Source organism: Massilibacteroides vaginae (genome assembly GCF_900178525.1).
Lineage (GTDB): Bacteria > Bacteroidota > Bacteroidia > Bacteroidales > Tannerellaceae > Massilibacteroides > Massilibacteroides vaginae.
On record NZ_FXDJ01000008.1, the window covers coordinates 120,344 to 235,686 of the forward strand.

Here is a 115,343-nt window from a genome sequence, read left to right on the forward strand (position 1 = left end):
CCTATAAAGAGGGCCTTTGAGAAAAGGCCCTCTTTATGATTTTAATGGAATTTTCACATAATCCCACATAATTTTTTAACATTTCATTTTCACCCCAAACAGAACATAGTTTTCACAACATCCTTTACAAATAAAAATATATCCTTTATTTTTTCAAGAATAACCTTTATTTTTCCAAAAATATCCTTTATGTTTTCGACCCCATCTAAATCCCTGAATATCAGCAAGTATTTAGTCGGAGTTTTTCAGCGAAAAACAGGCTTGTTTTAACATAAATAAGTCTTAAAAAATGTTTTGTGAACATATTTTTAAGACTTATTCTTACTGTCCAATTGCATAAATCAATGCAAATTGATTTGTTCATTCAAATATTTCATTCATTGGTCTGCCGGTCCATACTTGTGGTTGTTCAATGTTAAATAGGGAAATTATGGTGGAGCCTACGTCAAATTGCATCATGCTTTGTTGGATTATATGATTCTTCTTGATGCCTTTGCCGGATATAATAAAGGGTGTTTCCATTTCTTCCATGGTTTTTCCTCCATGGCCTTTTTCTAATCCTCCATGATCGGATGTAACGATGAATATTGTTTCTTCAAACATGCCCGCCTCTGTTACTGCTTGAATAATATCGCCTATATATGCATCCAACACTTTCATTTTTTCGTAGTATTCGGGTGTGTCATGACCTGCACTATGTCCGATATGATCGGGCTCGTCAAAAATAATCCCTAAAAATTCCGGCTTTGAATTTTTGATATATTTAACGGCGGAGTTAACGGTTTGTTCATTACCGGCTGCATTTTCCTCCCAACTCATCGCTTTCGATTCGGCCAGATATTTCATCCCGTCCCATTCGTAGATATATCCAATCTCCATTTCAGGGTAGGCGTCTCGCACCAATCCCCACATTGAAGGATACATACCGTAGTGGGTTAACTCTTTAGCCGGAAGTTCAGGCTCTTTAGCACCCCAAGTTGTGTATCCGTGGAGTTCCGGTACTGATCCCATAAACATGGTGGCCCAGTTAACAGCACTGGAAGAAGGCAGCACGGCTCTTTTGTGTAATGTATACGAACCGTTATTCATTAAGTTTTTAACATGTGGCATATCGGCTTTTTCTACACTGTAGGAACCCCATCCATCCAAACCGATGAAAATTACATGCCGGGCTTTTATCTCTGCCTTTTCATTGGAACATCCTATAACGAAAAAGAGAGAAAGGAAGAAAATGATGAGTAAATTAGATTTTTTCATTGTTTTTGAATTATTTACAGGAATCATTTATACTATTACAGATACTTGCAACAGTTTGGTTTACAATGTTCTTCGAAGGAATGAAACCCAGTTGCCGTTTGCAATTTTATCCAGAGATGCGTCATCGTATCCTCTTTTTTCGAGAAGAGTAAATACCTTTTGTACATCACGGATCGTTTTAAGATCGTAAGGGCATTGTTCTGTACCAAAAGCTCCATCCAGATCACTACCGATCGCCGCATGATCGGCATTGCCGGATAGCTGACATATATGATCTATGTTGTCTGCCATGATTTCCATTGTGCAGTTTGTGCTTTCAGGCGTTGATACTCCTCTTACCCAACCGGGCACCATCATCCAGGCATCCAATGCAATACCAATCACGGCGTTTCTTTCAATCAACGCATTGATCATTTCATCACTGAACTGACGATTGTGATCTACAAATGCACGACAGTTATTATGGCTTGCCCATACCGGTCCCTGATAGATTGTTAACGCATGCCAGAAGGCTTCATCGTTCAGATGTGTTACATCGAGAATCATATTAAGCCGGTCCATTTCTTTTAGCAAGTCTTGCCCCATCTGATTTAGTGGTCCGTTAGAATCCGTTCCGTTTGCATATCTTCCTTCGCGATAATGAGCAGGACCTACCGCTCGAAGTCCATAATTATAGGCTCTTTCAAGATGCCCTACTGTGATAAAAGAATCCGCACCTTCAATACTTAAAACATAGCCTATTGGTTTTTTCTCCTTACTTTCTCGATTATTCCACAAAGCCAGATGAGCCTCTAATTCAGCTTTGTTTCTTATCATAACCATTTCACCCTCTTCCTCCATGGCTTTGTACCAAGCCAATTGCCCTTGAGTTTGGGCCCAAGCTTGTTCGGGAGAGTTCCATCCCGGAAGGGTGCTTTCAGGAGATACATACCGGGCTATTTGGGTGGCAACAACCAATCCGATATTTCCTTTTCTTAATTCGGGAAAAGAGGTGGTTGCATTAGTCCTGTCCGGTTTGTCATTCATTCCGGCTTCTCTTCTGTTGATTTCTTCTACTTCAAGTCTTAGATCCCTATTCCATTCTAATGCATTCATGCTTAAATCCAGATGAGCATCTACGATAAATCTGTTTGACATGGCTTTTTTGATTTAAAGATTAATTGATCTGTCTCTGGCAATTACAGGCCAAAAGCCAGTGTGTTCGTTGTTGTTTATAATGTTCGCTTTGTCGTAAAGAGCAACCGTTGGGCAAATATGTACAGGCACTCCATACAATAGTTTGCCGATAGGATAATCGTCACTGTCTTTCACTTGGATAACCAAATGTTCTTCACTTTGCGATACCGGCTTAGCGTCGGCAGCATTCAAAAAGTGTACCCGTGGTAAAGGATTTTCAGCAGCAACAGATTTATGTCCCAAGTCGAGGCAAACATGGTTTTTGTCAATAATAGAAATAACCCGGCAAATAACTAATGCGGCGTATTGAAAAGGCAATTCCGCTAACATTTCATGGTATCCCCGGTCCCAGAATACAAATGTGCCCGGACTATATTCTGTATCGTGCCTACCAACATGTACAGGAAAAGTTGGTGTTCCACCCATTATAATAGGTATAGGGTAGGAGATAAGCTTCTTTGTTTCTGCATGTATCTGTTCGGCAATAGCAAAAGATCTTTCCCCGGCTTGTTTTCTTAAAGCGATATCCTTGTCATGAATATGCCCATCATAGGCATGAATACCTTTCAGTGTTAATTGCGTACAGGCGAGAACGGTTTTAATTACATCCATTGCTTTATCAGGCAGTACACCCGTTCGGTTCATACCCACATTAAGATCAATATAAACATCTGCTGAAAGGTGCTCGAAAGCACAAGCTTCATTTAGTTGCAAGGCAGAAGCTTCATTATCTATCAGGCAGGAAAAGCGTGTGTCCGGATATTGTTTGAATAAAGAGAGAAAACGCTTTATTTTCGGACCTACCGGCTGATAAGCCAACAATACATCTTTGGCTTTAACCATCCCCAACATCTCTGCTTCTGAGATGGTTGCACATTTAAACTTCCTAATTCCCGCTCGATTCATTAAATCACATACCTCAGCAATCTTACATGTTTTTACATGCGGACGCAACCTTTCATAACCTCCGGCAATATGAATTGCCTGATTAATGTTTTCCTGAATACGGTCAGGATAAATCACCAAAGCCGGTGAGTCTATCTTGTCCGCATTCTTGATGATATACCATTCGTTCATGGCCAAATCAATATAACTCAAAAATAGCTTCTACCTCAACCGGAATGTTATCGGGCAACGAACCGAATCCAACAGCGCTACGAGTTCCAACTCCGTTGTCTGTTCCCCAGACAGAAGCAAACAGTTCACTACATCCGTTAATGATATAAGGATGCTTTTCAAAATCGGAAGTGCAATTTACCATACCTAATACTTTGATCACTCTCTTCACTTTGTTTAGACTACCTAAATTAGTTTTAATCGTAGAAAGCATGGTTAAGCCTACTTGGCGTGCAGCCAACTTACCTTCTTCTGCTGTAAGTTCCCTTCCAATACGTCCGATTATAAGCGAACGATCATTTTGTACCGGCCCGTGTCCGGATAAATACAAATATTTTCCATCAACCAAGCAAGGTTTATAAACACCTACCGGAGCAGGAGCGGGAGGCAATGATAATCCCAGTTTTTCAAATTGTAAATCAGCGTCGTGCATATTCTTTGTTTTTATAAAATTTCATATTGTTTATAAAGTTATGGAAAAACAACGTTAACTACTATCCCTTTTAGGTAAAAAAACTGGTTGATATTATTTAAGTAATTGACAGATAAAAGAATAGTCGTATTGACAGCATGTGCTTTAATAAAGAATTTTGATAGGAAATAAGCTTGTTTTGCTAAGGCTTGTGCTTGTAAAAGATGATTTTGTTATCAAATTAGATTATATTTCTATTTAATGCCCTCTATAATCATTTAATTTACAAAAAATAAAAACGCGGGTTAATGTTTAACGCTGCTTTTGCTGATTCTCTCAACGGAACAATAGATTTATAATAAATAAAAACAGACAATAATGAAAAGAAATCTTTATTTGGCAATAGCTGTATTCTTTAGTCTTTTATTGCTGATACCTCTGCCTGCTGCATCTTCGATCAATACTACTTTAAAAGAAACTGTTCTTGCCGAAACAAAGTCTATAGATAAGGTAGAGCCTGTTTACGTAGAGTGTCCGGTCGGGACTTCCCCCAGACTGCCTTTTCAGATTTGGGTAAATTACACTGATGGGAAATCGGAATATCGCCAAGCAAGATGGTCGAATTCGGCTCGTTCCGTAGAAGAGGATCAGGCCAATCCGGAAACTCACCCTGTTGGGCATGAATATTCGGTTAGTGGATTTATAATTGGTGATAATACAACTCCTAACGGTTTCCCGGTAACTGCGAATATAAAGGTTGTTGCTGAAGCTTATGTTTCTCCTTCAAATGGGCCGGTTGCCGAAACAATTCCTTTAAACAAAGTAACGATTACTGGAGATAACAGACTGACTTCTAATCGGGAACTGGCTATTCGTGAAATCATAAGTTGGGATGTTTCTCAGCAATTATATAATTATAGAGATACGTATGGCATGAGTACAACCGGCTATACAGTGTCTGACGGTTGGGATTCACCAACCACCAAACTGAAAGGGCATGGTTCCGGACATTATATGTCTGCGTTAGCTTTTGCATTCGCCAGTAGTAAAGATCCTGAACAGAAAAAAATACTTCGTAGCAATATGACCAGAATGGTTAACGAACTACGTGAATGTCAGGAAAAAACTTTTGTGTGGAATGAGAAACTTGGCAGATACTGGGAAGCGCGCGACTTTGCTCCTGAAGCCGAACTGCGTGACATGAAAGGGAGTTGGGCCGACTTTGAGCATTATAAAAAGGAATGGGCAACATACGGATATGGTTATCTCAATGCTATTCCTGCACAACATGCGGCGCTGATTGAAATGTACCGTGCCTATAATAACGAAAGTTGGGTGTGGGCTCCTTATTATTCAATCCACAAACAGTTGGCAGGGCTGATAGATATCGCCACTTTTATTGACGATTCTGAGGTGGCAGCCAAAGCTCTTTTAATAGCTAAAGATATGGGATTGTGGATTTGGAACCGCTTGCATTACCGCACCTATATAAAAATGGACGGAACGCAGGAAGAACGCAGAAGCAATCCCGGCAATCGGTATGAGATGTGGAATATGTATATTGCGGGTGAGGATGGCGGAACCGGTGAATCGCTGGCGCGACTTTCTGAAATGGTAAGTGATCCTACGGAAAAAGCTCATCTACTCGAGGCTTCGACTTTTTTCAATAGTCCGGCTTTCTACGATCCGTTGGCTCGCAATATAGACGATATCCGTACCCGACATGCAAACCAACACATTCCGAAAATTATTAGCGCATTGCGTACTTTCCGCGGAAATAACGATCCTTATTATTATAACCTCTCCCAAAACTTCTGGAACTTGATACAAGGGCGTTATCGCTATTCTTCCGGTGGCGTGGGTAATGGTGAGATGTTCAGGCAACCTTATGCTCAGATACTGAGCATGGCAACCAATAACGCGCCCACTATCAATGAAACATGTTGTGCTTATAATCTGTCTAAGTTGACGAAGGATTTGAATTGCTTTGATCCGGACAATGCCCAATATATGGATTATTACGAACGGATATTGTATAATCAGCTGGTGGGCTCGTTACACCCTACTCATTACATGACGACTTATCAGTATGCCGTGGGTCTTAATGCTTCAAAACCATGGGGAAACAAAACGCCGCAGTCAACTTGTTGCGGAGGTACAGGTTCGGAAAATCATGTCAAGTATCAGGAGGCTACTTATTTTGTTTCCGAAAATACACTGTGGGTTGGTCTTTATATGCCAACGACGATGCATTGGGATACTAAAAATATTACCATTCAACAAGATTGTCTGTGGCCCGCTGAGCACTCTACGATTCGACTAACAGAAGGTAAAGCTAATTTCACTATGAAACTACGTGTTCCTTATTGGGCTACCGAAGGTTTCGATATTAAACTCAATGGCGTTTCGGTAGCTACCGATTTTCAACCAAGTTCGTATGTCGTTATTCCAGCACGAAACTGGACAACTTCTGATGTAGTGGAAATCACTATGCCTTTTAAAAAGCATATTGATTTCGGACCAGACAAAATGGATACAGCTGAAGGTGGAAGAAATCAACCGAACATACAGTTTGATCCTATGTGGGCAGGAACCTTGATGTATGGTCCGTTAACGATGACGGCAACCGATGTAGTTGATTGGGAACAAGCAACACTCACTGTAGATTCTTATTTGGAGAGTATTATTCTCAATGGTCCCGGTGGTGGTTCAACAGGAACGAACGGGAATCTTTATACCCTAACTCAAGGGGGCAAGATTTTTGAACCGGACTATTTTAGAGGTGAGAATTCGACTCATTATTTCAGAATAAACCTCGTGGATAATATGATTTCTGAATTTAAGGAATTATTATCTGCTAAAATGAAAGACGCAATCGGGTTTCAAGCTAAAAACTATACCAAAACATCTTATAACGCATTAAAAAAAGCAGTTGTAGGAGGTGAGAAATTGCAAGATTCCAATAAATCTACCCAAAGTCAGATTACCGATCAGATTAATTTAATAGATCGGGCTATAAACAATCTCGAATCTACCCGGTTGGACAAATCAGAACTTACGGCTACAATGAAAGAAGCTGAATTAAAGGTCCAATCTGATTATACAACGGATAAATATACAGTTCTTCAGATGATTGTTGCTGCTGCTAAAGAAGTTAATGAAACAGGAACATCTCAGCTGCTGGTCGATAAACAAACCCTTGCCTTACGAAAAGCCATGGCCGATTTGGTCTTAGCTAAAAGTGTTGATAAGCATTATCTGAAAGAAGTTATCGATCTGGCTATTGAAAAGAAAGAAATGCAGGAAAACTGGAATGACCTTGAAGAAAAAGTGCCGGAATATTCCCCATGGGCTCCCCATGCTTTCAGACGATTGGTTTTTCAACTCAAGGAAGCACTGGCGGTATATAACAACCAAGACAAGAATTACAACCAGAGTGAAGTAACCTCGACGGCAACAGCCCTAAATGCCGCGATAAACACAATGAGACCAGGCAATTTAGCAGAACCCGAAGACCTCTATCCTCTATCTACATTGCTCAGACAAGCAAGTAGAATTATCACTTCGGATATAACACCTGCTATTACAGAAGCCATTGAATACGCCGAAATGGTCGTATCATACGTCAATGACGGTAGCGGCACACTGGATATGATCCAAAATGCAACAGAAAAATTGAGCGAAGCGCTAAAGTAAATAGTATAGATTAAGATTATTTTTACAGCTTAGGACTATAATGTACATGTACATTATGGTCTTTTTTTTGGATTAAAAGAAATATCAGGTTGGGAGCAACTATTTTTGCTTGTTTTAAAGCAAAAATAGAGTTGTTTTTTGAGCTTTTTTACACCGCTAATAATCAGTAGATTATATGCGTTGAAAACATAAAGGTTATTTTTTCAAACATAAAGGTTATTTTTTGAAAAATAAAGGATATCTTTTTTTTTATATAGTATTGCGAAAAAAACGCGTCGTTTTAATGCTGAATTTGCTTACTCTTATCAGAGGTCGAAGTAGATACAAAAACAACTATCAACCGGAAAAATATTTGACCCCTCTTTTATGGTAGATAACAATAAAGACAAGTTGTGTTTTTTACAGTATAAATTAATGGTTTTTGGTAAACTTTTTGTCTTGTAAATGTTAAAATGAGAGATGTAGGAGCCCTGTACACGATTCTGTTATTTTATTGGACTATTTTTTCATATAAAATGTGGATAATACATTTATTTCACGGTGTAAATAAGTGTGAAAAAACCTATTGTTTTTTGTTTTTTATCATGTCTTAACTACTCTTACGCTATAGATCTTTTTGATTTTTAATTAAAGTGAAAATTTTATTTAAAGGATGGAAAAATGAAAAATAACCTTAATGCTAAAAAGTACACCACCCAAATTTTGTTGGTGATTACATGCGTGTTTGGAACTGCAACAAACACATTTGCAAGTTCCTTGCATAATCAATTGCTTGAACAACCAATTGTTGCCCAAAGTAGGGTCGTAACAGTTAAAGGGCTTGTAACGGATACCTCAGGTGAACCATTGCCTGGAGTAAACATTGTGGAGAAAGGTACACAGAATGGAGTGATGACTGATTATGATGGCAATTACTCTATTACAGTATCAGGAGCTGAGTCTATTTTGAGTTTCTCTTATGTTGGCTTTCAACCACAAGAAATAACTGTTGGTACCAACACTTCTCTCAAAGTTGTGATGAAAGAAGATTCTCAATTGATGGATGAAGTTGTGGTTATTGGTTATGGAACAATGAAAAAAGCAGATGTAACAAGTTCGGTAGCAAGCGTTAAATCGGAATCGTTTAATAAAGGCGCTGTCTTAGATGCCGGACAGCTTGTGCAGGGAAAAGTGGCAGGTTTGCAAATTTCATTGCCGACAGGCGACCCGACAGCATCTACTTCTGTAATCTTACGCGGTAGTACAACTTTGCAGGGAGATCGTAGTCCTTTAATTTTAGTTGATGGAGTTCCCGGATCTTTTGCCACAGTAGCTCCGGAGGATATTGAAGCTATTGATATTCTAAAAGACGGTTCAGCAACAGCAATTTATGGTACGCGCGGAACAAATGGGGTAATTATCATTACTACAAAATCAAGAAAAGGAGATGCTCCTGCAACGATCGATTACAATGGCTATGTATCCATTTCAAATGTACTTCGTAAAGCGGATTTTATGGATGCGAATGATTTGCGGGCACGCATAGCAGAAGGGTGGTCTTTTTCTGGGGCGAATGATCATGATTATGGTGCTACGACAAACTGGTTGGATGAAATAATGCGTACTGGTGTTAGTCATGTTCACAACCTGACTTTCCGTGGAGGAAGTAAACAAACAAGTGTATTAGGTAACTTAACTTATGAGAATCGTCAAGGTACTATGCTACAGTCGGATGTTGAAAATATCCGTGGGAGATTTGAAATGAATCATCGCATGTTTGATGATAAATTGGTTACAACGTTGGCTTTTATTGCAAATGAGAGGAAAGCATACACCGCGCCAAATACGGGATTATTCGAAAATGTTTATCGTCAGGCTTCAATTCAGAATCCTACACAACCTGTATATGATGATAATGGAGATTATTTAGAACGTAGTGTTTATTTCTATGATAATCCGGTATCCTTGTTAGCCGAGCGTCAGGCAGAATTCAGGAACCGTAACTTACGCTTTACCGGTTCTGCCGAATATCGACCTATTAAAAGCGTAGCGCTGAAAGCAATGTACACCCGGAAAGGACAAAGTCATATTAATGGAGAATACTTAACCCACAAGCATCCTACCACAACCGAAGGTGGAGCTAATGGTAGAGCTTGGAGGTATGCTAGCGACTATAGGTCAGATTTAATGGAACTTACTGCTACTTGGAATGAAAACTTCGGGAAGCATACACTTGGTGCTGTAGCCGGTTATAATTATGAAAAGAATGTTTTTGAAGATTTTAATATGACTAACCGTAATTTCCCTACAGATTCTTATAGTTATAATAATATAGGTTCTGGATTGGGTATTAATAAAGGAGATGGAAGCGTTAATTCGTATAAAAGTAATGACAAGTTAATTGGTTTGTTTGCTCGTGCCACCTATAATTATGATGATCGCTATTTGGCTATGGTTTCTATCCGTCGGGACGGATCTACAAAGTTCGGTGATGATCATAAGTGGGGAAACTTTCCCGCTATTTCACTTGGCTGGCGTTTGAATAATGAAGAGTTTATGGGCAATATAGATTGGTTATCTGATCTGAAAATGCGCGTAGGATACGGTGTGACCGGTACGAATATCAGTTCTCCTTATCAATCATTGGCTTCACTTAGTTATTCCGGATATTTTTTGTATAATGGATCATGGATCAATACATTGGTTCCTTCTCGTAATCCAAATCCCGAACTTAAATGGGAAAAAAAATATGAATATAATTTTGGATTGGATTTTGAAATTTGGGATGGCCGTTTAGGTGGATCAATTGATGCTTATTTACGTGACACAAAAGATGCGCTATGGAATTATAATGTAGCTTCTCCACCTTATCAATACACAACTATTATGGCTAATGCAGGAGAGATTAGAAATACAGGTTTTGAAATAGCCTTAAATGCTCTTCCTATTAGAACAACTGATTTTGAATGGAGCACGAGTGCTACTTTTTCTACGAACAAAAACGAATTAAAAGCTCTTGGAAATGATAAGTTTACTTCACCTGTTGATTATTTCTATGACGGTCATACCGGAGAGCCTATTCAATCTAATACACATAAAAATGTGATTGGTGGTCCTATTGGAGATTTTTATGGTTTAAAGTCTGTCGGACTGACAGATAAAGGAAAATGGGTGGTAGAGCGATTTGAACGCAATGAAAAAGATGAAGTTACTGGCGTTTATTATGATCTGGCAGAAAACGCGAATGAAGGGGATTGGCAGGTTCTAGGAAATGGAGTCCCAACCACATTTGTTAACTGGAATAATCAATTTCGTTATAAAAACTTTGATCTGGCAATTAGTATGCGTGGAGCATTTGGTTTTGAGATTCTTAATTTTCAGAAAATGTATTATGGTAATCCAACAATTCAATACAATGTGCTGAATAGTGCTTTTGACCTTCACCCTGTAATAGATTTAGCTACAGGCAAATCTACTGGAGCGACAACGCAAATTAATGATTCGCAGCGCTATGTTAGTGAATACATAGAGAAGGGGGATTATTGGAAAATTGATAATGTAACGATTGGTTATACTTTTAATCAATTTAAAACCAAATACATCAAAAATCTAAGAATATATGCTTCTTGTTTAAATCTGGCTACTATTACAGGATATAGCGGAATTGACCCTGAAGTAAGAATGACGGGAAATGATCCGGGTATTGATAATCGTGATAAATACCCAACAGTACGGTCTTATACATTTGGGATTAATGTAACATTCTAATCTTAAAATAGAAACAATTATGAAAACAGTATATATTAAATGTGTTATAATTATATTATTGCCGATTTTACTATCTAGTTGCTTTAACTTGGATGAAAAAGCATATTCTGAAGTTGTGGAAAAAGATTTTATTGCAACAGAACAAGATGTGGCATCTTTATTAGCAAGTACCTATTCTCCATTGACCTTTATAATGAATTGGCAGGGATATTTCGATTTACAGGAAGAATCGGGAGATTGCATTATAACACCCACTCGTCCAAACGGATGGGATGATGCTGGTACTTATCGTCGTATGCATCAACATGAATGGACACCTGAACAATGGCAACCGCGAAATACCTATGAGACTTGTTACAATGGAATCAGCAAAGCTAACCGTATTATGGATCAGATAAAAGATGATAGATTACCTATCGGAGATCTAAAAGAAGCAACTATGGCTGAACTACGCGCAATACGTGCTTTTTGGTATGCTATTTTATTGGATACACATGGAAACATTCCTCTTGTTACAGCGTTTGTAGATGAAATTCCCACACAATCAACACGTCAACAAATTTATGATTTTGTCTCTTCCGAACTATTGGAGGCAATACCGAACTTGAGTGACGATGCTAATGCCGCCACCTATGGTCGTATGAATAAATGGGCTGCCTATATGGTTTTAGCGCGTGTTTATCTGAATGCTGGAGTTTATACAGGAGAAGTGCAATGGGAAAAAGCACTCGATGCAGTCAATAATATTATCGATTCCGGGAAATTTGAACTATCTTCAGATTACTCATCAAATTTTGCTATGTCTATGGACCATAATAATAAAGAGGTGATATTTTCCGTACCCTATGATCGTGTATATTCAGGTTTTGGTCAATTTGCGAAATGGTATCCTCCTATTTCCCGTTTTGTTTTTGGAACTTCTTATCAATGTTGGGGTGGTTCAGGGGCGAATCCTCAATTTATCAACTCATATCAGGAAGGGGATCAACGTTTGGAAAAAACATGGTTAATGGGTCCTCAATATGATATGAGCACAGGAGAATTAGTTTGGACTTGCTTGAATTATATCCCTTCATTAACTTGTTTCAAAGATGGGGTAAATAAGACCAGTATTGATTATGGTTATCGCGTATATAAATATGAATTAAACAAAGAAACGTCATGGAATTGGGAGAATGATTTTGCTTACTTCAGATATGCTGAAACGTTACTGATTAAAGCAGAGTGTCTATTGCGTTTGGGGCAGAATGAAGATGAGGCTGCTCGTTTAGTTTCTCAGATACGTGCACGTGTTTTTAGTGATAGTTCGAAAGCAACTGTAACTGTAGCAGATTTAAAAGCAGATACAAAAATTAAATACGGCACATTAGACTGGGATAATAATATAGATGTGGCAGGAGATCAAACTCCGGTTGTTCTGGGTGGTCTGTATGATGAATATGGCTGGGAATTTGCTTGTGAAGCCCAACGTCGTACACATATGATACGTTTTGGAACCTATCATTCTAAAAATTGGTTTAACCATGTTGCAAAGAAAGACGGACATACAAAGCTTTTTCCTATACCACAAACAGAACTTATAAAAAACTCAAATCTTAAACAAAATCCAGGCTATTAATATGTGCTAAAGCAAACACACACACACAAACAAACTTTTTGTTTTAATAAATTAAGTGTTATTTGTATGCAGGCTTGATGAGAAATCTATACCTGCATACTTTTATAATTATTTTTTAATAATTTTGAGATCATGAGAAAAAAATTAGTAATTGTATTAGCAGGGATTTCTTTTGTCCTGAATGCGCAGGTGAGCGATCCCGGGTATCCGATTTCTCCGGTTCCTTTTACGGCGGTGAAGGTGACGGATCAGTTTTGGGGACAGCGTTTGCAGGCCAGTCGTGAAGTGACAATTCCGTTGGCTTTTAGCAAATGTGAGGAGACGGGGCGTTATGATAACTTTGTTAAAGCAGCCAATCCGAGTGCTGATTACAAGGTGGAGGGGTATTCTTTTGATGATACGGATGTTTATAAAACGATAGAGGGTGCCAGTTATCTGCTTCAAACCTACCCGGATAAAAAGTTGGTCAGGTATATTGATAGTGTGCTGACGATTGTGGAAGCGGCTCAGGAGCCTGATGGTTATTTGTTTACCGCTCGTACAATGAATCCGGAGCATCCGCATGAATGGGCCGGGAATAAGCGTTGGGTCAAAGAAGAAGAACTGAGTCATGAGTTATATAACCTGGGACACATGATTGAGGGAGCGATTGCTCATTTTCAGGCTACAGGGGATAAGAAGTTCTTGAACATGGCCATTCGATATGCTGACTGTGTGGACCGCGAAGTTGGCGAAGGTTCCGGGAAATATCTTTGTGTTCCGGGGCATCAGATTCCTGAAATGGCGTTGGCAAAGCTTTATCTGACCACTAAGGATAAACGGTATCTTAAGCTGGCTAAGTTGTTTTTAGACAAACGTGGATATACGGATCGTAAAGATGAATATAGTCAGGCGCATAAACCTGTGCTGGAACAGGATGAAGCCGTAGGACATGCCGTTCGTGCTGCCTATATGTATTCGGGAATGGCGGATGTGGCTGCTCTGACCGGCGATACCGGTTATGTACGTGCCATAGGTAAGATTTGGGACAATGTGGTAACGAAAAAATTATATATCACCGGAGGAATAGGGGCAACCAATCATGGCGAGGCTTTCGGTAAAAATTACGAACTGCCCAATATGTCTGCTTATTGCGAAACCTGCGCTGCCATTGGTAATGTATATTGGAACTATCGTTTGTTCTTATTGCATGGAGAATCGAAATATTATGATGTGTTGGAACGAACATTATATAATGGGTTGATTTCGGGAGTATCGCTTGACGGTGGCGGTTTCTTTTATCCGAACCCCTTAGAGTCTATAGGACAACACCAACGTCAGGCATGGTTTGGATGCGCTTGCTGTCCGTCTAATGTTTGTCGTTTTATACCCTCATTGCCGGGTTATATTTATGCTGTTCATGATACTGACGTTTACGTTAACTTGTATATGAGTAACGCTTCTGATATAGATGTGAAAGGTAGAAAAATACAATTAGTACAAACCACAGCCTATCCGTGGAGCGGAAATGTGAAGATTGCCGTCGATCCGCGTGGAAGCAGGCAGTTTGCGCTTAAGTTGCGTGTTCCGGGTTGGGTGAAAAATGAAGTTGTACCCAGCGACTTGTATCGTTATGCAGATCAGAAGAAATTAACTTATACTGTAAAAGTAAATGGTACTCCGGTAGAAAGTACCTTGAATAAAGGGTATTTCAGTATTGACCGAAAATGGAAAAAGGGCGATCAGGTAGAGATCAATTTTGATATGGAAGCCCGTGTTGTGAAAGCTCACCCGAATGTAGAAGCAGATCGTGGGAAAATTTCTGTTGAACGTGGTCCGATTGTTTATTGTGCGGAATGGGCGGATAATGATTTTAATGTATTAAGCACTTTTATGAATAGAAAACCGGAGTTCAGCGTGGTGAACCAACCGGAACTGCTTCATGGTATTAACCAACTCAAAACAAACGCACAAACATTAGGTTATGATGAAAAAGGTCGTTTGTTTGTAAAAGATGTTGAGTTGACCATGATTCCCTATTATGCCTGGGCGCATAGAGGCAGTGGTGAGATGGCTGTTTGGTTGCCGATGGATTTAAGTGCAAGTCGCCCGTCAATGCCTCCGACAGTTACTACAAATGCAAGGATAACAGCCTCACACCCGGCAAAATCAATTTCCGCGATAAACGATGGCTTGATTCCAAAGGATGAGAACGACAGAAGTGCTCCATACTATCATTTATGGCCAAAGGAAGGAACAACGGAATGGATTGCCTATGAGTTCGATAAGCTTGAAGAGGTTTCCTTTACATCTGTATTCTGGTATGATGACGGACCATGGGGAGGATGTCGTGTTCCTGAATCCTGGAAAGTATATTATAGGGATGACAACAACAACTGGAATCCGGTTGAAAATGCTACTTCTTATAAAACAAAAAAAGGAGAAAACAATGAGGTGTCTTTTAAGCCGGTAAAAACGAAAGCATTAAAACTGGAGTTTGTGCAACAGGCTAAAAATGCAGCAGGATTGTTCGAATGGGCAGTGGAATAAATTTCCGGAAAAAATTCGCCTCGCATCTTGTTTCTTTTTGTTAAAATAAGGAGTTGATGCATACACACCCTTATTTGGCACATTGTACAATTTAAATTGAAATTTAAAACTTAACTCATGTGTTAAAAAACACACCTGATAAACATATTTTAACTCAAGCAATTGTTAATCATACTATTCAGTTACTTTTGTAATAAGAAAAGCAAACCTTCCATTAGGGAGATTTGCTTTTCTGTTTTTTTAATGATATATTTGATTCATTGTTAAGTATTTCATAGAATAACAAACGTTTTTAATATTCAGAGACTTTATGAGTTATCTTAAATTCGATAAGACCTTAATGATAAATTTGGAGGAATCGCTTTCCAGAGAAATTCTCCGAACGAATAGACTTGGGGCTTATCATTGTACCACGTTTGTGGATTGCAATACCAGAAAATACCATGGACTGCTGGTTATGCCTGTTCCTGCATTGGGACCGGATAATCATGTACTGCTTTCATCTTTTGATGAGACAGTAATTCAGCATGGAGCCGAGTTTAACCTGGGGCTTCATAAATATTCCGGAGACAATTTTAGTCCGAAAGGACATAAATACATTAGGGAGTTTTCGTCTGATACGGTTCCACGTACATTGTATCGAGTAGGGGGAGTTATCTTTTCCAAAGAAAAAGTATTTTCACTGTATGAAAACAGAATCATGATTAAATACACTTTGGAAGATGCCCATTCGCCCACCACGTTGCGTTTTAGACCTTTTATGGCTTTCAGGAGCGTGAAGGAGCTGACTTACCAAAATGGTTATGTAAATCAAAACTACACGGAAATTCCGAATGGAATAAAGACTTGTATGTATCAGGGATATCCTGAATTACATATGCAGTTCAGCAAAAAAGCTAAATTCGTATTTGAGCCTTATTGGTATAATGGCATTGAATACTCCAAAGAGCAGGAGAGGGGCTATCCTTATCAGGAAGATCTATATGTTCCCGGTTATTTTGAGGTTCCTATCAAAAAAGGGGAATCAGTTTACTTTAGTGCGGGAGACACGCAAGTAGTAACTACCAAACTAAAATCATTGTATGAACTGGAAGTAGATCTTCGTACACCCCGAACAAGTTTTTATAACTGTTTGAAAAATTCTGCCCAGCAGTTCTATCATCGCCCTACCAAAGATGATGCTTATCTATTGGCCGGTTATCCCTGGTTTGGTGTTCGTGCCCGTGATTTGTTTATAGCCCTGCCCGGTTGTACTCTTTCAATAGGCGACCCGGTACGTTTTGAAAAGGTTATGGATACGGCAATTCCTGCTTTGCGAAACTTTATACAAAAAGAGGAGCCGGATAAGATTATAAAAGAAATTGAACATCCCGACATTCTGCTTTGGGCTATATGGGCTATTCAGCAATATGCCCGTTCTGAGGGACTTGAAAAAGGACAAGAACAATATGGCGAATTCATGACGGAGGCAATCGAATATATTATCGATCAGAAACATCCTGATATGAAATTAATGGAAAACGGTTTGCTGTATGCAAATGGTCGGGACAAAGCGATTACTTGGATGAATTCTACACATAAAGGAAAGCCTGTAGTGAAAAGAACAGGTTATATTGTGGAGTTTAACGCTTTATGGTATAATATGCTTTGCTTTTACAAAGAAGTAAACCATAGTGCCGTTAGTGAGAAAATTGAAAAGCTGATCTTGTCGGTAGAGCAATCGTTTCCTGATATTTTCCTGAACGGTTATAATTACTTGTTTGATTCTGTTACCGGTACGGCTGTTGATTGGAGTGTACGCCCGAATATGATTTTCGCGGTTTCTTTGCCTTATTCTCCGCTTAACAGATTGCAGAAAAGAGCTGTGTTAGACTATGTGACTAAAGAATTACTGACTCCGAAAGGACTACGCTCGCTTAGTCCGAAAAGCGAAGGATATATACCTTATTGTTTCGGTCCGCAAGATCAAAGGGATCTGGCTTATCATCAGGGCACTGCTTGGCCGTGGTTGCTTGGGGCTTATCTTGAAGCCTATCTGAAAGTGTTCGGCATGAGTGGAGTTTCTTTTGCTGAGCGAATGCTGATCAGTATGGAAGAGGAAATGTCATTGCATTGTATCGGTACAATCTCGGAATTGTTTGATGGCAATCCGCCGTTTACGAGTAGAGGCGCTATTTCTTTCGCAATGAATGTTGCGTCTATTCTACGGGTTGTTGATTTATTGAAAAAGTATAATGATGAATAAAGGTATACAAGTATGAAAGCATTAATGTTCGGGTGGGAATTTCCACCTCATATCTTAGGAGGATTAGGTACGGCCAGCTTCGGTTTAACCAGAGGGATGGCTATGCAACCGGATATGGATATAACGTTTTGTATACCTAAACCCTGGGGTGATGAAGATCAGAGTTTTCTGAAGATTGTTGGCGTTGGCAATGTTCCTGTTGTTTGGCGTGATGTGGATATGGGTTATGTTAGTGAACGTTTAGGAAAGTATATGGATCCTCAGTTGTATTATGATTATCGGGATCACATCTACGCCGACTTTTCATATAGGCATGTAAATGATTTAGGTTGCATCGAATTTTCCGGACGTTATCCGGATAACCTTTTGGAGGAAATCAATAATTATTCTATTGTGGTGGGGGTTATTGCCCGTGCCGAACAATATGATGTTATTCATGCGCACGACTGGCTTACTTATCCGGCCGGGATACATGCGAAAAGTATTTCCGGAAAACCATTAGTAATCCATGTACATGCAACCGACTACGATCGAAGTAGAGGGAATGTAAATCCGGATGTGTATGCCATTGAAAAAAATGGTATGGATAACGCGGATCATATTATTACAGTTAGTAACCTGACCCGAATGACGGTTATCGAGAAATACCATCAGGATCCGGCAAAGGTAACGACTGTTCATAATGCGGTTGAACCATTGAGTCCGGAGATTCTTGCTATACAAGATAAGAAAGGGGTGAAAGATAAGGTAATTACTTTCCTTGGCCGTATAACCATGCAGAAAGGGCCGGAGTATTTTGTGGAAGCCGCTGCTAAAGTTTTAGCAAAAGCACCTAATGCTCGTTTTGTAATGGCCGGTAGTGGTGATATGATGGATAAAATGATACGGCTTGCCGCTTCACGAAATATCTCAGATCGCTTCCATTTTACCGGATTTATGAAAGGAAAACAGGTTTATGAAGTGCTCAAGGCAAGTGATGTTTATGTGATGCCTTCGGTTTCCGAGCCTTTTGGAATCTCTCCGTTAGAAGCGATGCAATGTGGGGTGCCTTCGATAATTTCAAAACAATCCGGTTGCGCGGAAATCTTGGATTATGCCGTGAAGGTTGATTACTGGGACATCGAAGCTATGGCTGATGCGATGTATTCTATTATCACTTATCCGGCGATGCATGAATTCCTGAAAGAGGAAGGAAAGAAGGAAGTGGATAATATTAAGTGGGAGTATGCAGGACAGAAGGTTCGTCGCATATACGAACAGGTAATGAATAAATAAAAGAAAAAATATTATAAGTATGAAAACAATTTGTTTTTATTTTCAAATACATCAACCCTTTCGGCTCAAAAGATACCGCTTTTTTGATATAGGGAACGATCATTACTACTACGATGATTTTCAGAATGAAGAAATCATACGCCGTATAGCGGAAAAAACCTATTTGCCTGGCAATAGAGCTATCTTAGACATGATCAAGACAAGCGGAGGTAAGTTTAAAGTGGCTTTTTCAATATCCGGAACGGCGTTAGAGCAAATGGAAATTTATACTCCCGAGGTGATCGACAGCTTTAAAGAATTAGCTCAAACCGGAAATGTAGAGTTTCTGGCTGAAACCTACGCGCATTCTTTAGCTTCTTTGGGAGATGAAGAGGAATTTAAACAACAAGTAAAAAGACATCAGAATAAAATCTATACATTATTTGGTGTAAAACCGAAAGTGTTTAGAAACACGGAGTTGATTTACTCGGATGATATTTCTGAATTAGTCTATCAGATGGGCTTCAGAGGTATGCTTACTGAAGGTGCGAAGCATGTTTTAGGATGGAAAAGTCCGAACTATATGTATTCCTCAATCATGCAGCCACAGCTGAAAATGTTATTAAAGAACGATCGCTTTAGTGAAGATTTATCTATGAGATTCAGCAATTATAGTTGGAATGAGTATCCTTTAACAGCAGATAAATATATCTCTTGGATCGCTTCAACACCCGAATCTGAACAAATAATAAGTTTGTTTATGAATTACGAAGTCTTGGGAACACTAAATGCTGCCGAAACAGGAATATTTGACTTCTTTAAAGCCTTGCCTCGATTTGCCGCTGAAAAGGGAATAAGCTTCTCTATGCCTTCAGAAGTGTTCTCATTACTAAAACCCGTTGATTCTATATCTGTTCCTTATCCAATGTCTTGGGTTGACGAGGAAAAGGATTGCAGTTCATGGTTAGGTAATGTGTTGCAACAGGAAGCGTTTCGCAAGATAAATGAAATTGGCGAACGAGTAAGATTAAGCGATAACAGGAGAATACTGCAAGATTGGACCTATCTGCAAAGTAGTGACCATTTCTATTATATGAATACAAAACGGGGACATGTCGGTTTCAGTCCTTATGAAAATGCTTATGATGCATTCAATAATTATATGAATGTATTGTCTGATTTTATAGTTCGTGTAACCGCTCTTTTCCCAACCTCAATAGAAAATGAAGAATTAAATTCCTTGCTTACTACTATCCGAAATCAAGGTATTGAAATCGAACAGTTAAGAAAGGAATTAACAAACACAAAGAAAAAGTTAGAGAAAAAATTAACAACCGAATGACTCAGAAAACAAAAAGAAAAGAAAGGGCGGGCTTAGGTCTGCCCTTTTCTATATGAAATGATCGAAAAGTTAATTAATGTAAGGATAAATGATATAGATATTTGGGGAATCTTGTATTTTTGTGTAATCAATTAAGTGTATGAATAGTTATGAATAAAGAATTATTAATTTGGATTGTTGCTCTTGTAATGTTAAGCAGTTGTGGTAGTGTTCCTCTAACAGGCAGAAAGCAGATTTTGTTGGTTTCTGATCAGGAGGTGTTAACGTCAAGTTTGACACAGTATAATGACTATATAAAAACGGCGAAACTATCGGGCAACAAAAAGAAAACTGAACAAGTTGTCAGGGTTGGTAAGAAAATAGCTTCAGCCACTGAAGCTTATCTGAAGGCAAATGGTATGGAGGCAGAAGCAAAGAACTTTGCCTGGGAGTTTAATCTTGTGAATGAAAATCAAGTGAATGCCTTTTGTATGCCCGGAGGTAAAATTGTCGTATATGAAGGTCTTTTAAATTTGGTGGATTCTGACGATGAACTTGCGGTAGTAGTAGGTCATGAGGTGGCACATGCTGTAGCCAAACATTCGAATGAAAGAATGAGCCAACAGTTGCTCACCCAATATGGTGCTGCGGTATTAGATCAGGCTGTTAGTGGTAGCTCAGCCGCTGTGCAAACAGTAGCCGGCACAGTTTATGGCTTAGGTGCCCAATTCGGTGTAATGCTTCCGTACTCACGTAAACATGAATATGAAGCCGACCACATGGGTTTGATCTTTATGGCTATTGCCGGATATAATCCGGATAAAGCAGTTTCATTCTGGACAAAGATGTCTGCTGCATCTGATGCCAAAGTTCCGGAAATAATGAGTACTCACCCAGGAGATGCTAATCGTATTTCTGAAATACAGAAATTCCTACCGGAAGCAAAGAAATACATGAAGAAATAAAAAAAAGGACAATAAAAAAGGCGAGCTCTTAAGAGTTCGTCTTTTTTATTGTGTTTAGCAATCGGGGTAAATCTAATGCCAAACTTTGCATATCGGGATAGAGTAGGTGTGCTCCGGCTTCCAATAAAACAGAATCGGGCAACGGTCCGGTATTTACTGCAACCGTGAATATTCCTGCCGCAACTGCCGACTCTACACCCATAGGGGCATTTTCCACAACGATTGCTTCGTTTGCTGCTACACCGGCTTTATCTAATCCCATTAAGTAGGGTTCAGGGTGGGGTTTGCCAATTTTTACATCATACGCTGTGACCATTAATTCACGATTGAAACATTCCGGAAAAGCGTCGTCTAATCGGTCAAATAAACTATGTTGTCCGGAACCTGTAACTACCAGGCATTGCAGCTCGTTGTGAATAACTTCCTGTACAACATCCTGAGCTCCGGCAATAACACTGCCATCATTGTAACTGTTGAATAAAGCCGCTTTCTCTTTATACATCGTCTGTTTTTCCTCTTCCGTTGCTACGCGATCGAATGTGCGGAGGTATAACTCGTTTACCGTACTTTCGCCGGTTCTTCCTTCAAAAAGGTAGAAGTCTTCCGGAGTAGAGATCAGATGATGTTTCTCTGACGTTTCCTGCCACGCTCTCGCATGGTATTTCATGGAATCAAACAAAACTCCATCCATGTCGAACAAGACGGCTTTGGGTGATAGTTTTGTTTGATTCTGTTGTTTGAGGTAATTGTTGATTGCTTTTTCGATCATTTCTATGATTTTACTGTTATGCACCGTACTCTTGCCAGCTTTTGATTTGTATATCATCTACTGTCAATGTGCAAAAGGCTTGAATAAAAGCGTCTGCCAGACGAGCATTTGTTATTAACGGAATGTTAAGATCAACTGCTGCACGGCGTATTTTGTAACCGTTGTCCAACTCACCCGCACTCAAATCGCGGGGTATATTTACAACCATGTCGATTTTTCGTTCTCGCATGTAGGTTAACGCCTGAGGCTCACCTGATTCACTTGGCCAGTTAACACGGATACTGTTTATTCCGTTTTCGGTCAGGAAGCGGTGTGTTCCTCCGGTAGCATAAAGCAGATAGCCTTTTTCTTGGAGTAGTTTTGCTGCATCAAGCATGTCTGCTTTTTGCTTTGGTGTACCGGTAGAAAGCAGAATCCCTTTGCTTGGAACACGTAGTCCAACTGATAACATGCTTTTAAGAACCGCTTCGTTGGTATCGTCTGCCAGACAGCCTACTTCTCCGGTAGATGCCATATCTACGCCCAATACCGGATCTGCCTTCTGTAGTCGGTTAAAGGAGAATTGAGAAGCTTTAATTCCGACATAATCCAAATCGAATTCGTTTTTCCAAACCTTTTGTACCGGTAGTCCCAGCATTACACGAGTAGCCTGTTCGATAAAGTTAATTTTCAGAACCTTACTAACAAAAGGAAAGCTTCTTGAAGCACGGAGATTACACTCAATCACCTTTATTTCGTTTCCTTTAGCCAGGTATTGAATATTGAACGGACCGGAAATATTTAATTCTTTAGCAATCTTTTTACTGATGCGTTTGATTCGTCTCATAGTCTCCACATAGAGTTTCTGAGCCGGGAACTGTATTGTTGCGTCGCCACTATGTACACCTGCAAATTCGATATGTTCGCTGATAGCATAGAGAATGATTTCGCCATGATCTGCTACTGCATCCATTTCCACTTCTTTCGCGTGTTCGATAAATTGGCTTACAACAACCGGGTGTTTCTTGCTTACGTTTGCCGCCAGTTGCAGGAATCTCTCCAGCTCTTCATTGTTTGAGCAGACGTTCATGGCAGCACCACTCAGTACATAACTTGGCCTCACAAGCACAGGAAAGCCTACTTCGGCCACAAACGTGTGAATGTCATCCAAACTGCTTAATTCTTTCCATCTGGGTTGGTCAACACCAATACGATCGAGCATCGCGGAGAATTTATGCCGGTCTTCAGCATTATCGATACTCTTCGCTGTAGTTCCAAGGATATTTACGTGTTGTTCGTCCAATCGTATGGCTAAGTTATTGGGTATCTGCCCTCCGGTAGATACGATAACCCCATGTGGATTCTCTAATTCTAATATATCCATAACCCGCTCAAAAGTCAGTTCGTCGAAGTAGAGGCGATCACACATATCGTAATCAGTCGAAACTGTTTCCGGGTTATAATTGATCATGACCGAACGCCAACCTTCTTTTCTGATTGTCTCTAAAGCCTGTACACCGCACCAGTCAAACTCAACCGAACTACCTATGCGATAAGCTCCCGAGCCCAATACAACTATCGAGCGTTTGTCTCCCACGTATTTTACATCATTTTCTGTTCCTCCGTATGTTAGGTAGAGATAATTGGTTTGTGCCGGATATTCAGCCGCCAATGTATCTATCTGTTTAACCACAGGTAGGATGCCACGCCTTTTGCGATCCTGACGTACTTGCAGAATGCCTAATTCAGGATCTTCCATACTGTCTTTCAGTACGGCTTTTGCTATCTGATAATCTGAAAAACCTTGTTTCTTTGCCCAACGGAATAGATCGTCAGGTATGTCCGCAGGTTTTGAATGAGTTTCCAACTCGTATGACGTTTGCATGACTCCGTATAGTTTCTGAAGGAACCACTTGTCTATTTTAGTCAGATCATGTATCTGATCAATTGTATATCCCGCGCGGAAAGCTTTACTGATAACGAATACGCGTGTATCAGTAGGCTCCCTTAACGCCTTGTCGATATGATCAATTTTTATGTCTTTGTTTTGTGTAAAGCCATGCATGCCTTGTCCAATCATCCGTAGGCCTTTCTGGATAGCCTCTTCGAAAGTACGCCCGATAGCCATAACTTCGCCCACCGATTTCATGCTCGATCCTAACTCACGGGCTACACCGTGAAACTTGCCCAAGTCCCAGCGTGGTATTTTACAAACCACATAATCTAAAGCCGGTTCAAAAAATGCACTGGTTGTTTTAGTAACCGAATTCTTCAGGTCAAATAAACCATAACCTAATCCCAGTTTCGCAGCCACAAAAGCAAGCGGATAACCTGTAGCTTTAGACGCTAAAGCCGAAGAGCGGCTCAGGCGGGCATTTACTTCAATCACACGATAGTCTTCACTTTCCGGATCGAAAGCATATTGAACATTACATTCACCTACAATTCCAATATGGCGAATGATGCGGATTGCCAATTCACGGAGTTTATGGTATTCCGCGTTTGTAAGTGTTTGCGAAGGAGCAATAACGATACTTTCTCCCGTATGAATGCCTAACGGGTCGAAGTTCTCCATGTTACAAACCGTAATACAGTTGTCGAACCGGTCACGAACTACCTCGTATTCTACTTCTTTCCACCCTTTCAAACTCTTTTCCACCAATACCTGAGGAGAAAAGGAAAAGGCTTTTTCGGCTAATACATTCAGTTCTTCTTCATTGTCACAAAATCCGGAACCAAGTCCTCCAAGTGCATAAGCCGCACGGATAATTACCGGATAGCCTAATTCTTTAGCGGCACGTCGCGCATCAATTATATTACCTACGGCTTCACTTTTAATCGTTTTAACATTGATCTCATCCAACTTCCTGACGAAGAGTTCACGGTCTTCCGTGTCCATGATGGCCTGTACGGGAGTTCCTAATACGCGTACATTATATTTTTCTAATATTCCGCTTTCAAAAAGAGCAACTCCACAGTTAAGTGCTGTTTGCCCTCCAAAAGCTAATAAAATTCCTTCGGGACGTTCTTTCGCAATAACTTTTTCCACAAAAAAAGGAGTGACGGGCAGAAAATAAACTGTATCCGCGACTCCTTCAGATGTCTGTACCGTTGCAATATTCGGATTAATGAGGACTGTTTTAATACCTTCTTCCTTGATTGCTTTAAGTGCTTGGGATCCGGAGTAGTCAAATTCACCGGCTTCTCCGATCTTTAACGCGCCTGAACCGAGTATCAGGACTTTCTTTATATCTTCTTTCATACGATTATCGTTTATTTTTTACATTAAGGTCGTATGGAACTCACTTAATAATTCACTTGGGTGTAAACGAGCGTTTCACATGTTCGTTTCATGCTTACTCTTTTCTTATAACATCTCTACAAATTTGTCAAACATAAATTCCGTATCCGTCGGACCGCTACAGGCTTCAGGATGGAATTGAGCAGAGAAGAACGGTTTGCTTTTGTGCTTAATACCTTCATTCGTACCGTCATTCATATTAACAAAAAGCGGCTCCCAATCGATTCCTAAAGATTCGTTGTCAACCGCGTAACCATGGTTCTGAGAAGTGATGAAACATTGATTGGTTCCAACCAGCCGGACAGGTTGGTTATGACTTCGATGCCCGTATTTAAGTTTGTATATTTTTGCTCCACCTGCTTTTGCCAGTAATTGATTACCCATGCAAATTCCACAGATAGGCTTGTTTCCCTCTAATGCTTTGCGGATATGCTGAACAGCCGCGTCACAAGTATCAGGGTCGCCGGGACCATTAGACAGGAATAATCCGTCAAATTCTAACTGATTAAAATCATAATCCCAGGGTACACGTATCAGCGTAATATTTCTTTTCAATAAACTGCGGATGATGTTATGCTTTACACCACAATCCAATAATACAACTCGCTTACTTCCTTCCGGACCGGGGTAAGTGATTACCTCTTTGCAAGAAACACGGGCAACTTGATTTATCAGGTTCGGGTCAATAAATTCCACATCCTGATTGTCAATTACAATCTTACCTTTCATACTTCCTTTTTCGCGAAGTAATTTTGTAAGTGCTCTTGTGTCGATGCCATAAATGCCGGGAACCTGTTCGCTTTTCAGCCAGTCGCCCAAACTCTCTTCAGCATTCCAATGACTGTATTCACGACTATAATCGCTGATAATAATTGCTTCAGCATGAATGCGCTCGCTTTCCATGAAAGTGGCTACTCCGTTTTTACTAAATGTTCGCGAAGGTACTCCGTAATTGCCGACCAAAGGAAAGGTAAGCGTCATTAACTGACCGGCGTATGAAGGGTCTGTGAGGCTTTCCGGATAACCCATCATTGCTGTGTTAAATACTACTTCGCCGGCAACAGACTTTTCGTATCCGAAGGAAAAGCCTTGAAAGACGCTGCCGTCGTCCAGAATCAAAATTGCTGTTTTGTCTTTCTGCATATAAAAGTTCTATGTTGTATCATTTGACTAAATACTCTTCTTCCATATAATGGATAAATGCTTCATTTACGAGACGCGTACCGCCGGGGGTAGGATAATCTCCCGTAAAGTACCAATCTCCCGGATGATTCGGACAAGAGGCGTGAAGACCTTCTATTGTTTGATAAACGATCTCAACTTTTGCTTTAGTTTCTTTGGGCGTGAGCAAATCTACCATCTTTATAGATACCTCCTCATCGGTAAAAGGAGCATATATTTCTTTCACATAATTAACAAGATACGTGCCGGATTGTTGTTGCCCTTTTGCCTTTTTATAGCTTTCTAAGATAATATGTGCCATACCTCTTTCATGCAACAGTGCTACTGCTGCCTTGAAAGCTATAAACTCGTTCATTCTTGACATATCAATTCCGTAGTAGTCCGGGTATCTGACTTGCGGTGAAGACGACACGATCACGATCTTTTTAGGGTTTAACCGGTCTAAGATACTGATGATACTTTGTTTGAGTGTAGTACCACGAACAATACTATCGTCAATAACCACCAAATTATCTCTGTATGGCTCCAAACTTCCATAAGTAATATCGTAAACGTGCGCGGCTAAGTCATTCCGGCTATTTCCTTCGGCAATAAACGTACGTAGTTTAATATCTTTTATAGCTACTTTTTCACAGCGTACGCGCATGGAAAGGATTAGCTCCAACTCTTCAGAAAACAACTTTGACGAGTTAGATATCGCTTCTTTCTTTATTTCATTCAGGTAATCTTCCAGACCTTCCTGCATTCCAAAATAAGCAACTTCGGCGGTATTAGGAATAAATGAAAATACAGTATGTTGAATATCGTAATCAATCGCCTTTAAGATCGGAGTCACTAGGTTGCGCCCTAAATGCTTGCGTTCTTTATAAATATCCACATCGCTACCCCGAGAAAAATAGATACGTTCAAAGGAACAAGCCTTAAGCGCTTTGGGCTCTACAATTTGTTGCAATTGAACTTCTCCATTATTTCGGATCACTAATGCCTGTCCTCTTTCCAACTCCTTTACTTTGGATGCTTCCACGTTCATGGCGGTCTGAATGACAGGGCGTTCAGACGCAATCACGGCAATTTCGTCGTCAACATAATAAAATGCCGGGCGAATTCCCCACGGGTCGCGTACGCTGAATGCTTCACCACTTCCGGTCAGACCACAGATTACATAACCGCCGTCCCATTGGGGAGCACATCGTTTAAGTACATTACCCATATTTACATTCTTTTCAATGTCATGGGTTATCTCCATTCCTGTGTGACCTTCGGCTTCACTTATCTGATATAACCTCTCTACTTCTCTGTCCAAACGATGTCCCATTTGTTCGAGTATAATAAATGTATCTGCAAATTGACGCGGATGCTGACCAATAGCAGTTATTTCATCGAAAATATCATGAACGTTTGTGAGATTAAAATTACCGCAAAGTGCTATATTTTTGGCGCGCCAGTTGTTTCGGCGCATAAAAGGATGGACGTATGAAATGCCGGATCTACCGGTTGTACTGTAGCGCAGGTGTCCCATATAAAGTTCGCCTGCAAAAGGAAGAGTTGTTTTAGCGTAGTTGGGATCTTCTCGTTTTTCTTTGGGGATGTCGTTGAAATTCCGGTGTACTGAGGAAAAGATTTCTGTAATAGCACCCGTTCCGACCGATCTTTCTCTGAACATATATTCGTTTCCGGGGCTCGCTTCTAATTTTACGCAGGCTAATCCTGCACCTTCTTGTCCGCGGTTATGCTGCTTTTCCATCAGCAAATAGAGTTTATTAAGCCCATACATCCAACTGCCGTATTTTTGTTGGTAATACTCCAACGGTTTAAGCAGTCGTATCATCGCAACGCCGCATTCGTGCTTAAGTTCTTCCATGAAATAAATCCTGTATTCGTTAATACCGCCGCAAAGATACAGACATTCTGTAACATAAAAATCATCTTAAATGAAAATAATAATCTATTTAACAGACTCGTGAATATGGGAGGTCTTTTTGTTAATGAATATGTAAAATAAAAATTATTCTGTATTAAATGTTTATATGAAAGTGATATTATGACTTTTGATTATAATATGTAATGCGTGAATATCACTCTTGTTTCAAATTGAAAGATCTTCCATGTTAAAAGGTTTTAATGTAAGCAAATCGTCTCTTTTTGCGTGTTAAATGAAATCAATACAATATATTTGCCTTTCATAATGATGTTTAATTAATGTATATGAAAACATAAAGTCATCAAAAAGTGGTTAATATGAGTCATTTTAATAAAAATAGAGGTCTGTATGATCCTACTAACGAACACGATGCTTGCGGAGTAGGTATGTTGGTGAATATTCAGGGTGAAAAATCACATGATATTGTAGATTCTGCTTTGCGTGTTTTGGAAAACATGAGACACAGAGGAGCTGAAGGGGCAAATAAAACAGGTGATGGTGCCGGTATTCTGGTTCAGATCCCACATGAATTTATACTACTTCAAGGAATTCCTGTTCCGGAGAAAGGCAAATACGGTACAGGGTTGATATTCCTTCCTAAACAAGAGAATGAACAGGCCGCAATTCTGAGCATCCTCATAGAGGAAGTAGAGAAAGAGGGTTTAACGTTGATGCATCTGCGTAAGGTTCCGGTAAATACGTCTATCCTTAGTCCGGATACACAGCGTACCGAACCGGATATTAAACAATTGTTTATTACCGGATGCAATGAACAACAGGTTTTAGAATTGAAATTGTACTTAATTCGTAAACGGGTTGAGAATAAAGTTTTGCATGCTTCTTTACGCTATAAAGAAGACTTTTATATAGCCTCCCTTTCAACAAAAACGATCGTCTACAAGGGTATGTTGGAGTCTTTGCAACTGCGCCAATACTTTCCTGATCTGACAAATCACTACTTTACAAGCGGACTTGCTTTGGTACATTCTCGTTTCAGTACGAATACATTTCCCACCTGGAGCCTTGCGCAACCTTTTCGTTTGCTTGCGCATAATGGTGAGATCAATACCATACGAGGTAACAGGGGATGGATGGAAGCACGAGAAAGTATTTTATCTTCTCCCCATATACCTGATATAGAAAATATACGCCCGATTATACAAGCGGGTATGAGTGATAGTGCTTCATTAGATAATGTATTAGAGTTTTTTGTTGCTTCCGGTTTAAGTCTTCCACACGCTATGGCCATGCTGGTGCCGGAAAGTTTCAATGAAAGCAATCCTATATCAGAAGAGTTAAAGGCGTTTTACGAATACCACTCAATTCTGATGGAACCGTGGGATGGACCGGCTGCTCTCTTATTCAGTGATGGACGATATGCAGGCGGCATGCTTGATCGCAACGGACTGCGTCCTGCTCGCTACCTGATTACGAAACACAACACAATGCTGGTTTCTTCCGAAGTAGGAGTGATGGATGTTGAACCAAACATGATAAAGGAGAAAGGGCGCTTACAACCGGGTAAGATATTATTGATCGATACCGAAAAAGGGGAGGTTTATTATGACGGTGAACTAAAAAAGCAACTGGCCGAAGCTAATCCATACAAAACCTGGTTGTCCAACAACAGGGTAGAACTGGACGAATTAAAGTCCGGACGGAAAACAAGTAACAGCATTTCAAACTTCGATATAAAACTTCGGATATTCGGTTATGGGCGTGAAGATATCGAACGTATTCTTATTCCAATGAGTTCTTCGGGTGCAGAGCCGGTTAGTTCGATGGGGAATGATTCTCCTCTTGCTGTGCTGTCAGACAAACCTCAGTTGTTATATAACTACTTTCGCCAACAATTTGCACAAGTAACTAACCCGCCAATTGATCCGATCCGGGAAGAATTAGTAATGAGTCTTACTGAATACATCGGTGGGGTGGGTAATACTATTCTTGTACCGAACGAGAGTCATTGCAAGATGGTTCGACTTAATCATCCGATTCTAACTAATACGCAACTGGATATATTGTGCAATATTCGTTATAAAGGTTTCAATGCTGTTAAACTGTCTGTTTTATATGAAGTAAAACAAGGAAGGAAAGGTTTGAAGGCAGCCTTGGACCGGTTATGCAAACAGGCTGTACAATCTGTTTCCGATGGGGTAAATTATATTATTTTAAGTGATAAAGATGTTGACGAAACACATGCGCCAATTCCCTCACTACTTGCCGTAAGTGCCGTGCATCATCATTTGATTGCTGTGCAGAAACGGGTGCAGACAGCTTTAATCGTTGAGAGTGGCGACTTGCGTGAGGTAATGCATGCTGCTTTGTTGCTCGGATTCGGAGCAAGTGCGGTCAATCCTTATATGGCATTTGCAATATTGGATGATGTCGTTAAAAAGAATGAAATCCAGATGAATTACGGCACTGCTGAAAAAAACTATATCAAGTCCCTCTGCAAAGGTCTCTATAAAGTAATGAGTAAGATGGGAATTAGCACGATCCGTAGTTATCGGGGTGCCAAATTATTCGAAGCAGTAGGACTGAGCAGAGAGCTAAGTAGGGCGTACTTCGGTGGAACGACCAGCAATGTGGGTGGAATCGGGTTGGAGGAACTGGCAACGGATATTGCTCGTATGCATTACGAAGCCTATGATGTACCTTTGCATGATATGCTTGAGCATAAAGGAATTTACAGTTATCGGTTGGATGGAGAGAAACATGCGTGGAACCCGGAAACAATCTCTACATTACAATTAGCCACTCGCTTGGGCAGCTATAAAAAGTTTAAAGAATATACCGCCATAGTGAATGACAAAGAAGAACCTATTTTTCTGCGTGATTTTCTGACTATAAAGAAAGGCAAACCTGTTCCGTTGGAAAAGGTAGAGCCTGCTTATGAGATTATGAAACGTTTTGTGACAGGTGCCATGAGTTATGGTTCTATCAGTAAAGAAGCTCACGAAACGATGGCGCTTGCTATGAATCGTATTCACGGAAAGAGTAATACTGGCGAAGGAGGCGAAGATCCTGAACGTTATAAACTTCGTGAGGACGGTTTGTCGTTGCGATCTGCTATCAAACAGGTTGCTTCCGGCAGGTTCGGTGTAACTACTGAATATTTAGTTAATGCAGACGAAATTCAAATAAAAATAGCACAGGGAGCTAAACCCGGAGAAGGTGGACAGCTACCCGGCTATAAAGTAAATGATATTATTGCCCGTACAAGACATTCAATACCGGGTATCTCTTTGATTTCACCGCCACCGCACCATGATATCTATTCTATAGAAGATTTAGCTCAACTGATTTTCGATCTTAAAAACGTGAATCCGCAAGCAGAAATCAGTGTGAAACTTGTTTCAGAAAGTGGAGTAGGAACGATTGCCGCCGGGGTGGCAAAAGCCAAAGCCGACCGTGTGATCATTTCCGGTGCGGAAGGTGGTACGGGAGCCTCTCCGGTCAGTTCAATCCGTTATGCCGGATTGCCGCCTGAACTGGGACTTTCCGAATCACAACAAACGCTGGTGATGAATAATTTGCGCGGACAGGTGCGCCTTCAAACGGATGGTCAGCTAAAGACCGGACGTGACATTGTGCTGATGGCATTACTCGGAGCCGAAGAATTTGGTTTTGCCACTTCTGCACTGATCGTGTTGGGGTGTGTGATGATGCGTAAATGCCACATGAACACCTGTCCGGTCGGAGTGGCAACTCAAGATGAAGAGTTGCGCAAGCGTTTTCTTGGCAAGCAGGAATATCTGGTGAACTTCTTCAACTTCCTTGCTGAAGAAGTTCGTGAACATCTTGCCGAAATGGGTTATACCAAACTGGATGAGATTATCGGTCATACCGAGTTGATTGAACGCAAATCGTCCGGCGGCATTACGAAGCACGATTTGCTCGATTTCAAACGGTTATTATATTTCCCCGAAGAAGGAAAAATAAACGCTATTCGCAAAACCGTAAAACAGGTACACCAAATCGACGAAGTGAAAGACCGGACAATTATCCGTCAGGCTTTGCCTGCACTTGATTCTCTACAGGAAATTTCGCTCAATTATACAATTAAAAACACGGAACGATCAGTAGGTGCTATGCTTTCCGGAGAGATCGCAAAACGATACGGTAATACCGGTCTTCCGGACGATACGCTTAATATTAAATTTAAAGGTTCGGCCGGACAGAGCTTCGGTGCGTTTCTTGCACATGGTGTACACTTCTGTTTGGAAGGTGAATCGAACGATTATCTTGGTAAGGGGCTTAGTGGAGGTCGCATCAGTCTGATGCCGCCTATCCGGTCTACATTTGTGGCCGAGAAAAACACAATTGCAGGAAACACATTGTTATATGGTGCCACAAGCGGTGAAGTTTATATTAACGGGCGTGTAGGAGAACGGTTTTGCGTGAGAAACAGTGGTGCAATAGCTGTTGTAGAAGGCGTAGGCGACCACTGCTGCGAGTATATGACCGGAGGGCGCGTCGTGGTATTAGGCGCCACCGGAAGGAATTTTGCCGCCGGGATGAGTGGGGGAGTAGCTTATGTTTGGAACCGGGCAGGCGACTTTGATTACTACTGCAATATGGAGATGGTGGAACTTTCACTTATCGAAGAAAGTGCTGCCCGAAAAGAGTTGCTTGGACTTATTCGTAAGCATTACCACTACACAGGTAGTCAGCTGGCTGGTCAGCTGTTAGACAATTGGAATACGTATCTGCATGAGTTTATTCAGATCACACCGATTGAATACAAGAACGTTCTACAGGAAGAACAGATGAAGAGGTTGCAGCAAAAAATAGCAGAAGTGCAACGCGATTATTAATCACAGTTTAATTGTCTTGTAAAATGGGAAATCCGAAAGCATTTATATATATACCCCGGCAGGAAGCCGGTTATCGTCCGGTATTGGAACGGATAGAAGATTACAGCGAAGTAGAACAAACACTTAACACAAGCGACCGTCGTAAACAAGCGTCACGGTGTATGGATTGCGGTATACCTTTTTGCCATTGGGCCTGTCCGGTGGGCAATAAGCAGCCCGAATGGCAGGAGTTGCTCTATCAAGGTAGATGGAAAGAAGCCTACCATGTATTATCACTCACTTGCGATTTTCCGGAATTTACCGGACGTATATGTCCGGCTCCGTGCGAAAAAAGTTGTGTGCTCCAACTGAGTGCCGACGAGCCTGTTACCATTCGTGAGAATGAAGCCTCAATCGCCGAGGCAGCTTTTAGAGAAGGCTTTGTGGAAGTAGAAATCCCCCCACGCAACGGCAAAACAGTAGCTGTTATCGGTAGTGGTCCTGCCGGTTTGGTCGTAGCTAATCAATTGAATAGAAAGGGATATACAGTTACTGTTTTTGAAAAAGACGAGTTGCCCGGAGGACTGCTACGCTTTGGTATACCTAATTTTAAACTCTCAAAAAAAATTGTGCAACGCCGTATTGACTTAATGACGACCGAAGGAATAATTTTCAAAACCAATACGATGGTGGGAAAAGAGATTCTTGCGGCCGAAGTAGTCAGTCGTTTTGATGCTGTATGCGTTGCCATTGGAGCAGAAGTTGCCCGCGACTTACCCATTGAAGGTCGAAACCTGAAAGGAATTCATTTTGCTATGGAGTTTCTTGGTCAGCAAAACAGGGTATTGGAAGGAATCTCCGTGCCGTCGAAAAATCAGATCAATGCCAAAGATAAACGTGTGTTGATAATTGGTGGTGGTGATACGGGCAGCGATTGTGTAGGCACTTCCAACCGTCACGGAGCAAAAAGCATTATGCAAATTGAGATTATGCCCAAACCTCCTGTAAAACATAATGCCGCCACTCCATGGCCAATGTATCCAAACGTGTTGAAAACAAGCAGCAGTCATGAAGAAGGTTGTGAACGTCGTTGGAATATTGCAACAAACCGATTTATAGGTGAACGCAATATGCTTCGTGCCGTTGAAGTAGAAGAAGTTGAGTGGATAACACCAGCCACAGGCGGACGTCCGGAAATGCGACTAACCGGAAAGAAAGAAGTTATTGAGGTTGACCTTGTTTTCCTGTCCATGGGCTTTATGCATCCGGAACAAGAAGGACTCGTTGCCGAATTATCTCTGGCTACTGATGCGCGTAAAAATATTGTCGTTAACAAGCAGGGGCGTACAGCAATAAATAAAGTATTTGCCTGTGGCGATGCAACCACCGGTGCAAGTCTGGTTGTACGCGCAATGGCCTCCGGACACAAAGCAGCCGATGCGATACATGCCTATCTAAAAAATGAAGTATCCCATTAAAACGATGGCGTAGGCTACAACTGGATCGACACACTCAAACTTGCCAGTATCAGATAATGAAATGACTTAAGCCGCCCACAGCGTTCCCAAAATTCCAAGTGTAGTTAGTTAAACCACGGAAGCATTGGCATGGAACGCTTCTTTCCAAAACCAAAATAATCCCAGCGTTTGTACTGTCCATATATCAAAATAGTTACACCTAATAACAAATACCAATGAACAGAAAAGACACAATAAATGGTGGTTCCTTTTTAAGTTGAATATGTTAAGGTTGGTTTTGTATTCTTTTTACCTAGAACTATAAAAAATAACTTAAATGTTAAATGTACAATTAATCAAAAAAATAAGTACAAAAAAAATATAAATATAAAAGTGTTTTATTTACATTTGCCAAATGCGTGTATGATATACTCTTTTATTTGTTAAATCTTAATTTATAATATTATGAATAAACTTCGACAACTATGGACATGCTTGCTTTTGTTATTTTGTCTGTTAATTATCTATGTTCAACAGAAAGTTCAAATGGTACTAAATTTATATGGTGAGTTATTGGTTGGAGAAAATACTGAAATACCAAACACTAATGGAGGGTATAATGATGTAACTAAAACTTTGAAACGTATTCAGATTGTCAACCATAAAATCGGGAAACTTAGCATTAGATTACCTGGAAACACTTGTGACAATACCACTAAATTAATTGTACTGAATTAACAAATAGTATTAAGATATCATTTTACATAGTATTTGCTCTTTTACGTGAATTCCTTAACTGTTAGAGTAAACCATAATAAAAGATTAACTATTCAATTTAATACAGAAAGTAATAAGGAGAATAAGCTATCTATAATGGTAGCTTCTAATTCAAGTTAATAAATACAAACATTTATTTTCTATTATTTTTTCATTAATTATTAACCTTAAATGCTGTTGTTTTATGAGAAAACATGTATTAAAACCACACAAGTGGTATGGTTTTTTGTTAGCATTTCTATTAGTTTTTACAGAAAACTATGCTGTATTATCACAAAGTCAGATCGTTTCCGGAAAAGTGATTGATCAGATTGGTGATCCTTTGATCGGAGTAAACGTTGTTGTTAAAGACTTGCCGGGTACAGGTACAATAACCGACCTAAATGGAATGTACACATTGGATGTACAAGGAGAAAAAACTATTGTGTTTACTTATATTGGCTATGCTTCTCAAGAGATTAATATCAACGGGAGAAAAGTCATTGATGTTACATTGTTAGAAGATACCGAAGCTCTTGAAGAAGTAATTGTTGTAGGTTATGGATCTCAGTCAAAGAGACGTGTAACAACAGCTATCAGTAGTGTTAATTCAGAAGCTATAGCGAGATCTTCTTCTACTACTACTGCTGGTGCACTCAGTGGTAAAATGGCTGGTGTGTCAACCAGAGCAATTGATTCACGTCCAGGTCGAGGAATAAATGTAGAAATACGAAATATGGGCAAGCCATTGTTTGTGATTGACGGCATTCCTTATGGAGGAGCTACTGGTAGGGACTGGTTAGGTACATCTAACGTATCTGGAGAAGATGCTTTTAATGCATTGAGTTTGGAAGATATTGAAAGTATATCAATACTAAAGGATGCTTCGGCATCCGTATATGGTTTGCGTGCTGCTAATGGTGTAGTTCTGGTTACCACAAAGAGAGGATTAAAAGAGGACAAAGTGAGTGTCAATGTAAATGGACATTATGGATGGCAAAACCTGACTCGGTTTCCTCAATTAGCTAATGCCGGACAGTATGTGAGAGGCTTGGTTGAGGCTGAACAAAATGACGGAAAAGACCCAAGTAGATTATACTCTAGAGAAGAACTTGACAAATGGATGAATGGAACAGAAGAGGGATATAAAAGCTATGATTATTACGATATTATTATGCGAAAAAATGTACCACAATATAATATCAATGCAAACATTACAGGAGGATCAAAGCGTTCTAACTATTATATTTCGCTCGCTCATACAGGACAAGAAGCAATGATGAAGGATTTTGATTATAAGAGAACTAACTTACAGGTTAATATTGAAACTATGATAAATAAGAGGCTTACGATTGGAACACAAACAAGTGCGAGAATGGAAGATACAAGAGATGTAGGACTTCCGGGTGGTGATGGTTATTTTTCTTCTATTTTATCACTATTTAGTAGTATTCCTACATATGGTCCATATGCCAACGATAACCCTCAGTATATGAATGCTATTCCGAATAGACCTGATTTGAACCCAGCTCTTTTTAGTAGGGATATTGCAGGGTATAAAGACAATTTTACGAAAAACATTAATATTAATTTATACGGAGAGTACAAATTTGATTTCGGCTTGTCAGCAAAGTTTACTTATTCTCATAATTATACACATCTTGATTTTAATGGATTTCAATATTCATATGATTTCTATACATATGATAAAATCTCAGATACATATAACCTAGGAGGAGGTCAGAGTGCAAGATGGAGATATGAGGCAGATGCAAATGTATTAGCACGCTATGGGCAGTTTCAATTAAACTATACAAAATCATTCGGTGATCATAACTTATCGACTGTGTTTGCTTATGAAAGATCCGATTATGACAGATCAACGAAATGGTCTAATACAGCTCCCACAAATAACTACATTCCGTTTAAAACACTACCTGAGCTTACAGGATATGGAGAAGGTTGGAATTATGAGGCAAGATCTGGTTATATTGCTCGTCTTAACTACAGTTATAGAGATAAATATATGCTTGAATTTCTTGCCAGATATGATGCTTCATACTTATATGCTCCGGGAAAACGTTGGGGCTTTTTTCCGGGTGTTTCTGCCGGATGGAGAATATCTGATGAGACATTTTTCTTAAATATAAAAAAAGTTATATCAGATTTGAAGCTTAGAGGTTCAGTTGGTCAGACTGGTAGTGAAGCAGGAGTAAATATGTTCGGTTATATTGGAGGATATGATTATAACAGCGGAGGTGCCGTGCTTGACGGTGATTATGTAATTGGATTAAAACCACGAGGCATGCCTGTGACTAATTTGTCGTGGGAGAAAAATACAATGTATAATTTGGGAGTAGATATGAAATTTTTTGATAATAAATTGTCTGTATCATCAGATTTATTTACGAAAATTATATCAGGAATACCGGCTGCCCGTTATGACGTATTACTTCCAAGTGAAGTAGGTTATGATCTTCCAAACGAAAATCTAAATAAAAATGCTTATAGAGGTCTTGAAGGTATGATTTCATATTCGGATGAAATTGGAGAACTTGATTATACGATTGGTGCAAACTTTACATATTCGCGTTTTAGAAATATTGAAACGTATAAACCTCGTTTTGGAAATTCCTGGAATGAATATCGATATTCAATAGAAGATCGTTGGGGAGGTATCTGGTGGGGGTATCAGGCTATAGGTCGTTTCCAATCTGAAGAAGAGATCCGAAATTATCCTATTGATAATGATGGACAGAATAATAGAACGCAACTTCCGGGAGATATCATTTATAAAGATGTGAATGGTGACGGTGTGATTAATAGTATGGATGAAAGACCTATTGGTTATCCAACAGGATGGGCTCCAATGCTTAGTTATGGTGGGCATATTGGATTGCAGTGGAGAGATTTTGATTTAAATATGGATTTTGCTGGAGCTTCCATGCAGTCTTGGTGTCAAGATTATGAATTAAGGAATCCGTTCCATGCCGGCGGTAATTCTCCAGCTTATCTTCTTGAAGACCGTTGGCATCGCGCAGATCCTTATGACTCTAATAGCGAATGGATTCCGGGAAAATACCCGGCCATTAGAAAAGGAACCAGTGTTAATAATGGAAGAAATAGTGATTTCTGGTTAAAAGATGTTCGTTTCTTACGATTGAAAAACCTTGAGTTTGGTTATAATTTACCTAAGAAAGTTATTAATAAAGTTGGTATTTCAAGACTACGAGTATATGTAAGCGCATCTAATCTGTTTTGTATTGACAATATGAGTGAATATGAGATAGATCCGGAAATAGAAGCAAGAGCTGCTGTTGTTTATCCTCAACAAAAAACATTTATGGTCGGATTTAATGTGACATTTTAAAAGCATACAATTATGAAAAATAAAATTTTATATATATTGATTTCATTTATGGTCATAGGTCACTTCACTTGTTGTAATGAAGATTCTTGGCTGCAGAGAACACCAAAAGACCGTATAACAGATGAACAATTATGGAATGATCCGAATATGATTTTAGGACTTTTGGCAAACTATTATGATAGACTTCCACAATTAGCAGGAGTTTTTAATACAGGAACTAATGCTGAATTAGATGATGCGATGTGGTCTGGTCATGTGGACCAGAATTCACGAAATGATTTTAACTATGCTGACGATTATGGTCGTTATTGGGATTATAAATTTATTCGCGATATCAATCTGGCAATGGAGAATATGGAGTTGTATAGCCAAAAATTAACTGATTTACAGAAAAAACAATTTAAAGCAGAGTTTCGATTCCTTAGAGCATATGTTTATTTTGAATTGGTAAAACGTATGGGAGGAGTACCTCTTGTAACTACACAGTTGATTTATGACGGTAGTGGTGATCCTACATCCTTACAAATGCCACGAGCAAAAGAGGCTGAAATATATGATTTTATTTACGATGAAATACAAATAATTCAAGATGATTTTATTCAAACACAAGGAAGTAGAACACGCGCAAATAAATACACAGCTCTTGCATTACAAAGTAGGGTTATGCTTTACGCCGCTTCAATTGCAAAATATAACAGTCAGATGGGAGCCCCTATATCAACTCCTGGTGGTGAAATTGGCATACCGGAAGATAGAGCTAATGAATATTATCAAAAATCATTAACGGCTTCGGAGGCTATTATCGCTTCTTCCGAATATACCCTTTATAATCCGGTAGGAGTTTCAAAAGGTGAAAGTTTTTATAAATTATTTATGGATAAATCTGTATCAGAAGTCATTTTTGCAAAAGATTTCATGACCGGTAAAGTGCATGGTTTTACTTATGAAAATGTGGTCAGGAGTTTTAGATCAGATATTGAAGGCTCTTCAATGTTAAGCCCTTCTTTAAGTCTTGTTGAGTGTTTTGATTATCTTGACGGGAGTAAAGGAACTTTACGAGATAAAGACGCTGTCGGGAATTATATCGCTTATGAAAATATGTCTGACATATTTGCTAATAAAGATATGCGTTTATACGGCACAGTGGTTTATCCTGGAAGTAATTTTCGTTCACAAACCGTAGATATACAAGCAGGGGTAGCTGTTTGGGAAAATGACAGATATAGTTTCAGAGTAGGAGATTTGGGAACTATTTATGATGATGGAAAAACGCTTACCGGATTTGATGGTCCCAGAGACAATGATCAGTACGTAAGTAATACTGGGTTTTATATTCGCAAATATGTCAGTGAGAATGCGCAGGATGGCGTTCGTCCGAGCTTGGCATCAAATTGGTGGGTTTGGTTCCGTTTAGGAGAAATCTACTTAAATGCAGCAGAGGCTGCTTTTGAGTTAGGGTTGCCAAAATCGAAAGATTATATTAATACTATAAGAGAAAAGCATGGAGGATTTCCTGCAAATAGTATTGAAGACCTTACTATTGATATTATACAGAATGAACGTCGTGTGGAACTTGCTTTCGAAGATCATCGTTTCTTTGATTTAAAACGTTGGAGAATTGCAGATAAGATATTAAACGGGCAAGATTCTGATGTAAATGCAGTAGTTCATGGGTTATATCCTTATAGAATTTGCAGACCTGGACATGAGAATGATGGTAAATATATTTTTGAAAGAATGAAACCGACTAGATTTAAAAAAGCTAGGTTTTTCAGACCGGCAAACTATTATTCATCAATCGAACAGAAAGTGTTGGATAATAATCCTAAACTTATTAAAAATCCATTTCATTAAAACAAGAAAGATATGAAAACAAAATTTATAAATATCATTGTATTAATATTTATAACATTAACAAGTTGTGAATATGACGATTTTGATCAACCAAAGGCTATGTTGACTGGCAAGGTAGTATTTCAAGGAAATCCTGTAGGTGTACGTACCAATGGACCACAGTTAGAACTTTGGGAAAGTGGACATGCATTATACACAAAAATTCCAGTTTATATTGCACATGACGGTAGTTATTCAGCAGCATTATTCAACGGAAAATATAAGTTGGTAAGACTTTCTGGAGCGCCATGGGAACCTCAATCAAATGATACTGTAATTATAGACGTGAAAGGAAATACGATCAAAGATATTGAAGTAATACCATACTTAATTGTACGGAATGAGAGTTTTCAAAAAAATAGTTCAGGAAATATTTCTGCAAAATTCATTGTCGATAAAATTGTTCAAGAATCAAACTTGGCTGAAGTTCGTCTATTTTTGGGGAAAAATATATTGACAGATCAGAATAAACATGAATATGTTGTAAACGCTGATGTTGAATCAATAATATTAGGTCAGGAATTTGAAATGATTGCTGTTTTGCCTAAAGAAATATCATCGACTGATTATTTATTCGTACGTATTGGTGTTCGATCAAATAAATCGAGCGAATTCTACTATACACAAACTCAAAAAATTATACTAAACTAATCAACGAAATTAGTAGTACTGTTTAGCTAAGAAAAATTTATTTCATTGAGGGTATTCACAGCAAAGAATACCCTCTCTTATTGTGTGATTAAGGAATCTAAATCATAACAGCCTTAAAATGTCGTTCATTTTCCGTTAATTTGAGTTTTTGATAGATTTCTTTTTTGTTTTGTATCAACTTGTTTCATAATATCAAGATAAATGTTGCTTTTCGCGTTGAATTTTTCGGGAAAATATAAGGATGTATTTTTTATTGAACTTTAAATAGGGCCATCTGTTCTATAGTAAACAAACATTATATTTGTATGGGATTTATTTGGTATATTTTAATTGGAATTGTTGCCGGTTATTTAGCCGGTAAGATTATGCGTGGTGGTGGTTTTGGTATAGTAGTGAACCTTTTGTTGGGTATTGTCGGTGGTGTGTTAGGAGGTTGGGTTTTCGGTCTTTTAGGACTATCGACAACCGGTATTGTAGGCAGTTTAGTAACTTCTACTGTTGGTGCCGTTTTGCTACTTTGGATTGCTTCTTTATTTAAGAAATAACAACAGGAGTAATCAACGTAATTCTGCAAAGCACGTCTTTGAGAAATAAAAAGAGAGAATGCCCTCGGAGACATCCTCTCTATTTTTTTTATACTGATTTCATTGATCAGGATTTCTTTTTGGCAGTCCGCTTTTTTGCTGCAGGTTTATCTGCTGTGGATTCTACTATTTTTTTACATTCCTCGAGTGTGAGTTCTTCGGGTTTGGTTACAGACTTTGGAAGTCTGTAGTTTTTACCTTTAAAGGCAATATACGGACCAAAGCGTCCATTGAGAATCTCCATTTCCGGTTCTTCGTCAAACTTCTTTATATTGCGTTTCTCCTCTTTTTCTCGCTTTTCTTTGATCAATTCAATCGCTTCTTCTTCGGTGATTGAAAGCGGATCAAGTGTTTTAGGAATAGACACAAACTTTCCTGCGTGACGTATAAATGGTCCGAACCGGCCTATTGCCGCAACCATTTCACTCTCTTCAAACTCTCCGATAGTACGGGGCAGATCAAATAGTTTAAGTGCTTCCTCAAGCGTTATTGTTTCGATAGACTGATTCTTCATCAGAGAAGCAAATTGAGGCTTAGGGGCTGTTTTGTCTTCGGGATTAGCCTGTCCTATCTGAGCAAGTGGACCGTAACGACCTATCTTTACAAAAACAGGCTTTCCACTTTTCGGGTCAATACCTAACTCGCGTTCTCCTACTTTATGTTCTGTTTTGATAGCCGTTGTTTCTTCAACAATCGGGTGGAAGAATTTATAGAATTTATCGATTACGTCCGTCCATTTCATTTCGCCTTCAGCAACTACGTCAAATTCTTTTTCAACGCTGGCTGTGAAGTTGTAATCCATTACAGCCGGGAAATATTCCATCAAAAAGTCATTTACTACAATACCTATATCCGTTGGAATAAGTTTGTTTCTGTCGGCTCCTGCAATTTCTTTTTTCTCTATTTCTTTGATGCTTCCTTTGGCCAGTGTGATCACGTTATATTTACGTTCAACACCTTCTTTGTCTCCTTTCAAAACATATTCTCTGTTTTGAATGGTCTGAATTGTGGGGGCATAAGTAGAAGGACGTCCTATTCCTAATTCCTCCAGACTACGTACCAAACTGGCTTCTGTATAACGAGGAGGGCGTTGTGTAAAACGTTCGGTAGCTACAATGTCCTGAGCGGTTAATACTTCCTTTACCTTAACCGGAGGCAGGATGCCATTTTCTTCTTTTTCGTGGTGTTCGTCATCGTTATCTTCACGATACACCAAAAGAAATCCATCGAAGGTGATAACTTCTCCAGTGGCTGTAAACTTTTCTTTTTTACCCGAAATAGATACAGATATAGTTGTTCGTTCTAATTCCGCATCTGCCATTTGAGAAGCAATCGTACGTTTGCGGATCAGATCATAAAGTTTCTTTTCTTGCGCACTTCCGCTAACGTCTGAGTTGGCTATAAAAGTCGGACGGATTGCTTCGTGAGCTTCCTGCGCACCTTTACTCTTTGTATGGTACTGGCGGAATTTATAATATTTTTCTCCATAGGTATTGATGATTGCTTCTTTTGAAGTGCCTAAAGCTAAATCACTCAGATTAACCGAGTCGGTACGCATATAAGTGATAAACCCGGATTCATAAAGGCGTTGTGCAATCATCATTGTCTGTGAAACAGAAAAACCAAGTTTACGAGCAGCCTCTTGTTGTAAGGTAGATGTTGTAAATGGAGCTGCAGGTGTTTTCTTAACCGGTTTAGTCGTAATGTCTTCAATTACAAACGACGCGTCTTTACAATCCTGCAAAAACGCGTGTGCTTCTTCTTTATTCTTCAAACGTTTGTTAAGTTCTGCTTTTAACAAAGTAGAACCGTCCGGAAGGATGAAAGTCGCGATAACCCGGAATGACGCTTCAGATACGAAGTTATTGATTTCTCTTTCCCGCTCAACAATCAAACGCACAGAAACAGATTGAACGCGACCGGCAGACAAGGCGGGTTTAATTTTCCGCCAAAGAATAGGCGAAAGTTCAAATCCTACAATTCTATCCAGTACACGGCGTGCTTGCTGCGCATTCACCAAATCAATATTTACTTCACGGGGAGTTTCAATCGCATGCAGAATAGCATTTTTTGTGATTTCGTGAAAAACAATACGCTTTGTCTTCTTGGGATCAAGCTTGAGTACTTCTGCCAAATGCCAGGAAATAGCTTCTCCTTCACGGTCTTCATCGGAAGCGAGCCATACCATATCTGCCTTTTTAGCCTCTGATTTTAACTCGGAAACAAGCTTTTTCTTATCTGTTGGAACCACATATTCGGGTGCGTAATTGTTATCAAAATCAATACTAAATTCCTTTGTTTTCAAATCTCGTATATGACCGTAACTGGACATTACTTTGAAATCTTTTCCAAGGAACTTCTCTATTGTCTTTGCTTTGGCCGGGGATTCGACTATTACCAGGTTTTTCTGCATATTCTCATTCATTCTTGTTTGAAATCGAGTGCAAACATACATAAATAATTAACGTAAGGAAGTATAGAAAATAAAAAAAACGGTATTTTGCTTCTTCAAACAAATACTTTTATCGGTATATAAACTACTTTTGTGACTAAATAATCGGAGAATGACAAGATGGATAAATTAAAAAAAATGATAGCGGAAGGAGAGTTCGAGGAGGTTATTCTTCTACTGAATGATTATCTGATACAACATCCGGAATCAGACGAAGCTTATTTTCTCAGAGGTAACGCATACAGTAAAAAAGGCGATTTCAGGCAGGCTTTGAACAGTTACCTTAATGCGATAGAACTTAATCCGGAAAGCCCGGCAAAGCAGGCACATGCTATGCTGATGAAAATAATGGAATTCTACAATAAAGATATGTATAATCATTAAAACAAAAAAGCCCGTTTGTAGCGGGCTTTTTTGTTTTATAATCAGGGTCAGAAATTTATATTTACACCGACCATCGCGTTAAATCCTTGAGCCGGATAGCCGTGCAGCAAATCGTATTTCTGAAATAACAGATTATTCAACTGTCCATATACACCGACATTCGATGTAATGTTGTAAAGACCTGTTACATTCAGTTCGTTGATGTTTTTCATATCAATCGGATCCCATTGACTCAACTTGTATTGCACTGTTTTTCTTCCTGTTCCAAGATAATATTTGGCACTTACCGTTAGCTTTTCTACCGGACGCACATCGATTAACGCGGTTACCTCCGTTTTCGGACGACCATAAGCTTCAAATTTTGGAGCAGGACCACCTTCCCATGAAGATGTTTCCTTAACATCCCAATTGTTAAACACTCCTTTAAGCGAGAATTCAAATACGTTTTGATAATTGTATTTTAATTCGGCACCGGCAAAGAGGAGTTTTGTATTATAATAATCGGAAATGCTATAGTTAATATAGCTGTCTTCAACAGTCTGAATAAATAAAATATCATCATCTGTTGCTTTATAACCGGCGAATACATCAAACCAGAATCCCGGAGCAACGCCGCTCTTCAAACCAACTTTGCTATCTAACCAAGTTCGTGAAGGACGCACATCAAACCAAGGATTTACATAACGGTTCCGAAGTGAAAGCTCATAAGCACTGTTGGATTGGATTTTTCCGTCTGCGTTCAGGTAAAGCACCGTTTTGTCTGCAATCGTTACATCTGCCGCAATATTAGGCGAAGCGAATACTTTATCGTGATTTCCGGTAATAAACATAACATTAGCCCCTAACTTGATCTTCCAAATGTCTCCTTCTACTTTATAATAGGGCGAAAGAGTAATCTCAGCATGGTTTTCAAACTCAAGTTCGGGTAGATAGCCTGAAGGTAGGGTAGGGAGACTGTAATTCAGAAATTCCAATTTTCCGAACACTCCGATTTGCTGATTACCACCGAAAAGCGCATTCATTCCGCCTTTTACACCAATCGTATTTTCTTTTATGCCGTCGATATCTTCAGACAAACCGTACTTGTGCGAAAAATTGGTGTAGTCGATTTCCAATAAGTAGCCTAAAGGCGCTCCTTCGTGAGACTCTACTCCCGCATTAAATCCGATTTGCTGATTTACCTGTTTGGTGTCTATGCCAAATGTTGCGGGCGAAGTAAGCCCTATGCTTTCATTATATCCGAAATAGTTAAATGCGCTATATCCGTAACGGGCCCCCAGCTTCATACTGGCTTTACCGGAATTATGCATATAATTCAAACCGCCCAGGTTATCGTTCAGATGCACTTTTTGTTTCAGTTTTTCACCTTGTAAGTATTCGTGCTTTCCACTACTTGAGCGGTGAGAAAAGAAGAGGTTTAACTGGTCTTTGTCCGTATTGAGGAAATGATATCCGAAATCACCATTAATATTCAGATTCGTTCCTGCTCCGGCATTTAGATACCCCCGGTTTTTGTTATACAGAATATCTGTCATTATTTTTCCGGAAGGCAGAAGGCTTATTTCTGCTTCAGGATCGGTCGGAACTGTTTGGGTTGAATAGCTGATCGCTTTTTTCTGAATTTCGGGTTGCTTTACATCCGGAAGTGTATTTACCTTGTTGGCATCCTGTACAGATGGGTCATATTCACGTTCAAGCGTTAATTCCCGTTTCAAATTATCATCCTGCGCCTGTATCGTTCCTGCGACGGCAAACATTGTTACCACGCATAATGCCTTTACATTATATATCGTCTTCATCGCTTTCATTTATTTCTTTAGTTTACCCAATCTGTCTTCAATCATATCAATAATATCATCCTGTCCTTTGTAGTTATTCTGCAAACTGGTCAGGTATTGTCTTGCCTGGAAATCATCGTCACGACTAATGTAAACATCCGCGAGCAGAATGAATCCGCGAGCCAGCCAGTATTGGTGAGGAGTTCCGTTTTCAATGAAGTTCATCAATTCTTTCTCAGCCTTATCTCCTTCGTTATTATTGAAGTACAGTTGCGCCAATAAATATTTAGACTCTGCTCCTTGTATCGTACGGGTGTCTTTGCTCAGCACCTGAAGGTCGGGCAGTGCTTTCTTTTCTTGTTTCTGGGCAATGTAAGCTTTCGCACGAATATAACGGGCCTCGGTTTGCACTTCGGGTGATAGTTTGGGGTCTTCAAGTAATTGGTTAGCTGCCTGTAATGCTTCTAATGGTTGGTTTGTATATTGAGCACTTCGCATTAAACCAAGACTGGCTGCTTGCTTGTTTTCCGGCTTTTCAGCTATTACAAGAAGTGTTTTGAAGCTTTCTAATGCTTCGGTATAGTCTTTTTCCAAATATTCGATTTCCGCTTTGCGGGCTAATGCCTCTTCGCGGAACTTCAGATCACCACTATCCAGCACTTTCTCAAATAAACGAATGGCCTGATCGTACTCTTTATGTGAAAACGCGATTGAACCCAGGTAATAATTAGCACTTGAACTAAATGCGCCTTCAGGGAAAGTTTGCAGATAATTCTCAAGACTTCTTTTTGCACCGGTATTGTCGCCGCGCATAAAGAGCTTTTCGGCCGCGATGTAAGTCAGCGAGTCTTGTTCGCTTACTTCAAAGCGTGTGTTGCCACCTAAAGAGTTAACATAAGCCGCGTATGAACTTATATCATTCATATCGATATAAACAGACTTCAGGTCTTGAATAGCAACTTTTGCTTCTTCACTACCGGGGTAGTTGTTTATTACCTTTTTATATTCGGTTGCCGCTTTATCCAGTTGGTTGTCATTGTAGTAAAGCAAACCCAACTGAACACCTGCCTTACGGGCAAGACTGCTTTGCGGAAAAGTGCTGATCAATGAATTGAACGCTTCGGAAGCCCCTTTGCTTTCTTCCAGCATCACATAAGCGCGTCCTTTTTCAAACAGGGCATCATCTACATATTGTGATTGCGGATAATCGCTTATTAAACGATCCATGGCTTTAATTTTACCCCGGTAATCCTTCTGTAGACCCATCAGGAATCCACGCTGGTAAACAGCATAATCGCCGGCTGAAGGTTGAAGAGAAGCGGCACGGGAATAAGCTGCCTCGGCATCTGCGAATTGTCTGTTATAGAACAAACAGTCTCCTATACGATTATAGGCATCAGCGTGAGATGCCGCTTGTTGATTTTTTTCTAACCCTACGTATTGGCGGAAGCGAGATAAAGCGTCATTGTATTGATTTTGCTTGAAATAGCTATATCCTAAGTTATAATAAGCCAAAGCATACATATCCGTGTCGCGTAGACGGGTATTATTCAGATACGTATTGTAATCGGCAGCGGCTTTAGCAAAAGATCCTTTCCGGTAGGCTGTTTCGCCTCTCCAGAAATAAGCGTCGTTGCGAGCTTCCTGATTATAGTTGCCGAGTGCTATCGCTTTATTGAAATAATCATCGGCTTCATCCAGGTTCATATTGGTAAACGCCTGTGTTCCTAATTGGAATAGCACATTTTGTTTTGCCTCAAGTATTTTTGTTCCCGGACGATTGATTTTGTCAATCGAAGTAAGCGCTGCTTTGTAATTTTTAGTTGTCAGATAAACTTCGGTCAGGTAATCGTTCACCTGATCATTGTATTTTGAATTCGGAAAATCATTCAGAAAATCTTCAAAAACAGTTACTGATTCACCAAAACCTGAAAAAGCCGTTTCATGAAGAAGCACGGCGTAATTATACAAGGCAACTTCTCTTACCTGCTTGTCAAAGTTTGCCGTAGCGGCAGCTTCAAAAGACATCCGCGCGTTGTTTTTGTCATTCAGTTTAAGATAGCTATGCCCAAGGTATAAATAAGCATTCTGAGTTAACTCATCACTCTTTGTTACTACGCGCCCCAGCATATCCGTCGCGCTGTTGTAATTGTTTTTATTAAAATAGCAAACACCTAATATATACAGATCGCCGCGCAAAGGATTGCTTGTTGTTGATACATATTTAGATAAATGATCCGCTGCTTTATTCTGATCTCCAAGGCGGTAATACGAGTTACCGATAATTCGGTGTACTTCATTATTATTTGATTCGTTCGGATAGGCACTTAATAAAGCTTCGCCCTCTTTTATTACACGGTCGAACTTGTTTTGAATGAAATAAATTTGCGTGGTGTAATATTGAGCCTGTAAGCCAAACTCTTTCTTGTCTTTCAGCTTGGCGAATCCGGACAATGCTTTATCATAATTTCCGTCAGCATAATCAAGATAAGCCACATAATAAGCAGACGCCGTATGGTAGGTCTTGCCGATTTGCTGGATTCTGGCAAAATAATTCCGCGCCTGATCTTTTTCTCCCTGCTGTAATAAAGAATAGGCTAAGCGGAAAGAATAAGCTTCCTGCTGTTCTGTTCCTAACTGGTCGATGTCTGACCGGTTAAACCAGAAGATTGCCTTTTCATACTCTTCGCGATCAAAATGTATCGACGCAATCATAAAATTGGCGACAGGTTCGTGACGGGTATCGGGATAGGTGTCGAGAAATTCTTTTAGTAAGAGGTCCGCATTAGCGCGTCCCTGTTCAAATGCGGCCGCGACCAACATATAATCAGCCTCTTGGATCAGGTCTGCATCAGTTGCCTTTGTTTTATAAGCTTGCAACTTGTCTATACAGCCCGCATAATTTTTCAAATTAAACAACTCTTTACCTTCAACGAATAATCGGTCTGCCGCGTCAAACTGGTGATCGCGCTGCCCGTAAACTGTGTGGCTCCCTACTACAACACACAGTGAAATAAGAATTTTTTTCATCAGCCTCTAGCTTTTTGTTACAAGGCGGTTTTGCCCCGTCTGTTCTCTATTGCAAATATAAACATAAGCCCGTAATAAATAGGCTTAATAGGTTATTTTATGTTTTGGCGTAATTTCCCGTATCACCCTACACGGATTACCTGCGGCCAATACATTTGCCGGAATATCTTTAGTAACCACACTTCCCGCACCAATCACCGTATTGTCTCCAATGCTAACACCGGGCAAAATACATGCTTGCGCACCTATCCAAACATTGTTTCCGATAGAAACCGGGTAGGCATATTCCAAACCAATATTCCGTTGTTCTGCCTCCAACGGATGTCCGGCAGTATAGATACCTACATTGGGAGCAATAAACACATTGTTTCCGATTGTAACTTTCGCACCATCTAATATAACCAAGTTCATATTGCTGAAAAACTGATCACCGATTTCAATATTTGATCCGTAATCACAATAAAACGGCGAGAGAATCATCGCGTCTTTACCTATTTTGAGTATTGATCGTATCAGTTTATCACGTTCGTGTTGTTCCCACGGGGGGAGGGCGTTATATCGAAAGGTTGCACAACGAGTTTGATACATCTCATCCTGCAACTGAGCATCTTTATTCGGATTATAAAGAATGCCTTCTGCTGCCTTTTCCTTTTCGCTTTTCATTTTCATTATATTCTTTTTATAACTAAGAGCCTGTTTAAATTTTCCAAAGAATAATATTATGTTGTTTTTTCGTCCTGTTTTGAGTTTCTTTTCGGTCTATTCCCTTGTTTTATTTCGTCACATAGCCCGCTATGCTCCTCTTTAAAACAAGAAAATATCCTCGAAAACAATTCTCAAAACAGCAACGAGCAAAATTTAAACAGGCTCTAAAAGACAAAAATATAAATTCATCCTATTTAACGAAGATATTAACAGAATAAAGACAAGAATACAAGGATTGCGGATAAACACGGATCAAAGGGAGTATCCGGTTGGCAATACCTGTTTTTTTGGTTTTTTAAGTTAAAAACAGTGCTTAATTTACTATTTTTGACCGATTTTTATATCGCTGTAAATCAACGCCTTATATTTGCGAAAAATACAAAGGTTATTTTTCCAAACATAAAGGATATTTTTTGAAAAATAAAGGATATCTTTTTAAAAACATAGTATTATAAAAAAAACGCTTCTGTTTTTAAGTGAATCTGAATTGTTAATTACATACACCAACCGGATTTTCTTTTTGACTCATTATTTCTCCGGAATAGGCTTTGTTTTTCGTTTCTGCTCTCGTCTTTTAAGAATAATATAGCCTGAAATAAGGATAAACAACCCGAATAATCCGGCAATGAAAACAAACAGATCGGAAAACGTGCCGATAATTGGTGAATAAATCCGGCCGACATGTATTTCCAAACATAAATGCCATAGAGACATTTTGCTGCTTTTAATAATGCTTTCAGGCATTTCAGGAAAATCATAACCGGTTTTCAGTGGTCTTGCTCCTGTGTTATAGTCGAAAGCAATCGGTGTATCAAAAAAATCTTCCGAATAACCGGATACCGCATTTGTGAAGGTGGGCGGACCGCCTCGTTGGATAGTGGCGGCTCTTAGTGTATAAGCATCCATGCTTTTGCCTGTTTCTTTGTTCCAGTAAAAAAGTCCGCCAAACGAACCGACGATCCACATGCCGGATTCGTGCTTTTCGAACACCGTAACGCCCATAACACTTACAGGAGGCGAAAAGCGGAGTTTCTTTGGCTGTGCATGGAAATCACCGAATTTATAAAAGCCATCCGACGAATAGAGTATCCACTCTTTCGCGGATTCATCATACCTGATGCATCTTAATTTATCAAACCAAGGATTGTTACTGTGTAATATTGAACCCGGAAGGGTGGCCACTTTATTGCGTATAATCGCGATCAGCAAGGGTGGCCGTAAAAATGTGCCCGATAAAACAAGGATAATCAGGAAAACAAGTAATGAAACACCTAATTTATTATGTAACAGGAAAGATTTTTTGAGTATTTGCACAAAAGATTTAGTCTCTTCTTGCTTCTTTTTGCGCCGCTTGATCAGTTTCGGGAAAAAGGCTATAACAACTCCGGTCAGACATAAAACGATCGAGACTAGACCTAAAAAATCGACAAATAATTTACCCGGTAAACCAAACAGCTCCCCACTGTGCAAAGTCCACATGGTGCGGAATAGTGTTGCTTCCTTTTTATAACCGAAAGGAGCCTTTAAATCGACTTTGTAAAATTTAGAGTAAGGAGCCGTAGCAATAAATATATGCGATCTGGAAAGAACAACTAAGGTGTCGCCCTTTGCTTGTAAATCACTTAAACGTTCGTCGGTATCGATCAGGGAAGACAAGTTGTTCCAACAGTTTTCTGCCTGATCAAGCCTGTAAAGATCAAATGTACTAATGGAAAAAACGGCTCCGGTTGCGGTTTTTACCACATTGCCGATGAGTTGATTGTCGGCTCCGTTCTTCAGCCCTTTACCATAGGGATGTAGTTCTGTTAAAGCCGGATCGGATATAAAAATACCGGCTCCTCCAAACATAAGAATGGAGTCGGGAGAGATTTTCAGCGTTCCTTTAATTGCACTGTTGTTCCAGTTTTTATACTGATAAGAGGATGGAAGTAAAGATCTGCTAATCTCAAATTCGGCAATCGTTTTTCTGTGATTCAGAAAAATACCGGAAATCGCGAACATAACGAAGAAGAAAGAGAATATTAATCCTCCCCACTTATGCCATTTTCTCATCTTTTTCCCCTTCATCATCTTTTGTGTATATAATTAATGTATATAGAAGAAAACTATTCAAACAACGTGAAACGACCGGTGAATAGGAGTTCTCTTTCTTCTTTGCGTGTTAATTATTTGTTAATTGACGGCGAAGATATAAGTCTTATTCTTATGTTGCAATACCTTTTAATAAGTATTTTGTTCTCTTTTATAATTTGTTATGTATTGTATTTCAGATGTATAGCTATTATTTTATGAAATGACAGTAATAAATATTACACTTGTTCGGATTGTGAAAAAAGATATTAATGAAAGCCGAAAAAAAGCAGGAAAAGTATGTAGACAATAGTTTTTATTACCTTTGTCTCTTGAGATGTTAGTTAATTGAAAAAGGAAAAAGAAATTAGTATAAGATGGCTTTTAAATGGACAAAACATATCCTTGTAATTTGTTGGATTGTTTTCGCTGTAGGTTTAGGTATTGTTGTGATGGTTTTTGTGGCTATAGCCAAAGGATCGATTGGTTATGTTCCGGAAGTTGAACAATTTGAAAATCCAATTGACAAATACGCTTCGCAAATTATTTCTTCCGACGCAAGATTGTTAGGCAGTTATGCAAGTGCTAAGGATAACCGTATAGGTGTAACTTACAATGATCTTTCTCCCGCATTGGTGAAAGCCTTGGTTGCAACTGAAGATGTGCGTTTTGCCCAACATAGCGGTATTGACGTACAGGGATTGTTTCGTGCTGTTGTAAAAAGAGGAATCTTAATGCAAAAAAGCGGTGGCGGCGGCAGTACGATTACGCAACAGTTGGCAAAGCAACTTTATTCTCCGAGTGCAGATAATATTTTAGAACGATTACTACAGAAGCCCATCGAATGGGTTATCGCTGTTCAATTGGAGCGTTTCTATACGAAAGAGGAAATCCTGACGATGTATCTGGATAAGTTTGACTTCTTATATAATGCGGTAGGCATTCAATCCGCTTCCCGTGTTTATTTTGATGCTACGCCTAAAACGTTGAAAATAGAAGAAGCCGCTACGTTAGTCGGTATGTGTAAAAACCCATCCTATTATAATGCTAAAAGATTTAATGAACGCTCAGTAGGACGTAGAAATACGGTGCTCAAACAAATGGAAAAAGCCGGTTATTTAACGACAGCAGAATGCGATTCGTTAACACAGTTACCTTTGGTTGTGCGGTTTAATTCTGTAGATCATAAGGAAGGACCTGCTCCGTATTTCAGAGAATACTTGCGTATGGTGATGACTGCTAAAAAACCGGACAGAAAGAACTATATGGCTTGGCAAATGCAAAGATTTAGTGAAGATTCCCTTGCCTGGGCAACTGATCCGCTTTATGGTTGGTGCAATAAAAATAAGAAGAGCAATGGCGATAACTATAATATTTATTTTGACGGATTGAAGATTTATACTACGATAGATTCCCGTATGCAGCGATATGCCGAAGAATCATTGGAACAACACATGAAAACAGATATCCAGCCGGCGTTTAATCGTGAAAAATCCGGTCGCAGTTATGCGCCGTTCTCCCGTTCTGTATCTCTTGGACAAGTAGATACAATGATGACCAATGCCATGAAGCAAACAGATCGCTACCGCGGTATGAAGAAAGGCGGAATGAATGACGAGGAGATTAAAAAAGAATTTAAAAAACCGGTGGATATGCGTGTGTTTAGTTGGGGAGGAGCCATTGATACGCTTATGTCTCCCTGGGATTCTATACGCTATCATAAGAGTATTTTGCGCTCGTCTTTCATGTCGATGGATGCGCATACCGGTCATGTGAAGGCTTATGTAGGAGGTATCGATTACAAGTATTTCCAATACGACATGGTAAGTACCGGACGCAGACAGGTTGGATCTACCATTAAACCATTCTTATATTCTTTGGCAATGATTGAAGGAATCAGTCCTTGTGATAAGATGCTGCATGTTCCGCAACGATTGATCGATGAGAACGGAAAACCTTGGGAGCCAAAAAACTCCACGAAAGAAAACGAAGGTGAAATGGTTAGTATAGAATGGGGTTTACAAAAATCGTCCAACTGGGTTACTGCCTACCTGATGAAACAGTTGTCTCCTTATACCTTTGTTCGCTTGCTTCACTCCTTCGGATTGAAAACAAAGATAGATCCGGTTGTTGCCGTTTGCTTGGGAACGCCTGATGTTTCTGTATCTGAAATGGTAAGCGGTTATAGCGTATTTCCCAATAAAGGGATCCGTGTAGAGCCCTTGTTCGTTACCAGAATAGAAGACTCTTTCGGAAATACGATCGCAAATTTCACACCCCATTTCAATGAAGTGCTGACCGAAGATGCATCTTACAAAATGCTGCACATGATGCGAAAAGTAATGGATGGAGGAACGGGAAGCCGTGTTCGTTTTCGCTATGGTATAAAAGCACCTATGGGAGGGAAAACAGGAACCTCTCAGAATCACTCTGATGGTTGGTTCATGGCCTTTACGCCACGATTAGTTTCCGGTTGCTGGGTTGGGGGTGAAGACCGTTCGATCCACTTCGACCGTATTTCAGAAGGGCAGGGAGCAGCTATGGCCTTACCGATCTATGGATTATTCATGCAAAAAGTATATGCTGATAAAACATTAGGCTACACGGAAGATGAAGCATTTGAAATTCCGGAAGCATACGCCAATCCATGTGCTCGCACGAATGAAAATGTTCGACAGTACGTTCCGACTGATACCGGCGGCATCGATAAGATGTTTGATTGATAAATTCTATATTGTCATAATGTAAATAAATCTGTTTGTTGAGTGATTAACAACAGATAAAAAGACTATATTTGTTGCAATACACACTGGATAAAACAAACGAAATGTTATGATTAACCGAGAATTAATAGATCCGCAAAGTATTGTTGTTGTTGGAGGATCCAACAATGTACACAAACCGGGAGGCTTTTTGGTAAGAAACCTGTTAGATGGGAAATACAAAGGAGACTTGCTGGTTGTAAATCCGCGAGAAACGAATGTGCAGGGCGTAAAATCTTATACGCATGTACGTGATATTCCGGAAGTAGAATTAGCCATTATTGCTGTTCCGGCGGCTATTTGTCCTGAAGTAGTTGATATCCTCGCAAAAGAAAAAGGGGTTAAAGCCTTTATAATTATTTCTGCCGGATTCGGTGAAGAGACCAAAGAGGGCGCTGTTTTGGAAGAACAAATTCTTAAAAGTATCAATGATGCAGGTGCTTCCTTAATCGGCCCTAACTGTATTGGTGTGATGAACATGAATTATCAGGGAGTTTTCACCCGTCCGATTCCGGAATTTAGTTCAGAAGGTGTGGATTTCATCTCCAGTTCAGGTGCTACAGCTCTTTATATTATTGAGTCGGCATTAACAAAAGGATTAAAGTTTTCTTCCGTTTGGTCGGTTGGAAATTCCAAGCAAAACGGGGTAGAGGATGTTCTTGAATATATGGATCGTAATTTTGATCCGGCAACGGATTCCAAATATAAGATGCTCTATATAGAAAGTGTTCGCGATCCGGACAAATTGCTGTTACATGCTTCTTCTTTGATCCGTAAAGGATGTCGTATTGCCGCGATCAAAGCCGGAAGTTCAGACTCAGGGAAGCGTGCGGCGTCTTCACATACAGGGGCTATTGCCAGTTCAGATTCGGCAGTAGAAGCTCTTTTCCGTAAAGCAGGTATCGTACGTTGTTTCAGTCGGGAGGAATTGACAACAGTTGCTTGTATCTTCACCATGAAGGAGGTTAAAGGTCGCAATTGTGCAATTGTAACTCATGCCGGCGGGCCGGCAGTAATGTTAGCTGATGCTTTGTCGAAAGGAAGACTAAATGTTCCGAATTTAGAAGGTCCGATTGCGGCTGAATTAAAAACGAAACTACTTCCCGGAGCTGCGGTAGGAAATCCGATTGATATTATCGGAACAGGAACTCCTGAACATTTGGCAACAGCGATAGATTATTGTGAAAATCGTTTTGACGAGGTCGATATGATTATCGTAATTTTTGGCAGCACCGGTCTGATGAAGCTTTATGATGCTTACGAAGTACTACATAAAAAAATGGAGGAAGGCAAGAAGCCGATATTCCCAATTTTACCTTCTATTGTAACAGCAGGACCTGAGGTTAAAAATTTCATAAAGAAAGGACATGTTAACTTTTCAGACGAAGTAACTCTGGGAGTTGGTTTATCCTTAGTTATTAATACGCCAAAGCCGGCCAATGCGGATTTTCAATTGTTTGGTGTAAATGTGGCTGAAGTAAGACGTATTGTAGACAATCTTCCAAGCGGAGGATACCTTAATCCGGTAGATGTACGTAAATTATTAAAGGCTGCCAATATCCCGTTAGTAGAAGAGTTCGTTTCTGCTGATAAGGAAGAATTGTTGGCTTTTGCTAAAGAAATCGGATTCCCTGTTGTAGCAAAAGTCGTTGGTCCTGTACATAAGAGCGACGTTGGTGGTGTATCCCTGAATATAAATACAGAAGAACATTTGCTGTTTGAAATAGAACGAATGATGAGCTTGCCGGAAGTAACAGGCGTTTTAGTACAGCCAATGTTGAAAGGACAAGAACTATTCCTCGGTGCAAAATACGAAGAACGATTCGGGCATGTTGTATTATGCGGTTTAGGTGGTATCTTTGTTGAAGTGTTGAAAGACGTTTCCTATGGGTTGTCTCCCTTGTCGTATGATGAGACATATTCTATGATCCGCTCTTTGCGTGGGTATCCAATTATAAAAGGAACACGTGGACAGAAAGGAATAGATGAACAAAAATACGCTGATATTATTGTAAGGTTGTCCATTCTGCTTCGTTTCGCAACGGAGATTAAAGAAATGGACATAAATCCAGTTCTGGCAACTGAAAAAGGTTTATATGCCGTTGATGCTCGCATCCGGATAGAAAAATAATTTAAAACAAAAAAACATGAGCAACGAAGAATTAATTTATGATGAAGACGATGCCGTAAGATTTATTCGGAATTATCTTCCACAAGAACTGAAAGAAAAATTCAGTGATGACGATATTAATTATATCGTAGATCTTATCTATGAGTTTTATGATACGAAAGGATTCTTTGACGAAAATGCCCATAACGACGACGAAAATGTAGAAATTGATGAAGAGGAATTAATTTCTTTTGTCGTAAAAAATGCCGAAAAAGATGGAGTAGGTAAGTTTGATGTCGAAGATATTATTTTTATTGTGCAAGGGGAATTAGAGTACTGTGAGTCTATAAACATGTTTGATTGATATTTGTTATAATAACATAGAACTTTATAAGTTTTTAAAACATTAAAATAAAACAAAATGGGAAAAGTTAAGTTGTTAGCTGTTGCAATGTTGTGCTTGGCTGTAGTTTTGTCCGGATGTGGAGCTAGTAATACTGTAAAAGGTACAGGAATTGGTGTAGGCGCTGGCGGTGCTGTTGGTGCAGGTATTGGTGCAATCGCAGGTAATACAGCTTTAGGTGCCGTAATTGGTGCTGCCGTGGGTGGTACGGCAGGTGCTTTGATTGGGAAAAAGATGGATAAACAAAAGAAAGAAATCGAATCTCAGATTCCGGAAGCTACTGTTGAATCAGTAAACGATGGTGAAGCCCTGAAGGTGACTTTCGATTCTGGTATCTTCTTTGCTACCAACTCCAGTACGGTTAGTGATGCTGCTAAAAATGCATTATCTAATTTTGCTGTTACGCTTCAACAAAATCCGGATACGTATGTAAAAATCGTTGGTCATACGGATAGTACAGGTAAAGTTGATTACAATCAGACACTGTCTGAAAAACGAGCGAAAAGCGTATATGATTATTTACTCCTTAATTCAGTTGGAACGAACCGTTTAACTTATGAGGGAAAAGGTATTCATCAACCTGTTGCAGACAATGCAACTCCGGAAGGTCGTGCTTTAAACAGAAGGGTAGAAGTTCTTATCCTTGCGAATGAAAAAATGATTCAGGAAGCACAACAAGGAACTTTAAAATAAAAATTCCAACAGTTAAAAATAGGTGTATAGGGCGGCTCGAAAAAGAGACCGCCCTTTCTTTATAGTGTAATTCCCATTTTATTCATTAAGAAACAAGCATTCATGTTTTGAGCTACTCCCGGACGTAGTTGGTAAGAGAACGTTAAGTTGTTGTCGGTAATGTCTGCTTCAAAACGGAAGTTGCTGATTTGCTCCGGAAATTCTTCAGCCAAGGTACCTAAAACAAGGTCGTGGGTTGCTATAATTCCACAGCCGTTTAGTCGAACCAATTGTTTCATTAAAGCAAGCGATCCTTTCTGCTTATCGACAGAGTTTGTACCTTTCAATATCTCGTCCAGAATAATAAAGAGCTTTTCACCGGATTGTAAACGATCTATTATCATCTTTAGTCGTTTCAGTTCGGCAAAGAAATAAGACTCATTACTCATCAAATCATCCGAAGTTCGCAGACTCGTTACTAAGCCGGCCGGATATACCGTTAAAGACTCCGCACATACCGGCATACCGCAACAAGCCAATACATGATTCAGCCCTACTGTGCGGAGGTATGTGCTTTTACCTGCCATATTTGCTCCCGTGATGATCAGAAAAGAAGGTGTTTGTTTGATCGCGATATCGTTCTTAACACAAGTTGCCCGATTCATTAGCGGATGCCCTAGTTTCTTTCCTTCCATTTTAAAGTACTTATCAGCTATTTCCGGATAGATATAGTCCGGGTGATTAAAACCGAAACCACCCATACTGTTTAACGCGTCAAAAGTAGACAGCACTTCAAACCATTGCGGCATATCTTCCTTATAGTTCCGCATCCACCGCTCAATGCGAATAGATGTTCGCACATCACGTAATGTAAATATTTGCAAGAGTAATCCGGCTGCGCTCAGACGCTGATCTAATGCACCTATAGCGCGGGATAACTTACGGATAGCATCCGAAGCATTATACTCTTTCCTTAGTTTGTCTTTCTCTTTGGAAAGTAGTGTGCTGTGAAAGTCCGTTTTTTCAATCATTCGAATAAGCGCGGAGTAGGTGGCAAGTAAATTTCCCAATTTATTTACACGATTATGTAGAGTCGTTGTTTTCTTAGCCTTGCTATAAGCGATTCCCATTGAAAGGACTATGGCTATAGAAATAATCGCAACATCAATCAGTCCGACCGAAACGCAAACAATCAGCATAGTCCAAGTGATAGGAAAAACCCATAACAGGACTTTCCAAAGCATACTATCGGAGAAGTAAGACGGTGTTTCGGTCATCTCCTCCAGTTTTTTATAATCGTCTTTCTTTCCAGGCTTAAGCGAACCTTCAACGTAAAAATCTTGCCGGAAGGAGGAGAGGGAAGCCAATTCCTTAACCGCCTCCTGTCTTTCAATTATTTTGTTTTTGTCGGTTAACGGACAAAGCAACCATTCTGCTAATCGTTCATTGCCAATATAGGTTGTAGTTCTATTAATGGATTGAAAAAAGGAGCGATTGCCAAATAAGTCCAAATCAATGCTGAACGAATGCGATCCATTCAAGCGATCGGTAGCTCCATCAAACGCGCTGAAATCATAATCTAATCCTTTCAGTTCATTTTCGCAAAGCTGCTGCAGCGTTTCTTGCCACTTTCTTTTATTATACAGATAGGTATGATATACCATTAATAATATGAAAGGTAAGGCAAATAAAAGTGTAATGATTGATAAGACTTTCCACCCACTGCCACTGAAAAAATACAAGACCACAAACAACCCAACAAATAATATGAGGCGGATTGTTCCATAAAGATGAATACGCTTGGACAAATGTGCGGCCTGTGCTTTGCAAGCATTGTGTTTTTCGCTATAAAACTGATAGATTTTTTCCATGCCCGCAAAGGTAAATAAAATCAGTCTTGATTATACACAACCCTATGTCTGATTCATTTGTTTACTAATATAGAACTTTAAAAAAGATAGGATTATAATACATCAGTGTGAAACGAATAGGTAATAAATAAACAATAATCGTATGAAACAAATAGCTAATATTCCGGATTCGAAGAAAAAAGAACGAGTTGTAATTATCGGAGGAGGATTCGCCGGATTGGAAATGGCAAAGAAGATTGATAAACAACATTATCAGGTAGTTTTGATCGACAAAAACAACTATTATCAGTTTCAACCTTTGTTGTATCAGGTAGCTACGGCCGGTCTTGAACCGAGCTCAATATCTTATCCGCTTCGAAAGATGTTCCAGAATCAGAAAGATTTCCATGTGAGAATGTGTGAAGCTACCCGGATTGATCCGGAAGAAAACAAAGTAGAGACTAATATTGGCTACATAGCGTATGACTATTTAGTGATTGCAACAGGCTGCGATACCAATTATTTTGGAAACGACGCGTTGAAAGAGTCTACCTTCGCACTTAAATCCGTTTCCGAATCACTTCTGATCAGAAACCGTTTATTGCTAAGTTTGGAACAAGCACTAAATGCTAAGGATCCGGAAGAGTTTAAAGAACTTTTTTCTTTTGTAGTTATTGGAGGTGGCGCTACGGGCGTAGAGCTTGCCGGTGCTTTGGCCGATATGAAGAAAGGTATCCTCCCAAAAGATTACCCTGAGCTTGATTTTAATAAAATGGAAATTCACCTGATCGACGCGGCGCCTCGCTTGTTGGCCGCCATGTCAGAAAAATCTTCTAAAAAAGTAACTAAAACGCTCACTAAACGGGGGGTGATTATACATCAGGGAATCCATGTAGAGTCATACGAACAACCTGTTGTTTCGTTGGGAAACGGACAAAAGATCCATTCCAAAAATGTGTTTTGGGTTGCCGGTGTAACACCTAAACCAATGCCCGGAATTGACAATACAGCCTATGAGCGAAACCGAATGCTTGTAAATGAATACAACCAGGTGAAAGGATATAAAAACATATTTGCCTTAGGCGATACGGCACTCCTTATTTCCGAAAAAACACCTAAAGGACATCCTCAAGTGGCGCAAGTGGCCTTACAAATGGCTCAGCGATTAGCAAAAAACCTCAATGGAAAGGTGAAAGGGCGTCCATACATAGGTTTTGAGTATAAAGACAAAGGTTCATTGGCCACCATCGGCAGAAATGCAGCTGTTGCCGATTTGGGCAAATTTCATTTTGGGGGAACCGTAGCTTGGTTGCTTTGGCTTTTCGTACACATCATGTCTATAGTAGGGATGCGCAACCGTGTAGCCGTGTTGATTGATTGGGCATGGAACTATTTCAACTACGACTTATCACTTCGCCTACTGATTCGCCCAAAGAAAAGTAATCTTTTTTAAATAGAATAGAACAAAATTTAATTTATAAAGTATATTTTTCTTTTTCTACAACTGTGGTAAAGTTTTTCTATATATATAGTAAAGTTTTTCTATAGCTGTGGAAAGCTTTTTCTATATATATGGAAAAAGGAAAATATACTTTATTGGAAAAAGAATATAGTATAGAAAATAAAAAACAAAGTAGAGATTAATTAAGTGCCAATTTAAGTTTTCCGGAAAATAATATTGAGTTGTTTATTCGTTCTGTTTTGAGTTTTTTTCGGTCTATATCCTTTTAATATATGTTTTCAGTATGATAAAAAACTTTGTATATTTGCATAGATAGTAAGGATCACAGAGATTATTTTTTATAAACGAATTCTTCTTACCGTATCATATAGTCAAATGACAAAACAAAACACTATTATTTATACTGATAGTCTGAAAGACAATTTTGATAAAATTTATGTGTTGTATTATTCACGAATGCATCGATTCGCGAAAGAATATGTGTTGTCTGATGAAGATGCAGAAAACATAGTACAAGACGTTTTTTTATTGCTTTGGGAAAGAAAAGATGTACTGGACATTCGTATAAGTTTAGTTTCTTATCTTTTTTCATTGGTTAAGAATAAATGTTTGGACTTTATCAGGCATCAGCATGTGGTAGATGCATATAAAAATGATTTATCCCTTAAATTATCAGCTTTAGAACTTTTAAATTACACACTGTCTTCGGAAGAGGATATAGAGCGTATCGTAATAAACGCTGTTGAAAGACTTCCGGAACGTTGCAGGCTTATTTTTCTTAAAAGTAGGGTAGAAGGTAAAAAATACAAGGAAATTGCAGAAGAATTAGGAATATCCGTTAATACGGTTGAAAATCAGATGTCGATAGCGTTAAAAAAACTGCGAATTGAACTTAAAGATTTTCTTCCACTGTTAGCATTTCTTATTAACTGTTAAATAATATTTATTTTAACACGCTTTATTGGTGGTTATTCGCGTTTGAAACGCTCTTTCAGTTAAGAATCGAGGAAAGAGAATGCATCAACTTATTTTTAAATATATCGAGAAAACAATTAAGCCTGACGAAAAGGAAGAGCTTAACAGTCTTATTCAATCTGATGAGCAAATTAAAGAAGAATTTGCTTATGCTCAGAACATCTATGCTTTGTCTGCTTTATTGGAATCAGAAGACGATGAGCAAATAGGACGGGCTCAATTGAGTAAGTTTAAAAAACGGCATCAGAAAAATCGATATTTACCGTTTCTCAAAAACATAATGAAGTATGCAGCTGTTGTGTTACTAACGATAGTTTCGACCTGGCTGTTTTTAAAGGATCAACAACGTATATCCGAATCTCTTGTTGCTTATGAGGAATATAAAACACCATCGGGACAAAGAGCCAAGGTTGTTTTGCATGATGGCACAACAGTATGGTTGAATGCTGCCTCCACGTTGCGCTATCCGAATATATTCATGGGGAAAACACGTAAAGTAGAATTGGATGGCGAAGCTTTTTTTGATGTAAAACATGATGAAGATCATCCATTCGTGGTGTCAACCGAAAAACTCGACATAAAGGTTCTGGGAACTCGTTTTAATGTTTTCTCCTATAAAGGCTCGGATGGCTTTAACGCCTACCTTGAAGAGGGATCTATCCGGATTTATAAATCCTCAGATGAAGGAAACGCGTTGCAATTGAATCCGAATGAGATAGCAGAATTAAGCAACAACAGATTAATAAAACGGGCTGCCGACAAAAAAGATTTTCTGTTATGGAGAGATGGCATTTATGCGTTTGATGATATTGCGTTTAAAGAGATTATAAAAAAATTAGAACTTTATTATGACATTACTATTGAGATTGACAATCCTGCATTGGCAGAATATAAATTCAATGGAAAATTCAGACAAAGGGATGGTATAGTTAGTGCTTTAAGAACCTTTCAAAAAGCATATCCATTTTCATTTTATAAAGACGACGATTTAAATCATATTACAATAAAGTGACTTAAATAGTGTAGAATTTATAACCTAAAAACATGCGTATGAAAATATAAAAAGTCCGAAAAAGAAAACCGGCAGATGTTGCAGCATCTACCGGTCAGATTGTGCTAACACAAAATTATCTAATTAAGTATTAACAAGAAAATGTAACAAAGTTATGAAAAAAGAACCTTTGTCAAATCTTTTATTATTTCAAAATCATTACCGAATGAAATTTTTGAATATTATGAGAATTTCAACTTTCTTTCTTTTCCTTTGTGTGTTCTCTTCATTTGCAACCAAAACGGTATCGCAAAATGCGAAGGTGAATATTACAGGAAGTAGTCTGACAATAGCAGAATTTATTGATCAGATTGAAGATCAAACAGATTACCTGTTTGTGTACAGTAAAAATGAGGTGAACCCGGGAACTTCTCTTGCCTTGAATACAGGAGAAAAAACCGTAGCTCAGTGTTTGACTGAAGCTTTTCAGAACTCAAACGTAAAGTATGCATTTGAAAACGATTATATCGTTTTAACAAAAAATGCAATCCCTTCTATCGCTCAGCAAGGGAGAACCGTTTCAGGAACTATAACCGACAATAGAGGCGAAGTAGTTATTGGAGCAAACGTTGTTGTAAAAGGCACAACTAACGGAACAGTAACTGATTTCGATGGAAATTACTCTTTGCAAGTACCTGAAGGCGCTATCTTGCAGGTTTCTTACATTGGTTATTTAAGTAAAGAAGTGCCTGTGGGAAGCCAAACTACAATCAACGTGCAACTGCTTGAAGATACTCAGGCTCTTGACGAAGTGGTGGTAGTAGGTTATGGTGTTCAGCGTAAATCGGATGTTACCGGTTCTATCTCAGTAGCCGGAGCAGAAGATATATTGAAAACATCTTCGTTCAATGCGTTAGATGGTTTGAAAGGTAAAGCTTCGGGTGTGAATATCTTCTCAAACTCCGGACAACCGGGTGGTGCTACTCGTGTAATGATTCGTGGTATCGGTACGATTAACTCATCTTCAAATCCGTTATATGTTGTTGATGGTGTGGTAATGGAAGATTTCCAGTTCCTTAACCCCAATGATATTGAACGTATCGAGGTGTTAAAAGATGCTTCTGCAACTGCAATCTATGGTGCGCGTGGTGCTAACGGTGTTATTATGGTAACAACCAAGAGAGGTTTAAGTGGTGAGGGAGTTTCTGTTAGCTATAATGGCTATGTAAGCATGTCTCACAAAGCAAGCAAAATGGATGTTTTAAATTCAGCTGAATTTATTGAAACATTACAGAAGAGTTATGATAACTACAATAAATGGTATACAGCGGATGAAAACTATTCTCCAAAAACATTAGATTTATCAGACTCTCGCTTATTCAATGCGGATGGTACTCCAATCTACGATACTGATTGGCAAGACGAAGCTACACGCACTGCTATTTCACATAACCATCAGATCAATATCCAACAAGGTGGTAAAAATTCTTCAGTAGGTGCTTTCCTTAACTTTACCGATCAACAAGGTATTATGTTGAATACGTATATGAAACGTATTAACGCAAAATTAACTTATGATGCTAAACCTTTGGATTGGTTGTCTACCAGTGTAAACGTATTGGTTAACCATACTTGGCAGAATGATACAGATGACGGTGGTGGCGGACAGGTACCTCGTCGTACAATTATTGAAATGCCATCTATTTTCCCTGTACAATTTTCTGATGGTTCTTGGTCGAATTCATTCTCTTCGACAGACGACTTCCGTTTTGAAGCTATGACAAACCCTGTACATGCTTTGAAAGAAATGCAACGCAGACGCTACAGAACACAAATCTTTGGTAACGCGGCATTGACATTCCACTTGGCTCCGGGTCTTGATCTTAGAGCTCAATTTGGAGTTGACAGTCATTTACGTAAATGGAAAGAATACACACCAAGCGGCATGATCAATCTTTCTGAAGATGGTTACGCTTATATGAGCGACACGCAAATGCTGTTCTGGCAACAGGAAACTTATTTGTCATACAACAATGTGTTTGGTAAGCACAGAGTAAACGGTACTTTAGGTTTGTCATGGCAGGAAAGAACAAATACGGATTCTTCTATCTCAACAAAAGGATTTGCCGACAACTTCTTCGGTTTTGATAATATGGGAGCCGGCACAACACCTGCTTCGCCTTCTTCCAGCTATCAAAACTGGGCTATGAACTCTTATTTTATCAGAGGTGCTTATACCTATAATGATAGGTATATGGCTACTGCAACTATGCGTATGGACGGTTCTTCACGATTTGGTGAAAACAATAAATATGCGTTATTCCCATCTCTTGGTTTGGGTTGGTTAATGTCTAACGAAGACTTTTTGTCTGACGTATCTTGGTTGGATCAATTAAAACTTCACACAAGTTATGGTATAACCGGTAACAGTGAAATTGGTACATACCGTTCTTTAGCTACTATTGCGTCAAGTACTTATTTGATCGATGGCAAACGTCAGTCTTACTCTTATGTATCTCGTCTTCCGAACCCGGATTTGGAATGGGAAAAAACTCACCAGTTTGACTTTGGATTCAATTTGAATTTATTCAGAAACAGACTTAATTTTGATGTTTCTTACTATCATAAATTAACAAAAGACTTGTTGTTGGATAGACCGGTTCCTCGTAGCACAGGTTTTGGTTCGGTTATCGATAACATTGGTGAGGTTAAAAACACAGGGGTAGATTTCATGTTGAACTCTGTAAACGTTAACAACCGTGATTTCACATGGTCAACAACATTAAACGTTAACTACAATAAGAACGAAATTAAGAAATTAGGCGAAAACGATGAAGATATCTTCCCTGGTCCGAACTGGGTATCCGGTAGCCAGACAATTCTTCGCGTTGGTGAATCGTTAAGTTCTTTCTATGGTTATGAAAGATTGGGTGTATGGACTGAACAAGAACGTGCTGAAGCAGAAGCTGCCGGTGCAAGAGTTGGTCAGGCAAAACGTTCGAAAGACAAGAAAGTATTAGGTAAGGGTGTGCCTGATTTTACAGGAAGCTTTATCAATAATTTCTCGTACAAGAATTTTGACCTTACATTAGATATTCAATTTGTTGCCGGAGTAGACATTCTGCAACAATACTATCACTCGGCTGAAGACCGTTTCGGTTACACCAGTGGTTTAAAAAGTATTTTGTATGATGGATATAACGGTTCAAACCCAAACACTATGGTTCAGGCAATCAGAAACGCGAACTTATCAGGACAAAGCTCAGAACTTGATTCTCATTGGGTAACTGACGGGTCTTATATTCGTGGTAATCTGATTCAGTTAGGTTATACTTTTGAACCAAAAACATTAAAATCCTTGAAGCTTGCTGCATTACGCGCTTATTTTAGTATTAACAACGCGTTTGTTATTCACTCAAGTGATTTCCAAGGTTACGATCCTGAAGGAACTTCTCATGGTGATAATCAATGGGGGCAGAATATGTTCTTCTTCCAGTATCCTAAGCCAAGAACTTATACCTTGGGTGTTAATGTAACATTTTAATAACCTTAGAATTTATTAAATATGAATAAGATATTATTAGGATTAGCTTTTTGTGGTTTCGTAGGATTTGCTACGTCATGTGACAGCTTCCTTGAAGAGAACCCAAAATCAGAGAAAGGTATCAAAGAAAATTTCAAAAGCCCATCTGACGCTAAAAGTGCCGTTAATGGTCTGTATAGAAAAGGATTCCCTGAATTTTTCGGTAATAACGGCGTTTATATGCCGGTTAGCGCAACTTTAGGTGGATTTATATCCGGTTTCTATGATAATGAATATAAAGGACAAGAAGTTGTTTGCGACTATAGCCAAAAGTTGTCTATAACTTCTGAAAACATCTCCGGAACGTTGGATACCGAATGGAACAACACGTATGAGGCTATTTCAAGAGCAAATAACGCAATTAAATATTTGCCTGAAACTCCCGGACTAAGTGATAAGGAAAGAGCTCAATTATTGGCAGAATCTAAATTTTTCCGTGCTTTGAACTATTTCCATTTAGTAAGATTTTTTGGTGATGTGCCTTTGGTTCTTGAACCTTATGAATCATTGAACGATATATATCGTGAACGTACTCCATCTTCTGAAGTATACAATCAGATTGTAAAGGATTTAACTGAAGCATCAGCTGATCTGCCTAACGAAGCATTTACATCAAATGCGCATAGAATTTCGCAGAATACTGTTGAAACAATCTTAGCTCATGTTTACTTAACGATGAGTGGATATCCTGTTCAGCAAAATTCTTATGCTGCCGCAGCAACTGCCGCACGCAAAGTAATCAATAATGGCAAACATAAATTGATTGAGAACGGTTCAACTCCGGAAACAAGTGCTTACAATGTTATTCGCACAGAAGATAACAATGCTGAATATATCTATACTTATGAGTCTGATGCAACCATTTCGTCAAACGCACGTCCGCAATGGTCTATGCCGAATGAATCAGCAACATGGGGTATTTTTAAATACTCTATCACAAACAATGCTTATCGCCCAATTCAGGAATACCTGAATATCTACGATCCGGCAAAAGACTTGAGAATTCAGGAACGTCAGTTCTTTCATAGTGAGTATACGTATGAAAAGGATGGCGAAACTATCCATAAGAAATTTACCAGTGGAGTTGCTCCATGGATTTTTTATGACGAAGATGCTTTGTTGAATACAGGTCGTAGTGGTAAAGATTATGCGATCTACCGTTATGCTGAAGTTTTATTAATTGCTGCCGAAGCAATCGCTCAATCTGAAGGTGTTACTTCTGAAGCGGTTAAATATTTAGCTGACGTTCGTTCAAGAGCCTATACAACTACTAATCGTACAGAGATTGAAAGTGCTTTGCAAGGATTGTCTAAAGATGATTTTGTAAAAGAAGTTTTGATTGAAAGAATGAGAGAACTTCCTTATGAAATGCGTATTTGGCAAGATATTCAACGTACTCGTTTGTATCCAACAACCTCTTCTTCTGCAAAAGGGAAAGTTAATTTTATCAATGTAATAGGAGCAAAGAATCCTTGGGGACAAACATTTAAAGAGTCTCATCTGTTATGGCCTATTTCAAAGAATGAAATGCAACGCAATCCTTCTTTGGTTCAAAACCCTGGTTACGAATAATTTTAATTGCTTTTAAAGAAAGCCCGGGAGTAACCCTTCCGGGCTTTTTATATTAAATCCATTAACAAGGGATTGTCTTAAATTTTAATTAGGAGAATGTTTTTCGTTTCTTTGCAGAAAGAATAATCTTATATTTAAAATAGTAAGTTAAATCATGAAAAAAAGAAAAATCAGCAAATTGCTATTAGCCTTGGCAATTGCTTTTGCCTTTAAACCGGCATTCGCTGTCGGAGAAGAGGGCTTTGATCCGGTAGAATTTGTAAACCCGTTGATGGGTACGCAGTCTACTTTTGAATTATCTACCGGTAATACGTACCCTGCAATCGCACTTCCCTGGGGTATGAACTTCTGGACTCCGCAAACCGGTAAAATGGGTGATGGATGGGCTTATATATATACCGCTAATAAAATCCGCGGCTTTAAACAAACACATCAACCCAGTCCGTGGATAAACGATTACGGTCAGTTTTCTTTAATGCCGGTAGTAGGGACTCCGGAGTTTGATCAGGATAAGCGTGCCAGCTGGTTCTCTCACAAAAGCGAAGTGGCTAAACCTTATTATTATAAAGTATATTTGGCCGAACACGATGTGGTTACGGAAATCGCGCCTACTGATCGTGCGGCTATGTTTCGTTTTACATTTCCGGACAATGAGCATTCGTACATTGTTGTTGATGCTTTCGACAAAGGATCATCAGTAAAAATTATTCCGGAAGAAAATAAAATTATCGGCTATACAACGCGTAACAGTGGGGGAGTGCCCGAAAATTTCAAAAACTATTTTGTGATAGAATTTGACAAACCCTTTACTTATAAAGCTACAGTTGCCGATGCTGATGTGAAGGAAAACGTTTTAGAGCAGACGGTAAATCACGCAGGTGCCATTATCGGATTTAAAACAAAAAAAGGTGAAGTGGTTCATGCAAGAGTGGCTTCTTCTTTTATCAGTCATGAGCAAGCTGCTATCAACTTAAAGGAACTGGGAAATGATTCTTTTGATCAGGTAGCAGATAAAGGTAAAAAAGCTTGGAACGATGTGTTGGGTAAAATTGAAGTAGAAGGTGGAAACTTAGATCAGTATCGTACATTCTATTCTTGCTTATATCGTTCGGTATTGTTCCCTCGTAAGTTTCATGAAATCAATGCGGCGGGCGAAGTGGTGCACTATAGTCCTTATAATGGCGAAGTTTTGCCGGGTTATATGTTTACGGATACCGGTTTCTGGGATACATTCCGTTGTTTATTCCCATTCCTTAATATGATGTATCCTTCTATGAATCAACAGATGCAGGAAGGTTTGATCAATACGTATAAAGAAAGCGGATTCTTCCCCGAATGGGCAAGTCCGGGCCATCGTGGTTGTATGGTTGGAAACAATTCGGCTTCGGTTCTTGTGGATGCTTATTTCAAAGGTGTAAAGGTACAAGATCTGGAAACGCTTTATAAAGGCTTGATTCATGGAACCGAAAATGTACACGATAAGGCTTCATCTACCGGACGTCTTGGACACGAGTATTACAACAAATTAGGTTATGTTCCTTACGATGTGAAGATCAACGAAAATGCGGCCCGTACGTTAGAATATGCTTATGCCGACTGGTGTATCTGGAAGTTAGCAAAAGACCTGAAACGTCCTAAAAAAGAAATTGATCTGTTTGCGAAACGCGCAATGAATTATAAAAATCTGTATGATCCCGAATCAGGTTTGATGCGTGGAAAGAATGCAGACGGGAAATTCCAATCTCCTTTTTCTCCATTAAAATGGGGCGACGCATTCACGGAAGGAAACAGCTGGCATTATACCTGGTCGGTATTTCATGATCCGCAGGGATTGATTGACCTGATGGGTGGAAAGAAGAATTTCGTAAATATGCTTGATTCTGTATTTATTGTTCCACCATTATTTGACGATAGCTATTATGGACAGGTTATTCATGAGATTCGTGAAATGACGATTATGAATATGGGTAACTATGCGCACGGTAACCAGCCGATTCAACACATGATTTATATGTATAACTATGCCGGTGAACCCTGGAAAGCTCAATATTGGTTGCGCGAAGTTATGAACAGAATGTACACGCCGGGACCTGATGGCTATTGTGGAGATGAAGACAACGGACAAACTTCCGCCTGGTATGTTTTCTCTGCTTTAGGTTTCTATCCTGTATGTCCGGGAACTGACGAATATGTGATGGGAGCACCATTGTTTAAGAAAGCTACATTGCACTTCGAGAATGGTAAAAAATTTGTAATCAACGCACCGGAAAACAACAGCAAGAATGTTTATATGGAGTCTGTAAAACTTAACGGACAAAACTATACGAAAAACTATCTGAAACATGCTGATCTGCATAACGGTGGTGTGCTTGACGTAAAAATGAGCGATAAACCGGCCACAAACAGAGGTGTTAACGCTGAAGATTTTCCTTACTCGTTCTCCGTGAATGAAAAGAAAAAATAAGTTATGAAGAAAATTTTAATCGCATCTTTAGTATTACTTGGCTTTGCATCCTGTCAAACACAGGATGCAAACAAAAAGTCTCTCATGACACCCGTAGACTATGTAAATCCGTACATGGGGAATATCAGTCACCTTTTGGTTCCTACTTATCCAACAGTTCATTTGCCGAACAGTATGCTTCGTGTTTATCCCGAACGTGCTGATTATACGGGCGACATGTTGAATGGGTTACCATTAATAGTTACAAGTCACCGGGGTAGTTCTGCCTTTAACCTCAGTCCGGTAAGCGGCGAAATTCAGCAAGCACAATCCATTGTGCAATACAGCTACGATCAGGAAGTGATCAAGCCATATCGCTATCAGGTATATCTGGATGATGCTGGAGTGCAGGTGGATTATGCGCCATCGTCGCAAAGTGCAGTTTATACAATTGAATTCGGCTCGGATGCTCCGGCTCACCTTATTTTCAACAGTCGTAATGGTGCGTTGAAAATAAAAGATAATTCAGTGAGAGGATTCCAATACGTCGATAAAACAACAAAAGTGTATCTCTATGCCGAAACCGAACAAACACCGGAGAAATCGGGTGTGGTGAAAGAAGGAAACACGGTGTACAGCGAAACAACAGTGGAAGGACAAAATGCCGCTGCTATTCTATCGTTTACAGTTGGAACACAGAAAGTTAACCTCCGTTATGGTATTTCTTTTATCAGCGAAGAACAGGCTAAGAAAAATCTGGAACGTGAAATAAATACCTACAATGTTGAAACTATTGCTGAAGCCGGACGAACTATCTGGAATGAAGCCTTAGGCAAGATCAGTGTAGAGAGTGGGGCAGAGGAAGACATGATTGTTTTCTATACCTCATTGTATCGTTGCTTTGAACGCCCGGTATGTTTGAGCGAAGACGGTCACTATTACAGTGCTTTCGATGGCAATATTCACGCTGACGAAGGTCGTCCTTTTTATACCGACGATTGGATTTGGGATACCTATCGCGCAACACATCCGTTGCGTATATTGATTGATCCGAAACGGGAAAACGATATGATCAATTCATTCCTGTTGATGGCTCAACAAATGGGAGACGATTGGATGCCAACCTTCCCGGAAGTAACCGGAGACTCAAGAAGAATGAATTCAAACCACGGTGTAGCAACCGTAATCGATGCTTATCTGAAGGGCGTTCGCGGTTTTGATCTGGAATATGCCTATGAGGCTTGCCGAAAAGGGATTGAAGAAAAAACATTGATTCCCTGGACAGGAGCTCCTGCCGGTTGGCTTGATGCTTTTTATAAGGAACAAGGCTATTTTCCGGCCTTAAAACCGGGCGAAAAGGAAACTGTAGCAAATGTTTCATCATGGGAGAAGAGACAACCCATAGCGGTTACCTTGGGAACAGCCTACGATCAATGGTGTTTATCACTGATTGCCCGCGAATTAGGACGCACCGAAGAGGCCGATCATTATCTGGCTTGCTCATACAACTATCGCAATGTGTTTCATCCGGAAACCAAATTTTTCCACCCAAAAGATAAAGACGGCAATTTTATTGAAGGATTAGATTATCGTTACTCCGGTGGTTTGGGCGCGCGCGATTATTACGATGAAAACAATGGATATGTTTACCGTTGGGATGTTCAGCACAACATTGGCGATCTGGTAACGCTGATTGGCGGAAACAAATCGTTTACCGATGCACTCGACGATATGTTCAACACACCGTTAGGTATGTCTAAATGGCAATTTTACGCCACGCTGCCGGATCATACCGGTAATGTGGGGCAATTCTCAATGGCCAATGAACCCAGTTTGCATATACCTTATCTTTACAACTATGCCGGTCAACCCTGGAAAACGCAGAAACGCATTCGCGTTTTGCTTGATCAATGGTTCAGAAACGACCTGATGGGCGTGCCCGGCGACGAAGATGGGGGAGGGATGTCTGCTTTTGTAGCCTTCAGTCAGCTTGGTTTTTATCCGGTAACTCCCGGTTCTCCTACCTATAATATAGGAAGTCCGGTATTTCCGTATGCCAAAATAGATCTGGGCGAAGGTAAGTTTTTCGAAATAAAAGCCATAAATGCTTCAAAGGAAAACAAATATATCCAGTCTGCTAAATTAAATGGCAAAGACCATGATAAAGCATGGTTCAGTCATGAAGATATGGCTTCAGGAGGTGTTTTGGAAGTGGTAATGGGACCAAAGGCAAACAAAAATTGGGGTACAAAAACTCCGCCGCCATCGGCAGTAGCCAAGCCTTGAAAAGTGCGAAAAATAACTGCAAAATAGCCTCTTTGGAAAGTACTGAAAAACAAGTAGTTATAAAGCCCGAAAATATAAAGGTTATTTTTCAAAACATAAAGGTTATTTTTTGAAAAATAAAGGATATGTTTTAAAAGATAAAGGATATAAAAAAACAGCCCGATAATCATACGATTTATCGGGCTGTTTTTTGTTGCTGATTTAGCAATGTATTGCTTCAACTTCTTCCGTGCGCAGCGGAAGTTTCTTTCCTAACAATCTGGCGCCGGCTTCAGTGATCAGATAATCCTCTTCATTACGAATACCGCTAAAATCCTTGTAAGTTTCAAGCTTATCGTAGTTAATAAATTCAGTAAATTTATTTTCACTTCTCCACAGATCAATCAATTCCGGAATAAAATAGATTCCCGGCTCGATTGTTAACACAAAACCCGGTTCCAGTTTTCTGCCTAAACGTAATGACTTACGTCCAAATTGTGTACTTTTGGCTCTGCCGTCATAACCTACGTATACTTCTCCCAGATTCTCCATGTCATGAACATCAAGGCCCATCATGTGGCCAAGTCCGCAAGGCATAAACATGGCATGCGCACCGGCTTTAACCGCTTCCATAGCATCGCCTTTCATGAATCCCATATCTTTAAGTCCTTCAACAATGGTCTTAACGGAAAGGTCATAAACATCCTCAAAAAGCACTCCCGGGCGCAATGCCGCAACAGCCGCTTCGTGGGCTGCTATGCTAATATCATAGATTTCTTTCTGGCGGGAAGTAAATTTCTTATCAGCCGGGATGGTAGAAGACATATCGCCGGCATAGCCCATTTCTGTTTCAGCCCCGGCATCTAAAAGCAACATATCGCCACTTTTTATTATATTGCCGTGGTAATGATTATGAAGCGTTTGTCCGTTAATCGTGGCGATAATAGGGAAAGACAATTGATAATCATTGGCATAGGCAACCTGAGCTACAGCCGCGGCAACTTCGCTTTCTTTGATTCCCGGGCGCACCATACGCATAGCAGTCAGGTGCATATCTGCAGTAACAGTACAGGCTTTTTCAATTTCAACGATCTCTTCGTCAGTTTTATAGTTACGTTGATTTACAACACCTACAATAAAAGGAACGGAAGGTTTCTCTGTGCCCGGATAGATGCCCATCCAAGCCTGTAATTTTATTTGATGTTCGGCTCTGTAAGTAGGTAGATAATGGATTTCCTGTTTTTTGCTTTGCGCGTTCTTCAGGTAGTTTTGGATGTCTTTAGAAGGCAAAACTTCAGAAATTCCGGCAAGTCCGGAAAGTTCCTTCAGGCTTGGCTGAATTCCCATCCACACGATTGCGTCGATAGTCAGTTCATCGCCAAAAATTATTTCGCGGTTATTATCAATATCTATAATTGCTGATAAGCCGGCGTGAGCAAGCCCAAAGAAGTATAAGAACGTAGAATCTTGCCTGAAATGGTAGGTATTATCCGCATAATTCATTCCGCTTTCATCATTTCCCAAAAAAAGTAATAATCCTGATCCGATTGTTTCTTTTAATTTTGCCCGTCTGGCAATGTAAGTGTCTTTACTAAACATACGCATAAGTATCTGTGTTTTTAATGATACTATCAAAGATAAATAAAATCCAACTAAATGAATCGCTTATCTTATCTTTTATGTAATTTATAATCGCTATTATGTTTAATAGGATTATATAGCCTATACCGTATACTTATGTGAACTGTTTTTATGTTATTGGAAATCAATGGATACACGTGTTCCCTCTTTTTCTTTTGAAATAATTTTAACTTGAGCGCCATAAAAATTTAATATACGAATGGCTAAACTCAATCCGATTCCATTTCCTGAAAATTCGCGTGTATTGCTTGCTCTGTAAAAAGGTTGGTAAATATTTTCTAATTCTTTTTCGGGGATTCCTATTCCGTGATCAATAATTTCAAGCGTAGTGCCTCGCAAATCTAAATACACTAAGCCTTCGGAATATTTACAGGCATTCCCAATCAAGTTATCCAAGGCCATTCTCAACAATTGCGGATTGGCCTCGATTGTAAGTGCAAAATTATCCATGGAAAAATGGACTCTTCCCTGCGCGTATTCCATCAATAAATTGGCAAGTTGAATGGGTTCAGTGTTGTTGTTCAACATTTCTTTTTCGCCATGCGCCAGAAACAATAAGTGTTTCATTAACAGGATCATTCGCTTTGTTTCGGAAGCAATTCGCCTTAAAGCGTTTTGATATTCAGTTGGGGTGCGCTCTTTCATCAGGCTTATTTCGCACTCTCCCTGTATGGCTGTAAGTGGATTGTTTACTTCATGCGAGGCATTCCGTATAAAGGCTTTTTCACTTTCGTAGGCATGGTCTATTCGTTCCGATATGCGTTTGGCGTAACGTTTACTGATGAAATAAACGGGTATGCCGCTAACACAAATAAAAAGAACTGAAATCCAGGCTATTTGAGTTAATACATCTTTCCTGATTGCTTCAATTATCTGCTTATCTGATAGTACATATTGTTCGTGAATCGTATTGATGCGGATTGAGACGACTAATGAGAATAGAATAAAGGCAATCATAATAACTCCTATGGTGACGCCTGTATAGAGAAATATTATTTTATTATTGGGCTTCATGCTTCCATCATATAGCCTATTCCGACAACGGTTTGGATTAGTTTTTGTTTAAATCCCTTATCTATTTTAGCTCTTAAATAGTTTACATAAACATCGACAACGTTCATGTTTCGTCCGGCTTCCTTATCCCAAACTTGCTTCAGTATATCTGAACGGCTTAAAGCAGTTCCTTGATTCGTAATCAAGTATTCTAATAAGCGAAATTCTCTTACTGTGAGGTTGATAGCCTTTCCTTTTCTTAACGCCCTACGCGAATTTACATCAAGAATCAGATCGGCACAAGTATACGAATTTGCTGCATTATCCTGTGGTTTGATTCGTCTGGCCAATGCATTAACCCGGGCTTCGAGTTCCAGAAAGCTAAAGGGCTTAACCAAATAGTCGTCGGCTCCGGCATCCAATCCGTTTACAATGTCTTCTGTTGTGCCTAAAGCAGTTAACATAATAACCGGAGAGGTATATCCTTTTAACTGTCTGAATTCTTTACATAGTTCCAACCCGTTTTTTTTAGGCATCATTATGTCGAGAATCAGGATGTCAAAATCTTCTTTCTTGATGAATTCCCAACCTTCGGCACCGTCAAACGCTACTGTAACTTCATGATTGGATTCTTGCAATCCTCTTTCGATAAAGGAAGATATGTTTTTTTCATCTTCAACAAGCAGTATTTTGGCCATAAGCGATCTCCCCTACTCTAACTATTAATTATCCCAATAAGGCCTGTAAGCAACGAAATGCCCTGCTCCGGTTCCTAAGCCAATGAAAATTTCATCATACAGCAGATATATGCAATGTACTTTTTCATCTAAAACAGATAATAACATTTTTTGCGTCCAGGTATTATCCAAAACAGAATATTGCCAGATCTGACCGTTATTATCCACCACATAGATGTTGTCATTGTACATTACTCCACCAATAATTCTGGAAGCTCTTAAAGGTATCGATGCACAAGCATTCCATGATACACCAAAATCGTTAGAGAACCACATTTCCTTATTGTTTTGTGTTCTGTCCTTATTCGTAGATCCGAGACCGGCGTAAATGGTATTATTATTATGTACTACAGCAATCCCCCCGAATTGTGCTTTAGGAATATCCGATCTGAAACTCCATTTTTCGTCAAGTGAATTATACTGGCTTACTTCGTTGCTGATCACATCACCCTCCCGGAGTCCTCCAATATAATAAGCACTTTCCCCTAAGTTGCACCCTGCAGCAAATGCAATCGGATCCGGACTTAGCGCAGCATCTACCTTTGTCCAGATATTATCATACGTACTGTATTTGTAAAGATTCTTTGAATAGCTGTCCGAAGCATTTTTCCCACCGAAAATATAAGCTATACGCGAAACAACAACAGGACTTTGTCCGAATACGCCTTCTTCGGGATAACCCTTCTTGCCAATCCATTTGCCTTGTATATAGTTATAACGCCATAATTCGGTTGTATAGTTTGTGCCTTTATCGCCACCCAGAAGGAATCCGTCTACGTTGGAATGAAAGAAAGTACAGCTACCCTGTGTGAGTTCAATATCTAGTCCTTCAAGTTTCCTGTAAACATCGGGTGTTTCAATGCGTTTCACCTTTTCGCTATATACGGTCTTTACTGAATTTTTGGCATACGCTCTTATGTAATAAATAGTATTACCTTTCATTTTGCTTATAACACCCGAAAATTGTTTCTTTCCGGAACTTAACGGCATAATGTTATCTGTTGAATCGGGAGTAGCGTTTGTTGTTGACCAACAGAACCCTGATTCTACAACAGGACTACGTCCTTCATCTAATACAGTGCCTGTAATTTCCACAGTACCTTTTCCGAGGATATGCGTGTCACTGATGCGAACCAAAGGATAATCGCTTTTTACAGAGAATACGGTATCGGTTTCGCTATATGCAACACCAAACTTATTTTTTGCATAAGCACGAATGTGATATTCGAATTGATTAGATAAGTTTATTATTTTCCCTTCAAAAGCACCTGCACCTGCACCACAATGAATCGTGTCGTTTTCTATTGTAGGTAGTTTACCATCTTCTATTTTATAACAAAAACCTCTTTCCAAAACAGGTACGTCTCCTTCATTTTCAACTTTGGCTTTAAATGTTGCGTCATAGAAATTGATTTCTACAGCAGCTAATTGAGCCACTTTAGGTAAACCACTTGATGTGATAAAGCTTTTTTCTTCACCCCAAAAATAGCCAAAAGTATTTTCTACAAAGGCCTTTACATAATATGTAGTATTGGGATTCAGCATGGTTACATTACAAATAAATGAATCTTTTTCCATTTCACTATATATAATAGTGTCTGGTGTTGCTGCTCCTGATTTAAGAGAAAGAAAAACGCCCCTGTTCTTGATGCTTCCTTCACCATGCAGTCCTATTTCACCTCCAACATCAACGGTAGATGCGGTTACGTTTTTAGGTTCGAATGTAGTTACGGTTCCTAAACCATCCGCTGTGTTTACAACTTCGGTTTCACCTAATCCAATCCCTTTTTTATTTTTTGCATAAGGAGCAACGTAATACGTAGAATTGTTATCTAATCCCTCAATTTTTGCCGTAAAAACACCTTTGCCTTTTCCTACACTGATATTTTCAGCTTTTGTGGTATCAATAGCCGTGTCTTTACTCCAGTAAACCCCATATTCTGTAACCGGCATACCATTTTCTTTTAGCACTTCGGCCGAAATCGTAATGGTAGTTGCGGTTTTACCTTCAATTTTAAGTGTTTGAATTTCGGGTGCCTTTGCATTTATTATGTCAGTAGGTAGATTTGGATCTGAAAGACAGCTTGTCCAACAAATCAAACAAAACAAGGCAGCTATATGGAACGTATATTTTTTTTTCATTTGATTAAGCTCTTAGAAGTAAACACCAATTCCCGCATTTAGATCAACATATTTAAAATTCACAGTATGAAGTCCGGTACTTACAAATGTTTTTCCGAAGCTCCATATAAAATCAAATTCGGCAACAACACCTTTGTGAGAAGCTTCTATATTCTTACTCCAGCCTTCACTGCTTTTCTGATCGTCTTTATATATATTGTAATGCCATAATAAATCCCTCATTCCATAACCTACCCCTAAAGATGTATGGATCAGATCAGACCATTTGTAGATCACACCGGCGGTTCCTATATGGCAATTTATCTTATCCTTGTCAAAACTATACAATTCCTGAACGGGAGAAACAAAACCCTGATTATTGTTTTCCGCATCAGAGTTAGCAAATGACAGGTTGGATTTCATCCTTGCGTACCATCCCCATTTTTTTCCAAGAGAGCCAACGCTGATTCCAAAAGGGGCTTCTATAGAATAACTATAGCCGATAAAAAAAGTAGACTGTTTTTCCTTTTTAAGAACAGCCTGATCATACAACCCTGTCAGGTCCGTGTCTTTAGCCAGATAGGAAAGACGCTGAGTCCAATAGGAAGCCAGCGTTTTATTTTGAGGCACTCCGATTCCTTCTTTGTGATAATAGATTAGGTTTCTGATTGCCAGCGTATCATTTTCGGCACTTTTCGTAGTCAGACAGTCGTAACATTTTGTGACTAAGGAGCGCATGGATATTCTCATTTCCGGTTTCTGCATCCATATTTCAGTGATTTTATTAATGCTATACAGATCACAGTTTACAACCCCCTCTTCATACCACATTTTTGCATCACTGTAGTTAGCGCGTGCTAAGGCTTCATCACCTTTTTTATTATATTCTGTTATTTGTTGTCCTGTTACTGAAAAAGTAACCATGCTTAGAAATACTAAAATCCAGCCTTTTTTCATTTATTGTTAGTAATAAGTTAGCCCATTTCCTAATAATTCTCCACTTTCGCTATATATATCAAACAAATGATCTTCACGTTCGAAAGCTCGTCCGCTTTCACTTCGGCCAACTGTAATGTATTTGCATGGAATTATTTCTTCAGCTTTATCATTAATTGCGCCATAACGTTTCGTGACTTTGTTTGTGACGATTCTTAGCTTACCAAAGCTCATTTTAAAATCATACAATTCCATTTTCCGTTCGATTCTTTTTTCTGATTCTTTCAAATCACAGGAAATTAATAACCGTACGACCTCTTCCGTGATAGTAATGTTCTTTGCTTTAGTAAAGTCTTTTTTTGCTCCGTCAAAGTCAAATGTATTCATTTTTTCTTTACCTGAAGCAATAAGATTCTTATAAATTATTTCATTCTCTGCAATCGACGATTCTAAAGACGCATTATCCTCGTTGTGTCCGGTAATAGGCTGAGTTTCTTTTTCTGTTTGCAAAGGAGTGCTTGTTATTATTTCCTCCTCTTTCTCTACTCTTGTTTCCGGTATTACTTCTTGGATTTGCTCAATCTCCTCAGGTTTATTTTGCGGCAAGTCTTCTTCAACTACTGTTGTTTCATTATTTTCTACAGGTAAAGGGATATCTACCGGCAAATTGTCATCTGTTTCAAGGTTTCTCTGCACATTAGCATGCCCTTCCTGCGCGAAATTTTTCTGAAAAACATAAGATATAGCAGAAAAAACCACCGTGGAGAAAATAACGATAAAAGTTAGTAAAAGTGCTTTTTTCGTTTTTTGAACGGGTGTCAAAACAGGTGTCTTCGTTTTTACTTCTTTGTTTGTCGGTAATAATACGGTTTCGTCTTCAGTCTTTTCATAAGTTTCCTGAAGCGTATTTTTTTCCAAAGGTTCCTCCGGGGGAATATCCAATGCATTCAGCATGTCTGCGGCACACTGAAAACGATTTTCCGGAATGATTTCCATAGCTTTCAGAATGGCAGCTTCTGTTTTGGGTGTGATTTCCGGATTAATCTCCGAAGGTTTAATAAGCGGACGGGTAGCTCTTAATATCGACTCGGTAGGCACTTTTCCTGTAATCAGATTATACATTGTAGCACCCAAGGAATATATATCGGGACAAGGAGAAAATGTTTGCGTCCCTTCATCATCGTATTGCTCGATTGAGGCAAACCCTTTAGAGAGAGTAAGCATAGTCGTACTTGTCTCCTGCGAAGCAATATCGTATCGTTTACTTACACCGAAATCAATCAGGCGGGCGTTATCATTTTTGTCAATCAGAATATTACTGGGTTTAATATCCAGGTGCAGGATGCTGTTCTGATGAACAAACGACAAGGCCTCCCCTATCTGACGAGTGTATTTAAGTGTCTTGTTTTCAGACAATACGCCATTATTATCCAGCATATATTTCAAGGAACATCCGGAAATGTATTCCATAACAATATAAGCTGTATTGTTTTCCTCGAAAACTTCTAATACATTAACAATATAAGGATGACTTACATCGGATAATATCTTTGCCTCTTTGATTAGTTTTTCCTTAAACTTGGAAAAAAGAATCTTTCCTGTTTCAGAATGAACCTTAACCGCATTTGTTTCCTTATCACGATAACAGTAGTCTTTAAAGAAGTATTCCTTAATACATACAGGAATTTCAGTAGTTAATGCGCCTAACGGACCTTTTACTTCCGTAAACCACACACCATTGTAAGTTATGCCAAAACCTCCTTGGCCAACTACGTGTTTTAATTTAAATTTCCCTTTTTGAAGTATATATCCGTTAGGAAGATCCATACCTTTACTGACATTTAACAGTCAAAAGTACGTTTTTTAAATCAAAGAATAAAAGAAAGACCGAATATTTTCTGTTACTGTTCTATTGTCACGCACATTATTAATCGGGATAATATAGAACGAAAAATTATCTTTCGTTTTTCCATTACATTTTTCAATAATCCTATCTTTACAATTTTCCGGCTCATGTGTTCCATCAAATAAGGCACAGAGTTCATCATCATCAAACTGTTCCAGCACTCCGTCGGAACACAGAAAAAGGAAATCGCCTCCCTGAATATCAGTTAATACAGTTACATCCGCTTCCGTAGGATTTGCACTTCCTTGTATTGCCCGCAAAATTACATTGCGTTGCGGATGAGTTCGCATATCCTCTTTTTTTATCGTATTCAGCTTATAAAGGGAATTAACGAGTGAGTGATCTTCAGTTTGGTGTAAAATCTGTCCTTTGCGGAACTGATATATGCGGCTATCTCCCACATGGGCAACAACTACCCCTTTGTTGCCAATGTAAACCATGGCTAAGGTAGTGGCCATACCCGAAGCAGACGGGTTGTTAATTATATATTCCTGAAAATGAGCTTCAGTAAACCGGATTGCTTTATTAATTATCTCAGAATTTACATCTCCTTCGGAAAAGGAAGTCAGATAGGTTTGAAAAAGTTCGCATGCCATAGCACTGGCCACCTCTCCTTTGCTGGCTCCCCCTACTCCGTCGCAAACAATAAACAATTGCTGATTCGCATTGATTGTTTCCGGATCCGGATATATGGAATCCTCGTTATTCGCTCTCCCGCCTTTTTCAGAAGCGGCATAAGCTTGTCCTATCGTTATATGCATATAAATAACATTTATGCTTTAAATCGAAGACTGGTCCTGCCTATCACGATTTCATCATTATCATGCAACACGACCACCTCTCCGGCTTCAAGGTAATTGTTATTATATAACGTACGATTTTTACTGTTATTGTCAGAAAGATAGTGTTTATATCCTCCTTTTAAATCTTTTTTTACTTCTATGCTGATGTGACTGCGACTCATTAACTTGTCGGTTGTTTCTATGGGAAAAGTAACGCCTGATGTGGCGGATTTTCGACCAATCGTAATCAGCCCTTCATGCAAAGGGATCGTTTGTTCGGTAGTACCTGCATCTGCAGTTACAACAATAACACCCAATCCGGTTTTTATTGGCGTTAATAAAACCGTATCAGATGTATTATCCCCACTTTCTTCCGTGTTAAGAAGAGAAACAGGGATCGACTTTTTGCACTTCGGACATTTAAATGATTTTATTCCCTCCGGCAATTTGGTCTCATCAACTTTCAGGCCTACCTGACAGTATGGACACTTCAGCGAAATCATAACATCACAGAAATATCTGTGTCATCAATTATTATATCTGAAGAAATGATATCTGTCATATCCGAATCAGCCAGCATGATTGTATCATCTGCCAAGGTAATAAAATCTCCTTCCATAGCATCACCGTCTAAAGTAACGGCAGCGAATAAATCTCCATCATGATCAATATCAATGATCACAGCATCGCTTTGCATGCTTTCCACATCATTGTCTATTGTGACGAACGTGTATTCTGTATCTTTCCGCATAACAATATGTATTATATCTGTTACAAAACTATGAAAAGTTATTGATTAAATAGTTTAGATTTTCTTGCTAATAATCAAAGGGTTGGAATTCTTGTACAAAAGTAGGGCTTTCGGACACAAAACCTTTATTCTTTTGCCCACTTCGCTTTACAGGCAGGACACTGTTTCTTGTTTACCAAAGATTCCCAGGGAATTTCACCAAGAAAGGCGCCGCATTTGGGGCACACATAGTTAATTTTGAAGTTATCGGCCAGTATTTGGAGCTGTAAAGGGACTTTCGAAGCTTGTTTGGCTCCTAAATAGATACCTATTGTGGGGGCCAGAATGGTAATAAACAAACTGATTCCGAACATTTCGGGGCTGCCTTTTCCAAGAAAGCCGATTGTAACCCCTATCACTCCGGGCAAAGCAAAAGGAAGAGACTGGAATAACCTGGTTTTTAATTGGTTAGACGACTGTATCTTTACTTTTGCTTCAGTGTAAGTTTTGTAGATTTCTTTTAGTTTTCCAAACTCTTCACTGTAGTCGTTATTCGCATGCAGAAGCTCTTTCAGTGAATAAGTATCACTATTTCCAAACCTAATCCGGTCTGATGCAATTATATTCTTTTTCAGAATCTGAACATCATTAACAAAAGTTCCGTTTGTTGAATTTAAGTCTTCCAATATCCACCCTGATGATCCTTCGGAACACAAACGGGCATGCGTACGACTGACAGACGAGTTGCCTATCACCATATCATTTTCCGCTGCTTTGCCAATGTTTACAATCATTCTTCGCTACCGGGTTTATTCATTTCTTTCTCCAACGAATCCTTCAATACTTTTAAAGGTTCTTTTGAAACGATTAATTCTCGCGGCTTCCCGTCACTAGACAGTAGTAGTAGTTTTTGCTTTGGTAAGTTAATTTGTAATATATGATTCTTATTTATTATATGACTTTTCCCCACTCGGATTAAAATATTATTACTTCCGGATACTTGTTTTTCCAAAATATCTTCAATTTTACCAATATTTATAGCAAAGGTAAACTGAATACCGTTCGATAAATAAAGTTTTGTGTAATTCCGGTCTGCCTCAAAAAAAAGTATTTGTCCTATTTTTATCCGCAACAACTCATCTCTTGTCTTAATAATCAGATATCGCTCCATTTTGTTGGATAATTCTTATTAGATTCAAACTAATTACAAATTTAGCTTTTTAAAACTTAATGGCAAAATCAATAACGATAATTACAATTCATTCTAAAAATGTATTGGTTATTTTCCCCCTTATATCCTTTATTAAAATAAATATATCCTTTCTTTTTCTTTTTCTACAATTGTGGAAAAACAGTTCTATAGCTGTAGAAAAACTTTTCTATAGTTGTGGTAAAGTTTTTCTATATATATGGAAAAAGGAAAATATCCTTTATATAAACTGAAGTAACCTTTATTCTAATTTAAATATTCTTCTTATTTTTGAGCGCAATTAATTACAAAGTGAGTATGCAAAAATTGATTTCTTATCCATTATCTATTATATATTATCTGCTGTTTGGAGCTACGTTAGTTATCTTTCACCCTATACAATGGGTTTGTTTTAATATTTTCGGTTATCAGGCTCATAAGAAAAGTGTCGATGCGCTCACTTTTTTTCTGGTTGCCAACACCTATGTTTTAGGAACGAGGTATAAAATTGAGCATCCGGAAAGACTACCCGAGGGAGTGCCGTTAATAATCGCGGCAAATCACCAAAGCCTGTACGATATAACCGCTTTGGGTTGGTTTTTACGAAAAGTCCATCCTAAATTTATCAGTAAAATAGAATTGGGCAAGGGGATTCCCAGTATTTCGTATAATCTGAATCACGGTGGTTCTGTATTGATTAACCGTAAAGATGCTAAGCAATCGTTGTCTGCGATTAAACAGATGGCAGAATACATTGAAACCAATAAACGATCGGCAATTATATTTCCGGAAGGAACAAGAAGTTTGACGGGCAAGCCAAGACCATTTGCGGAAAACGGTTTGAAAATACTCTGCAAGTACGCTCCATCGGCTTATATGGTTCCCGTAACGATAAATAATTCATGGAAAATGACCCGTTGGGGCAGCTTTCCTATGGGATTGGGTAATAAGCTGACGCTAACTATTCACGAGCCTTTCCCTATTAAAGAAATGCCGTTTGAAACCGTTTTCAAAAGAACAGAACAGGCCGTAACCGAAGCGATTATATAAATTTTCCGGGATAATATTAGTATATTTGTATTATCTATAGCAGATAATTTAAAAGAGATTGGTATGAAATACAAACTATTAGTTCTTGATGTAGATGGTACATTAGTGAACAGTGAAAAAGAAATCTCCAAGCAAACGTTAGCGACTCTTCTTAAAGTTCAACACATGGGAGTACGCATTGTTTTGGCTTCCGGTCGTTCAACATACGGTTTGCGTCATTTGATAGAAGCGTTGGAACTTAAAAATCATGGAGGCTATATTCTGTCTTATAACGGGGGGCAAGTAATCGATATAAAAAATAATGAAGTTTTATTTGAAAAAAGAATAGACCCCCAACAGATTCCTTATCTGGAAAAAAAAGCGTTGAAAAACGGCTTCGGAATTTTTACTTATCATAAAAATAAAATCATCACTTCTACACCGGACAATAAGCATATTCAGCATGAAGCTAAATTGAATGGGATGGACATCGTAACGGTAGATAATTTCTCCGAAGCGGTTACTTTCTCTCCTTGCAAATGTGTTTTAGTTAGTGACGACGAACAGGCTTTGGTTGGTTTGAAAGACCATTGGCGTAAACGTTTGGCCGGTGTGTTGGATGTATATCGTTCTGAGCCATTCTTTCTGGAGGTAGTGCCGGAGTTTATTGATAAAGGAAATACGCTGGGTGTTTTAATTCAGAAGTTAGGATTAGGCGAAGAAGAAGTAATGGCAATTGGTGACGGACGCCGGGATTTCTCCATGATTCAGCTTGCCGGTTTGGGTGTTGCGATGGGTAACGCTCAGAAATCTATTCAGGCTTGTGCCGATTATGTAACGGAGAGTAACGACAACGATGGTGTGGCGTTGGCTGTCCAAAAGTTCATCATCTCGGAAGTTCGTCCGGCGGATATTTCTTTGGATGAGTTGAATTCCGGTAGCCGGCATGCACTTATCGGTAATTTAGGGATTCAATACATCTATGCTTCGAGCACACGAATTGAAGCAACAATGCCCGTAGATAAACGTACCCGACAGCCATTCGGCATTTTGCACGGAGGGGCTACTCTGGCACTTGCGGAAACCGTAGCCGGACTGGGTTCCATGGTTATTTGCCAACCGGATGAGATTATTGTCGGTATGCAGGTTAGTGGTAATCACATGTCTTCCGCACACGAAGGTGATACGGTGCGCGCAGTGGGAACGATCATTCATAAAGGCAGATCATCTCATGTTTGGAATGTGGATGTTTTTACATCGACAAACAAACTGGTTTCTTCTATCCGTGTTGTAAATAGTGTTTTGAAAAAGAAATGATAGCTGAAAACGCGTACCATATTTTAGATGCGCTCATTGAACAGGATAAAAGTTTTGCAATTTATCGTTTGCCGGGCGAGTCATCGCCCCGGTTTGTTTTGCAAACATCCGGTGTTCCGGCTTGTTTTGACGATATTGAACACCTGAACGGACATAAAGGATTTGTAATAGCTCCTTTCCGTGCCCGTGAAAATTCTCCCATCATGCTTATTCAACCGGATTGTACCGATTTAGCCGAAGTGGTTTTAGACACAACAGGTAATGAGCCGGGCGAATCAACAAACCGGAAGAATAAATCAGAAGGTAAAGAAGACTATTCGCAACAGTTTCTTCGATTTCATGAACCATTGGTTAATGGAGAATTTGAAAAACTTGTTTTGTCAAGAAATAAAACGATTGACCGGGAAGAAAGCTTTTCTCCCGGCCGTTCTTTTTTTTATGCAGCAGAAAAGTATATCTATTCCTATGTTTATCTCTTTCATACACCGCTGAGTGGTACGTGGATAGGAAGTACGCCTGAAATATTGCTTTCGGGCATCGGCAATAACTGGAAAACAATTGCTTTGGCCGGAACCCGTTTCCCTAATTCAGAGGTGGTTTCGTGGGATGAAAAGAACCTTAGCGAACAAGAATTAGTATCCTCTTATCTGCTTCAACAGCTTTCTGCATTTCATATTTCACCGGAAAGAAACGGACCTTATACCGTAAAGGCAGGGGAGCTGGCTCATTTGAGAACTGATTTTTCCTTTAAACTTCCTAAAACAACCGCTTTAGGAAGTATATTGAAAGCCCTCCATCCTACTCCGGCCGTTTCCGGTCTTCCGAAAGACAAGGCCTATCAGTTTATTCTGGAAAACGAGGGCTATGACCGCCTTTATTATTCCGGATTTCTGGGGATGTTGGATCCGGGTAAAGAAACAAATATATATGTAAATCTCCGGTGTATGCATATTCAAAAAAGTTCGCTTACTTTGTTTGCCGGTGGCGGTTTGCTTGCCTCTTCTTCGTTAGACGAAGAATGGGAAGAAACTGAACAGAAATTGAGAACTATGTTGGGGATACTTAAATAAATTAAACTATGTATTCAGATAAAGGGAATGTTTTGCAGTTGGTAGCGTTGCTCAAAGCGCATAGTATCACTCATATTGTTCTTTCTCCCGGCTCAAGAAATTCTCCGCTTATCCATTCTTTTGCGACCGATAAAGATTTCACTTGTTATACGATCGTAGATGAACGAAGTGCCGGTTTTTTCGCTATTGGCGTAATGCAAGCGATAAACAAACCGGTTGCCGTATGTTGTACATCCGGAACGGCAGTTCTTAATCTGGGCTCTTCTGTTGCTGAAGCTTATTATCAGCAATTACCCTTATTGGTAATTACGGCAGACCGTCCTCAGGCTTGGATCGGACAAATGGATGGACAAACAATACCACAGACTCATATATTCCGGAATATCATTCGCCATTCCGTTCAACTTCCGCAGGTAAACGGCTCAGAAGAAGCCTGGTATTGCAACCGATTGATCAATGAGGCAATTCATGCTTTAGATAATGGAGTAAAAGGACCGGCTCATATCAACATTCCTTTAGCAGAACCGTTATTCGGTTTTAATACAGAAGAATTGCCCGAAGTACGGGTTATCAGGAAGTCTTCAGTAGGCTATCAACTGAATGATAAAGATCAATACGATAAACGATTTAACGCTCATCCCAAACGACTGATTGTTGTTGGACAACTATTGCCGCAAAGTGAATTGTCCGATCGGTTGAAATCATTGCATGAAGAATATGGCGTGGTAGTTTTAGCAGAACATCTTTCAAATATCGAGGTTCGTGAAACGTATAACTTCGACACCATGCTTTACGCCGCTTCTGAGGAAGATTTAAAAGCATTAAAACCGGATCTGCTTATCACACTGGGCGGACATATCGTATCCAAGAGATTAAAACAGTTTTTACGTTCACAAAACATTCGCGAACATTGGCATATTTCTCCTGATGGAGAAGTGGTGGATACATTTCAATGTGTAACAGATATTGTTAAATGCGACGAGAAAACATTTCTCGATTATTTAATAGCAAAGGGCGAAAAAAACAATAAAGCGTTCAGGTCACTTTGGGAAAGCCATTGTGCAGCAGTTTCCCAGCCCGAAGCAGCATTCTCCGATTTATCGGCCGTAGGTATGTTTATGAAAAAATTACCCGCCGAAGTCGCTTTGCAATTAGGCAATAGCAACAGTGTACGCTTTGCGCAGTTGTATAATTTAGATCCTTATGTACAAGTGTTCTGTAATCGGGGCACGAATGGTATTGATGGTTCTCTTTCCACCGCGGTAGGTTATGCCGCTGCTTCAGAAAAGCAAACATTCTTGCTGATTGGAGACTTAAGTTTCTTTTATGACATGAATGGTCTTTGGAATAAATATAAAAGAAGCAACTTACACATTCTCCTCAATAATAATTCAGGTGGAGAAATATTTCATATCTTACCGGGATTGAATAAGTCGGAAGCATTGCAAGATCATATTTCGGCTTTTCATCAAACGGATGCTAAAGCATGGGCAGCGCAACAAGGGTTTACCTATCTTTCCGCAAACAATCAGAAAGAACTGGAGCAACAACTTCCCGAGTTTATGAATACCAAAAATGACAAGCCCGTTTTGTTGGAAGTTTTTACTTCTATGCAGCAAAACGCAGAACAAATAAGAACATATTATCATCAACAGAAAAATAAAATTAAATAATGGCAAGCAGAGAATGGACAACGATTAAGGAATACGAAGATATTCTTTTTGATTTTTATAACGGTATTGCCCGGATCACGATCAATCGCCCTCGTTATCGCAACGCATTTACTCCTACTACAACCGGAGAGATGAGTGATGCACTACGCATCTGCCGTGAAGAGGCTGATATCAGTGTAGTTGTTATTACAGGAGCCGGAGACAAAGCATTCTGTTCCGGAGGCGACCAGAATGTAAAAGGAAAAGGCGGATATATCGGTAAGGACGGTGTTCCTCGCCTTAGTGTGCTGGATGTGCAGAAACAAATCCGTTCCATTCCGAAACCTGTTGTCGCGATGGTTAATGGCTACGCTATTGGAGGTGGTCATGTGCTTCATGTAGTATGCGATCTTTCTATTGCTTCGGAAAACGCGATCTTCGGTCAGACTGGTCCTCGCGTAGGTAGTTTTGATGCAGGATTTGGTTCTTCTTATTTGGCGCGTATCGTAGGACAAAAGAAAGCGCGTGAGATATGGTTCCTTTGTCGTCAATATAATGCGAAGGAAGCGCTGGAAATGGGACTGGTAAATAAAGTAGTGCCTTTCGAAAATCTGGAGGACGAAGTGGTTGACTGGGCGGAAACAATGATGCAACATAGTCCGTTGGCTCTTCGCATGATTAAAGCCGGACTGAACGCCGAATTAGACGGACAAGCCGGAATACAGGAATTAGCCGGCGACGCCACCATGCTTTATTACCTGACCGACGAAGCGCAGGAAGGCAAACATGCTTTCTTAGAAAAGCGCAAACCTGATTTTAAACAATTCCCAAAGCTCCCTTAATAAAGAACGCCTGTGTTTCGTATAGAAATCATACCGTATACATTGCATTTTAAACAACCGGCAGGTACCTCCAGAGGAATTTACACGGAGCACAGAGTTTGGTATGTTGTTTTTGTAGATATTGATGACGAGTCTCACTACGGAATAGGCGAATGTGCTCCTTTACACGACCTAAGTTGTGATTTTAACGCGCATTATGCAGATACGTTATCAGCCTTCTGCAAAATAACAGAAGAGAAGCAATTTGTCGATACCGAACTGCTTCGTGATTATCCCTCCATGCTTTTTGGTTTAGAAACAGCTATACGGCATTACCGGCAACATAAATGGCAGTTATGGGATACGCCCTTTAGTATGGGTGAACAAGGTATTACAATTAACGGCTTGATCTGGATGGCAGACTATGCTACGATGTTACAACAGATCGAGACTAAGTTAACACAGGGCTTTACGTGCGTCAAATTAAAAATCGGAGCAATAGATTTTGAAAAAGAACTTGATCTGCTCCGATCTATTCGCAGTCATTACTCAGCAAAGGAAGTTACTATTCGTGTGGATGCGAATGGTAACTTCGCAAATGAAGACACGTTAGGTAAGTTACAGAAATTATCGGAATTAGATATTCACTCCATTGAACAGCCTATAAAAGCCGGGCAATGGCATGAAATGGCTCAACTTATTGCTTCCTCCCCTTTGCCTATAGCCTTGGACGAAGAGTTGATAGGTGTAAATAATCCAACAGAGAAAAGGAAATTACTGGAAGCGATCCGACCGCATTTTATTATACTTAAGCCTTCTTTGCATGGAGGCCTGACCGGTGCCTATGAATGGATTGAATTGGCGCAGGAGCTGGGTATCGACTGGTGGATAACATCCGCACTTGAATCTAATATCGGATTGAATTGTATTGCCCAATGGTGCGCAACGTTTGATAATCCCTTACCGCAAGGCCTGGGAACAGGTATGCTGTATACAAACAATATCGAAATGCCACTGACAATTAAAAGGCATGAACTTTGGTTTAATCCGAATGGAATCTTTCCGGACAAATTGATACAGGGATGATACATTCTATCCAACAGCAGGTAGCAGACTTTATCAAGGATTGGCATTCCGATTCACCGACTATTTGTGTGCAGACATCAGGCTCAACGGGAACGCCAAAGAAAATGGACGTGAAGAAAACCCGCATGTTGGAAAGTGCTAAAATAACCTGTCAATTCTTTGGGTTAAAGAAAAATGATAAAGCACTACTCTGTTTGCCGTTGCAGTATATCGCCGGGAAAATGGTTGTTGTACGTGCGCTTTATGCCGGACTCGACCTGTATTCCGTAGAGCCATGCGGACATCCTTTGGCTGACGTTGACATGGATTTCGATTTTGCAGCAATGATTCCATTACAGGTGTATAATTCCTTACAGATACCCGAGGAACGACAACGGTTGGCTGCCATTAAATACCTGATTATCGGAGGAGGTGCAATAGATGAAACCTTAGAACATGAGCTTTCCGGATTTCCTAACGCCATTTATTCTACTTATGGAATGACTGAAACACTTTCGCATATAGCCTTACGTAGAATCAGCGGTTCGGCAGCCAGCCTGTATTACACCCCATTGTCGAATGTACGGGTAAGTTTATCGCAAGAAAGCACATTGATTATCGACGCGCCGCTCGTAGCAAATGAAACCTTGTTTACAAACGATATAGCCGCACTAAGGTGTGACGGAACGTTTCGTATACTCGGACGAAAAGACAATGTGATTAATAGCGGAGGAATAAAAATACAAATAGAAGAGGTAGAACGGATTTTGCGTCCGCATATTACCGGAAACTTCGCGATAAGCCACATCCCCCACCCTAAACTTGGCGAAGCAATTGTTTTGTTAACGGAAGAAGCGGCTACTATCGAGCTTAAAAACAAAATAAGGCATCTGCTTCCCCGTTATCAGGAACCTTTACATATATGTTTTGTCGAGGCTATTCCTTTAACAGGAAATGGAAAGCCCGACCGCAAGGCTATAAAAAAACTGGCAGAACAAGTTTGTCCTGCCAGCACACACTAACACTTTCCGTATAAAACTACTATATCTACAACTATTAATTATCTTTTCGTATAGGAAAGCAAGCGTTGTTCGCCTTCCAATTTACGATAATGCGTTAAATCCTGTGTACATTCAATCACACCCAGGTATTCACCTGATTCTCCCCGAAGAGCGATGTATTCTATATACACGAACATACCTTTGAAGTTAATCCAGAATGACGCGTTTGATTCCTTACCTTCCTTGAAATCAGTTAGTATCTGATCTACGATATGTACACTGTGAGGAGGATGGCAGAGTTGAACGCTTCGTCCGATAATGGCACGGTTACGGTCGAATATACGATGCGTACCTAAGGAAAAGAACTTTACCTTGTCGTCTTTATCCACAAAGGTGATATCCATCGGCAACAGATTAAACAAAGCGGTGAGTTCTTCGATGGCAAAACTGCCGGTAGGAAGTTTCACACTTCCTTTGCCGGAATAGTTAACCTCTCCTACTTGTACGTTCTCCGGAGTCCATTTCTCCTGCGGATCATACAAACAGTAGCCGAATTCGATGGTTTGGTCATATATATGGTACCATTCTTCTTCGGTCAGTACATCAAGACACATCGGCAGGAGTATTTGTTCTTCTTTGAAGATCATGCCTTCTATAGCGGCTAATGTCGGTTCCAGTATCTCAACAATGGCAGGCAACAGGTTTTTTGCTCCTTCAGGATCACGAGTTCCAAGAAACGCATGAGCCGCTTTCAACAACTCGCGTGTTTCATCGTGCTTTCCCCACATCACTTTAGGAGGACCGGTAATGCCGTTCTTTTCCATAAAAGGAAACAACAAGTATTCTTTACGGCGGTAGTGTTTATCTACATCAGAAAGTTCATTAAAAGCACCTTTCAGTGAAATCATGTAATTCATAAAATCTTCTGCCGATAAAGAAGGAGCCTGACCGAATAAGGCTCGCACTCGTTCGATAACCTTTGCCAGTTCTATATTTTCTTTTTTGAACGTATCTACGGGGTGTCCGGGAGGGTAAGGAAGACTGTCGTCTTGTATTATATGTCCTTCTAAAACAGCAGTATGTATATCGCAAAACTTCAGAACTTCTTCTTCCGGAAGTCCTTCCGCTATTAATTGTTGTTCTACTTCTACAACATCTCCGTAAGGAATCTGAGCCAGCAAACCGATAAGTTGATTTTTTACGGCCGAAGGAGCTTCGCCATTATGTAATTGCAGGATCAGGTGCTTAAGCAGTTCCTTCCGTTTTTCTGAATTGTTTATAATCTCACTCATAGTTTTATCTTGTATTAATATTACAAGACAAAACTATGAATAGATGTACCTTTAAATTTGTCGCATTTGTTACACTTGGTCTTTTTCACGATTGGGCAGTATCAGATTTAAAACTACTCCGATAACAGCAGCCAATCCAATACCCGTCATGGAAAATTCTCCTACCTGAAAAATCGCACCTCCAATGCCAAAAGTCAATGTCAATGAAACAATGATCAGGTTACGGGTGTTGCCCATATCTGTTTTCGCATTTACCAAGGTGCTGATACCTACAGAGGCAATGGTTCCAAACAACAACATCATTATACCTCCCAATACTGATTCCGGTATTGATTTCAACACGGCACTAACCTTGCCTACCACCGAAAAAAGAATTCCGGCAACCGCCGCGATACGAATTACCACCGGATCTGTAATTTTAGTCAGCGAAATGGCACCGGTCACTTCCGCATAAGTGGTTACCGGAGGCCCGCCGATAAATCCCGCCACCGAACAAGCAACACCATCTCCTAATAAAGTACGATGCAACCCCGGATCTTTAATAAAATCCTTTCCGGTAACACCATTTATGGCGTATACGCCACCGATATGCTCAATTACGGGAGCTATCGCCACCGGAGTCATAAAAACAATTGCTCCCCATGAAAATTCAGGCTTTACCAGTTTAGGAAAAGCAAACCAGGCTGCTTCTTTAATAGGTTCATAATCAATTATTCCAAAACACGCCGATGCTATATATCCGGCAATGATTCCCATAAAAATAGGGATCAGTTTAAGCAATCCTTTACCCAACATCGTAACCAAAACAGCCGTGGCCAAAGCAATCAAAGCAATAGACCAGTTACTTTTTGCCATATCCACACCGGCACCGGCCAGCGAAAGTCCGATTAAGATAATGACTGGTCCGATTACAACCGGAGGAAACAACCTGTTGATGAGTTGCAGCCCCTTCCATTTAACCAACCAACTCATTATGGCATAAACCGCACCTACAGCAATCAGCCCGGACATAGTGCCAGCCATGCCGTACAATTCCGTAGCCTTGATAATGGGTGCTATAAAGGCAAAACTACTTCCCAGAAAAAGAGGAACTTTGCCTTTTGTTATTAAATGAAAGATCAGGGTACCTACACCTGCCGTAAACAGAGCCGTCGAAGGGTCTAAACCAACTAATAAAGGAACCAGAACAGTGGCCCCGAATGCCACAAAGAGAAACTGAACGCCGACTACAGTTTTCTGTACCGGATTCAGACGTTGCGTATTTTCCATCAATAAATAAAGTTATATTTTGTGCAAATATAGTATAGAAAAACTAAAGATGAATTTTTTGCAGATCTTAAATCATCTTATTCCGATCAGACAAAACACCCGGTTGAACCCACTTTTTTTCCCTTGTTTTAAAGCGAAAACAAGGCTAAATTTTCGTCTTTTTTTGGCCTTTCCTATGTTACTGAAAATCAGATGGTTGTATTTATCGAAAAACATAAAGGTTATTTTTCGAAAAATAAAGGTTATCTTTTGAAAAATAAAGGATATCTTTTTAAACATATAGTAATACAAAAAATCACTTCGTTTTTAAGGCCGAATTCGCGCACTCTTTTTTGCGGTCCAAGCAGAAACAAAAACACAACCGACCGGGATTTTTTTTTGCTCCTCTTATTCTATTTTCAGCAAGAAAAGTCCTTACCGGTTTTAGTTTCAAATTGTTCATTATATTTGCACTATAAATACAATGTGAAAGAGTATAGCGAAAATATCAACATTAATCTAAGTAACGATAAAGAATTTAAGGATTTACTTGACAGGTTCTATATCCCCTTATGTCAGTTTGCGTTTCATTATCTTGAAAACGAGCAAACTGCTGAAGATATTGCACAGGAATGTTTCGTTAAACTATGGGAAATACGCACAGACTTTCTGTACTTACATCAGGTGAAAAGTTTTTTATACACCTCCATACGAAACAAATCGATCAATGTAATCGAACACAACAAAGTGGTTAATGCTTATCAACAAAAGATTCTTGATAAAAGCTCCGAACTCTTTTTTCACGATCATTTAATAGAAGAGGAAACATATCGCATATTAAATGATGCGATCAATAAACTTCCCAATAAAACAAGACAAATAATGCAACTATCCCTTCATGGAATGAGCAATGTTGAAATTGCTGATTCTTTAAACATATCCAAAGAAACTGTTCATTCTTTAAAAAAATCAGCCTATAAGAAACTGCGTATATATCTCAAAGAATTCTATTATTTACTGTTTTTCCTCATTTGATTTTAAAAAAAACAAGCAGGGAGTCACCCTGTTTTACAACAAGCCTGTTATATAGTGTATAAACAAATTCTATTTATGCACCAGAAAAACTTTTATATATCCCGGTTAATAGCTGCTTTTTTATCCGGAACAATTGATGCAGAGGAACTGAAAGAGCTTAACCGTTGGAGAGAAGAATCAACACACAATGAACTTCTTTTCCAAAAAATTTGCGACTCTAAAAACAGGGATGGCCACGTTGCGCCATCGGCTGTTTTCAACAAAAAGAAAGGGGTAGATATTATTTTATCAAGAACCATTTTAAAACGAAAACAAGCGTTGTTTATCCGTATAATGAAATACGCGTCAGTGGTTATAATTCCGCTGATAATTATCAGCTGTCTTATTGCCCTTTATAACAGTTCGTCTACAAATGAACTACTCTCCGAATCAAATAACGTAGTCAAAGAAATTAAACCGGGAGAAAGCAAGGCTATTCTGACCTTTGAAAACGGTGAACAAATAGAGCTTCAAAAAGATACGGAACAAACCATTGCCGATAAAAACGGAACAACTATTCATATTAACAAAACCGGATTGGAGTATAATCAGGATACTAAAACCGCCCCTTCAGAAAAAGAAACATACAACAAAATAGAGATTCCGCGCGGAGGTGAATATCAACTTACGTTAAGCGATCAGAGCAAGGTACATCTCAACACCATGAGTTCACTCCGCTTTCCGGTACAGTTTAAAAATGACAAACGTGTGGTAGAACTGGAAGGAGAAGCCTTTTTTGAAGTAACGCCAAACAGTAAGCCTTTTATTGTGAAAATAAAGGGTATGGAAATAGAGGTGTTGGGTACTTCATTCAATATTTCGGCATATTCGGGAGAAAATGCCCGAACAACATTAGTAAATGGCACTGTAAAAGTAATTCCCGAAAATGGTAGTAATGAACGCGTGTTGCGCCCTGCCGAACAGGCAATCTTTAATTATTCGTCGGAAGAATTCGAAGTAAAAACAGTTGATGTTGCCTTGTACACATCCTGGATAAATGGCAAAATATACTTTAAAGATCAGCGTTTAGAAGACATCATGGGGGCACTTTCCCGCTGGTATGATATGGAAGTTGTTTACGAAAACAGTAGCACCAAAGAGATCCGGTTCGGTTGTAATTTGAACCGCTATGAAAACATAACACCCTTTATTAATTTGCTTGAAAAAACCGGTAAAGTCAGGATAAAAACACAAGGCAAAAAAATAATCATAAACTAATATTACTTAATCAATAAATTTCAATAATTATGAGACAAAACAGTTACTCCATGAAGCATCGGCGATACTTTGCCGCAAGTTGTCTCTTGCTCTTTTTCCTTTTCTCGGGATTAGTGCAAGCGAAAAACAATGATTTGGCTGCCCAAACAGTTACAGCGAAATTCAATAATGTAACGCTAAATGAAATTATCTGGGAACTTCAAAAGCAAACCGATTTTACTTTCATTTACAGTACGAATGATATTCAGAAAGTAAACATTAACAGTATTAATGTTGAAAATGCAATTATAACAGATGTTCTGGACAAATGTATGGAGAACTCCGGATTAACTTATACCATCCACGAAGGCGTTATTGCGATTAAAAAAGCGGAGAAAAAGAATATATCTGCCCCTGTTAATCAACAAACAAAAGAAAAAGTAACAGGAGTTGTGGTAGATGATAGCGGCGAACCTTTATTAGGTGTAAACATTATTATTAAAGGTACAGCTCAGGGTGTTGTGACAGACTTTGATGGAAATTTTTCAATCGAGATGGATAGATCAGCTAAAAATGTACTGGTTCTATCTTATATCGGTTTCTCGTCGATGGATGTTAATCCTACTTTCGGATCTCCGATGCGTATCGTAATGAAAAGTGATCAAATGCTTCTTGAAGAAGTGGTTATCACAGGTTACGGAACATATAAAAAATCGGCTTACGCCGGTTCTGCGTCGACGGTGAAATTACAGGAAAAAGAGGATGTGCCGACAACCGACTTTAAAACCTTATTGCAAGGTAGTGCTTCCGGTATACAGGTAAACTCAACCTCAGGAACTGTTGGAGGTAAGTCGAGCATCACTATTCGCGGACTTGGTTCTTTTAACGCGTCGACTAATCCGTTGTATGTTATCGACGGTGTTCCCGTTATGGATAATCTGGAAAGTACAGCAGTTGGAGGAAGTGATATTTCCGGAGGAACCGACATTATGGCAACACTTAACACGTCGGACATTGAAAATATAACCGTTATAAAGGATGCTGCCGCAGCGTCATTGTATGGATCACGCGCGGCAAACGGGGTTATTCTTATTACAACCAAATCCGGTAAAGAAGGTAAGCCTGTGTTTAATTTTAAAAGCGATATCGGTTTTTCTGACTATGCAACCAAATTCCGGGAAACAATGAGTGGAGCGGAAAGACGTGAAGTGCTGCACGAAGGTTTAGTAAATCAGGGATTATATATGAAAGATATGAACGCCTCGGAAGCTACCGCGTATGCGAATGAAAACATTGATAAATACGCGCCAATTCCATGGAGCGGCTGGACTGATTGGGAAAGCGCGTTGTTCAGAGACAAAGCTTCATATCAGAATTACGAGTTTTCCGCTTCAGGTGGAGATAAGAAAACTTCGTTGTTTTCGTCTATTGCTTACACCGATCAGGAAGGTCTGGCTCGTCAACAGAACTTCTCACGTATCACCGGTCGTTTGAATTTTAAATACAACATGACTGACAAATTACAGGTGGGTGCTAATATCTTATATTCGGCATTAAGACAGGATGGTAGTTCGGAAGGTGGTACATACACTGCTCCTATTTATTCTACCAGACATAAAGTTTCTGCTTCCGACCCTATTTATAATGAAGACGGTACTTACAACACCGATTTATTGGCCAATGGAAAACGAAATCCTAAAGCTGCTTTAGACTACAATTACAAACGTCAGAAAGTAGATCGTTCTTTCAATACGGTATTCGCAAACTATACTTTCATGGAAGGGCTTATCTTTAATTCTACTTTTAGCTTTGATCATACGAATTCTTCTTATAAAAGCTGGGACGATCCTCGCTCGTCCGACGGAGAAAGTGATAATGGTGCATTAAGCAATAATATGTATCAATACGACCAGATGGTTTGGAAAAACAACCTTACCTACATGACAAGCTTTGATAAACATCATCTTGACATTTTGGGAGGATACGAAACGCATCAATATAAAAGAAATTATATCAGCGGAAGAGTTAAAGACTTTCCTAATGTGGATAAACATGCCATATCAAACGGTTCTAATATCACCGGTTTAAGCGGCTATCAACAAGGCTGGAGATTACTTTCTTATCTGGGACGTGTAAACTATGATTTCGATCATAAATATTACCTGGGCGGAAGCGTGAGAACGGATGCTTCTTCAAGACTGCACAGAGACAATCGTTGGGGAACATTCTGGTCTGTTTCAGGAGCTTGGAGACTATCTTCTGAAGCCTTTATGGAACCGGTTGAAAACATATTGAGCGAAGCCAAATTGCGTGTGTCTTATGGTAGCAACGGAACATTACCTTCCAGTTTTTACGATTATATGGATCTGGTAAGATTCGGACAGAACTATAATGAGAAACCCGGTATTATAGAATATCAGATAGGCAATAAAGATCTTAAGTGGGAGAAAAACTACAACCTGAACTTAGGTTTGGATTTTAAATTATTTGACCGGGTTAACGCTACAGTGGAAGTTTATCAAAGAAAAACATCCGACCTGCTTATGGACAAACCGATCTCCAACACAACAGGATTCAGCACAATGATTGCAAACGTTGGTCGTGTACAAAACAGAGGTATTGAGGTAGAACTAAGTTCGGATATCCTGAGGAAAAAATCTTTCTCATGGAACTCCCAGTTCAATGTAGGACATAACAAAAACAAAATTGTTAATCTCGGAGATCAGGAGGAGATCATCGGTTCGTATACAATCCGGAAAGTAGGTCATTCATACTATTCATTCTACGTTAAGGAGTTTGCCGGGATCAATCCGGAAACAGGTTTTCCACAGTATTACGTTAATGCGACCGAAGGAGATAAAACCATTACGGAAGATGCTACTGAAGCCAATTACATCATCTACAAAAACGCGGATCCTACAATCAGTGGAGGATGGACAAATACATTGAAATATAAAATGATCGATTTAAGCTTCACGCTTACCTTTTCTTTGGGTGGTTATTCGTATGATAACGCTGCCCAAAAATTGGAGCATGCCGGAAAAGAAACTGCTCACAATCTGCAAACACTTTATCGTGACAGATGGCAGAAACCCGGTGATAAAACGAATATAGAAATGGTTATGGTTGGTAATCCTTACGATATGAGCTCGGTTGTCAACTCCAGAAGAGTTCATTCTACCGATCATCTTCGTTTGAAGAATCTTAGTTTAGGAATTACTGTCCCTAAACATCTTGTCCGCAAAGCATCATTAGAAAATGTTCGTGCTTATTTTTCCGCGGTTAATTTATTAACATGGGCAGCTTATGATCGTTATGATCCGGAAGTAGCAAGTAACGGAGTCGTTTATTTCGACACTCCTAAATTAAAGACACTAACATTCGGTATCGATATTAAATTCTAATTAGCAGACATCATGAAATACAATTATATAATCACATTAATAGCAGGACTCAGTCTGACTTTCACCTCATGTGGAAACGACTGGCTGGATGAAATGACACCACAAAACGCTGTGGAAACTAATAAATCGCTTAACACACCAACCGAAGCGGAGTATGCCTTAAACGGTATTTACAATGAAATACGTAAATATGAGTACAGGGGCGCACGTTATACGTTTTATGCTGATGCTACCAGTGAAGATATGCAAGCCCGAAACGACACAAAACGCGTTGCCAGATATTATTTGTTTCAGTTTAATGCAGTAACCTCTCCTTCCAGTTTTTGGAGAGCTCCTTATGCCGTAATTCGGAATATCAATAACGTATTGCGCTATACCAATACATTTAAAGAAGATGATCTTACTGACCAGATAAAGAATATAAAAGGAGAAGCACTTACTTTAAGAGCCTTGGCACATTTCGACTTGGTAAATATATATGGTATGCCATATACCAAGGACAACGGAGCGTCTTTGGGGGTACCGGTTGTAATTGAAAATCTGGCCAATAATGCTAAACCGGCACGTAATACTGTTGCTGAAGTATATAAACAAGTGTTGGACGATTTAGAAACTGCAGCCCGATACATCTCTTCTTCAAGAAATGATGGAAAAGTAAACTGGTATGCGAATCAATTATTATTAGCTCGTGTCTACCTGTATATGGGCAATGATCAAAAAGCGTTTGAGATTTCATCCAATCTGATTGAGCAAGCAAATAAGACAGGTAATTACAAACTTTGGTCTACAAGTGAATACCCTAACGTATGGAAAGAAACCACCAGTAGCGAACTATTATTCACGCTGATTAATAACGCAAGCGAAATTAGTGATTCCAAAGAATTTATTGGTTACCTGATGCATCGTTCCGGTTATGATGACATAAGCTTAAGTTCAGATTATATGGATCTGCTGGGTGAAGACCCGGACGACGTACGTCATAAAATAATCGATAAGTACAAACCAAGTGATTACCGATGGTATCTGCTTAAATACGTTTCTCCTTCATATAATTATTCAAATATACCTGTTCTGAGACTTTCTGAAGCTTATCTGATTGCTGCTGAAGCTGCAGTGAAATTAAATAAGAATGAAGAAGCACTGAATTATCTGAATGCGATTGTTCAACGCGCTAATCCTGAAAAAGAAGTAACAGGAACAGTAACACTTGAAAGAGTTCTGATTGAACGCAGAAAAGAATTGGTAGGAGAAGGTCATCGCTTTTTTGATGCGATGCGTAATAATCAAACAATCACCCGTAAAGGTAAGTCTCATACCTCTGATTTGCTGTTGCCGGAAACAAAACAATTTGATCGTAACTATTTTAAAATTATTTTGGCGATTCCGACCAGCGAGATAAATGTCAACCCGAATATTGTTCAGAATCCGGGCTATGGTAACTAATATTGCTTTATGAAACAGTTTAGAATATATAGTTTTTTATTAATCCTGTTATCATTTTGTCCCGGCTTATGTGCCGGGACATTATCTATCGACGGTCCTTATCTATTTCACTTGCCCAATGGTGGCGTGCGGATCATTTCAGTAGATAATAACGGAACGATACAAGACTCCACGCTGAATTCAATACCTAAAGATTTCAGTATGCCGGTAACAGCAAGCAACGGAACCTATTTGTTCGATGTTGCACTCCACCCTATCAGCCGGCAAGAATGGGAAAGTAAAGCATTTGACGAACAACTAATCATTTCTGATCCTCATGGTAATTTTGAGTGCTTTGCCAGCGTTCTGAAAGCAAATAAAGTGATTGACCGGAACTATAATTGGATATATGGCTCAAACCAACTGCTGATCAATGGAGATGTGTTCGACAGAGGAGAAGACGTTTTGCCTATCTTTTGGTTGATTTATAAATTAGAGCAGGAAGCCCGCGAAATGGGAGGACAGGTTTCTTTTCTCCTCGGAAATCATGAAGCAATGGTATTGGGTGATAATCTAAAGTATACAAAAGAAAAATACAAGTTATTAGCTGAACAGCTGAACATGCCATACAGCGCTCTCTTTTCACAGGAAACAGAATTAGGCAGATGGCTTGCCACAAGAAATACAATTCAGGTTACAGGAGATTATCTGTTTGTTCATGCCGGTCTTGGACAGGCTTTCTTAGAGAAGGATTTTGATGTTGCTAAGGTTAATGCCGAAGTCAGCAAAGCCTTATTCCTGAACAAACAACAACGGGATGAACATTCAGAAACGGCCGGTTTTTTACACGGCAGCAACGGTCCTTTATGGTATAGAGGAATGGTTCGCAACGATTCCAAATACAATCCTTTGCATATAGATGATTTAGACGCTATACTAAAGAAATACGATGTTAAGCATATTGTTGTGGGACATACTATTTTTCCCGATATACGCGTATTTTATGACAAGAAAGTCATTACTGTTAATGTCGATAATCAGAAAAACTTTGACAAAGTGTTAGGCAGAGGGATATATATCAACAAGGATAAACGCTATGTCATTAGTGACAAGGGCATACTCAGTGAACTATAATTCACGAAAATCTGAGAATTGATATTGCCGGAACAAGGATTATAAATAACTTCACCCCAAAACTTATTATTATTATTATTATGACATCAGATACGAATCAAACAGCAGTAGCTTATTTCGCTTCCGGATGCTTTTGGGGGACGCAATATTATTTCGATAAGGCACCGGGAGTTATTTCAACACGAGCCGGTTTTATGGGAGGTCATGTGGATAGTCCGTCTTATCAGCAAGTTAAAACAGGACAAACAGCGCATCTGGAATTAGTAGAGGTAGTTTATGATCCTACAAAAACAGACTATGAAGCACTTGTTCGCCTCTTTTTCGAGACGCATAATTTTACACAAACAGATGGACAAGGTCCGGATATTGGCAGTCAGTATTTGTCGGCCATCTTCTATTCGAACAACGAAGAGTTATCCATCGCTAAAAAGTATTCGGATATACTAACCCAGAAAGGTTTTGAAGTGGCGACAGCTCTTCGAAAAGCAGAAACCTTCTGGCCGGCCGAAGACTATCATCAGCATTATTACGACAAAAACGGCTCAACCCCGTATTGCCATATTTACAGAAAGATTTTCTGATTCAAAGAGCAATAACAAAGGCAATCAACGAAGGTATCCGATATACTTCATCCGTAGATGAGTTTATCGGATATCTTTTTTTATATCACTTAGCCTCCTTGGTCGTCGTAATTGAATCGTTCGATACGGGTTACGCGCACATCTTCTTTAGAGATAAGGAAGACAAATCAGATAAGCAAACGTAACATCAGATTACAAATATTTTGAAGATATTTTCCAAAAATGGTTTTCGTGGCTTTTTTCAACAAGCATAATTTATCAGAAGATACGGATCAAGAGGGGGTATCTTCTTTGAAGTTTCTTTTTTCATCAATGATATATTCAGGGCGGGCTTTTACTTCGTCAAACAAGATGCCGATGTATTGTCCTAATACGCCAACTGTTAATAGCTGAACACCGCCGAAGAAAGTAACAATGGTGATGATGGATGTCCAGCCTGTTTCGGCATTACTGAAGCCGTATATTTTGCCTAAAGTAAACCAAATAGCTAAAAACAGTCCCACAAGAACAGCCAGGAAGCCAAGTCCCGACGCTAACCGGAGTGGTTTTTTAGAGAAATAAAGCATGGCCGTAGATGCAAATCTCAGCATTTTTCGAAGTGGATATTTGGTCTTTCCGGCTAAACGCGCGTCTCTTTCGTAATAAAACGGTACTTGTTTAAGCCCTATCCAGCTAATTAACCCGCGAATGTATTTGCCATGTTCTTTAAACCGGTCGAATTCGTTCATTATCTGACGGTCGATCAGGCGAAAATCTCCTGTGTCGAGCGGAAATTCCACTTCACTCATGTAATTCATGGCGCGGTAAAACAATTTCGCAGATATTTTTTTAAAGAAGCTCTCTCCTACCCTCGATTTACGCACACAATAAACCACATTCGCCGCTTCTTTTTCTTGCAGTTCAAGCAATTGGGGAATAAGTTCCGGTGGATCTTGCAGGTCGGCATCTATAATGATAGCTATATCAGCGTCGCAGTTATTTACCCCTGCGGTAACGGCCGGTTGATGTCCGAAATTTCGCGAAAAATGCAGCACTTTCACCATTGGGTCTGATGCGGCTATACCATCCAACAGCACACGGGTTTTATCCCGGCTACCGTCATTAATATAGATAATTTCTGTTGGGTTTTGCAGTTGAAGCAACACTTCTTTTGTTCTGCGATACGACTCGAGTATTACCTCTTCTTCGTCAAAACAGGGAACAATAACAGCCACTTTTTTCATTCTGCATCTACGATTTAAAGGTATAGAACTTATTCATTACAAAATTAATAACCGTGTAAAATGCCATAGCGATCAACTGATTGTAATACGAGTCAATCGTTAATGTTTTATTCAGGTATAATAAAACTCCCAGTTGTAAAAGATAGCAAATAACAAATACAGATCCGAACTTTAACGCTCCGGAAGTCCAGCCAACCGAACTTTTAAAGGTCCATTGCCTGTTCCATATAAAGCTATTAACCAACCCGGCTATATACCCTGTTATATTCGATAAGATATCCGAAACATCGAATATTTTCATCATCACCCAGATAACGGCTGCCGTTATCAATGTATTCCCCACCCCTACGAGGCCGTATCTAATCGCCTGCTTGATTATTCCCATATTTCTTTTTCAAAACATCCCGAATCTCCTCTTCCGTCAGCTCTTTTACATTGGTGATGGTATAAGAATTGTATAAGAAATTTCCATACAGATTGCATTCTTCTATAACCTTATCAAGCACATCTTTTATGTTAAGTCTTACCGGAATCAGCACTATGAGATCTACAAAAACATCATGTATTGTTAATCGTTCTATTTCACAATTTTCTCTTTCAAGATAATAGGAGAACTCACGTTCGATAATTTGTCGTTGCAGATCGTCAAACGGGTGATCATTTTTTGATGGAAACATCATATAAAAACGAAGCTTTTCACCTTTCCCTCCAAGTCCGGTAGAGATATAAACTTGTTTTTCGTCAGACAATTCCGATTCTAACGAGATGCGACTCTCCATCAGCGCCATATACGCCCAGTTCGTAACATCTTCGGATGAATGACCTGCATAGTTCTCCAACGCTCTGTAAGCCCTGACCTGACGGGAAACAGCCAATGAAGACAGCACGTATCTTTTATATTCCGTACTTGTTTCCTCGTCGTTCAAAGTGTCAACAAACGTATCGTATTCTATATCCGTTAACTCTCCACGTTCTTTTCTTATTTGCTCAGAATATTTAAAATATTCCATTTGCAATTCAACCGGTACTCGTTGTTCCAATATATGAAACCGACCATCGATTTTACTGAAAGAGTCACGGAATTTTGAGAAAACATCTTCTTTATCTTTCATAACCCTTTGATTTATAAATTATACTATTTATAAGAACCAGAACAAAGTTAATGTTTTTTGGTAAAAATCACATATTAAATGGAAACAAGTATTACAAGGAGCCATCGAAGCTAAAAAAGCAAGTCGGTTTTCGCAGCTCAATTTCCACCTTTTTTAAGTTAAAATTGAGGCAAAATGATGCCTTTTTCTGTTGTTTTTTAAGTAACTGAATATCAACACCTTTAATACATCCGAAAACATAAAGGTTATTTCTGGAAATATAAAGGATATTTTTGAAAAAATAAAGGATATCTTTTCAAAGATAAAGGATGCAAAATTTATCGATGCAGTTTTGCTGTAAAACGGATTTGTTAATTTTGTTTAGACCTGAGTTGTTGAACGGGGCTAATGTATCGTATTTTACTACCTTTGCACGATTAATCACGAGCATTTACAAACAATGAAATTTCACGTTACCATAATCATCTATATTTCAGTTTTTCTTTCTTCTTCTTTTGCCTATTCTCAGGATAAAGCCTTGCGTAATCCGTTTGATTTTCCGATTCTTTTGAGTGGTAATTTCGGAGAATTAAGAGCCAGTCATTTTCATTCGGGTATTGACTTTAAAACACAAGGAGTGGAAGGAAAACCTGTTAGGGCAGTGCTGGATGGCTATATCTCCCGAATAGGTGTGAGTCCGTGGGGATATGGAAATGTGTTATATATGAATCACCCGGATGGAACAACGACTGTTTATGCGCATCTACAGAAGTTTTCCGATTCTATTGCCTTTTATGTAAAAGAACAACAATATATTGAAGAGAGTTTTACCGTAAACCTTTACCCGGACGCTGCGCGTTTTACATTTAAACAGGGAGAGGTAATTGGGTTTGGGGGTAATTCGGGCAGCTCAGGCGGTCCTCATTTGCATTTTGAAGTAAGAGACACCGAAACCGAAGAGGTGCTTGATCCGCTGTTTTACTTTAAAGACCGGGTCAAAGACACGCGCCCTCCGCGAATCACGGGGTTGAAGGTCTATCCTATCGAATCACGGGGCATTGTAAATGGCAGTGTGCGTCCTCGCACGTTGAAACTTTCTACCCCCAAAAACACACAACAATTAATTGTAAGCGACAAAATAGAAGCTTGGGGCGATATTGCTTTCGGCGTAAAAGCTTTTGATTCTATGGATGGCACTTCAAATATTTACGGTGTAAAAGAAGTGATACTGATGAAAGACAGCGACGTGGTTTTTCGTAGTAACATTGAGCAATATTCGTTTGATGAGACGCGTTATCTGAATAGTTTTACGGACTATTCGGAATGGAGAAAAAGCGGATCGTTTTTCATGAAAAGTTTTATTGAACCCGGCAACCGGCTTCGTTTTATATCGGGCAAAGACCGTGGAATTATCACGATAGACGAAGAACGAACTTACCTTCTTTCCTACCTCCTTTCCGATATGCAAGGCAACACTACCTTGTTGGCTTTTAAGGTGCAGGGTAAAAAACAGGATTTGCCGGAAGTAAAGGATTCGACCGTGTTTAATTGGACCGGAGATAATCGGTTTGGTTCTAAAGGTGTGCGTTTATTTATTCCACGGGGGAATCTGTATACGGATTTGACACTAAAATACAGTCATAAAGAAGATTCTACGGCTTTGGCCGGAATACATACATTGCACGCCGAAGCTATCCCGCTGCATAAGTCGGCAGACTTATCCATCCGGCTACAGCACGACACCCTTTCCAACAAACAACAATACGGTATCGTACGCCTGCACAAAGGCCGCAAGTATTGGGTTGGAGGTAAATACCGCGACGGATGGATGCAGGGCAGCATACGTGAACTGGCTACTTATTCACTTGCGGCAGATACAGTTCCACCGGTCATTACTCCCATTGATCCGGACACTTGGGTGCAAAAAAAGCGCATTACCATTCGAATAGCCGATCAGCTGAGTGGTGTAAATACCTATCGTGGCGAAATAGACGGCGAATTTGTTCTTTTCGAATTCGACGGCAAAAAAGGTTTGCTCACCTACCGTTTCGATTCAGAACGATTAACCAAAGGAACCCACGAATTAACTTTCACCGTTACCGACGCCTGCGGCAATCAATCAATCTACACCCGGAAATTTAATTGGTAGTTTTGTATTGACCACCACCATAAACACTAACAAAACGCGAATGGTTTTGTTATCACGGCAGGATGTTTTACTTTTGCCAATAAATAAGAGAAGATGAAAGTATGTATTGCCGAAAAGCCCAGCGTGGCACGTGAAATAGCTGATATTCTTGGCGCTAAAACAAGGAAAAAGGGCTATTTGGAAGGAAATGGCTATCAGGTGACGTGGACTTTTGGACATTTATGTACGCTTAAAGAGCCTCACGAATATACACCCGGTTGGCGGCAATGGAGTCTTACTTCATTACCTATGATTCCTCCCCGTTTTGGCATAAAGTTGATCGACAGTCCGTCATACATTGAGCAATTCAACGTGATTGAAAGCCTGATGAAAAACGCGGAAGTGGTGATTAACTGCGGTGATGCCGGGCAGGAAGGTGAATTAATTCAACGTTGGGTAATGCAAAAGGCCGGATGTAAATGTCCGGTTTATCGCTTGTGGATATCTTCTTTAACGGAAGATGCTATTCGGGAAGGATTCTCCAAATTGAAGGAACAGTCTGAATTCGCGCCTTTGTATGAAGCCGGACTTTCACGCGCTATTGGCGACTGGCTGCTGGGTATGAATGCTACCCGTTTGTATACATTAAAATATGGACAAAACAAGCAGGTACTTTCAATCGGACGGGTACAAACACCAACATTGGCATTGATCGTAAACCGACAAAATGAAATAGATAACTTTACGCCGGAACCTTTCTGGGAACTGAAAACAATTTACAGAAATACTAAGTTTTCGGCCACAAAAGGAAAATTTCTGAATAAAGAAGAGGGTGAAGCATTTCTGGAAATCGCGCGACAAGCTGATTTTACCGTAACCGATGTATCGCAAAAAAAAGGGAAGGAAGGCTCTCCCCGATTATTCGATTTGACTTCTCTTCAGGTAGAATGCAATAAAAAATTTGCCTTCACTGCCGATGAAACGTTAAAACTGATCCAATTACTTTACGAGAAAAAAGTAACTACTTATCCCCGTGTTGATACCACTTATTTAAGTGAGGATATTTATCCGAAGGTGCCAACTATACTAAAAGGGCTTGAAGGATATGAAGAGTTAACGCGTGTATTGGCCGGAGCCAAGATCCCCAAAAACAAGAAGGTGTTTGACAATGCAAAGATTACGGATCACCATGCGATTATTCCTACCGGAGTTCCCGCTCGTAATTTGAACGAGAATGAACGGAAAGTGTATGATCTGGTGACACGACGTTTCATTGCCGCGTTTTATCCGGACTGTGATATTTCAACAACAACAGTTCTCGGAAAAGTAGACAAAGTAGATTTTAAGGTTAGCGGAAAGCAAATTATCAATCCCGGTTGGCGTGTTGTGTTTGGTGCTGAACAAAAAGACCCCGACGCACCGGAAACGGAAGAAGATGCCGGTGTATTGCCTGCTTTTGAAGTAGGCGAAAGCGGTCCGCACGAACCGGTTTTAGGCGAATCATGGACGCAACCCCCGAAACCTTACTCCGAGGCCACCTTGCTTCGGGCAATGGAGACGGCAGGGAAATTGGTCGACAACGACGAATTGCGTGACGCATTAAAGGAAAACGGCATAGGGCGCCCTTCTACCCGTGCGGCCATCATTGAAACATTGTTCAAACGCAACTATATCCGCAAAGAGCGAAAGAATTTGCTTCCCACTGCTACCGGAAAAGAACTGATTGAAACCATTAAGGAAGAGTTACTGAAAAGTGCCGAACTGACAGGGCTTTGGGAGAAAAAACTTCGACAGATTGAAAAAGGACAATATGAAGCCAGACTTTTTCTCGAAGAATTAAAGCAGATGGTCAGTGAAATTGTACAACACGTTCTGTGCGACCAAAGTAGCCGGGCTATTACCATTGAGGAAGCTGTAAAAACGGAAGAGAAAAAAACAAAGGAAAAGAAACCCCGCAAACCTCGTGCTAAAAAAGAAGACACAAAAACCGATAAACTCGTTTGTCCAGTCTGTAAGAAAGGAAGTCTGTTAAGAGGAAAAACGGCATACGGTTGCTCGGCCTATAAAGAAGGCTGCACATTCCGTCTGGACTATGCTACTTATGGCGAAGGCCTGACTGATGAACAGTTAAAAGAACTAATCAAAAACATGAAATAAAGCACATGCAAAAAACGGAGTGGTTCCCATTGGTTAACGAATCCGGCGAGACAATAGGCAAAGCAAGTCGCCGGGAATGTCATAGTGGAAGTAAACTTTTACATCCTGTGGTGCACTTGCATATATTTAACGATGCCGGGGATATCTTTTTGCAAAAGAGGTCGATGACAAAAGATATTCAGCCCGGCAAATGGGATACTTCGGTAGGTGGACATGTTGATTATGGAGAAACAGTGGAAGAGGCATTGAAAAGGGAAGTTCGCGAAGAGTTAGGAATTACAGACTTCACACCCATCTACCTGACTAACTATGTTTTTGAATCGAACATCGAAAGAGAATTGGTCAATACATTCCGTACAATTTACTGTGGAGAGATACATCCGGACACAACAGAATTGGATGGCGGACGCTTCTGGACAATGGAAGAAGTTAAAGCCGGATTAGGAAAAGGACTCTTCACTCCGAATTTTGAAACTGAGTTTATACGCTTATTTTTTGCGAGTAAATAATATATTTTTTAGATTCGCCATTAATGGTTATAAACTTAAGGGCGATGATGAAACAATTTAATTATGGAGCTGTAGGAAACTGTAGAACAGGTGCATTGATCTCTGAAAGAGGAAGTGTAGATTGGCTTTGCATGCCGGATTTTGATTCTCCTTCCGTATTCGGAAAGCTTTTAGACAAAGATAAAGGAGGTAGTTTTAGTTTTCTGGTTGACGATAACTATATGATCAGTCAGAACTATATTGAACACACCAATATTTTATCCACCTTATTTGAATCCGAAGAAGGCAGTTTTGAAGTGATCGACTTTATGCCTCGCTACAAGATGCTGGATTTTGATTATTATCTTCCACCTGAACTGTATCGAATGATTAGATTAAAAAGAGGTAAACCACGATTCAGGATACAATATAAGCCGGCATTGGATTATGCCCGCCATAAAATGAGGCATGAAATAACTTCCGAGTATATTAAATCGTTCAGCATCTCGGAGAAATACGATACTATTTTTCTATACTCCAGTCTGGATTACAACAAGATCATATCCAGCGAAGAAATACTTTTGACGGATGACGAGTTTCTTTTGGTGTCGTACAACCAGAAATTAATCCCCATTGATCTGGATCGGGTTGATCTGGAATTTCAACGTACGCGGGTTTACTGGATAAACTGGGTTAACCGTTCGAAAAAATACACCCGATACAATTCGATGATGGAAAGAAGCATGTTGGTTCTTAAGCTTATGTCTTATCAGCCAACAGGTGCAGTGCTTGCCGCATTAACCACCAGCTTGCCGGAATCAATCGGAGAAGTACGTAATTGGGATTATCGTTTCTGCTGGCTTCGGGATGCATCCATGTCGATAGAAACACTTATCAATGTAGGACATAAAAGCGCGGCTGAACGATTTATTTCTTTTCTAAGCAAGATATTAATCTCAAAGTCTGATAAATTCCAGATCATGTACGGCATTCGCGGAGAGCGTGTTCTGACAGAAACCGAACTGTCTCACTTAAGTGGCTATAAAAATTCGCCTCCTGTTCGCATCGGAAATGATGCTTACAGACAGAAACAAAACGATTCGTTTGGCTATTTAATGAATGTTATATACCAATATTATTTTCATTTTAAAGGCACGCTGGCCCAAATAGAGGATATGTTTCAGGTGGTAAAGAACATTATTCGTACTGTAAGGCAAGATTGGTATAAACCGGATAAAGGCATTTGGGAAATACGAGGGGAAGAAAAGCATTTTGTTCTATCTAAAATCATGTGTTGGGTTGCTTTTGATCGTGCTGTAAGCATAGCTCGCCTGCTAAATCAGGACGAACTGGCAGACAAATGGGAAAAAGAAGCAAATGAAATCAGAAAAGACGTACTTACCAACGGTTGGAAAGAGGAGGCAGGATTCTTTTCACAAACATACTGTAATTTAGAACTCGATTCTTCATTGCTCTTAATGGAAGTATATGGGTTTATTGAACCGAATGATCCCAGATATATTAAAACGGTAGACGCCATATACGATAGATTGATGTATAACGGACTTATGTTCAGATATAATAATACTGACGATTTCGGCATACCATCTTCTGCGTTTACAATATGTACCTTTTGGATGGTAAGGGCGCTGCATGTGACTGGAAGAAAGAAAGAAGCGGAGGAATTGTTTGAACAATTACTGTCTTACGCAAATCATCTGGGCCTTTTTAGTGAAGATCTGGACTTTAACACCAAATCTCAATTAGGGAATTTTCCACAGGCTTATTCGCACTTAGCACTTATTAATACGGCTATGCTATTTGGTGAAGAAAAAAGTTATTCCAAATTTATCCGCCCTTAATCAGCTATACGGCGAAGGAATGGTATTGTTTCTGTTTGCGAGTTTAAGAAGAAACGGGCAATTTCCGATACTGATCCTACTTTAATGGTAAATGCGTTTGCAGGTAAGGCGCGGAATATATCTTCGTCTGTAATGTCATCCCCCATAGCCAGAATAAAATCATAATCACGCTGAGCAAGTAATCGTTGGGTTTCACTACCCTTCGTGTTTTGCGGTGATTTTATTTCTACTACTTTATTGCCACGTAGAATCTGTAAATTAAGTCGGGCACATGGTTCAATCAAAGCATTTACCAACTGTTGCTCTCTTAAGGACGCAAACCAGCTATCCACATTTCGATAATGCCAAACCAGCGCTGTGTTTTTTACTTCAAGCTTAGAGTGGAGTGTTTTGTCTACAAAAAGCTGAAGGATATTTATTATCTCTTCATCAAACGTCATGTCAATTATATTCTCAACCCATTTTCCTCCTTCTTTATAGAAAGCACCGTGTTCAGCAGCGAGCGACAATGGTAAGTGGCCTAACCATTTTTCTAATGTGTCGCGGTCGCGCCCGCTATTGATCACAACATGGTTAGAAGGATCATCGCAAAGAAGTTGCAGAGTAGCGATTAGTTCATCGGTAGGAACCGCATCTTCCGGTTTTCGTTTGAAGCCGACAAGTGTGCCGTCGTAATCTAAGATAAACAACCTTTTTTCTGAAGAGGCATACGCTTGCTTGATCCAATCGGTTTTTGATTCCCCTATCCTCTTTTTATGAAGTTTGATGTTTCGTATCTTGATTTCAGAAAGTTCTTTGACAAATCCGGCGGCCCATCTATTCACATTTTGCTTGCTTATTTTCTTTTGCATGGTTTTCAAAGAATCCAGCTGTTCTTGTACGGGCATATTAAGCGCAGCCAATATAGCACGCGAGATCTCTTCCGTGTCATTCGGATTAACTATGATCGATTCGCTTAGCTCGATTGAGGCTCCGGCCATTTCGCTTAAGATCAACACACCCGGACTATCTCTTTTAACCGCGATGTATTCTTTGGCAACAAGGTTCATCCCATCTCTTAAAGGGGTAACCAATGCAATATCAGCGATGCTATACATGGCTATCAGTTCTTCAAAGTCGAACGAATGGTAGAAGTAATATACCGGTGTCCAGTTGATTGTTGAATATTGACCATTGATCCGTCCGATCATTTCATCAATACTGATTTTAAGACTGGAGTACTCTTCTACGTTTGCTCTTGATGGAACAATAATCATGGCAAGCGAAACATTTTCTCTATATTCCGGATTACTTTCAAGAAAACGATAGAACCCTTCCAAACGGTGCAAAATACCTTTGCTGTAATCCAGCCGGTCCACAGAAATAATAAGTTTGGAATTTCCGAATGTTTCCTTTAATTCCTTCGCTTTCTGTTGTATGTTCGGATTTAAGATGGCATTACTATATAATTCATAATTAATACCCATCGGAAAAGTCTCCACATAAACCATTCTGTTTTCATGTTTTACCTGATCAAGATGGAAATGTGTATCTAACACCCGTTCTGTCGCGCTTACAAAATGCCGCATGTAGTCATGCGTATGAAAACCGATTAAATCAGCACCCAATAATCCATTTAAAAGCTCGGCCCGCTCCGGTAAAACACGGAAAAGTTCGTAAGACGGGAACGGTATATGATGAAAATACCCAATATTGACAAACTTATTCTGTGTTCTGATTAATTGAGGCAGTAACATTAAATGATAATCCTGAACCCAAACAATATCATCATCTTCCAATAAGGGGAAAGTTGTTTCCGCAAATAACTGGTTTACTTCCTGATAAGATTTCCAATAGGAATTTTCATATTTTATGAAGGAAAAGAAATAATGACAAAGCGGCCATATTGTGCTGTTGCTATAGCCTTCATAATATTCTTCCACCTGATCTTCCGAAAGAAAAACAGGATGATAATTATGTTGGCTTAAATACTCCACAACCTGCGGTTTTTCGTTTTCATCTTCAATGTATAGACCTGGCCATCCCACCCAATGTATTTCGGTTTCTAAATCGAGAGAGGCTAATCCTGTTGCTAATCCTCCTTCACTCGGAATAAAAGAAAAATCACCATTTGTTCTGGTTGCTTTTACTGGAAGTCTGTTTGAAATAATAAATAATTTCATAGGTAAAATTCTAAAAATAGATTAATCATAATGGGCATATTTCTCAAATATACAAAAAAACGCTCGTTTTTAGGCTATTAAGTCTTCAATTTATATGTTTTGTATCAGGTTATATCGTTATAAATACTCTTTTTCTCTTATTTTTGCATTATATAAAAAACAGAATACAATGAACTTAGGATTTGTAAAAGTTGCAGCCGCGATTCCCCGATTAAAAGTTGCCGATTGCTTCTTTAATATACATCAAATAGAAGGTCTTATACATAAAGCAGACGCTCAGCATGTGCAATTTATCTGTTTCCCGGAATTATCCGTTACAGGATATACGTGTATGGATATTTTCTCTCAGCAAACTTTATTGAATAATGCCGAAAAGGCGCTAATC

General features: G+C 39.4%; 75 protein-coding genes (1 of these 75 cut by a window edge). 44 read left to right on the forward strand and 31 right to left on the reverse strand.

Going from position 1 to position 115,343, the window contains the following annotated elements:
- Window positions 1-360: 360 nt before the first annotated feature.
- Genes B9Y81_RS05985 through B9Y81_RS06000 form a run of 4 tightly spaced genes read right to left on the reverse strand, consistent with a single transcriptional unit; the run spans window position 361 to window position 3,982 of the window.
- Window positions 361-1,257, reverse strand: a complete 897-nt coding sequence (locus tag B9Y81_RS05985; RefSeq protein WP_085536099.1) for an alkaline phosphatase family protein — start codon at window positions 1,255-1,257, stop codon at window positions 361-363.
- Between the two features lie 60 nt (window positions 1,258-1,317).
- Complete coding sequence (locus B9Y81_RS05990; RefSeq protein WP_085536100.1) at window positions 1,318-2,394, reverse strand: dipeptidase; 1,077 nt, start codon at window positions 2,392-2,394, stop codon at window positions 1,318-1,320.
- Between the two features lie 12 nt (window positions 2,395-2,406).
- Entirely contained in the window at window positions 2,407-3,510 is a 1,104-nt protein-coding gene (locus tag B9Y81_RS05995) for a D-TA family PLP-dependent enzyme (RefSeq protein ID WP_085536539.1), read from the reverse strand.
- Between the two features lie 7 nt (window positions 3,511-3,517).
- Window positions 3,518-3,982 carry a RidA family protein gene (locus B9Y81_RS06000; RefSeq protein ID WP_085536101.1) on the reverse strand — a complete coding sequence of 155 codons (465 nt, stop codon included), beginning with the start codon at window positions 3,980-3,982 and terminating at the stop codon, window positions 3,518-3,520.
- A gap of 357 nt (window positions 3,983-4,339) precedes the next feature.
- Between B9Y81_RS06000 and B9Y81_RS06005 the strand changes: the two genes are divergently transcribed.
- From B9Y81_RS06005 to B9Y81_RS06040, 8 genes are all read left to right on the forward strand, one after another.
- A complete protein-coding gene (locus tag B9Y81_RS06005; protein WP_085536102.1) occupies window positions 4,340-7,657 on the forward strand; it encodes a beta-L-arabinofuranosidase domain-containing protein in 3,318 nt (1,105 codons plus the stop codon).
- A 660-nt stretch (window positions 7,658-8,317) separates the two neighbouring features.
- Window positions 8,318-11,404, forward strand: coding sequence for a SusC/RagA family TonB-linked outer membrane protein (locus B9Y81_RS06010; protein WP_085536103.1), 3,087 nt, complete (start codon window positions 8,318-8,320; stop codon window positions 11,402-11,404).
- Window positions 11,405-11,492: 88 nt separating this feature from the next.
- Complete coding sequence (locus B9Y81_RS06015; RefSeq protein WP_245832410.1) at window positions 11,493-13,022, forward strand: RagB/SusD family nutrient uptake outer membrane protein; 1,530 nt, start codon at window positions 11,493-11,495, stop codon at window positions 13,020-13,022.
- 132 nt (window positions 13,023-13,154) lie between these two features.
- A complete protein-coding gene (locus B9Y81_RS06020) occupies window positions 13,155-15,551 on the forward strand; it encodes a glycoside hydrolase family 127 protein (RefSeq protein WP_085536105.1) in 2,397 nt (798 codons plus the stop codon).
- Between the two features lie 310 nt (window positions 15,552-15,861).
- A complete protein-coding gene (locus tag B9Y81_RS06025) occupies window positions 15,862-17,796 on the forward strand; it encodes a glycogen debranching enzyme N-terminal domain-containing protein (protein ID WP_085536106.1) in 1,935 nt (644 codons plus the stop codon).
- Window positions 17,797-17,808: 12 nt separating this feature from the next.
- On the forward strand, window positions 17,809-19,071 hold the full coding sequence (locus B9Y81_RS06030; protein WP_085536107.1) for a glycosyltransferase: 1,263 nt from the start codon (window positions 17,809-17,811) through the stop codon (window positions 19,069-19,071).
- A gap of 19 nt (window positions 19,072-19,090) precedes the next feature.
- Window positions 19,091-20,392, forward strand: coding sequence for a glycoside hydrolase family 57 protein (locus B9Y81_RS06035; RefSeq protein WP_085536108.1), 1,302 nt, complete (start codon window positions 19,091-19,093; stop codon window positions 20,390-20,392).
- Window positions 20,393-20,541: 149 nt separating this feature from the next.
- On the forward strand, window positions 20,542-21,336 hold the full coding sequence (locus B9Y81_RS06040) for a M48 family metallopeptidase (RefSeq protein ID WP_085536109.1): 795 nt from the start codon (window positions 20,542-20,544) through the stop codon (window positions 21,334-21,336).
- A 28-nt stretch (window positions 21,337-21,364) separates the two neighbouring features.
- Here the strand turns inward: B9Y81_RS06040 and B9Y81_RS06045 are convergent, their stop codons facing one another.
- The 4 genes from B9Y81_RS06045 to B9Y81_RS06060 form a co-directional block, all read right to left on the reverse strand.
- Window positions 21,365-22,105: an inorganic diphosphatase gene (locus tag B9Y81_RS06045; RefSeq protein WP_085536540.1), complete on the reverse strand. Its 741-nt coding sequence runs from the start codon at window positions 22,103-22,105 to the stop codon at window positions 21,365-21,367.
- Between the two features lie 16 nt (window positions 22,106-22,121).
- Complete coding sequence (carB, locus tag B9Y81_RS06050; RefSeq protein WP_085536110.1) at window positions 22,122-25,346, reverse strand: carbamoyl-phosphate synthase (glutamine-hydrolyzing) large subunit; 3,225 nt, start codon at window positions 25,344-25,346, stop codon at window positions 22,122-22,124.
- 105 nt (window positions 25,347-25,451) lie between these two features.
- Window positions 25,452-26,528, reverse strand: coding sequence for a glutamine-hydrolyzing carbamoyl-phosphate synthase small subunit (gene carA / locus B9Y81_RS06055; protein ID WP_085536111.1), 1,077 nt, complete (start codon window positions 26,526-26,528; stop codon window positions 25,452-25,454).
- Window positions 26,529-26,547: 19 nt separating this feature from the next.
- Window positions 26,548-28,428 carry an amidophosphoribosyltransferase gene (locus B9Y81_RS06060; protein ID WP_085536112.1) on the reverse strand — a complete coding sequence of 627 codons (1,881 nt, stop codon included), beginning with the start codon at window positions 28,426-28,428 and terminating at the stop codon, window positions 26,548-26,550.
- Between the two features lie 377 nt (window positions 28,429-28,805).
- On the opposite strand from B9Y81_RS06060, the gene gltB reads away from it, so the two are divergent.
- The 6 genes from gltB to B9Y81_RS06095 all read left to right on the forward strand — a co-directional run bounded on the left by gltB (window position 28,806) and on the right by B9Y81_RS06095 (window position 41,959).
- Complete coding sequence (gene gltB / locus B9Y81_RS06065) at window positions 28,806-33,308, forward strand: glutamate synthase large subunit (RefSeq protein ID WP_085536113.1); 4,503 nt, start codon at window positions 28,806-28,808, stop codon at window positions 33,306-33,308.
- 23 nt (window positions 33,309-33,331) lie between these two features.
- On the forward strand, window positions 33,332-34,765 hold the full coding sequence (locus B9Y81_RS06070) for a glutamate synthase subunit beta (RefSeq protein WP_085536114.1): 1,434 nt from the start codon (window positions 33,332-33,334) through the stop codon (window positions 34,763-34,765).
- A gap of 940 nt (window positions 34,766-35,705) precedes the next feature.
- A complete protein-coding gene (locus B9Y81_RS06080; RefSeq protein WP_085536116.1) occupies window positions 35,706-38,870 on the forward strand; it encodes a SusC/RagA family TonB-linked outer membrane protein in 3,165 nt (1,054 codons plus the stop codon).
- 12 nt (window positions 38,871-38,882) lie between these two features.
- Window positions 38,883-40,724, forward strand: coding sequence for a RagB/SusD family nutrient uptake outer membrane protein (locus B9Y81_RS06085; protein ID WP_085536117.1), 1,842 nt, complete (start codon window positions 38,883-38,885; stop codon window positions 40,722-40,724).
- Between the two features lie 12 nt (window positions 40,725-40,736).
- Complete coding sequence (locus tag B9Y81_RS06090) at window positions 40,737-41,414, forward strand: DUF3823 domain-containing protein (RefSeq protein ID WP_085536118.1); 678 nt, start codon at window positions 40,737-40,739, stop codon at window positions 41,412-41,414.
- A gap of 305 nt (window positions 41,415-41,719) precedes the next feature.
- Entirely contained in the window at window positions 41,720-41,959 is a 240-nt protein-coding gene (locus tag B9Y81_RS06095; RefSeq protein ID WP_085536119.1) for a GlsB/YeaQ/YmgE family stress response membrane protein, read from the forward strand.
- 106 nt (window positions 41,960-42,065) lie between these two features.
- On the opposite strand, the gene topA is transcribed toward B9Y81_RS06095, so the two are convergent.
- Window positions 42,066-44,411 (reverse strand): type I DNA topoisomerase, encoded by a 2,346-nt coding sequence (gene topA / locus B9Y81_RS06100; protein WP_085536541.1) that lies wholly within the window; start codon window positions 44,409-44,411, stop codon window positions 42,066-42,068.
- Window positions 44,412-44,570: 159 nt separating this feature from the next.
- Between topA and B9Y81_RS06105 the strand changes: the two genes are divergently transcribed.
- The gene (locus B9Y81_RS06105) at window positions 44,571-44,834 is read left to right on the forward strand and encodes a tetratricopeptide repeat protein (RefSeq protein ID WP_085536120.1); all 264 of its coding nucleotides are present in this window, start codon (window positions 44,571-44,573) and stop codon (window positions 44,832-44,834) included.
- A gap of 47 nt (window positions 44,835-44,881) precedes the next feature.
- Here B9Y81_RS06105 and B9Y81_RS06110 read toward each other — a convergent pair whose 3' ends face one another.
- The 4 genes from B9Y81_RS06110 to B9Y81_RS06125 form a co-directional block, all read right to left on the reverse strand.
- Window positions 44,882-46,633, reverse strand: a complete 1,752-nt coding sequence (locus B9Y81_RS06110) for a TonB-dependent receptor (protein ID WP_085536542.1) — start codon at window positions 46,631-46,633, stop codon at window positions 44,882-44,884.
- A gap of 9 nt (window positions 46,634-46,642) precedes the next feature.
- Window positions 46,643-49,642, reverse strand: a complete 3,000-nt coding sequence (locus B9Y81_RS06115; RefSeq protein ID WP_085536121.1) for a tetratricopeptide repeat protein — start codon at window positions 49,640-49,642, stop codon at window positions 46,643-46,645.
- A gap of 84 nt (window positions 49,643-49,726) precedes the next feature.
- Window positions 49,727-50,305, reverse strand: a complete 579-nt coding sequence (locus B9Y81_RS06120; RefSeq protein WP_085536543.1) for a sugar O-acetyltransferase — start codon at window positions 50,303-50,305, stop codon at window positions 49,727-49,729.
- 570 nt (window positions 50,306-50,875) lie between these two features.
- On the reverse strand, window positions 50,876-52,417 hold the full coding sequence (locus B9Y81_RS06125) for a PepSY-associated TM helix domain-containing protein (RefSeq protein WP_085536122.1): 1,542 nt from the start codon (window positions 52,415-52,417) through the stop codon (window positions 50,876-50,878).
- A 377-nt stretch (window positions 52,418-52,794) separates the two neighbouring features.
- Here B9Y81_RS06125 and B9Y81_RS06130 point away from each other — a divergent pair, with 377 nt between their 5' ends.
- The 4 genes from B9Y81_RS06130 (at window position 52,795) to B9Y81_RS06145 (ending at window position 58,385) form a co-directional block, all read left to right on the forward strand.
- A complete protein-coding gene (locus tag B9Y81_RS06130; protein ID WP_085536123.1) occupies window positions 52,795-55,140 on the forward strand; it encodes a transglycosylase domain-containing protein in 2,346 nt (781 codons plus the stop codon).
- Window positions 55,141-55,249: 109 nt separating this feature from the next.
- On the forward strand, window positions 55,250-57,310 hold the full coding sequence (locus B9Y81_RS06135) for an acetate--CoA ligase family protein (protein ID WP_085536124.1): 2,061 nt from the start codon (window positions 55,250-55,252) through the stop codon (window positions 57,308-57,310).
- Window positions 57,311-57,326: 16 nt separating this feature from the next.
- Complete coding sequence (locus B9Y81_RS06140) at window positions 57,327-57,653, forward strand: hypothetical protein (protein WP_085536125.1); 327 nt, start codon at window positions 57,327-57,329, stop codon at window positions 57,651-57,653.
- Between the two features lie 57 nt (window positions 57,654-57,710).
- Entirely contained in the window at window positions 57,711-58,385 is a 675-nt protein-coding gene (locus B9Y81_RS06145; RefSeq protein ID WP_085536126.1) for a YiaD family glycine zipper/OmpA-like lipoprotein, read from the forward strand.
- Between the two features lie 59 nt (window positions 58,386-58,444).
- Here the strand turns inward: B9Y81_RS06145 and B9Y81_RS06150 are convergent, their stop codons facing one another.
- On the reverse strand, window positions 58,445-60,235 hold the full coding sequence (locus B9Y81_RS06150; RefSeq protein WP_085536127.1) for a MutS-related protein: 1,791 nt from the start codon (window positions 60,233-60,235) through the stop codon (window positions 58,445-58,447).
- Between the two features lie 142 nt (window positions 60,236-60,377).
- On the opposite strand from B9Y81_RS06150, the gene B9Y81_RS06155 reads away from it, so the two are divergent.
- The 7 genes from B9Y81_RS06155 to B9Y81_RS06185 all read left to right on the forward strand — a co-directional run bounded on the left by B9Y81_RS06155 (window position 60,378) and on the right by B9Y81_RS06185 (window position 73,526).
- Window positions 60,378-61,667 carry an NAD(P)/FAD-dependent oxidoreductase gene (locus tag B9Y81_RS06155; RefSeq protein WP_085536128.1) on the forward strand — a complete coding sequence of 430 codons (1,290 nt, stop codon included), beginning with the start codon at window positions 60,378-60,380 and terminating at the stop codon, window positions 61,665-61,667.
- Window positions 61,668-62,051: 384 nt separating this feature from the next.
- Window positions 62,052-62,612 (forward strand): RNA polymerase sigma-70 factor, encoded by a 561-nt coding sequence (locus B9Y81_RS06160; protein WP_085536129.1) that lies wholly within the window; start codon window positions 62,052-62,054, stop codon window positions 62,610-62,612.
- 79 nt (window positions 62,613-62,691) lie between these two features.
- Window positions 62,692-63,663 (forward strand): FecR family protein, encoded by a 972-nt coding sequence (locus tag B9Y81_RS06165; protein WP_085536130.1) that lies wholly within the window; start codon window positions 62,692-62,694, stop codon window positions 63,661-63,663.
- A 154-nt stretch (window positions 63,664-63,817) separates the two neighbouring features.
- Window positions 63,818-67,186 (forward strand): TonB-dependent receptor, encoded by a 3,369-nt coding sequence (locus B9Y81_RS06170; RefSeq protein WP_085536131.1) that lies wholly within the window; start codon window positions 63,818-63,820, stop codon window positions 67,184-67,186.
- A 21-nt stretch (window positions 67,187-67,207) separates the two neighbouring features.
- Complete coding sequence (locus B9Y81_RS06175) at window positions 67,208-68,797, forward strand: RagB/SusD family nutrient uptake outer membrane protein (RefSeq protein ID WP_085536132.1); 1,590 nt, start codon at window positions 67,208-67,210, stop codon at window positions 68,795-68,797.
- A gap of 154 nt (window positions 68,798-68,951) precedes the next feature.
- Window positions 68,952-71,261: a GH92 family glycosyl hydrolase gene (locus B9Y81_RS06180; RefSeq protein WP_085536133.1), complete on the forward strand. Its 2,310-nt coding sequence runs from the start codon at window positions 68,952-68,954 to the stop codon at window positions 71,259-71,261.
- Between the two features lie 3 nt (window positions 71,262-71,264).
- Window positions 71,265-73,526, forward strand: coding sequence for a GH92 family glycosyl hydrolase (locus B9Y81_RS06185; RefSeq protein ID WP_085536134.1), 2,262 nt, complete (start codon window positions 71,265-71,267; stop codon window positions 73,524-73,526).
- Between the two features lie 201 nt (window positions 73,527-73,727).
- Here the strand turns inward: B9Y81_RS06185 and B9Y81_RS06190 are convergent, their stop codons facing one another.
- The 11 genes from B9Y81_RS06190 to B9Y81_RS06240 form a co-directional block, all read right to left on the reverse strand.
- Complete coding sequence (locus tag B9Y81_RS06190) at window positions 73,728-75,104, reverse strand: aminopeptidase P family protein (RefSeq protein WP_085536544.1); 1,377 nt, start codon at window positions 75,102-75,104, stop codon at window positions 73,728-73,730.
- Between the two features lie 156 nt (window positions 75,105-75,260).
- On the reverse strand, window positions 75,261-76,160 hold the full coding sequence (locus B9Y81_RS06195; RefSeq protein WP_085536135.1) for a sensor histidine kinase: 900 nt from the start codon (window positions 76,158-76,160) through the stop codon (window positions 75,261-75,263).
- The gene (locus B9Y81_RS06200; protein WP_085536136.1) at window positions 76,157-76,837 is read right to left on the reverse strand and encodes a response regulator transcription factor; all 681 of its coding nucleotides are present in this window, start codon (window positions 76,835-76,837) and stop codon (window positions 76,157-76,159) included. The genes B9Y81_RS06195 and B9Y81_RS06200 overlap by 4 nt, the downstream gene beginning before the upstream one ends.
- Before the next feature lie 24 nt (window positions 76,838-76,861).
- Window positions 76,862-79,018, reverse strand: a complete 2,157-nt coding sequence (locus tag B9Y81_RS06205; protein WP_085536137.1) for a tRNA wybutosine-synthesizing protein 4 beta-propeller domain-containing protein — start codon at window positions 79,016-79,018, stop codon at window positions 76,862-76,864.
- A gap of 12 nt (window positions 79,019-79,030) precedes the next feature.
- Window positions 79,031-79,921, reverse strand: coding sequence for a hypothetical protein (locus tag B9Y81_RS06210; RefSeq protein ID WP_139822898.1), 891 nt, complete (start codon window positions 79,919-79,921; stop codon window positions 79,031-79,033).
- Window positions 79,922-79,960: 39 nt separating this feature from the next.
- Window positions 79,961-81,760 carry a serine/threonine-protein kinase gene (locus B9Y81_RS06215; protein ID WP_085536139.1) on the reverse strand — a complete coding sequence of 600 codons (1,800 nt, stop codon included), beginning with the start codon at window positions 81,758-81,760 and terminating at the stop codon, window positions 79,961-79,963.
- Window positions 81,761-81,796: 36 nt separating this feature from the next.
- Window positions 81,797-82,600 (reverse strand): PP2C family protein-serine/threonine phosphatase, encoded by an 804-nt coding sequence (locus B9Y81_RS06220; RefSeq protein WP_085536140.1) that lies wholly within the window; start codon window positions 82,598-82,600, stop codon window positions 81,797-81,799.
- A gap of 11 nt (window positions 82,601-82,611) precedes the next feature.
- The gene (locus tag B9Y81_RS06225) at window positions 82,612-83,124 is read right to left on the reverse strand and encodes a DUF7836 family putative zinc-binding protein (protein ID WP_085536141.1); all 513 of its coding nucleotides are present in this window, start codon (window positions 83,122-83,124) and stop codon (window positions 82,612-82,614) included.
- Complete coding sequence (locus tag B9Y81_RS06230; protein WP_085536142.1) at window positions 83,121-83,372, reverse strand: hypothetical protein; 252 nt, start codon at window positions 83,370-83,372, stop codon at window positions 83,121-83,123. Before B9Y81_RS06230 ends, B9Y81_RS06225 begins: the two co-directional genes overlap by 4 nt.
- Before the next feature lie 125 nt (window positions 83,373-83,497).
- Window positions 83,498-84,145 (reverse strand): FHA domain-containing protein, encoded by a 648-nt coding sequence (locus tag B9Y81_RS06235; protein ID WP_085536143.1) that lies wholly within the window; start codon window positions 84,143-84,145, stop codon window positions 83,498-83,500.
- Window positions 84,142-84,522, reverse strand: coding sequence for a LytTR family DNA-binding domain-containing protein (locus B9Y81_RS06240; RefSeq protein ID WP_085536144.1), 381 nt, complete (start codon window positions 84,520-84,522; stop codon window positions 84,142-84,144). The genes B9Y81_RS06235 and B9Y81_RS06240 overlap by 4 nt, the downstream gene beginning before the upstream one ends.
- Window positions 84,523-84,858: 336 nt before the next feature.
- Between B9Y81_RS06240 and B9Y81_RS06245 the strand changes: the two genes are divergently transcribed.
- From B9Y81_RS06245 to B9Y81_RS06275, 7 genes are all read left to right on the forward strand, one after another.
- On the forward strand, window positions 84,859-85,590 hold the full coding sequence (locus B9Y81_RS06245) for a lysophospholipid acyltransferase family protein (RefSeq protein WP_085536145.1): 732 nt from the start codon (window positions 84,859-84,861) through the stop codon (window positions 85,588-85,590).
- A 63-nt stretch (window positions 85,591-85,653) separates the two neighbouring features.
- Complete coding sequence (locus B9Y81_RS06250) at window positions 85,654-86,886, forward strand: Cof-type HAD-IIB family hydrolase (RefSeq protein WP_085536146.1); 1,233 nt, start codon at window positions 85,654-85,656, stop codon at window positions 86,884-86,886.
- Complete coding sequence (locus B9Y81_RS06255) at window positions 86,883-87,956, forward strand: isochorismate synthase (RefSeq protein ID WP_085536147.1); 1,074 nt, start codon at window positions 86,883-86,885, stop codon at window positions 87,954-87,956. The genes B9Y81_RS06250 and B9Y81_RS06255 overlap by 4 nt, the downstream gene beginning before the upstream one ends.
- 8 nt (window positions 87,957-87,964) lie before the next feature.
- On the forward strand, window positions 87,965-89,629 hold the full coding sequence (gene menD / locus B9Y81_RS06260) for a 2-succinyl-5-enolpyruvyl-6-hydroxy-3-cyclohexene-1-carboxylic-acid synthase (protein ID WP_085536148.1): 1,665 nt from the start codon (window positions 87,965-87,967) through the stop codon (window positions 89,627-89,629).
- Window positions 89,626-90,450: a 1,4-dihydroxy-2-naphthoyl-CoA synthase gene (gene menB / locus B9Y81_RS06265; protein WP_095996251.1), complete on the forward strand. Its 825-nt coding sequence runs from the start codon at window positions 89,626-89,628 to the stop codon at window positions 90,448-90,450. Before menD ends, menB begins: the two co-directional genes overlap by 4 nt.
- Window positions 90,451-90,462: 12 nt before the next feature.
- Window positions 90,463-91,515, forward strand: coding sequence for an o-succinylbenzoate synthase (locus B9Y81_RS06270; RefSeq protein ID WP_085536150.1), 1,053 nt, complete (start codon window positions 90,463-90,465; stop codon window positions 91,513-91,515).
- Window positions 91,512-92,516 carry an AMP-binding protein gene (locus B9Y81_RS06275; protein WP_085536151.1) on the forward strand — a complete coding sequence of 335 codons (1,005 nt, stop codon included), beginning with the start codon at window positions 91,512-91,514 and terminating at the stop codon, window positions 92,514-92,516. The genes B9Y81_RS06270 and B9Y81_RS06275 overlap by 4 nt, the downstream gene beginning before the upstream one ends.
- Before the next feature lie 38 nt (window positions 92,517-92,554).
- Here B9Y81_RS06275 and B9Y81_RS06280 read toward each other — a convergent pair whose 3' ends face one another.
- Together B9Y81_RS06280 and B9Y81_RS06285 are read right to left on the reverse strand one after the other, a co-directional pair.
- A complete protein-coding gene (locus tag B9Y81_RS06280) occupies window positions 92,555-93,787 on the reverse strand; it encodes a DUF438 domain-containing protein (RefSeq protein WP_085536152.1) in 1,233 nt (410 codons plus the stop codon).
- 69 nt (window positions 93,788-93,856) lie between these two features.
- On the reverse strand, window positions 93,857-95,056 hold the full coding sequence (locus tag B9Y81_RS06285) for a uracil-xanthine permease family protein (protein WP_085536153.1): 1,200 nt from the start codon (window positions 95,054-95,056) through the stop codon (window positions 93,857-93,859).
- Window positions 95,057-95,521: 465 nt separating this feature from the next.
- On the opposite strand from B9Y81_RS06285, the gene B9Y81_RS06290 reads away from it, so the two are divergent.
- The 6 genes from B9Y81_RS06290 to msrA all read left to right on the forward strand — a co-directional run bounded on the left by B9Y81_RS06290 (window position 95,522) and on the right by msrA (window position 103,847).
- On the forward strand, window positions 95,522-96,070 hold the full coding sequence (locus B9Y81_RS06290) for an RNA polymerase sigma-70 factor (RefSeq protein WP_245832412.1): 549 nt from the start codon (window positions 95,522-95,524) through the stop codon (window positions 96,068-96,070).
- Between the two features lie 75 nt (window positions 96,071-96,145).
- On the forward strand, window positions 96,146-97,327 hold the full coding sequence (locus B9Y81_RS06295; protein WP_085536155.1) for a FecR family protein: 1,182 nt from the start codon (window positions 96,146-96,148) through the stop codon (window positions 97,325-97,327).
- Between the two features lie 29 nt (window positions 97,328-97,356).
- Window positions 97,357-100,710, forward strand: a complete 3,354-nt coding sequence (locus B9Y81_RS06300; protein WP_085536156.1) for a TonB-dependent receptor — start codon at window positions 97,357-97,359, stop codon at window positions 100,708-100,710.
- 12 nt (window positions 100,711-100,722) lie between these two features.
- Window positions 100,723-102,153 carry a RagB/SusD family nutrient uptake outer membrane protein gene (locus B9Y81_RS06305; protein ID WP_085536157.1) on the forward strand — a complete coding sequence of 477 codons (1,431 nt, stop codon included), beginning with the start codon at window positions 100,723-100,725 and terminating at the stop codon, window positions 102,151-102,153.
- 9 nt (window positions 102,154-102,162) lie between these two features.
- Window positions 102,163-103,266 carry a metallophosphoesterase gene (locus B9Y81_RS06310; RefSeq protein WP_085536158.1) on the forward strand — a complete coding sequence of 368 codons (1,104 nt, stop codon included), beginning with the start codon at window positions 102,163-102,165 and terminating at the stop codon, window positions 103,264-103,266.
- 80 nt (window positions 103,267-103,346) lie between these two features.
- Window positions 103,347-103,847 (forward strand): peptide-methionine (S)-S-oxide reductase MsrA, encoded by a 501-nt coding sequence (gene msrA / locus B9Y81_RS06315; RefSeq protein ID WP_085536159.1) that lies wholly within the window; start codon window positions 103,347-103,349, stop codon window positions 103,845-103,847.
- A 272-nt stretch (window positions 103,848-104,119) separates the two neighbouring features.
- Here msrA and B9Y81_RS06320 read toward each other — a convergent pair whose 3' ends face one another.
- Genes B9Y81_RS06320 through B9Y81_RS06330 form a run of 3 tightly spaced genes read right to left on the reverse strand, consistent with a single transcriptional unit; the run spans window position 104,120 to window position 106,182 of the window.
- A complete protein-coding gene (locus B9Y81_RS06320; RefSeq protein ID WP_085536160.1) occupies window positions 104,120-105,070 on the reverse strand; it encodes a glycosyltransferase family 2 protein in 951 nt (316 codons plus the stop codon).
- Between the two features lie 7 nt (window positions 105,071-105,077).
- Window positions 105,078-105,455 carry a GtrA family protein gene (locus tag B9Y81_RS06325; RefSeq protein WP_085536161.1) on the reverse strand — a complete coding sequence of 126 codons (378 nt, stop codon included), beginning with the start codon at window positions 105,453-105,455 and terminating at the stop codon, window positions 105,078-105,080.
- Window positions 105,430-106,182 (reverse strand): hypothetical protein, encoded by a 753-nt coding sequence (locus tag B9Y81_RS06330; protein WP_085536162.1) that lies wholly within the window; start codon window positions 106,180-106,182, stop codon window positions 105,430-105,432. The genes B9Y81_RS06325 and B9Y81_RS06330 overlap by 26 nt, the downstream gene beginning before the upstream one ends.
- A 439-nt stretch (window positions 106,183-106,621) precedes the next feature.
- On the opposite strand from B9Y81_RS06330, the gene B9Y81_RS06335 reads away from it, so the two are divergent.
- The 4 genes from B9Y81_RS06335 to B9Y81_RS06350 all read left to right on the forward strand — a co-directional run bounded on the left by B9Y81_RS06335 (window position 106,622) and on the right by B9Y81_RS06350 (window position 112,796).
- Window positions 106,622-108,310: a M23 family metallopeptidase gene (locus B9Y81_RS06335; protein WP_085536163.1), complete on the forward strand. Its 1,689-nt coding sequence runs from the start codon at window positions 106,622-106,624 to the stop codon at window positions 108,308-108,310.
- A gap of 93 nt (window positions 108,311-108,403) precedes the next feature.
- On the forward strand, window positions 108,404-110,446 hold the full coding sequence (locus tag B9Y81_RS06340; RefSeq protein ID WP_085536164.1) for a DNA topoisomerase 3: 2,043 nt from the start codon (window positions 108,404-108,406) through the stop codon (window positions 110,444-110,446).
- A 5-nt stretch (window positions 110,447-110,451) separates the two neighbouring features.
- Window positions 110,452-110,955, forward strand: a complete 504-nt coding sequence (locus tag B9Y81_RS06345; protein WP_085536165.1) for an NUDIX hydrolase — start codon at window positions 110,452-110,454, stop codon at window positions 110,953-110,955.
- Window positions 110,956-111,002: 47 nt separating this feature from the next.
- Complete coding sequence (locus B9Y81_RS06350) at window positions 111,003-112,796, forward strand: glycoside hydrolase family 15 protein (RefSeq protein WP_085536545.1); 1,794 nt, start codon at window positions 111,003-111,005, stop codon at window positions 112,794-112,796.
- Here the strand turns inward: B9Y81_RS06350 and B9Y81_RS06355 are convergent.
- Window positions 112,793-114,958, reverse strand: a complete 2,166-nt coding sequence (locus B9Y81_RS06355; RefSeq protein ID WP_085536166.1) for a bifunctional alpha,alpha-trehalose-phosphate synthase (UDP-forming)/trehalose-phosphatase — start codon at window positions 114,956-114,958, stop codon at window positions 112,793-112,795. The genes B9Y81_RS06350 and B9Y81_RS06355 overlap by 4 nt on opposite strands.
- Before the next feature lie 169 nt (window positions 114,959-115,127).
- Here B9Y81_RS06355 and B9Y81_RS06360 point away from each other — a divergent pair, with 169 nt between their 5' ends.
- Window positions 115,128-115,343, forward strand: partial view of an NAD(+) synthase gene (locus B9Y81_RS06360; protein WP_085536546.1) — the start only. The gene runs 1,716 nt beyond the window's last position; the window shows 216 of its 1,932 coding nt (coding positions 1-216); the start codon lies at window positions 115,128-115,130; its stop codon lies beyond the right edge, outside the window.

Bases quoted from the DNA above. Each gene is read 5' to 3' on its own strand.
- B9Y81_RS05985 (WP_085536099.1), bottom strand. From the start codon at position 1,257: ATGAAAAAATCTAATTTACTCATCATTTTCTTCCTTTCTCTCTTTTTC.
- B9Y81_RS05990 (WP_085536100.1), bottom strand. From the start codon at position 2,394: ATGTCAAACAGATTTATCGTAGATGCTCATCTGGATTTAAGCATGAAT.
- B9Y81_RS05995 (WP_085536539.1), bottom strand. From the start codon at position 3,510: ATGAACGAATGGTATATCATCAAGAATGCGGACAAGATAGACTCACCG.
- B9Y81_RS06000 (WP_085536101.1), bottom strand. From the start codon at position 3,982: ATGCACGACGCTGATTTACAATTTGAAAAACTGGGATTATCATTGCCT.
- B9Y81_RS06005 (WP_085536102.1), top strand. From the start codon at position 4,340: ATGAAAAGAAATCTTTATTTGGCAATAGCTGTATTCTTTAGTCTTTTA.
- B9Y81_RS06010 (WP_085536103.1), top strand. From the start codon at position 8,318: ATGAAAAATAACCTTAATGCTAAAAAGTACACCACCCAAATTTTGTTG.
- B9Y81_RS06020 (WP_085536105.1), top strand. From the start codon at position 13,155: ATGAGAAAAAAATTAGTAATTGTATTAGCAGGGATTTCTTTTGTCCTG.
- B9Y81_RS06025 (WP_085536106.1), top strand. From the start codon at position 15,862: ATGAGTTATCTTAAATTCGATAAGACCTTAATGATAAATTTGGAGGAA.
- B9Y81_RS06030 (WP_085536107.1), top strand. From the start codon at position 17,809: ATGAAAGCATTAATGTTCGGGTGGGAATTTCCACCTCATATCTTAGGA.
- B9Y81_RS06035 (WP_085536108.1), top strand. From the start codon at position 19,091: ATGAAAACAATTTGTTTTTATTTTCAAATACATCAACCCTTTCGGCTC.
- B9Y81_RS06040 (WP_085536109.1), top strand. From the start codon at position 20,542: ATGAATAAAGAATTATTAATTTGGATTGTTGCTCTTGTAATGTTAAGC.
- B9Y81_RS06045 (WP_085536540.1), bottom strand. From the start codon at position 22,105: ATGATCGAAAAAGCAATCAACAATTACCTCAAACAACAGAATCAAACA.
- carB (WP_085536110.1), bottom strand. From the start codon at position 25,346: ATGAAAGAAGATATAAAGAAAGTCCTGATACTCGGTTCAGGCGCGTTA.
- carA (WP_085536111.1), bottom strand. From the start codon at position 26,528: ATGCAGAAAGACAAAACAGCAATTTTGATTCTGGACGACGGCAGCGTC.
- B9Y81_RS06060 (WP_085536112.1), bottom strand. From the start codon at position 28,428: ATGGAAGAACTTAAGCACGAATGCGGCGTTGCGATGATACGACTGCTT.
- gltB (WP_085536113.1), top strand. From the start codon at position 28,806: ATGAGTCATTTTAATAAAAATAGAGGTCTGTATGATCCTACTAACGAA.
- B9Y81_RS06070 (WP_085536114.1), top strand. From the start codon at position 33,332: ATGGGAAATCCGAAAGCATTTATATATATACCCCGGCAGGAAGCCGGT.
- B9Y81_RS06080 (WP_085536116.1), top strand. From the start codon at position 35,706: ATGAGAAAACATGTATTAAAACCACACAAGTGGTATGGTTTTTTGTTA.
- B9Y81_RS06085 (WP_085536117.1), top strand. From the start codon at position 38,883: ATGAAAAATAAAATTTTATATATATTGATTTCATTTATGGTCATAGGT.
- B9Y81_RS06090 (WP_085536118.1), top strand. From the start codon at position 40,737: ATGAAAACAAAATTTATAAATATCATTGTATTAATATTTATAACATTA.
- B9Y81_RS06095 (WP_085536119.1), top strand. From the start codon at position 41,720: ATGGGATTTATTTGGTATATTTTAATTGGAATTGTTGCCGGTTATTTA.
- topA (WP_085536541.1), bottom strand. From the start codon at position 44,411: ATGCAGAAAAACCTGGTAATAGTCGAATCCCCGGCCAAAGCAAAGACA.
- B9Y81_RS06105 (WP_085536120.1), top strand. From the start codon at position 44,571: ATGGATAAATTAAAAAAAATGATAGCGGAAGGAGAGTTCGAGGAGGTT.
- B9Y81_RS06110 (WP_085536542.1), bottom strand. From the start codon at position 46,633: ATGAAGACGATATATAATGTAAAGGCATTATGCGTGGTAACAATGTTT.
- B9Y81_RS06115 (WP_085536121.1), bottom strand. From the start codon at position 49,642: ATGAAAAAAATTCTTATTTCACTGTGTGTTGTAGTAGGGAGCCACACA.
- B9Y81_RS06120 (WP_085536543.1), bottom strand. From the start codon at position 50,305: ATGAAAAGCGAAAAGGAAAAGGCAGCAGAAGGCATTCTTTATAATCCG.
- B9Y81_RS06125 (WP_085536122.1), bottom strand. From the start codon at position 52,417: ATGATGAAGGGGAAAAAGATGAGAAAATGGCATAAGTGGGGAGGATTA.
- B9Y81_RS06130 (WP_085536123.1), top strand. From the start codon at position 52,795: ATGGCTTTTAAATGGACAAAACATATCCTTGTAATTTGTTGGATTGTT.
- B9Y81_RS06135 (WP_085536124.1), top strand. From the start codon at position 55,250: ATGATTAACCGAGAATTAATAGATCCGCAAAGTATTGTTGTTGTTGGA.
- B9Y81_RS06140 (WP_085536125.1), top strand. From the start codon at position 57,327: ATGAGCAACGAAGAATTAATTTATGATGAAGACGATGCCGTAAGATTT.
- B9Y81_RS06145 (WP_085536126.1), top strand. From the start codon at position 57,711: ATGGGAAAAGTTAAGTTGTTAGCTGTTGCAATGTTGTGCTTGGCTGTA.
- B9Y81_RS06150 (WP_085536127.1), bottom strand. From the start codon at position 60,235: ATGGAAAAAATCTATCAGTTTTATAGCGAAAAACACAATGCTTGCAAA.
- B9Y81_RS06155 (WP_085536128.1), top strand. From the start codon at position 60,378: ATGAAACAAATAGCTAATATTCCGGATTCGAAGAAAAAAGAACGAGTT.
- B9Y81_RS06160 (WP_085536129.1), top strand. From the start codon at position 62,052: ATGACAAAACAAAACACTATTATTTATACTGATAGTCTGAAAGACAAT.
- B9Y81_RS06165 (WP_085536130.1), top strand. From the start codon at position 62,692: ATGCATCAACTTATTTTTAAATATATCGAGAAAACAATTAAGCCTGAC.
- B9Y81_RS06170 (WP_085536131.1), top strand. From the start codon at position 63,818: ATGAAAAAAGAACCTTTGTCAAATCTTTTATTATTTCAAAATCATTAC.
- B9Y81_RS06175 (WP_085536132.1), top strand. From the start codon at position 67,208: ATGAATAAGATATTATTAGGATTAGCTTTTTGTGGTTTCGTAGGATTT.
- B9Y81_RS06180 (WP_085536133.1), top strand. From the start codon at position 68,952: ATGAAAAAAAGAAAAATCAGCAAATTGCTATTAGCCTTGGCAATTGCT.
- B9Y81_RS06185 (WP_085536134.1), top strand. From the start codon at position 71,265: ATGAAGAAAATTTTAATCGCATCTTTAGTATTACTTGGCTTTGCATCC.
- B9Y81_RS06190 (WP_085536544.1), bottom strand. From the start codon at position 75,104: ATGTTTAGTAAAGACACTTACATTGCCAGACGGGCAAAATTAAAAGAA.
- B9Y81_RS06195 (WP_085536135.1), bottom strand. From the start codon at position 76,160: ATGAAGCCCAATAATAAAATAATATTTCTCTATACAGGCGTCACCATA.
- B9Y81_RS06200 (WP_085536136.1), bottom strand. From the start codon at position 76,837: ATGGCCAAAATACTGCTTGTTGAAGATGAAAAAAACATATCTTCCTTT.
- B9Y81_RS06205 (WP_085536137.1), bottom strand. From the start codon at position 79,018: ATGAAAAAAAAATATACGTTCCATATAGCTGCCTTGTTTTGTTTGATT.
- B9Y81_RS06210 (WP_139822898.1), bottom strand. From the start codon at position 79,921: ATGGTTACTTTTTCAGTAACAGGACAACAAATAACAGAATATAATAAA.
- B9Y81_RS06215 (WP_085536139.1), bottom strand. From the start codon at position 81,760: ATGGATCTTCCTAACGGATATATACTTCAAAAAGGGAAATTTAAATTA.
- B9Y81_RS06220 (WP_085536140.1), bottom strand. From the start codon at position 82,600: ATGCATATAACGATAGGACAAGCTTATGCCGCTTCTGAAAAAGGCGGG.
- B9Y81_RS06225 (WP_085536141.1), bottom strand. From the start codon at position 83,124: ATGATTTCGCTGAAGTGTCCATACTGTCAGGTAGGCCTGAAAGTTGAT.
- B9Y81_RS06230 (WP_085536142.1), bottom strand. From the start codon at position 83,372: ATGCGGAAAGATACAGAATACACGTTCGTCACAATAGACAATGATGTG.
- B9Y81_RS06235 (WP_085536143.1), bottom strand. From the start codon at position 84,145: ATGATTGTAAACATTGGCAAAGCAGCGGAAAATGATATGGTGATAGGC.
- B9Y81_RS06240 (WP_085536144.1), bottom strand. From the start codon at position 84,522: ATGGAGCGATATCTGATTATTAAGACAAGAGATGAGTTGTTGCGGATA.
- B9Y81_RS06245 (WP_085536145.1), top strand. From the start codon at position 84,859: ATGCAAAAATTGATTTCTTATCCATTATCTATTATATATTATCTGCTG.
- B9Y81_RS06250 (WP_085536146.1), top strand. From the start codon at position 85,654: ATGAAATACAAACTATTAGTTCTTGATGTAGATGGTACATTAGTGAAC.
- B9Y81_RS06255 (WP_085536147.1), top strand. From the start codon at position 86,883: ATGATAGCTGAAAACGCGTACCATATTTTAGATGCGCTCATTGAACAG.
- menD (WP_085536148.1), top strand. From the start codon at position 87,965: ATGTATTCAGATAAAGGGAATGTTTTGCAGTTGGTAGCGTTGCTCAAA.
- B9Y81_RS06275 (WP_085536151.1), top strand. From the start codon at position 91,512: ATGATACATTCTATCCAACAGCAGGTAGCAGACTTTATCAAGGATTGG.
- B9Y81_RS06280 (WP_085536152.1), bottom strand. From the start codon at position 93,787: ATGAGTGAGATTATAAACAATTCAGAAAAACGGAAGGAACTGCTTAAG.
- B9Y81_RS06285 (WP_085536153.1), bottom strand. From the start codon at position 95,056: ATGGAAAATACGCAACGTCTGAATCCGGTACAGAAAACTGTAGTCGGC.
- B9Y81_RS06295 (WP_085536155.1), top strand. From the start codon at position 96,146: ATGCACCAGAAAAACTTTTATATATCCCGGTTAATAGCTGCTTTTTTA.
- B9Y81_RS06300 (WP_085536156.1), top strand. From the start codon at position 97,357: ATGAGACAAAACAGTTACTCCATGAAGCATCGGCGATACTTTGCCGCA.
- B9Y81_RS06305 (WP_085536157.1), top strand. From the start codon at position 100,723: ATGAAATACAATTATATAATCACATTAATAGCAGGACTCAGTCTGACT.
- B9Y81_RS06310 (WP_085536158.1), top strand. From the start codon at position 102,163: ATGAAACAGTTTAGAATATATAGTTTTTTATTAATCCTGTTATCATTT.
- msrA (WP_085536159.1), top strand. From the start codon at position 103,347: ATGACATCAGATACGAATCAAACAGCAGTAGCTTATTTCGCTTCCGGA.
- B9Y81_RS06320 (WP_085536160.1), bottom strand. From the start codon at position 105,070: ATGAAAAAAGTGGCTGTTATTGTTCCCTGTTTTGACGAAGAAGAGGTA.
- B9Y81_RS06325 (WP_085536161.1), bottom strand. From the start codon at position 105,455: ATGGGAATAATCAAGCAGGCGATTAGATACGGCCTCGTAGGGGTGGGG.
- B9Y81_RS06330 (WP_085536162.1), bottom strand. From the start codon at position 106,182: ATGAAAGATAAAGAAGATGTTTTCTCAAAATTCCGTGACTCTTTCAGT.
- B9Y81_RS06335 (WP_085536163.1), top strand. From the start codon at position 106,622: ATGAAATTTCACGTTACCATAATCATCTATATTTCAGTTTTTCTTTCT.
- B9Y81_RS06340 (WP_085536164.1), top strand. From the start codon at position 108,404: ATGAAAGTATGTATTGCCGAAAAGCCCAGCGTGGCACGTGAAATAGCT.
- B9Y81_RS06345 (WP_085536165.1), top strand. From the start codon at position 110,452: ATGCAAAAAACGGAGTGGTTCCCATTGGTTAACGAATCCGGCGAGACA.
- B9Y81_RS06350 (WP_085536545.1), top strand. From the start codon at position 111,003: ATGAAACAATTTAATTATGGAGCTGTAGGAAACTGTAGAACAGGTGCA.
- B9Y81_RS06355 (WP_085536166.1), bottom strand. From the start codon at position 114,958: ATGAAATTATTTATTATTTCAAACAGACTTCCAGTAAAAGCAACCAGA.